We start from the raw sequence: 115,343 nt of genomic DNA, 5'->3' as shown, positions 1-115,343 counted from the left end.
CTTTGTTTTTACCAAAGTTTTTGTTTGGCGTAGCACTCATCTCGATTTCCATCTGTCCACCTTCTAAAAGCTGTGCATGTGTAATGAACGACTTAGCATAAGGTTTACCATTCAATTTGATCGATTTAATGTATTGATTTGCTTTACCTTGATTTTTAACATCGATTGCTAACGTTTTGCCATTTGGTAAATTGATGTTCGCATGTTGCATCATCGGTGATCCGAAGACATAAACACCACTCATTGCATTCAGTGGATAAAAGCCCATTGCTGAGAACACATACCAGGCACTCATTTGTCCGACGTCATCATTGCCACATAGACCAGCTGGACTGTTTGTGTAAAACTCCGTCATCGCCTTACGGGCTAGAGCTGCACCTTTCCAAGGTTGTCCAGCATAAGCATATAAGTAAGGGATATGATGGTTTGGCTCGTTCCCTTGCGCATATTGGCCTATTAGTCCTGAAATATCTGGAGAGGCTTCACCACCAAGATCCGATGACATGGTCGTAAAATAATCCAGTTTTTTCAAAAATTTCTCCTCGCCACCGAAAAGATTGATCAGACCTTTGACATCTTGAGGTACTAACCAGGTATATTGCCATGCATTTCCTTCGCAATAATCATTCTCACGGTGTTTGGCCATCAATGGGTCGAAAGGTCTGCGGAACTCGCCATTGGCTTTTTTACCGACGAAATGACCTACTTCTTTGTCAAAATACTGCTCGTACAGTTTGTAGCGTTTTTTGAAATAGGCAGCGTCTTCTGTTTTACCTAGCTTTTCAGCAATTTTATACGCACCAAAGTCGGCAATCGCATACTCTAATGCCCATGCTACAGACTCATTCGGCATGCTGTCGATCGGAATGTAAGTCAGTTCACGTGCATATTTCAGGCCATGATCGTTGCCCATGGCTGTTGTCTTAACAGCTTCCCAAACCAAAGGATAATCTTTTTCGTCAATAATTCCTTTTAAGAAAGCGTCTGCAATCACTGGAATCGCAGGCAGGCCCACCATGGTATTGGTTTCATTGCCTTGTAAGTGCCACATTGGCAATTTACCTTGTTGTTGATAGATAGCCAACATCGTCTTGATAAAATCCTGGTTGATTTTACGGTCCTCCAAGATGGTCATCAAAGGGTGAAGCCCACGGTAGGTGTCCCAAAGCGAAAATACGGTATGGTTGACAAAATCCTGTTTCTCGTATACTTGTTTGTCAGTTCCTAAATAATCGCCATTTGCATCGTTAAAGATGGTAGGAGCGAAGTAGGTATGGTATAATGCAGTATAGAAGATGGTCTTCGTATCTTTGTCGGCTTCAAATTGAATCTTATTTAAGGTTTTGTTCCAACGTTGATCAGCTTCTTGCTTTACTTTTTCAAAATTCCAGCTTGGAATCTCTGCATTGATATTATTCAGGGCATTGGTCGAGCTTACGGGAGAGATACCGACTTTGAGTTCGATGGTTTTGTTTTTAACAGCATCAAAGAATAAAGCTGCTTTGATCGCCTGTCCTTTAAATGTTGTTTGGCCTAATTTTTCTTCTTTACCGTCGAAAAATCTTACTTTTTGTATCGGCTGGGAAGTTCTGATCGCAAAATACAATTTTTGGTCGGTTGCCCATCCTGTTGAAAAGCGGTAACCAACAAAGGTCGAGTCGTTAACCTGTTTGATGTAGGTGTCTGTCGGTTTATCCCAATTGATATGGTAACCTAAGTCGACTAAAATATGTGCATTATCTGTTTTTTCATAGCGATATTGATGATAGCCAACACGTTCGGTAGCTGTTAAGTTGGCCTGTACCTGATAGTCATCTAAATAAGCGCTATAGAATCCGGGCTTGGCAACCTCATTTTCCTTTTTGAAGGAAGAACCATAGCCTGTATTCATTTTATTGAATTCCGCTGGCGTTAATTGTAATTTTCCGTTGGCTGGAACAATCATGAGGTCGTTGAGGTCACCGATACCTGTTCCGCTCAGGTGGGTATGGGTAAAACCCAAAATTTCCTGGCTTTTGTAATTGTATCCACTGCACCAATCCCATCCGTTGAACTTGTCCCAAATCTGTGGAATTTGGGTAGGTCCCAATTGTACAGCACCTAAAGGTACATTTGCACCAACAAAGACGTGACCATGATCCGCTGACCCAATAAAGGGGTTGACATATTGCGTAAGATTTTGCTGGGCTTGCGCACAAAATGGCAAAATTATTGTGCCCAACACTGTTTTGAGTAGTTTATTTCCTGTCATAGGTTTTGTTCGGGTATTTGAAAACTGCTTAAAATTAGTAAATAAAACCTTTTAGCGCAATTTTATTATTATTTTAGTAAATTGTCGTTAAATTTTTTACTTTAGTAATCTTCGTAATAAAAAACTTAACAAACCTACTACTACTACATGAAGAAACGTATTCTGATCAGTGATATCGCAAAGGCGTTGGGGATTTCTGTAACTACTGTGTCCTTTATTTTGAATGATAAGGCAAAAGAAAAGCGTATTAGTGAGGCTTTGACTAAGCGGGTTTTGGACTATGTCAAAAAGGTCGGCTATAAGCCCAACGAATTGGCGAAAAGTCTCCGCACAGGGAAGACGAAGATTTTGGGTTTGATTATCGAAGATATTTCCAATCCTTTTTTTGGGAATATAGCACGTCTGATCGAAAGTAAGGTCTATGAGCAGGGCTATCGTATTATTTATTGTAGTACCAACAATGATGTGGAAAAAGCGAAGGAGTTAATCCAGATGTTTTACGATCGGCAGGTAGATGGTTTTATTATTACACCTTCCGATGGTTTGGAAGATACAGTAAAGCAGTTGCAACAGAATAATATTCCGGTTGTGCTCTTCGACCGTTATTTTCCGGATCTTGAAACAGACTATGTTGGTGCGGATAATTTTCAGGGGGCCTTTGATGCCAGTAACCATTTGTGTCAACAGGGCTATAGACGTATCGGATTTGTATCGCTCTATTCGGATCAGACTCAAATGAAGGAGCGTTCAGATGGCTATATGAAGGCTATGGATAATAATAAGCAGCAAAGTTTTATTCAAAAGATTCAGATGGATGCTTCGGATGAGGAAGCAATGGAATCTTTGCGGGAGTTTATCTGTGAAAATAGGCTGGATGCCGTTTTGTTCTCAACGAACTATCTGGCGATTTCGGGTTTGAAGGCTTCCAAAAAATTTAATTTTACGATGCCGGCGGTGATTGCTTTTGACGACCATACGGTTTTTAAGCTGGTCGAACCTTCTATTACGGTTGTTTCGCAGCCGATCAAGGATATTGCTGAGAATCTGATCAATATTTTGTTGCTGCGTCTTCAGGGTAAAATAAAAGCAACACGTAGAATGGTGTTGCCTTGTGAACTGAAAGTTCGTGAGTCGACTAAAGTGAAAGTTACTTCGTAGTATCGGCTACAAATTTCATTGAAATAGAATTAACGCAGTGACGCGTGTTTTTTGTCGTAAAGCCTTCTCCCAGGAATACATGGCCTAAATGCGCGCCACATTTACTACACAGGATTTCAGTGCGGCGACCATCGGCATCCGTGATCCTTGTAATTGCCCCGGGAATTTCATCATCAAAACTTGGCCAGCCACAGCCAGATTCAAATTTCGACTCCGAACGGTATAGTGGGCTGTCACAACGACGGCAGATATAAGTTCCTTTGAGCTTATTGTCCAAAAGTTCACCGGTAAAAGGGCGTTCAGTTCCCTTATGTATAATAATGTACTCCTCTTCTTTACTTAATGGGTTGTATTCTTTGTTTGTTTCCATGATTGTCGTGTGTTTAGTCTTGGCCCTTTAATTTTTGGTCCGGGACTCGATCCTGGACGGGGCTCCATTCATCTTGATAAAGTTCTCCATTCATCTTGATAAAGTTACGGAAATAAAGACGAAAAAAAATTTTTTGTGTCCATAGTGATAGTCGAATTTAGGTATTTTAAATTGTCATGGAATTGTCTTATATTTGAATAGCTATCCAAATGAAAAGTTGTAGCGATGGGACCACTTTAATAGTTTAATGTTGTTTTATCCTCGTTTAAACCCATTTGTTTAGAATGATTATAAATTGATATTAAAGGTCACAAAATTGTCAGCGATTTGTTAATAAATCATACTTTTGTGGCATTGTTAGGGGGGTAGTGGCTCCTTTAACCATGGGAGTTAATTTTTTACATTCACAAATAAATAGTATAAAGTGCTAAATATGAGAACTATCTCATCCGTTTTGGGAAGCCTTGCGAGGGTGGTGTCAACGAGTTTGATGCTATTATTTGCCGTTACGACGTTGCATGCGCAAGATGTCAAGGAAGGTGAAAAAATCTTCAAATCTAAGTGTACATCCTGTCACGCCATTGACAGAAAAGTGGTTGGTCCTGCTTTAAAGGGGATTCCAGAGACGAAAGACGAAGCTTGGTTAATCAAGTGGGTCAAGAACTCTCAGGCTTTAATTGCGTCTGGCGATGCTGATGCAGTTAAAATCTTCGAAGAGAACAACAAGCTTGTGATGACTTCTTTTACTGATTTATCTGACGATCAGATCAAGTCGGTATTAGCGTATATCACAGATGCTTCTAAGGAGAAACCGAAAACTGAAACTCCTGGTGGTGCTGGAGCTAAAGATGATAACGCGTCTATGTTCATGATTTTGGGCTTGATCGCAGTTGTTGTTTTGGCTGTAGTGGTTATCGTGGTGTTGAATCGTGTGATCCGTACCTTAGAAAATGTTATTGCTAAAAACCAAGAAGCTATTGCTGCGCAACAAGAGCCAGAAGATAGCCAACGTTTTGTGAAGTTTGCGAAAGCATTCGTTAAAAACAAGAAGTTGGTTGGCTTTACAGTCTTGATGTTGGTTGCATTATTAGCTGTAGGTGGTTGGAAAACCATGTGGAACGTTGGTGTTCACCAAGGCTATCAGCCGGTTCAACCAATTAAGTTCTCTCACCAAATCCACGCTGGTGTTAACAAAATTGAGTGTCAATACTGTCACGGTGGAGCATTTAAATCTAAAAATGCGTCTATTCCATCGGCCAACGTATGTATGAACTGTCACAATACAATCACTGCTTCAGAGCATTATGATGGTGAAATTTCTCCGGAAATTGCTAAAATCTATCGTGCATTGGATTGGAATCCTGATACGCGTACTTACGGTAACAATCCGAAACCAATTCAATGGGTTCGTATTCACAACTTACCTGACTTTGCTTACTTCAACCACTCACAACACGTTGTGGTAGCTGGTGTTGAGTGTCAAACTTGTCACGGTCCAATCCAAAATATGGAAGAAGTATACCAATACTCTCCATTGACGATGAAATGGTGTGTTGATTGTCACAAAAAGACAGATATCAAATCGGACAATAAATACTATGAAGATTTGATTAAAGCACACGAAAGAATTAAGAAAGGTGAGAAAATGACTGCAGCCATGATCGGTGGTCTTGAGTGTGGTAAGTGTCACTATTAATAATTATTTGAAATACGCAATCTTATATACAGCTTAAATGGATAGCAATAAAAAATATTGGAAAGGTTTGGAAGAGTTAAATCAAACTCCTGCTTTCGTTGAAGGAAGCAAGGGTGAGTTTGCCGAATCTATTCCTGTAGAAGATGTATTAAACGAAGCTGGCTTGAGTACTAAAACTCCTCGCCGTGACTTCTTGAAAGCATTAGGATTTGGTTTGGGTGCTGTTTCTTTAGCGGCTTGTAACCGTACTCCTGTGCATAAGGCAGTTCCTTATTTGATTAAACCTGAAGAGGTAACTCCAGGTATCCCTAACTATTATGCTTCGACGTTCAACGGTCAAAGTATCTTGGTTAAAACTCGTGAAGGTCGTCCGATCAATGTTGAGCCTAACCCGAATGCGATTGGTTTGAACCAAGGTTTGGATTCAACAACTGCTGCTTCTGTATTGGATTTATATGATGAGTCCAAATTGAAACAGGCACAATTGAAAGGTCAAGATGTTGAGTGGTCTAAATTGGATGGGGAAGTTGTTAAAGCTTTGAATGCAGCAGCATCTTCTGGTAAACAAATTACGATCGTTTCTAACACCGTAAACAGTCCTTCGACGTTGGCGGCTATCGCTGCTTTTGCAACGAAATTCCCAACAGTTAACCATGTACAATACGATGCTGTTTCTTACAGCGGTATTATTGAGGCGAATAAAGCTTCATTTGGTAAAGCTGTTGTACCTTCATATAATTTTGAAAAAGCAAATGTGATTGTTTCAGTTGCAGCTGATTTCTTAGGAACTTGGTTAGCAGGTGAGGAGCATACACAACAATACGCTAAAAACCGTGATTATAAATCGTTGAAAAACGGAAAAATGTCACGTCACGTGCAATTTGAGTCTGGTCTTTCCATGACGGGTACAAATGCGGATGCACGTATTGCAATCAAACCTTCGGAAGAAGGAGCTACATTGGTTGCTTTATATAATGCAATCACTGGTCAGTCTTTGGCTGGTGCTACTGCAAACAAAAAGGCACAAAAAGGTGTCGCTCTAGCGGCGAAAGAATTGGTAAACAACAAAGGCGCAGCAGTTGTTGTTGCTGGTTCTAACGATGTCAATGTACAGGTATTAGTTAATGCAATCAACGTTGCATTAGGTGCTTACGGTACAATCATCGATTTGGATAACTATTCTAAACAATACCAAGGTTCGGATTCTTCGTTCCAAGCTTTCTTAGCAGCAGCGAAATCAGGTCAAGTTGGTGTTGCATTCTTCTTGAATAGCAACCCGGTGTATGACTACTTCAAAGCAGATGATGTAAAAGCAGCGTTGAAACAAGTTCCTTTCACCTTATCATTTTCGCAACGTGCGGATGAAACAGCTTCTGAATTGACAGCGATTGCTCCAGCAAGTACGTTCTTGGAATCTTGGGGTGATGCGAATCCAAAAGAAGGTTTGTTCTCTATCGTTCAACCAACAATCAATCCTGTTTTCAAAACACGTCAAGTTGAACAAAGCTTGTTGACTTGGGCAGGAAATGATACCGATATGTACAACTTCGTTAAGAACTTGTGGTCTACACAAATCTTAGCGGGTTCTACGAAAAACTGGGATGCTATATTGCAAACTGGTTTTGAATATAAAGGTGCTAAAGCGGCAACAGCTCCTGCATTTACAGGAAATGCTGCAGCAGCGGCTTCGGCAATTGAAGCATCAAGCAAAGCAATTACCGGTGAGTTTGAGTTGAAACTTTACGAGCCTTCTGCACTTCGCGATGGTCGTTATGGAAACAATGCTTACTTGCAGGAATTGCCTGACCCGGTTTCTAAAGTAACTTGGGATAACTATGCTGCTCTTAACCCGAAAGATGCTGAGAAATTAGGTTTGGGTGAAGATGGTAAAGTAACTGTAAAAGCAAATGGTGTTGAATTGGAATTGCCAGTTGTACAACAACCAGGTCAAGCACAAGGAACAGTTTCAGTTGCTGTAGGTTACGGCCGTACAAAAGTTGGTAAAGCAGGTAATGAAGTTGGTAAAAACGCATTCCCTTTTGCTTCTATCATCAATGGTACAGTACAAGGTGTTGCTAAAGCAACTGTAGCGAAAGCGTCTGGTACTTACCAATTGGCACAGACACAAACACACCACACGATCGAGGGTCGTAACGTTATTCGTGAAACCACATTTGCGAATTATTTGAAAGATCCTAACTCTGAGGCAGGACGTTTTTCAGATAATCACAAAACATACGATTTGTGGAACAAATATGAGCAACCTGGTCACAAATGGGTGATGGCGATCGACTTGAACGCATGTACAGGTTGTGGTGCTTGTATCGTTGCTTGTAACGTTGAAAATAATATTCCTGTTGTAGGTCGTGATGAGGTTCGCCGTCGTCGTGAAATGCACTGGTTACGTATTGACCGTTACTATACGATCGAAGGAAAAGATCAAGATCTTACAAAAGAGAAAGAAATTGCGCGAGCTTCGGCTGATTTAGATTTCGAAGATATCACTGTTGTTCACCAACCGATGTTGTGTCAACATTGTGGTCACGCACCTTGTGAAACGGTTTGTCCAGTATTGGCAACAGTACACTCTTCAGAAGGTTTGAACCATATGGCATATAACCGTTGTTTTGGTACACGTTACTGTGCGAACAACTGTCCTTTCAAAGTTCGTCGTTTCAACTGGTTTGCATACTGGAATGATTCACGTTTTGACAACTACTTGAACAATGAGTTCACACAATTGGTATTGAATCCAGATGTTGTTACTCGTTCACGTGGGGTAATGGAGAAATGTTCAATGTGTATCCAACGTATTCAAGCAGGTAAATTGCAAGCTAAGATTCAAAATCGCAAAGTTAAAGATGGCGATATCCAAATGGCTTGTCAACAAGCATGTTCTGCAAATGCAATCATCTTTGGAGATGCAAATGATCCAGAATCAGAAGTATCTAAAGCATTACGCAACGAGCGTGTTTATTACGTACTTGAGGAAATCAATGTTCAACCGGGTATCGGTTATATGACAAAAGTTAGAAACACTTTTGAGGCGTAATCTTGTACAATATTTGAAATAAAAATACTATGTCATCGCATAACGAATCAATATTAAGAGAACCATTAATGACCGGTAAGGACATTACGTATGCAAAAATTACGGATGATATCTTACTACCGGTTGAAAATAAACCGAATAAAGCATGGTGGATTGGTTTTACCGTTGCTGTATTAGGTGCTTTATTATGGGTAGTTAGCGTTAGTTATACCTTTTGGACAGGTATCGGCGCTTGGGGTCTGAATAAAACTGTAGGCTGGGCTTGGGATATCACCGACTTCGTATGGTGGGTAGGTATCGGTCACGCGGGTACGTTGATTTCAGCTGTATTATTAATCTTCCGCCAGAACTGGCGTAATTCAATCAACCGTTCTGCAGAGGCGATGACGATCTTTGCGGTAATCTGTGCGGCTACATACGTTGTAGCTCACATGGGTCGTCCTTGGTTGGCTTATTGGATTTTCCCACTTCCAAATCAATTTGGATCACTTTGGGTAAACTTCAACTCTCCTTTGGTATGGGATGCGTTTGCGATCTCAACTTACTTTACAGTATCCTTGGTATTCTGGTACTGTGGTTTGTTGCCGGATATCGCGACAATTCGTGACCGTGCTACTGGATTAAAACAAAAAATCTATTCTGTATTATCATTCGGATGGAATGGTTCAGTTAAGACTTGGCAACGTTTTGAAATCGTGTCATTGATCTTGGCAGGTATTTCTACGCCGCTGGTACTTTCTGTACACACGATCGTATCCATGGACTTTGCAACTTCGGTTATTCCTGGATGGCATACGACGATCTTCCCTCCATATTTCGTGGCGGGTGCGATCTTCTCTGGTTTCGCGATGGTACAGACTTTATTGTTGATCTTACGTAAAGTAATGAACTTTGAGAACTACATCACGATGTTCCACATTGAGTCGATGAATATCATTATCATGACGACAGGTTCTATCGTGGGTGTAGCTTATTTGACTGAGTTGTTTATCGCAATGTACTCTCGTTCAGAATACGAAATGTATGCTTTCGAGAACCGTATGTTGGGTCCGTACGCTTGGGCTTACTGGTCAATGATGACTTGTAACGTAATTTCTCCACAGTTATTCTGGTTCAAAAAAATCCGTACAAGTATTCCAATCTCATGGATCTTATCGATTGTTGTAAACATCGGTATGTGGTTTGAGCGTTTTGTAATTATCGTGACTTCATTGCACCGTGATTACTTGCCTTCATCTTGGGCAATGTTCTACCCAACTTGGACAGACGTAGGTATCTTTGTAGGTTCAATTGGATTATTCTTTACGTTATTCTTATTGTTCTTACGTTTCTTACCGGGTATCGCTATCGCCGAAGTGAAATTGTTGTTGAAATCATCTTCATTACAACATAAAACTAAATTGGCTCAAGAAGGCGCATTCCCTGAGGAACAAGTTAAGTACTTCCAAGAGTCATTAGAGAAATATGATTCAGTGACAGAAGAAGAGATTAAAGAATTATCAGTTAGAAAATAATCAGCAATGAGCAATACAAAATATATAATAGGTAGTTTTGCGGATCCCGATGAAATGATGCATGGGATCGACAAATTGCAAGCAAATAATATAAGTATTTACGACTGCTTTACTCCGATGCCTATTCACGGCATCGAAGCGAAGTTAGGTGTGAAACCTTCTCGCTTGCCTATCGCAGCATTTTGCTTTGGAGCATTAGGAACGACATTGGGTTTTAGTTTGTTGTATTATACAATGGCATACGATTGGCCGATGAATATCGGTGGTAAACCATCATTTGGTATGCCAAACTTTGTTCCGGTTACATTTGAGGTTACGATCTTATTGTGTGCCTTGGGTATGGTTGCTACGTTTTTCTTCCGTAACCACTTATTTCCAGGACGTGCACCTCGTGTAATGGACTTGAGAGCAACAGATGATCGTTTCATCCTTGCAGTAGATGCCAATGAAAATACAGATCACGCTTTGATCGATAGCTTATTGAAAGAAGCTGGCGCTGTTGAAGTTAAGTACAATGATAGAAAATATGTTAGCTATGAATAAGAAGAATTTACTTGGAACGCTATGCGCAGCTGTGGCATTGACAGCACTTGTTTCTTCTTGTGGTGACAAAACAACTCGTAGTACAGGTTTAGAGTTTTCTCGTAACATGTACGATCCGCTTGCTTTCAATCCGGATCAACCTAATGCGAATTTTGCTGATGGAAAAACAGCACAGGCACCTCCTAAAGGTACAGATCCAATTGGTTTCACTCGTTTTGAGTACGCCAATACATTAGAGGATTATGAACGCGCAGGAAGAGAAGCAAAAAGTCCTTTGGTCGTAAATGCCGAGAATCTTGAAAAAGGTAAAGCTTTGTTCACAACTTATTGCTCTATATGCCATGGAGTAGAAGGTAAAGGTGATGGTCCTATCACGAAAGATCGTAGCGTGACTGATTCAAGAGGCACTCGTCAATTAGAGAACTTTCCTCCGCCACCATCTTATCATAGAACAGATGCGGCGAGCTCTTCAAGAGGTGGTTTGATGGCTGACTTGACTGATGGTAAAATTTACCATACAATTTATTACGGACACAACTCCATGGGATCACATGCATCTCAATTGTCTCCTGAGGAGAGATGGAAAGTTGTTATGTATGTTCACGAATTACAAAAGAAATAATCTAACATCAGATATATAAATGGGAACTCACAGTCATCATCACGATTATAATTTCAACGAGCGATACGAGTTTGCTGGCAAAGCTAAAATGTTCAGTATTGTCGCTGTTGTACTAGGCGTAGCTGCTGTAGCTTTCGGGTTGCTTTCGGGCGATCACGTTACTGTAGAGCGTACTTATGCCAACTTGTTATTGATGGGTTATTACTTTACATGTGTATGCGCAGCTGGAACATTCTTTGTTGCCTTGCAATATGTAACACAATCTGCATGGTCTGCAGGTTTGGTACGTATACCTCAGGCTATGGCGGGTGTTTTACCAATTGCATCATTGATTTTATTGGTTATCGTAGGTTTAGGTTTAACCACACATAACTTATATCATCACTGGAATGCAGACGGTATCACTGATCCGCATAGTACAAATTTTGACCCTATTATCGCAGGTAAATCTGCTTATTTAAATGTTCCATTCTTCTTGATCCGTCAGGTCGTATTTATGGGTACATATAGCATTTTTGCCGTTATTTTTGCGAAACTTTCTTATAAAGAAGATTTGGAAGGCGGATTGACTTCTTATAAAAAGTCATTCAAATTGTCGGCGATCTTCTTAGTTATCTTCGGTTTTACTACACCTATCTGGTCTTTCGATACAATAATGTCTTTAGAGGCACACTGGTTTTCGACAATGTTCGGTTGGTATAACTTTGCAGCAATGTGGGTAAGCGGTATTTCATGTATCACGATCATCGTTGTTGTATTGAAGAAAGCTGGTTATATGAACTGGGTAAACGAAAATCATTTACACGATTTGGGTAAATTGATGTTCGGTTTCTCCATCTTTTGGACTTACGTTTGGTTTGCACAATTCATGTTGATTTGGTATTCAAATATTCCAGAGGAAACAGTTTATTTCTACAAACGTTGGGAACCTGAATACAAACCTTGGTTTTGGTTGAGTATTATCATTAACTTTGTGGCACCATTGTTACTATTAGTGGATCGCGATGCAAAACGTAAACAAAACGTGATGTTGTTCGTAGCGATTCTATTATTGGCTGGTCACTGGCTAGATTATTATATCATGATCATGCCTGGTACTGTTGCTGAACATAGAGGATTTGGTATCATTGAAATCGGAACTGCACTTGGTTTCTTAGGTTTGTTCATCTTTTTAGTGATGAGTAAATTGAGCAAACAAGCATTGGTGCCTAAAAATCATCCTTTCTTGGATGAGAGTTTGCATCACCAGATATAGTTTCACTTTTAAAGGAAGGTTACGTAAAAACGTTATAAAAGAAATGAGCTTTAAATTAAATAATAGATTCAAATCCATCTCGGGTTTTGTGCTTGCACTAGGATTGCTTTTTGCGACTCCTATCCTTGCAAGTCAACAAGATACAGTAGCATCTGATTCTGCTAAAGCGGCGACTACAGCAGTAGCTGCCCCTGCAGCAACGGATTCGGTTGCAAAAGATACAACAGCGGCAGCAGGTACTGCTGCTGTTGCATCTGCTAGTTCTTCTACTGAAGCTAGTGCTGCTGCTCCTGCTGTTGAAGAAGTGAAGCAAATAGACCCTCAGGTTTATAAAAACTTCACATATTATGTCTTGTTATTCTTGGTTATATGTACAGTTGTTGCCGTTATCGGTAAAGTACTTTCGATCTATGAATTGACAAGAAAGATGAACGGTAAATACAATCCGTTTGCGAATAACACGTTTCAATCTGCATTGTTATTCATTTTCTTGGTTGTATTCCTTTACGGTGTATATTGGTCATATGTACACTGGGGAGCCGCTTATTGGAGATCGGCAGTAACTGAGCACGGTGAGCGTATTGATACAATGTTTATCATTACCACAGCAATTACAACATTTGTATTGGTTATCACACACATCTTGTTGATGACATTTACATTCTTGTACCGCATGCGTGCAAAACGCCAAGCTTATTATTACCCACATAATAATGCGATCGAGAAATTGTGGACAATCGTTCCTGCTGTTGTTTTGACAGTATTGGTATTGTTCGGTTTCTTTACATGGAGATCAATCACAAATATTCCTGAGGATCTTCAAAAATCAGCATTACAAATTGAAGTATTGGGCGAGCAGTTCCAATGGAATGTACGTTATGCTGGTTCGGACGGTATTATTGGTAAACGTAATTATAAAATGACTACGCCAACGAACCCGTACGGTATTGACTTTAATGATAAAAATTCTTGGGATGATATTCAAGGATCTGAAATCTGGTTGCCTGTAAATAAACCTGTACGTTTCCATATCGTTTCAAAAGATATTATTCACTCTTTCTTTATTCCAGATTTCCGTGTTCAAATCAATGCGGTACCGGGGATGACCAACTATTTCCAATTCACACCTACTGTAACAACAGAAGAGATGCGTGATCGTTTGGGTGATTATAATTATGACTTTGTGATGTTGTGTAACAAGATCTGTGGATCTGGTCACTACAATATGCAAAAGAAAGTGGTTGTCGTAACTGAGGAAAAATATAAAGAATGGTTAGCTAAACAAAACAAGTATTTTACTGAGGATTTGCAAAAAGAGTTCAGCGGTAAAACAGCTAACGTGAAAAAGGATAGCGTACAAGTTACAGCATCTTTGAACTAATTAAGAATTTTTGAATATAAAATCGAATATGTCAAGTACAGTAATATCGCATAGCGCTGAACATCACGATTCGCACGGCCATCATCACGAAGAGTCGTTCATCAGAAAGTATATCTTCTCGGGTGACCACAAGATGATTGCTAAGCAATTCTTGATCACTGGTATCATCATGGCAGTTTTTGCGATGCTTTTATCAGTATTATTCCGTATCCAATTAGCATGGCCGGATAAAGAGTTCCCTATATTAGAAGTATTCTTGGGTAAATGGGCTGAAGGTGGTCGTATAAAACCGGAGTTTTTCCTTTCCTTGGTAACCATTCACGGTACCGTTATGGTATTCTTCGTGTTAACGGCTGGTCTATCAGGTACTTTTAGTAACTTATTGATTCCATATCAAATCGGAGCACGCGATATGGCATCTCCTTTTATGAACATGTTGTCTTACTGGTTGTTCTTTGTAGCATCAGTGATTATGGTTGCATCGTTCTTTGTAGAAAGTGGACCTGCTTCTGCTGGTTGGACGATCTACCCGCCATTATCGGCTGTGCCTACAGCAATCGCAGGATCTGCAACAGGTATGACGTTGTGGTTGGTGAGTATGGTTCTATTTGTAGCTTCACAGTTGATCGGTGGTATTAACTATGTAAGTACAATTTTGAACATGCGTACAAAAGGAATGGACTTATGGAAAATGCCTTTGACAATCTGGGCGTTCTTCTTAACTGCTATCGTGGGTATGTTGTCATTCCCAGTATTGGTTTCGGCGGTTGTTCTTTTGATTTTTGACCGTGCTGCTGGTACGTCATTCTATTTGTCGGATCTTGTTGTTCAAGGACAAATTTTACCAAACGAAGGTGGTTCACCAATTTTGTTCCAACACTTGTTCTGGTTCTTAGGTCACCCTGAGGTATATATCGTTGTTATGCCTGCTTTAGGTTTAACTTCTGAGGTTATTGCAACCAACTCACGTAAACCAATCTTTGGTTACCATGCGATGGTTTATTCGTTAATCGGTATCACCGTATTATCTTTTATCGTATGGGGTCACCACATGTTTGTAACAGGTATGAACCCGTTCTTGGGTGGTGTATTTATGATTACAACATTGATTATCGCGGTTCCTTCTGCTGTAAAAGCGTTTAACTATCTTGCAACGTTGTGGAAAGGTAATATCCGTTTCACTCCAGCGATGATGTTTGCTATCGGTTTGGTATCGTTCTTTATCTCTGGTGGTTTGACAGGATTATTCTTAGGTAATGCGGCTTTAGATATCAACTTACACGATACCTATTTTGTTGTTGCCCACTTCCACTTGGTAATGGGATCGGCGTCAATCTTCGGTATGCTTTGTGGTGTTTACCACTGGTATCCTAAGATGTTCGGTCGTATGATGAACACAAAATTGGGTTATTTACATTTCTGGTTGACTTTCGTTGGTGCTTACATGGTATTCTTCCCAATGCACTTTATGGGTATCGATGGTGTGCCTCGCCGTTACTATGCATTTACTGAGTTTGCTTTCATGGCGAAATGGGTTTCTGTAAACAAATTGGTAACTTGGGCTGCAATCATCGCTGCTTTAGGTCAGATAGCTTTCTTGTGGAACTTCTTTACATCGATTTTCTTCGGTAAAAAAGCACCACAAAACCCTTGGCAGTCAAACACGTTGGAATGGACTACTCCGGTAGAGCATATCCATGGTAACTGGCCAGGAGAGATTCCAACTGTACACCGTTGGCCTTACGATTACAGTAAGCCAGGTCATGGTGAGGATTTTATTCCTCAAAGTGTTCCTTTCTCTGAAACAATGAGCTCTAATTTGCCTCATGATTTCGAAGGAGACGAGGAAGCTGAGCGTATCCAGGCAGAATGGAATGCTCAAAATGGTAGAAAAGACTAATAAAATCTTATAAAATAGAGTAGGAATTCCTACTCTATTTTATAGAAGTTTGTATTTTAAGAGGTAGGGGTAGTATTATGTTTCCAGCAGCTGAGAAGCGATTTATAAAGACCAATTTTATAACGATAATTGTATTGTTTTTGGTCATTATTGCTGGGGGAGTTGTTCGGAGTACAGGGTCAGGAATGGGATGTCCAGATTGGCCTAGATGTTTTAACCGTATTATTCCTCCAACAGATATCTCCCAATTACCTCAAGGATATGAACAGCATTATATTGAAGGAAGAGCAAAGAAGAACGAACGTTTCGCGAAAATTGTAGAATTTTTCGGGGATAAGGAAATGGCTTACAAGCTCCGTACCGATAAGAGTATTTTGCAGCATGAAGAGTTTAATGTTGCGAAAACTTGGACGGAATATATCAATCGGTTGGTAGGCGTTGTTTCCGGATTCTGTTTGTTATTTACAGCTATTTATTCTTTCACCTATTTAAAATCAAAAAGCTCGATCGTTGTTTGGTCAGTGATTAATCTTTTTGTTGTAGTACTTCAGGCTTGGCTGGGATCGATCGTTGTATCGACCAATTTGATGCCCTGGATTATTACAGTACATATGCTCTTAGCCATTGTAATTGTTTGTATTAGTATTTATACATATTTCAAAGCAGTTACTTTGCGAAACAAGACCTTACTGGTCAATCGTTCTTTGGGTATATTAAAAGGACTTGCTATTGCTTCAATTTTATTGATGCTAACACAGGTAATTGTCGGAACGGGAGTTCGTGAGGAGGTTGATTTATTAACCGGTTCAACGATAGCCCGGACTGATTTTATAACAACTATTGGTCAACAGTTTGAGTTACATCGCTGGTTGGCATATTGTTCTTTGATTTTAGTTATTGTATTATTCTTTTTGGTCCGCACGAGTTTTAATACGGGTTCTAAGCAATATAAATTTGCTTTAATCGCATTGATTCTAGTGGGTATCCAAATGCTATCAGGAATTATCTTAGCTCGATTTGCAATACCTGCATTTGCACAGACAACGCATTTGGTGGTAGCGACGCTTCTATTTGGGGCACAGTTCTACCTGTTGTTATTGTTAAACAAGCAAAGGCACTAATCTTGGAATTCGGGATGTTTATGTTTAAAAGTACGTGTTTAATTACACTGATAGTAGGAGGTCTCTTTTAGTTATGAAAGAATTTATTTCAGATTTCAAAAAGCTTGTTAAGTTGAGACTTACGTTGACGGTCGTATTTTCTGCGTCAATTGCTTTTCTGATAGGATCAAAACAACAGGGTGATATATTCTGGTTCAATTGGTTATTGTTGACTATAGGTGGTTTTCTGGTGACAGGTTCCGCTAATGGTTTTAATGAGATCATTGAAAAGGATTTGGATAAACTGATGAAACGTACGGAAGACAGACCGTTGCCATCAGGCCGCATGACAACAGGACAGGCTTTGGTATTGAGTGTCTTTATGGGCATCTTAGGAACCTTGGTGCTTGTTCGTTTAAATTTTGTCGCTGGTCTGCTGTCGGTTTTCTGTATCCTTCTTTACGCATTTATCTATACACCATTAAAAAGAAAATCACCAATAGCAGTGTTTGTCGGCGCGTTTCCGGGTGCATTTCCGCCATTAATTGGATATTATGCAGCCTTTTCGCAAGATGATTTGGCCTACTATAGTGGACATAACGAAGCGGCAATTATTATTATTCCCTTTGTGTTGTTTGCTATTCAGTTTTTATGGCAGTTTCCGCATTTCTGGGCAATTGCCTGGGTTGTGGATGACGACTATAAATTAGCGGGTTTTCGCTTATTGCCGACGACAAAACGTGATAAGATATCTGCGTTTATGGTATTCATTTCAGGTTTGTTTATGATACCTGCAGGTTTTATACCTTATCATTTTGGCTTTGGTGGGATTTGGTTTACGATTGTATCCGTGGTCGGTGGTATAATGTTTGGTTATTACGGTTATTTGCTGTTTAAGAATTGTGATATTCCTTCAGCGAAGAAAGTGATGTTTACCTCATTTATCTATTTGCCTGTGACACAACTCGTATTATTGCTTAACTTTATTCCGTTGAAATAATGTTAGATATACAAGCACAAACTGACGAGAAGTTAGTACAGAGAAAAGCCCAAAAGTTCAACCTGTGGTTGGGTATGTTGGGTATGTTCATGATGTTTGCTGCGTTATCCAGTGGTTTCATTGTATATACAGCGAGCGGCGTGGACAAAGGGATTAAGACCCTATTGCCAAATGCACTTTTATATAGTAACTTGGTGATTGTGGTAAGTAGTCTAACGATGTTTTTAGCACATAGAGCGGCTAAAAATGGCGAGTCTTCCAAACAGCGGTTGTTTTTGATAACAACTTTTATTTTGGGAGTTGTATTTTTTGCCTTGCAAGTTCATGCTTGGAATGTATTGATCGATAGGGGTGTTTATTTTGTGAATAACAATGCATCGCAATCTTTTATCTACGTTTTTATCTGGATGCACTTGGCGCATATTATTGCGGGGTTGATCGTTTTGATTGGCGCGATTATAGGAATTAACAAACTTCCTAAAGACGGCAATCTTTTCCGCATGGATCTTGCCAGTATTTTTTGGCATTTTCTCGATCTTTTATGGATTTATATATATGTTTTCTTACTTTTGAATCAATAATAGTAAACAATGAGTACAACAGTATCGCAATTGGATAAGGTAAAAACTGGTCCATGGAATGGTGGAAAATCACCTTGGAACTTAGAGTATGGAAAAATCATGATGTGGTTTTTCTTGGTAGGGGATGCCTTCACATTTTCTGCATTTTTGGTTTATTATGGCGCACAACGATTTTCACACGCTGTATGGCCGGATCCTGATAAGGTTTTTCAATCTATTCCAGGAATTACTGACGGGGGGCAACCCTTAGTATTTGTCGGTTTGATGACATTTATTTTGATTATGTCTTCAGTAACTATGGTGTTGGCGGTTGAAGCTGGACATCGTAATTCGAAGCATGAGGTTGTTAAATGGATGTTATGGACAATCTTAGGTGGTCTTTGTTTCGTTGGTTGTCAGGCATTAGAGTGGACGCATTTGCACCACGAAGGCTTTTGGTTCGGACGTAATCCTGCTACTGATATTGCTACACATATGGAAGGCGGAAATGTTGTTGAAAAATTGAGCCATTTCTTTACGGGAGATGTGTCGTATACATCAGCACTTCAGTTTGCAAACCTATTCTTTACAATTACTGGTTTCCACGGTTTCCACGTAACTGTTGGTATTATTTTGAACATCATTATTTTGTGCATGACTTTAAATAATACTTTTGAAAAAAGAGGGTCATATTTAATGATTGAAAAAGTAGGTCTATATTGGCACTTTGTGGATTTAGTGTGGGTATTCGTGTTTACACTTTTCTACCTTGTTTAGTAAAACAATTTAATTACAAAAGCTATGTCACAATATCAAGATAATATCGCTCACGGAGAGCACGCTCACGAAGGTGGGTTGGATAAAAAGGCTATATGGAGAGTGTTTGGAGTACTTTTGGCCCTTACTTGCCTAGAGTTCTTAATCGCATTAGGCTTCGTTCACCACTGGCAAATTCTGTCTAAAGGGGTATTGGTTAATTCAATTTACATTATACTTACTTTAGTTAAAGCTTATTATATCATTGCATTCTTTATGCACTTGAAATTCGAGAAATCGAGCTTCATTGTCACTGTAGGAATCGTCTTTATTTTTATTATTTATTTTATTGTTTTGATGCTAGTTGAAGGAGGCCATTTAGCTTCTGCATTCCAAGAACATCAAATATTTCCAAATAAATAGATAAAGTGAATGGATAATAATACTGGACAAAAGAAAGGTATTAAAACTATATTGATCCTGGCTGTAATTCTTTTACTGCCAGGATTTTTATATTTTATACTAAATAAAAGTGGCTCGAATAGCTACGCTTCTTTGCCAATTTTTGGGAAGAAAGAGGTTCCGGGAACCACTCATCGTAAATGGGGACGTGATATTCCCGACACCATCTACCATACTGTACCCCCGGTTGATTTTGTGAATTACGATGGTAATAAGGTACATCTATTGGACAATGATACAACACTTTCTGTCGTCCATCTGATGTATTCTAGAGATGCTTCATTATCGAGGACGATGATTAAGCGTTTAGATCAAATCGCTAATCGATTTATTCAGAATAAGAAGGTCCGCTTGTATTCAATTACGGTTGATACGGCATACGATACACCAGAAGTGTTAGCCAAATACGCAAAAGTTTACAAACCTTGGACCAAATCTTGGTTTTTTGTGACAGATCCTTCTGTTGATATCTTTAAATTTGCCCGAGAGAGTTTGTTACAGGATGCACTTGTCAACAATGAAGGCAGCAAACCATTTATTATTGGGTCTAGTTATCTTTTACTCGATACAAAAGGACGGATAAGAGGGATGTATGACATCAATGTCAAAACAGATGTTGACCGTCTTGAAGATGAAATTAAATTATTATTGGTCGAGGAAATCCGAAACCATCCAGCTACAATAGAACAAAAGAGGTAATTATATCATGGAAGAGAGTCTTAACAAGGAAAAAAAGTATAGTAAATGGATTTGGTTGCTATCGATTGTTATACCGATAGTGGTTGCTATCCTTTTTACGGTGAATTTACAAAAGCTTGGTTATGATGTAAAACCGCTAACATTTTTGCCTCCTATCTACGCGGCTATCAATGGGATTACGGCTGTATTGCTTTTTTGGGCCGTGGCTGCGATAAAAAGGGGCAATAAGGCTTTACACGAGCGTTTGATCAAATGGTGTATTGCTTGTTCCCTAGCTTTTCTGGCGATGTATGTCGCTTATCACATGACTTCAATCGAAACGAAATATGGTGGCGAGGGAATTTTGAGACCGATCTATTTCTTTATCCTGATCACGCATATCTTGCTTTCCATTATCATCATCCCTTTTGTACTCTTTACATTTGTTAGAGGTATATCGGGTTCTTATGAGCGTCATAAAAAGCTTGCCCGTATCACTTATCCCATGTGGCTTTATGTGGCTGTTACTGGGGTGATCGTTTATTTAATGATCTCTCCGTATTATATTGGTTAGTGATAAGAGTTGAGGGTCAGGGTATTGTGATCAAGTACAATGGCACGCCGGATTCGATTTGTTGAATCTGGTTTAATATTTAAATGAAATTGGATGCGATGGAGACCATATTCCATGTATCCGGGAGTATAAACAGTATAGGATTAATCAGTTGATTCGTATCGGCTAGATGGATCTGTAAAAAATCATTCACATATGAAGCGTATCTGGATTTATCAGGCAGATCGCCTGTTAACGGCGACAGAGGGACAGGAGATTGTTACTGACCTGGAAGCTTTTGCTGAACAGTGGAAAGTACATGGAAAACCACTTTCTGCTTCTGCAGAATTGCGGGATAATCTTTTTATTATTCTTAAAGTGGACGAGGAAGTTGCCGCTGCATCGGGATGTTCTATTGATAGTTCGGTTCGGTTTTTAAAAGGAGTCGAATCGAAGTACGGTATTCAACTATTTGATCGCATGCAATTTGCATATAAAGCGGATCAGGGAATAGGCGTGGTTAACCGCGACGGATTTGAGAAGCTATTGGCAGACGGTACTATCAATGATAATACCCTTGTATTTGATAATACCATCACCCATGAGCATCAAATGGAAGATGCTTGGGTAATACCCTTCCATCAAAGCTGGCATAAACGACTTTTTAGATAGGTTGTAAAACAAATTATATAAGAAAGGCCATATGTTAATATGGCCTTTCTTTTTGATCTATAGATCTGTATTGCTTCTCTTCTGATCGATCCGCCGAACAGCGATATTTTCGCTTATTCAGGAATAGTATAATGATGCATATATTTTGCTATCGCATTTGCACGTCTATTGACATAAGCAGAAGGGTTACGCGCATCCCATTCTCTTGGGTTTGGCAATATGGCTATGATCAATGCGGCTTGTTTTTTGGAAAGATTGCTGCCTGTTTTGCTAAAGTAATACGAAGCTGCCGCATCGGCACCATAAACTCCCTGTCCCATTTCAATCACATTGAGATAAACTTCAAGGATGCGTTTCTTGCTCCAGAATGTTTCGATAAGAATGGTAAAGTAAGTCTCGAAGCCTTTTCTTAACCAGGAGCGCCCTGGCCATAGAAAGACATTTTTGGCGACCTGCTGACTGATTGTACTTCCGCCGCGTAATTTCTTTCCCTGTGCATTTTTTTTAATGGCATTTTGAATCCCTTGCATGTCGAATCCCCAGTGTGTCATAAAGTGAGCATCTTCTCCTGCGATGGCTGCTAACTTTAGGTTGTCCGAAAGTTCATCGTAATCCAGCCAGTTTTTTTCCAGTTTAAATCCCTTGCCCTGTTCTTTTAGCTCAAACCCACGTTGAATCATCAACCAAGTGATGGGAGGATTAATAAATCGCAGGCTAATGACCCAAAAGAGTGAAATACCAATAAAATAGAGGACTACCCGTGTCGCAATGCGCAGGATAGGAGATTTTATGGACTTCAATGGGTTGAAGGATGTTTTTTTGAAGGTATTTTGTTGTTTGCTGGACGTATTTTGTTTACCAGATCTTTTGATGGCCATGACTAATTTTTTTCGGATACAAACTTAGCTTATATTCTTGTTTAATGGAAATGATTTTGTCGAGAAGTTGAGTGTATCGTTTGCCAAAGCGACGATATTATCCTATTTTTACGCTTCATAAAAATTGATTTTAAAAGTTGGCAAAAGAAAAGAAAGTGACCCCATTGATGCAACAGTACAATGCGATCAAGATTAAGTATCCTGGAGCGTTGTTGTTGTTCCGTGTTGGCGATTTTTACGAGACATTTGGTGAGGATGCGATCAAAGCTGCCCAGATTTTGGGCATCGTTTTGACAAAGCGTGGCAATGGCTCGGAATCGGAAACTGCATTGGCTGGTTTTCCCCATCATTCATTGGAAACCTATCTTCCGAAACTGGTGCGTGCTGGCCAACGGGTGGCGATCTGTGATCAGCTGGAGGATCCGAAGACGACAAAAACAATTGTTAAGCGCGGTGTGACCGAGCTAGTGACACCTGGAGTCTCCTACAGTGACAATATTGTTCAACAGAAATCGAATAATTATTTAGCATCAATTTTTATCGAAAAGGAGCGGATCGGTATTTCTTTCTTAGATATTTCAACAGGTGAATTTCTGGTTGCTCAAGGTAGTGTGGCCTATATAGATAAATTGCTTCAAGGTTTTAAACCGAGAGAAATTATTCTTTCAAAAAAACAGAGCAAGGAGTTTACAGAGCAGTTTGGATCACAATATTACACCTATTTTCTTGACGAGTGGCCTTATACGGGTGATTATGCCACTGAAACGCTATTGAAGCATTTTGAAGTCTCCTCGATGAAAGGATTTGGTGTGGACCGCATGACTGCAGGAGTTGTTGCTGCTGGTGTAGCATTGCATTACCTCAATGAAACCGAGCATCGTAATCTGCAACACATTTCTACGCTTTCCCGTATTGAAGAGGACCGTTTTATGTGGCTGGATCGTTTTACGATTCGCAATTTGGAATTAATCGGATCGTTGAATGAAAATGCGGTAACGCTATCCGATGTATTGGATCATACATCCAGTCCAATGGGAGCGCGTCTGCTCAAGCGCTGGATCGTGATGCCGCTCAAAGACAAAAAGAGTATTCAGGAGCGATTGAATGTGGTCGATTTCTTTTTCACTAACCGTGATTTGCGGGATGAGCTGATTGGTCAGATCAAGCAGGTGGGAGATCTGGAACGTTTAATTTCCAAGATCGGACTGCAAAAAGCGAATCCGCGGGAAATTGTGCAATTGAAGCGCGCATTATATGCTATTGAGAAATTGAAGGAACTTACGGATCGTAAAGATGCTGATGCTCTTCGGACAATCTCAGATCAGTTAGATGCTTGTGCTGTTATACGTGAAAAAATCGAGCAACAGGTTCAGGCGGAGCCTCCTGCCGCAATCAATAAGGGGAGTGTAATCGCGGAAGGGGTGGACCCTGAATTGGATCGATTGCGCAAGATCGCTTTTGGTGGCAAGGATTATCTGCTTGAGATCCAAAAAAGGGAAGCGGAACTCACAGGGATTCCTTCTTTAAAAATAGCGTTCAATAATGTTTTCGGTTATTATCTGGAGGTCACAAATACGCACAAAGATAAGGTTCCGACGACGTGGATCCGTAAACAGACACTGGTGAATGCTGAACGTTACATTACGGAGGAACTTAAAGAATATGAAGAACAGATTCTCGGTGCTGAGGAGAAGATACAAGCGCTTGAGAATAGATTATATGCTGAGCTATTGGTTGCCATTGCTGAATACATCAAACCTATTCAACTCAACGCCCAGCTCATAGCCAAGTTGGATGTACTGCTTAACTTTGCTGTTGTAGCGGAGAAAAACTATTATGTAAAACCCGAAGTCAGCGAGAGCAAGATTTTGGATATTAAAGGTGGAAGACACCCTGTCATTGAAAGAAACCTGCCGATAGGTGAGGATTATATTACCAATGATACTTTTTTAGATCCAAAAACACAGCAGATTATTATTATTACGGGCCCTAACATGGCGGGTAAATCTGCATTGCTCCGTCAGACTGGATTGATCGTGTTAATGGCGCAAATTGGTTGTTTTGTGCCAGCAAAAGAGGCTAAGATTGGCCTGGTTGACAAAATTTTCACCCGTGTAGGTGCTTCGGACAATCTTTCTTCGGGTGAATCTACGTTTATGGTGGAGATGAATGAAACCGCGAGCATCATGAATAATCTATCGGACCGCAGTCTTATTCTTTTGGATGAAATCGGTCGTGGTACAAGTACTTATGACGGTATTTCTATTGCCTGGGCTATTGCCGAGTTTTTACATAATCATCCTGCTGCTAAGGCCAAAACCTTGTTTGCCACGCATTACCATGAATTAAACGAGCTGACTACTTCGCTGGATCGTATAAAAAACTATAATGTAACGGTGAAGGAGGTTAATAACAAAGTTATTTTCTTGCGTAAACTTGTTCCAGGAGGCTCAGAGCATAGTTTCGGAATCCATGTGGCAAAGCTCGCTGGAATGCCGCAAAAGTTGCTTAGTCGGGCCAATCAAATTTTGAAAAGGCTGGAGCAGGAGCGCACAGGTGGTGAGCAGATTAAAGATAGCATGCGCAAAATCCAGAAACAGGCCTACCAATTGCAGATGTTTTCTATTGATGATCCTGTCTTGAATAAGATCAGGGATATGCTGAATAATCTGGATGTTAATTCGCTTACTCCGGTTGAAGCATTAATGAAATTGGATGAGATACAACGCCTTTTAAAGAATTAAATCTTCCTTTTGGCTTGGGAAATTGATCTCAAGCGGAATTTTTTTCGATTTATATACGCCAGATGATGTTTTTTAAGATAGACATCATCTGGCGTATTTTTTTCTGAAAGTGTCTGGTCTTATTGGCCAGAAAGAACCTTCAGCTCGCTTTCATTGCTGTTGGTGTCTGCGAAGTCATCAGGTTTTTGAGGGCTATTTGCCTAAAACCTGAAGAATAGCTCCAAGCTTCCATAATTTGCCTGTATCGGGATCAATACCTTGCTGCTTGCATCATAAGGCGTGTAATGATAGCCGAGTTCGAAACCAATGTACTTTTGGTTTTTCATGCGAAATAGGGATGCGAGACCAAGTCCTAAGTGCACATTATTGATGGTTACCATACGATCGGTGTATCCGCCATCATAATAATAACCATCCGGATCATAATAACCGGAGGAATAAGCACTTTCTGTGATGCCGGTATCTGTAATATCTATGCCAAGGATACCTTTTGGAATCAGTATAAATTTGTCGTTGTCAAAAACTTTGTAACCTACAGCACCGCCCATAAATGCGGTCGCTGAAGAATTGACCGAAACATTGGAGCCCTCGTAATTGTAATCAATATTGCGGTCGTTTGAGTTGATGCGCACCTTGAAGCCACCTTCGAAAATAAATTTTCTTTCCAGCGAGCTCATCAGCATAAATCCAAAGTTTATGTTGGTTCCGAAAATTTTGTTGGCTCCGCCAAGTGGGGTGACTACGCCGATTGAAGGAACATAGCCCAGTTTGGCTTTCTGTCTATCTCTGTACACTTTGGGGACTGGAAACCGCTGTTGATTATCTTGTTCGTTAGCTTGTTGGTCTTGTACGGCATTGGCAACTTCAGTATCTGAAAAAAGCTCTAAAATAGTTTTTTCCTGATCGGTTAACGTATAACTATCGGAAGCAAGCAGGGCTTTGGCTCTTACTTTTATCATGCCCTCCAGGGGATGTCTTAATGGCACGAAATTGTATTTTTCCTTATGCTGTTCGTATTGTGTTGTAAAATCGTCCTGGTCTGCCGCATCCAGTCTTTGTAGAAAATTTTTATCGAATTGATTGTCTATATAATTTTTGATCTCTGTTGTGGTATTCTTTTTTTCAATGATGTATATAAGAATACGTAAACGCTGTACAAACTCGTTGGTACCACAGCTAGCTTGTATACTATTGAGTAAAGGATCAATTTTGTCAAAGTCATTGTTGTTCAATGTTTTTGTCAATAAGGGAAGTATTTCAGTTGTATGCCGGTCACAATTCTCTTGTGCATGCAATAGTTTTGTAGGAAGCACACCGATGATGATCAATATCATAAAAGCAAGCTGACGGATATTCATGGCTTATATAGATTTGTTGCTGACTAAATTAGCAAATAAATTGCAGGATACACTGGTTTGTTTGTACCAAAGGTTCTAAAAGTTTTATCTTTGATGTATGGCGTCGATATTTCGGTTTAAACAGTTTGAGGTTGATCAGTCTGACTGTGCAATGAAAATTAACACAGATGGTGTACTGCTGGCTTCCTTGCTGGAAGTAGAACCTGTGGACCGGATACTGGACGTAGGTACAGGTACGGGAGTCATTGCATTGATGTTGGCTCAACGGCTCGTAGACAGTAGGGTAGAGGCTGTCGAAATTGACCCTTTGGCTGCTGCGATGGCTGACAGAAACTTCCGTAATTCCATTTTCCAGGAACGTTTAGTGCTGCATGCTTCCTCCTTTCAACAAATGGATGTACAAGGGCATTACGATCTGATCGTATCAAATCCACCCTTTTATACAGATTCCTTACATAACCCGGATGAACGCAAGAAGCTGGCGCGACATACCGATCTGGATTTTTTTGCTGAACTGCTGGATTTCGCCGCTTTACGTTTATCGGATCGGGGAAAATTAGTGTTGATCGTTCCAACGGCATTAGCGGAAACGTTGACTAAAATTTCGGCGGAAAGGGGATTATACTGTTCCAGTGAAGTACAAATAAGCTCCTTTGAAGGGGAGTCGGCCATTCGGAAAATCGTTACATTTGAACGCTTACGCGTCGAACTGCTCGCTCAACGTACGTTTGTTATTTATGCCGCCAAGGGTATTTATTCAGAAGCTTATCGAAATGCCTTGGCACCTTATTTTTTAGCTTTTTAAGTGATGACAAAGATCGGATTACTCTCGGATACACATTCTTTTTTAGATGAAGCTGTATTTACTCATTTTGCAGCCTGCGACGAGATATGGCATGTGGGCGATTTTGGTGATCCTGATGTTGCGGATCGGTTAGCCGCTTTTAAGCCACTGCGCGGAGTATACGGAAACATTGATGGTCAGGAAATTCGTTTACAATTTCCAGAAGATTTGAGGTTTAGGTGTGAGGAAGTGGACGTATTTATGACACATATTGGTGGTTATCCGGGGAAATATGCTGCACGCATAAAAGGGGAATTGATGAAAAATCCACCTAAATTATTTATTACTGGACATTCACATATCTTAAAGGTTATCTTCGACCCCAAGATCCATTGTCTCCATCTTAACCCTGGGGCGGCAGGTAAGCAGGGCTGGCACAAAGTAAGGACATTAATGCGGTTTGAGATCAATAAAGATAAAATTGAGAACCTGGAGGTTATTGAACTCAAAGACCGTTAAGTCACCTAGATTCTTCTTTAGTCTTTTTTATGAATAGACAGCCGGACGATACTTTGGGTAATGGCAAAGAGATCGTGCGGTACATTCGGCTCTAATGTCACTAACATGCCTTTCGTTAGACTGATTTTGCTTCCGTTAACGCCAAAATCAATATTGCCTTCGACAATTTCCACAATAATTGATGCAGCTGTTGTATGCTCCTTTAGATATTGCCCTTCTGCAAAAGCCAAGCGATATTCTTTGCTGCCATTTGTTTCTAGCAGGAGGTCCATTTTGGGTTTTTTGTCCTGAAATGTGACGTTTTGAAAAATAGATGCTGTCTGCATGGTCGTTGTACTATTATCTGTTGTTGCTGATATATTGTTGATAAAGGTCCTGTAAATAGGTCTGTAAGATCAGGGCGTGGGTATGCAAGGTGTCATGGGCGGCATATAATAACGTAATGATTTCTTGTTGCTTGTTGTGGTCAAGAAATTCCTTGCAATAGTTGTTATGCTTTAGTTCTGTTCGATATTTTTCCGAGAAGTCATCCCACAAAGCTGGATTGTGGTGATACCAGATCCGAAGTTCTTTTGAAGGGGCAAGATTCTTATTCCATTCAGACAAATGAGCCTTTTCCTTTGTTATTCCGCGAGGCCAAAGTCTATCGATGAGTACACGATACCCATCACTAGGGGAAGCTGCATCATATATTCTTTTTAGCACAATTTTCATGGCTATATATTATAAAATAACACTATTACTGATGTAAAATAAATATATGATTTTCAGCTGTAAAATGTGTCAGCTCGTTATCTTATTTCTTCTATAAATCGAAAGAATTTCCCTCTCGGATAGACGGGAAGAAGTTGGTGAAAACGATGGAAAGTTTCCTATTGCGGGAGTTTTAAAAGACGTTTCTCAGGTACTATAGTGAATCACGAACTTCAAGAAGAAAGTTCTTCAAGCGCTCCAATGAATCTACAACACGTTGATTTTCTTTTGCCTCAGATTTGTTGTCACGCAGGTAATCACGTGCACCCTGTAGGGTATAACCTTTATCTTTAACCAAATTGAAGATGATCTTTAAATTGGCAATATCTTCTTGCGTAAATAAGCGATTGCCTTTTTTATTTTTCTTAGGTTGTAGAATGTCAAATTCACGCTCATAAAAACGTATTTGGGACGCATTTACATCAAACATTTCTGTAACTTCTCCCATTGTATAATACAATTTATTTATTTCACGCTCTTTGTACGGCATATCTTCACGATTAATCTATAGCAAACTTAATAAAAATTCCAATTCAAAAAGAAATTTTTGCGATCTCTTATCTGATTAGGGACTGACCGAGAGGGATATCGTACAATTCATGAGAAGCCAATAATAATTGTGTATAAAGGGAAATTTTTCTAAGTTTGACTAGTTTGAAAACGGTCTAAACATCATATATGATTATAGTTAGCAAATTTTGGACGAATTTCTTCTCTTTTGGAAAAGCCAATGCAATTACTATTTATCCTTTTATCTTTCTGAAAAATACCTTTTTTAAACAGCAGGACGACTTGATTCGTCATGAGCGTATACATTTGCGACAGGCGCTTGAATTAGGTATTCTCTTTTTCTATGTATGGTATCTCATAGAATTTGTCGTTCATTTTATTCAATTTAGAGATTTTGATAAAGCCTACCGGCGTATTTCTTTTGAGCGGGAAGCGTATGACAGGGAGGGCGAAACAGATTATTTGTCCAAAAGAAAAATATGGGCTTTTTGGCGATATCTTTAAAAAGATGGCCTATTCAACCCTGCCATAAAAGCCTCATAAGGTCATAGGCACAACAATTATGAGCTGAATTGAAGATGCTTTCTAGCCGATAAAATAGACACTTTCAAAAAAGAAAGCGGTGCCAAGAATATTCTTGGCACCGCTTTCTTTTTTATTTTGAGGATGATTATCCCACTAATTTAAGATAAGTAGCTACTTTGTTTTTTAACTGTCTACGGTCGACAATGAAATCCAAAAATCCATGCTCAAGAACAAATTCTGAAGTCTGGAATCCTTTTGGAAGATCCTTTTTGATTGTTTCTTTAATGACACGTGGTCCTGCAAATCCGATTAATGCTCCCGGTTCTGCGATATTTACATCACCTAACATCGCGTAAGATGCTGTAACTCCTCCTGTCGTAGGGTCAGTCAATAAACAAACGTAAGGAAGTCCTGCCTTTGCCAATAACGCTAATTTAGCCGAAGTTTTAGCCATTTGCATCAATGAAAATGCGGCTTCCATCATACGTGCACCTCCTGATTTGGAGATTAGCATAAATGGAATTTTATGCTCAATACAGTAATCTATCGAACGCGCGATTTTTTCACCAACGACAGATCCCATTGATCCGCCGATGAAACTAAAGTCCATACAAGCAATAACGATGTCTTGACCATTCATTTTTCCATGGCCAGAACGTAAAGCATCTTTCAGGCCTGTTTTGGCTTGACTTTCCTTTAAACGTTCAGGGTATGGCTTTGAATCGAAAAATTCTAATGGATCACCAGAATTTAGATTAGGAAATAGTTCTGTAAATTCGTTATTGTCAAATAAAATTGAAAAATATTCTTTGGAGCCAATTCTTAAGTGGTGCCCACAATATTGACAAACATAGTCGTTTTCTACTTGTTCAAGATGCAACAATGGTTTTTTACATGTGGGACATTTGTTCCACATACCATCAGGTGCTTCTTTTTTATTAGCGGTAGCTGTGCTAATACCAGCTTTTTCTCTTTTAAACCAACTCATACGATAGTTCTTATTCGATTACAAACTTATATAAATTTGCTTTTATATACAATTATAATTGTGTTGAATGTACATGCCAAGCGATTAAAACTCCTTGTGTAACAGGGCTTCTATAAATAGGGGAAATGCGGGTAACAATTGGGATATATAAGGTATTTAGCTGATTATTAGGTTAGAATTGAATTTTGGACCGGAGGATTAGTCAAAAAAAATGGGCATAAAAAAAGGGTAAGCTACTCCTATCGCACCGCTCAACCAAATACCCTTGCTTTGTTCCCAACCTGGGGGAGTCAATGGGAGCTGGTCGTAGAAGACTTACCCGCCACAAAAGTAGAAAAAAAAACAGTTTTAGGAAAGAAAAAATGCTATTTTATCTTATGCTGCTGATTATCATTGCAATAAATTGTATTTAGTAGCTGCTCTTAGCTTTATTTTATGGTGGAAAATAGCTGGTATCTGTGTAAATCCGCTAACAATGGCGTAAAATAAGTGCTTGGCGAAGTCCACTGGCTGTAATTGTTCTTTTGGAAACGTCGGAAGTAGTATAATCTGGCGTATATGAGATCGACTTTGAATAGGCTTAATAGTCTAATTTCCCTTATTCAAAGTCGATCTCATTTTTTGGACTACATTTTTTCTTGATTGTATTCGCCCAATAGGGAATAATAGCCAAATAAGCCGAGTCCAATGGAGATTATGGGAGTTAAGATGCACAGGATAATGATGCCAAATACGAGATCTTCCTGATGTCCCGTTGAAATCTTTGGCAGGGCCAGTTCAAAAATGGAGAAATAAGCAGTAAACAATGCTAAAACGATCCAAAGTATGCCGAGGAATTTTTTGAGATTATTCATGTGTTGCGGGAGTTGATTTGTTGTTGATATAGATACTACCAATGATAAAACATACAATGGCAATGATAATAGGGTACCACAAACCTGCAAGATAGAATTGCGGGGTATTGGATGCTTCAGCATTTGTCGTTAAGTATGTCGATACCGCAGGAAGAAGCCCGCCGAATATTCCATTTCCAACATGATAGGGTAAGGACATGGATGTGTACCGGATCTTTACAGGGAATAGTTCAACAAGAAATGCCGCGATGGGCCCGTACACCATTGTAATATAAATCACTTGTATAAAGATCAGCAGGACGAGCAGCATATAGTTCTTGCCTGCAAGATGGACTGTGGTTTTGGTCATTGGCTGTCCTTTGAGTTTTCCTGACTGATGTATCATGCTGGCTCTAGTAACTTCCGTCTGGTCCTCATATTGAGTCTTGATGATCGAAATGATTTCTGTTGTTTGCGGTCCAAGGGGGACCTCCGTTGTTTCGTTCACCTTGACTTTCTGTTCTGTATTGGAAAGTTGATACATGGATTCGTAAATCGGGCGGTAAGTCAATACGGCAAGCAACATCCCACCGAGCATAATCCATTTTCGTCCAATTTTGTCACTTAGCCACCCAAATACAACAAAAAATGGAGTTCCCAAGAGTAATGCGATGCCGAGGATGGTATCGGCCTGGTCAGATTGAAGGTGCATGACCGTTTTCATGAAACTCATCGAGTAAAACTGTCCGGTGTACCAAACAACGCCCTGTCCCATGGCTGCACCAAAAAGTGCGAGCAGTACAAATTTGAGGTTGTAGCGGTTACCAAAGCTTTCTTTTAGCGGATTTGTACTTGTTTTTCCTTCTGCTTTGGCCTTGCTAAATTCGGGTGATTCCTTCATCTTCTTACGAATAAGATAGGAAACATATACCATGACTAAAGATAGGAGGAAAGGAACCCGCCATCCCCAAGAATCAAATTGTGATTCACTGAGAAAGCCTTTAGTAAGGAGGATGACAACGAGTGATATGAAAAGGCCAAAAGTAGCTGTTGTTTGTATCCATGATGTCCAATAGCCCCGCTGGCCCAATGGGGCATGTTCTGCGACGTAAGTTGCTGCACCGCCATATTCTCCTCCTAGGGCAAGACCTTGCAAGAGACGAAGGATCAACACGAGCAGCGGTGCCCAAAAACCAATACTTTCATAGCTGGGAATGCAACCTATGAGAAATGTTGCTCCGCCCATGAGCATTAAAGTAACCATAAACGTATATTTTCGACCGATAATATCACCTAGTCGCCCAAAAAATAGGGCGCCAAATGGTCGGACAACAAACCCTGCGGCAAATGTGGCTAGGGTTGAAAGAAAAGCTGCTGTTGGATTTTCAGCTGGAAAGAATTTGGTGGAAATTACAATGGATAGGCTGCCAAAAATGAAAAAGTCATACCATTCGATTAGTGTTCCCATGGAGGAGGCTCCGATGACTTTCCAGATACTTTTTGTATTGTTTTCGTTCATTAATTCTTGGTTTTTGGTTGGGTATAATTGTGAATTTTTATTACGCTCCGAATAGCATTTCGGCGCTGTTGCATGCTATGAAATGAGCTAATTTTTTTGAATTTCCGTCTGTCCGGCAGTTTTATACCGTTTTCCGGGTAGGGCGTGAATGAGTGACTGCATTTCAAGTTCCAATAGAATTAAGGCCAATTTACTTTGTGGCCATTTTGTGAGGTCAATCATGTGGTCTATTTCTAATTGTCCCTTTTGCTGAATGAGTGTAAAAAGGAGTTGTTGGTCTTTTGTCAGTGTCAAAGGAAGGCTAAGCTGTTGGTCAACGGCTTTTGTGCTGATTTCCCAATTCATGAGGTATTCGAGATCCTGAAGACCTCTAATCATATGAGCACGGTTGGTTTTGATGAGGTAGTTTGTGCCTTCAGAACTTTTTTCATAAACGGCTCCTGGAAAGGCGCATACATCGCGATTGTAGCTGTTGGCAATTTCAGCGGTAATTAATGCGCCCCCTTTAATTGCAGCTTCTACGACAATGGTGACATCTGCCATACCGGCTATGATGCGATTGCGCATAGGAAAGTTACTGCGCTCAGGTAATGTGTTGGATGTAAATTCTGTCAATAAACCGCCTTGGTCTAGCATTTTTGTGGCAAGTTCGCGATGAGATGCAGGGTAAATTCGATCGAGACCATGCCCTAATACAGCAACGGTTGGAATATTATTTTTTAGTGCGTTGCGATGTGCTAAAGCGTCAATACCATAAGCAAGACCACTAACAATTAAGGTGTCTTTGGTACAATTCATGGCTTCTAGCAAATCTTCGCATATTTTCTGGCCATAATAGGTCGCATGTCTAGTGCCAACGATACTAATAACTTTTGCGCTGTTGAGTGGTTGGTTCCCTTTATAATAGACAACAAGCGGAGCGTCTTCACATTGCCGCAGCCTTTTGGGGTAATTTTCGTCTTCCAGCCATAACGCTTGTATCTGATGTTTTTCGATAAAAGCGAGTTCTTTTTCACAGGCGGACATATAGCTTTTATTGTATATTGCTTCGGCGATTGGCTCACGTATCCCAAGAATTTGCATCAAATCTTTTTTTGAGTACGCAAATACGTCCGCTAAATCGTGACCTTGGTCAATGATGTGACGCGCTGTTCTAGGGCCAATCCCCTTAATTTTCGTCAAAGCTATGGGATAAATTAGTTTCATAATTGGGTTTATCTAAATATATGAAAAATATAACTAGCTGTTGTACTTTTTGTTAGAATTGCTCAGGCTTGTTGTATTTTTAGTGGAATTGCGAAGTTCTTAATCGGAGGAGATCACGTGCTTGCTGGAATACCCGCGGATTGCTATGGAATGAATGCAATTTTCCCGAGCTTATTTGAGATCGCGTGGGATGAAATATTGGTCAATTATGGAAAGAAAGAAGAGGAATTGGTAACTTTGAACGATTAATGATATTTTAACTATGGAAATGAAAGAACCTTTTGATATCGAATTGGGGGATATAGTTTATTCTGTTTTCCCTGAGGAAGAAGATACGTATGTTATTTTTAAGGATGGTGTGGAATACGTAAAGATTATTAAAGACAATGATACAAACTGGTTGAAACTGAATCCAGAAACGGAGCTTCCTATGTTCGGTATGGATGAAGAAGTCAATCTAATTGGCCTAGAAATTAAAAAGGAATTAGGTCTTTAGTTCCTTAAGTTAAAGATAGTTAAATACTTTTTAATTTTATTTATAGTTGGTTATTTTGGTTTATCAATTATAAATATGGTACGTATCGGATTTCTATCTTTATTGTTTTTCTGTGTCTACTTTTCATTTTATCGGCAGGGACTTTTTGTCTATCCAGCGGAATTTTATCATCAGGATACCATTGGGAAAAAAGGAAGTCAAAACGATACTTTGCGTTTGGATACTGTTTCGATCAAACGTAAATCAGCAGCGGATAAATGGGAAGAAAAAAAGGAGGAGTATAAGTCGATCTTTTTCTGGGGTGATACGAAAAATATGGTGACCTTGCCTCATCAGGGCGGAATTGCTGTCAATCTGAACAAGCTTTACAATAAATTCAGTCGAAAGGGACGAAATTCGAGGAAGCTTCAACGTCAGTTTGAAAAAGAATACCAACAGGATCTGATTCGCGAGGAATGGTATCCTTTGACAGGGGAATACAGCAAGCTGTCGGGAGATTCTTTGCGCAAATTTAGGATATACTATGAGCCTTCCTTAAAGTGGCTTCGTGAGAATGATCGTTATGAGAAGATCGCTTATATCCATAAGTGTTTAACGAACTACCTCGATTCTGTAGACATTATCCATAGGCGACTTCAGTTTCCTATGGGTAATGCCAAACTTTAACTACATAGGTACGTATACCAGATATTTTGTATCAAAGAAATCTTCTTTAAAGTAACCCGAAAGCGGGTGTAATTCTGCTTTGAGCTTAGATTCTTTGATCTCTTCGGTGAGATCTCCGCCTTTTAAGTAAAGAATTCCATTAGGAATACCGTTTTTATCTTTTTTTGCGAATTTATTCTGTATCCAAGGCGTAAATTCTCCAAGTCTTGTCACCGCACGTGATATGACAAAATCATATTTGTCGTCGAGTTGTTCTGCGCGAATATGATCTGCTTCAACATTTTGGAGACCGAGCCCAGCCGCAACTTCACGTACGACTTTAATTTTTTTGCCGATAGAATCGACCAAATGGAATTTGACTTCAGGAAACATAATGGCCATTGGGATACCTGGAAAGCCTCCTCCGGTCCCCACATCCAAAATTTGTGTTCCTGGCGTGAGCTCTTGGACAAATTTAGCGATACCTAGCGAGTGTAACACATGGTGCAGGTAGAGGCTATCAATGTCTTTACGTGAAATGACATTGATTTGGCTATTCCAAAATGTATAGAGGTCGGCAAGTTTTGCAAACTGTTCTTTTTGAATATCCGTTAATTTTGGGAAATAGTTATAGATGATATCAACTGTTGGATTCAAAGCTTCATGTTTTAAAAGTGAATTATTTCCAGCTTATTTTTTTCTTTTTTCTGCTGAAGATGCCATTGATGCAAATATAGAAATAGTAGATGAAGTCTACCAAAGGCAGCCACCAAATCAGTTCCTTTACTTCTAGTTTTTTATAGATGTTGGCAAATATTATCCATTGTGCAATCAGCCTTAGGAGGTAGGCTGTAACAGGAACATACCAATACATTGGAAAGGCAATTGCTGTTGCGATAAGTGCTATGTAAAAGAAGACTGCCGATACCAGCTGAGTGCCCAGCATGCGCTGATGTCGCTTTTTGTAAATGGTAGAGGCTCCTGAGTGTCTTGCTTTTTGCTTGTAATAGCTCCTCCAGGTCGCTTTGGGTTCCGAATAGACAATGGATTCGGTTGCCAGTGCAATGTTAACGTTGGTCGGATTTGCATTTTGGTTGACAAAAAGATCATCATCACCCGATTTAATATGCATATGGGCAGCAAATCCTTTGTTACGAAAGAAAAGGTCTTTTTTGTAAGCCATGTTACGCCCTACTCCCATATAGGCATCTCCCTTTAGTGCATAGGAGAAATAACTCATGGCGGTATGGCTGGTTTCAAATCGAATCAATAGATTTAGCAAGCTCTTTTTCTTAAAATAAGGAGAATAGCCTAGTACAATTTCTGTTTCTGGTCTGAAAGCTGCTGCAATCTCTTTGAGCCATTGATCGGATTGTGGCGCACAATCCGCATCGGTAAACACCAGTGTCTGGTGCTTTGATGCTTTGATACCCATACTAACGGCAAACTTTTTACCATGTTTCAAGCGAATATGCTCTTTGATATCCACAATTTTTAAATGGGGATATTTTGCTTCGAAATCATGCAATATCCAAGGCGTATTGTCTGTCGAGAAGTCATTGACAACAATTACTTCAAAATTGGGATAGTCTTGATTCAGTATACTCGGAAGGAATTCAGGAATATTATCCTGTTCATTGTGCGCACAAATAATAACGGATAGCGGTGGGAATTCAGTTCCTTCTTGTACAGGTTCAATTTGATAACTACTCAATTTACTATATACAAATAAGATGTAGTACAATTGTATCAATAGGAAAAGACCCAATACTCCGAAAGCAATATATGGAAGATTGGCCAAAAATACGTGAAGGTCAAGCATAGCTCACAAAGATAAGTGCTTTCCGCAACTTTTTTATAGGGGAAAAATGATAATTTATTTTTGAAACATCCTGTTTGCAAATCTTTTTATAGTATTTTTGCAACGTATTCTAGGGATGAATCCGAGCTTGGGTGGAAATTAGGAAAGCTATAACGACTTTTTAAGTTGCAACTAGTTGAAAATGAGTTTTTAATTTTTTTTACTCCAAATGCCGATATCGCCATGTCCATGGCAAATCATCCTTTAAAATAGAAATAGTCTCAGAGGAAAAATATTAATGAAATTTACGCTACAAGCACAAGATAAGTTGTCAAAAGCACGTGCAGGTGTTGTCGAAACTGCACATGGTCCCATTCAAACACCTATTTTTATGCCTGTTGGTACGGCAGGTACAGTGAAAGCAATTCATCAACATGAATTGAAGAACGATATTGAAGCGCAGATTATTCTGGGTAATACGTACCACCTCTATTTACGTCCAGGGTTGAATGTGTTGAATAAAGCCGGCGGATTGCATAAATTTAATGGTTGGGATCGACCTATTTTAACAGATTCTGGTGGTTATCAAGTGTATTCGTTGACAGAAGTACGTAAGATCAAAGAAGAAGGGGTTACCTTTCGTTCCCATATCGATGGATCAAAACATCTATTTACACCAGAAAATGTAATGGATACGCAACGTATTATCGGTGCGGATATCATTATGGCATTTGACGAGTGTACGCCTTATCCATGTGATTATGGGTATGCACGTCGTTCTTTGGATATGACCCATCGTTGGCTGAAACGCTGTGTAGATCGTTTTGATAGCACAGATCCGCTCTATGGGTATGATCAGACTTTGTTTCCGATCGTTCAAGGATCTGTTTACAAAGATTTAAGAATAAAATCTGCGGAGACTATTGCTTCGTTTAACCGCGAAGGAAATGCGATCGGTGGATTATCGGTAGGGGAACCTGCGGAAGAAATGTATGCTATGACCGAAGTTGTCTGTGATATCTTACCGCATGACAAACCACGTTATCTTATGGGGGTAGGAACACCGGTAAATATTCTTGAAAATATTGCTTTAGGGGTGGATATGTTCGATTGCGTTATGCCAACCCGTAATGCTAGAAATGGTATGCTTTTCACACAAAATGGTATTATCAATATCAAAAATGAAAAGTGGAAAGACGATTTTTCACCAATAGAAGCGGAGAGTGATCTGCATACAGATCAATTTTATTCGAAAGCCTATCTAAGGCATTTGATTAAATCGCAAGAAATTCTAGGGGCACAAATTGCTTCTTTACATAATTTACATTTTTACCTTTGGTTGGTTAATCAGGCTAGGGAGCGAATCATTGATGGAACTTTCTACGATTGGAAAAACAAAATGGTGAAAATATTGGATCAACGTTTGTAAAACTAAATAGCTCAAGTTAAAAAAATGCTGTCGTTAATCGATCGTTACATTATCAAAAAGTATTTAAGTACTTTTTTATTCACTATGGCGATATTTACTGTTGTCATGGTGGTTTTTGACGTGTCCGAACGATTGGATGATTTTTTAAAATATCATGCACCCCTCGATAAGATTATTTTTGAGTATTATGCGGGGTTTATTCCCTTTTACTTAAATTTTCTTTGTCCGCTGATCAACTTTATTGCGGTTATTTTCTTTACCTCCAAGATGGCGGACCAAACTGAAATTGTCCCGATTCTAAGCGCCGGGTATAGCTTCAACCGTTTGCTTCGTCCTTACATGATCGCTGCAACCCTAATCTTTGCCATTTCTTTGGTATTCAACATCTTTATTATTCCTAATACCAATAAGATGAAGGTTGATTTTGAAAATATCTACGTAAAGCCACCCAAGGATAACTCGAGGGTTTCTACTCACATGCAATTGGACAAAAACAGCTATGTTTATATAGACAATTTTGATAATACAACCAAAACAGGATACGGCTTTGTACTTGAAATTTTCAAAGGGGATACCCTCAAGGAAAAAATGATGGCTGACCGTATTACTTGGGACTCGGTGGCAACAAAATGGAAGATCGAAGGGTATACCAATCGTATTATTAATGGACTACATGAACGCATGGACAAAGGAGCCGTTAAAGACACAACCTTGGATATGAAACCTTCGGATTTTGAGGTACGTGATAATATGTTTACCGCCATGGATACACGCGAATTAAATATTCGTATCCATAAGGAGGAGATCAGGGGAACCGGAGTTATGAACGACTTATTACTTGAGAAATACAAGCGTTATGTATATCCATTTTCAGCTTTTGTACTGACCTTGATGGGCGTTGCACTGTCCTCCAAGAAAGTACGTGGGGGGATAGGATTGAGTCTTGGTATTGGTATCGCGTTAAGTTTTACGTATATCGTCTTTATACAGTTTGCAACTATGTTTTCTTTGAAAGGGGGACTGCCACCGTTGATAGCCGTGTTAATTCCGAATGTTACCTTCTTTTTGGTAGCACTATACCTGGCGATAAAAGCGCCAAAGTAATTTTTTGTTCAGTTTTCAATAACTTCAGTGAGCCTGCCTTATAAAGGGAAATAATAGGTATTGCTCATCATTTCTATACAAATGTATTCTAGAGAATATGACTAAAATTCAATTAAATCGGAATATTCTAATTCTGCATTTAACAATACTTATTTGGGGATTTACCGGAATTTTGGGTAGTCTGATTTCCGTATCTGCCCTTCATTTGGTGTGGTATCGTGTTGCAATAGCGTCTATCGCGCTGTTGATCTATTTCTTGGTAACCAAACAATCGATTGTAGTTTCGCGGAAACAGTTTCTCCAATTTTTTATGGTGGGGGCCGTTGTTGGGCTGCATTGGGTATTATTTTTTTATTCGATCAAAGTATCTACCGTATCGGTGACATTGGTTACGCTATCGTCGGTGACTTTATTTACGGCAATATTGGAGCCTATTGTGAATAAAAAGCGCATTGCACTGTTGGATATTGTAGTTGGTTTGGTAATTATCATCGGTATTTATACGATCTTTTCTTTTGAAACACATTACCTCGTTGGTCTATTGGCGGGGCTTGGTTGTGCGTTTTGCGCGAGTATATTTTCTATCGCCAATGCGCGTATGGTTAAAAAATCGAGCCCAACCCTGATTACGTTCTATGAGATGATGGGGGCATGCTTCTGGATCAGCATATTGATGTTGTTTACAGGAGATTTCAATGCTGAAATGAGACTGGGGCAGCAAGATTTAATTTATCTGCTGTTGTTAGGTGTGGTTTGTACGGCGGTGGCTTATGTTATGGGCGTTGCTGTTATGAAGGAATTATCTGCTTTTACTGTTGCGCTGACAACCAATCTGGAGCCTGTTTATGGTATTCTGTTGGCGATGTTGATATTTGGGCAAAAGGAGACCATGAGCGGCGGGTTTTATCTTGGAGCCTGTATCGTTTTAGGAGCAGTATTTACTTACCCTTATGTAAAAACCAAATTAGAGAATAGACAAAAGGATCTGGTTATTCGTAAATTGCATTAATTGAGACAGTGAAGTCAATTTATTGACTTCACTGTCTCTGGTAATCTACTGGAATGAAAATTCGCCAATCCCAATATTGCGCTCCTTATCGCGGTCAAGGTAGATCGTAACGATTTTTCGTTCTTGCTTTCCACTGCTATAGTAGGTATAAATTTCAGCCATGACAGCCGCTGGACCTGCTAGCGTCAGGGAACCATCGTTAAAGAAATCAACTTCAATTTTATATTTTCCTTTTAGTGCTTTTTTCAATAGAAATTGTTCAGGGCCATAGCCGCCAGTAAAGTCATTGCTGAGTCGACCCCCAATCGCTGTGGCGGGATTACTATAAAAGCATTTTTCTTGATTTGGATCAGTTACCCAAAGGTCTATATCGGTGTTTTGTGAGTTCCAATTGATGACAACACGAATGTCAACGGGCAGATCCGCAATCAATTTTTTGTTCACGGTAACTGTGGAGCTTGCAGCTTTGTTTGCTTTAATGATATTATTGATTTCCATAACCAATGTTTCTTCAATACCGTCATCGCGGTCGGCGGCTTCCGGGGAGTAGCTCTGGGTCAAAATTCCATATAATTGTTCTAGTGCTTCCTTGAACATACCTTTGTCTTGTAAGACAAGGGCATAATCGCGGTGGCTTTGTGGATCCATTGGACGCCATTTTAATACCTTAACTGTAATGAATAGTGCATTATCGTAATCGCCCCATTCCCGTAACTTATAAGAGATGGTTTTATAGAGATCTGCATTTTCAATTTGTAAGTCTGCGAGTGCACTTAAAATGAGTAACGCTTTGTCTCGATCCCCTCTTTTGAAAAAGAAGTTTGCGACATCAAAATAAAAAGTTGGCGTTCCCATATACTGATCCCGAAGTTGGAGATAGCTTTTGTAAGGATCTTTAGATTGAATAAGGTCCTGTAAATAGGCTTGGTCTTCTTTTATTTCGGGGATGCTGATTTTTCCACGTATGTTGTTAATGCCGCTTGGCGTTTGTAGGCCAGCTACACGTCCTTCTAAGGATTGAACAACAGCGAATTCCTGAAGAACGTCCTCAGATGCGGCCGCCCTCGCCAGTTCGCTGGTTGCTGCATGGGTAGTGCTTGAATTGCCAGTTGCCGAGATGCTTTTCGCTAAGGTTCCGTCAGATGAACGCGATTCTAAGGCTAGCGTGGGAGCTGCAGGACTAGCTGTGGGGCGCGACGGAATGGGTGGAACAATAACATTTGGAGCGAGTTCTTCTTCGATGGCCATATAATCTGCAGATTGAAGCGACTTATTCCGTTTTGGGTATTTCTTTTTTTGCTGAAAATCGGTATTCCACCAGGACTGAAGCTGTTTGGTAATGTCTTGAGCCTGATCCAACAAGTCTGCTACACGTTCTTCCTTTGCTATGCTTTCTTCTTTTATGAGCCGATTGAATTCGGAAAGCAATTCGGCAGGTGGAGTTATTGCATAACGTATGTAATCTTCTACAGTTTCCAGTACAATTAAGCTGGTATTTCGGGTAACAATACCGAACTGTTTACCAAGGGTTTCAATTTCTTCACGATTGTCTTCGTATTGAAGATCCAGCGCTTCAATTTTCTTTTGTGCCCAGATCTGCTGTAGGTCAATTTCACCATGGTCAGGCTGCAGAGCTATACTAATCTCTTGTGGTGCTTGTTGCCCATCTCCTACAAGTACTGTGAGCTGCTTCAATCCGGGGCGTTTCCCTAAGCCTGCGATAGAAAAATTGGCTTGTATTGCGGAGCCTTTTTGAGGATAAACTTCCTCAAAATCATTTTTTTCTTTTATCCCCAGGTAAATCAGGTTTATCGTATTTAGCTTATGATAAGCTTCAGTTATTGAGGTATTGGCTAAATTGATCATCTTTCCAATATGTTTTTGGGCAATTTGTTTTAGAACACCATAGTCCGATCCACTGGATGAAGTAATGCAATAGACTGGATTGTCAAGGCTCATTTTACTTTGACCAAATGTAGAAAGGCCGTCGCTAAACAGCAGGTAATTGCTGGCCTGTATTACACCTGCCTTTATTTGGCTATAGTCTGTACCGCCATCGTAATCAATTCCTTTGATGTAGTTTTTGAGATCATTCCAATTACCTTGTCTTACCTGAAACGTATGCCCTTTTACAAAGCGGATGTCCAATAAGCCCAGATCAACAGTCATATTGGGGTTTTCTTTAAAAAAGAGATCTAATAGTGCGAGTTCCTTTTCTATATCTCTATTTTTACTGCTGAGCGAACGGTCCCATATAATTCCAATGCTGTGCCCCCATTTTTTCTGAACAGGTTTTGTAGAGTTTACCGTTGCATTGGCAAGAAAGTAGAAGGTTTTATCGCCATTTGCTTGAAATAGGCCTGATGCTTCCCTGTTGTCTGTCGGCAGTTGAATGACTAAATTTCGTTGGGATTTAAACTGTTGTTTATGTAAAGAAGCAGTGTAATTGCTGTTATGTTGTGAGAATGCCAACGAACCATCTGGTTTCTCTGTGAAATCTGGCTTATGTGTGTCTTGAAAGACATGAATATCCAAGGCGAAATTTTCTATGGGGGACGTATAGTTTAAGGGTAAAAGGTAGTAACGAGCCTGATCGGATTCAGTTGTCAGATTTTCTGAATAGCTAATCTGAACGGTGCGCTTTCCATTCGCTGGTAATGGGTAAATTCGAGTTCGGAAATTATTTCCTTCGACTTTTTCCAATAGACCCGGATCGACCCGGCGTGTTTCTATACTTTCAAATATTTCGGTTCCTTTATTTTTATCGACTGGAACTGCTTGGCGTAATTTGCCGTTTATATCTAAGGCGTAGCCGCTCACGGAGACACCTTCGGGCATAGGGAATGTCAACTCGCCCTCGAGATCGCGATTGGTCTTATTGTCGAAGACCATTGTCATCGTCGTTTTGGCTATACTTCCGAAGATCACGACATCTACTTTTAGGTCTGCCAACATCACCTTGTTTTGCTGGCCATCGTCATTTTTAATTTTTAAGCTGGGTATTTCGCGTGTAGTTCTGATCTGAGATTTCGTATCCACATTGGAAAATACCAAAATTATGCAAAGGGCAACTATGATCTTTTTCATCTTTCTATGTTTAGTAGGTGAGGGCAGAGAATGTACCGTTGATTCGCTGCACAATTAGCTATTTATTTTTCTAGTGATGCAGGAAAATTCAAAATTCCATAACCGAGGGTATTTAATTTTTATAGGATGTTTTTTACGAGAGATGCAGTTTATTTAAACTTATGTTAATGATTGGCTAATATCTGGCAATTATGTTTGCATCAGTATTCGGACAGCCAACCAAGCATAGGTTTAAACTAACCGTACTGTTTTATCAGATATGCAAGGCGACAGGAATAAAATTTGGCTATTCGAATAAACCTGAACAGCAGTAAACATTATTTGAAAAATTTGTACAGATGAAAAAAATATACAGTGTACTGGGGATGGCCCTATTGTGTGCTTCATGTAGTAAAGATGATGTGTCGCAGATTACTGACCCGATAGAACTGACCTATCCGCAAAAGGCAATAGCAACAGACCCAAAAGTATTAAGTGATATTAATGGTGTAAAAGTGTATAATGGAGGCTATGGGTCTTCGATGGTCCAAGATCCTACTGATAAATCTATATTTTATCTTTTAACTGATAGGGGACCAAATATTGATGGGACAGAAAGTGATAGTAAAGTATTTGCTACTCCGGCATTTGCACCACAGATTGGTAAATTCAGATTAAAGGAAAATACGCTAACATTGGAATCTGTTATCGAATTGAAAAATAAAGATGGTGTGAAATTGAATGGCCTGCCAAATCCTGAAGGGAAGGGTGGTTCTGGAGAAAAAGCATTGGGGGTTGATGGTAAAGATCTAGGGAAAAGTGAGGATGGAATCGATTCAGAGGGACTAGCGAGAGCGGCGGATGGTTCTTGGTGGGTCAGTGACGAATACGGACCACATATCGTTCATTTTGACGCTTCGGGAAAAGAAATCGAACGGATTAACCCTTGGTCTACGGGTAAAAAGTTGCCTTTGGTATTTGCCAAACGTCGTCCTAATCGCGGAATGGAAGGATTGACGCTTACGCCTGACGGTAAAACACTGGTCGGAATCATGCAATTTCCGCTGTATAATCCATCTAAAGATGCGATTAAAAATTCGTTGGCAATCCGTATTGTTACGCTCGATATTGCGAGTGGCGCCACGAAACAGTATGTCTATATGATGGAGCGTACCGATTTGCAGGCTGTAAGTGAAATTGCTGCCGTGAGCAATTCAACATTTATTGTATTGGAACGTGATGGGGAATACGCGACAGAAGCAACTCGCTCTACTGTATTTAAGAAAATTTATAAAATTGATCTTTCTGGCGCAACAGATATCTCGGATGCAAATAATACCGCAACTGGGAAATTATTTGACGGTAAAACTGTCGAGGAACTCAAAGACGCAGCTACATTGGCAAAATATAATATTAAACCAGTCAATAAGACATTGGTTGCCGATTTAATGACTGACATCAAGGAATTGTATCCGCATGATAAAGCAGAGGGCTTGGCTGTCATTAATCCATTCATGATCGCGGTATGTAATGATGATGATTTTGGGGTGACTGGAAAAGGCTTCTATGAGTCGAAAATATTGCCTTACATAAAGACTGTAGACAAAAATAGTATTTATTTTGTTCAGCTTAAGGACCCATTGAAATAGGGACTAATTACTGACTATAAAAAGGGTCCGTTGAATTCTCAACGGACCCTTTTTATGATTTTATACGGTCCAAGCTTGTCTCCTTATTATTAAAGATTAAACGGTGGCTTGGCGTATCACTGGTACGACCTCTCTGTTGAGCGCGGCCTACTTTTATGCATTTATTGTCGCCAGGAAGTCTTTACTTTCAAGCTCTGAATACCCCATTAGGTATTCATCGACTTTTCGAGCACATTCGCGTCCTTCGGAGATGGCCCAAACAACAAGCGACTGGCCTTTGCGGCAGTCTCCGGCAGTGAAGATATTGTCAATTGTCGTTTGGTAGTCTTTGTCATTTGCAAGGATATTTCCTTTTTCATCTACACGAACACCTAACTGTTCTAAGAGCGTATGTTCAGTATGTTGATAACCAATAGCCAATAATACGAGGTCTGCCGGTATTTCACGGATCTCGGATTCTCCTAAGCGGGTTCTTTTTCCAAATTCATCAACTTCGTATTGAACCTCTTTGATTTTTATAGCTTTGATATGGCCATCTTCATCTTTAATAAATTCTTGAGTTTCTGTAGCCCAAAGTCTTTCACAGCCTTCTTCTTGGGAAGAGGAGGTTCCGAATGTGAGCTTGTCCATCGGCCAAGGATTGTTCTTTAGACGTTGTTTAGATGGTGTAGGTTTGCGGGCAATCTGTGTGATACTTTTTGCACGATGACGATTGGATGTACCAATACAGTCTGATCCGGTATCACCGTCACCGATGACAACAACATGTTTGTCTGTTGCCAAGATACGGTCTTGTTCGACTGCAATTCCACTTACTTCTTTATTCTGTTGGGTCAAAAAGTCCATGGCAAAATGTATGCCTTTAGCTTCATGTCCCGGTAATTGCATGTGCCAAGGAACGGTTGAGCCAGTGGCCAATATAACTGCATCATAAGCTTTTAATTCATAAAAGCTTATGTCTCTGCCAACTTCTGTATTAACCTTGAATTCTATTCCCGATTCTTTCATGAGATTGACACGGCGATCAATCACTGATTTTTCTAATTTAAAATCGGGAATACCATAGCGGAGTAAACCTCCAACCTGATCATCACGTTCGAAGACGATAACATCGTGACCGGCCTTATTGAGCTGAGCGGCAGCAGCTAATCCTGCTGGACCAGAGCCAACGACAGCGACGCGTTTGCCTGTCTTTAAATAGCTTTTATGTGCTTTGACATAACCCTTTTTAAAAGCAATCTCAATAATATGTTTTTCGATCTCCTCAATAGTGATCGGAGTACTGTGTATGCCAAGTACACAGGCTGATTCGCATGGTGCCGGACATATTCTACCTGTAAATTCGGGGAAGTTATTGGTGGAGGACAAAATCTGATAGGCCTCTTCCCATTTTCCATCGTATACGGCATCGTTAAACTCGGGGATGACATTGCCCAGTGGACAACCTGAATGACAAAATGGAATACCGCAGTCCATGCAGCGAGCGGCCTGCTTATTTAGCTCGTTCTCAGAATACCCTTTATTGAATTCCTTAAAGTGCTGTACGCGACCTTTCACAGCTTCTTTTGTCGGAAGCACGCGCTCAAATTCTTTAAAACCTGTAATTTTTCCCATGATCTGTGCTTCCTATATTATGCTTCAACTAATTTTTGACGAATGACATTTTTGTATTCTCTTGGGAATACCTTAATGAATTTATTTTTTTCTCTTGACCAATTTTGTAGAATGAAATCTGCTCTGCGGCTATTGGTGAGCAAGATATGACGTTTTAGTAAGGCGATAATTGCGGTTTCGTCTTCACTTTCCAATGGATCCAAGTCGACCATTTCCTGATTACAGTTTTCGCGGAAATCTTCGTTAATGTCGTAGATCCATGCGATACCACCGCTCATTCCGGCCGCAAAGTTACGACCCGTTGCCCCTAAGATCAGCGCACGGCCCCCAGTCATGTACTCGCAGCCATGGTCACCAACACCTTCAACTACAGCTGTTGCACCTGAGTTACGTACGGCAAAGCGTTCACCGGCCTGTCCGTTGACGAATAGATGTCCGGATGTTGCTCCAAATAGCGCAACGTTACCGATAATGATATTATCTTCCGGTACAAGGGCACTTTCTGCAACTGGATAGATTGCTAACTGAGCTCCTGATAGTCCTTTTCCAACATAATCATTGGCTTCACCTTGTAATTCAAATGAAAGACCCTTTGTTGAAAATGCACCGAAACTTTGTCCTGCCGAACCTTCAAATTTGAAATTGATGGTATTGTCAGGTAGACCTTCAGAACCATAGAGTTTTGAAATTTCATTGGACAACATTGTTCCGATCGTACGGTCTGTATTTTTGACCTTAAAGGTGCCAAATACAGGAGTTTTGCTGTCTAAAGCCAATTTTGACTGTTTTAGGAGGCCCCAATCCAAAATCATGGCCATACCGTGATCCTGCTCTTCGGTATTGTATAACGATTGTCCAGGCTCGTTGCGTTCCACATATAGAATGTCTGTGAAATCAATTTTCTTAGCTTTCCAATGGTTTATATTCTCGCGTTTTTTCAAGAATTGAGCTCTTCCCACCATTTCGTTGATGGTACGGAAGCCTAGATAAGCCATAGTTTCACGGACTTCCTCCGCGAGGAAGGTAAATAAGTTGACAATATCTTCTGGTTTTCCAGAGAATAATTTGCGCAGTTCTGGATCTTGGGTTGCAACACCTACAGGACATGTATTCAGGTGGCATTTACGCATCATGATACAGCCGCCGGCAACCAATGCTGCTGTAGATACGCCCCATTCCTCAGCGCCCAATAGTGTAGCGATGATGATGTCGCGACCTGTTTTTACCTGGCCGTCCGCTTGTAACACGACACGACTGCGCAATTTGTTTTTAACAAGTGTCTGATGCGCTTCTGCAAGGCCTAATTCCCAAGGTAGTCCAGCGTGTTTGATTGAACTGATTGGAGATGCACCTGTACCACCATCAAAACCTGCAATAAGAATGACGTCGGCATGGGCTTTTGCAACTCCGGCAGCAATGGTACCAACACCTGCTTTAGAGACCAATTTTACGTTGATTCTTGCTTGACGGTTAGCATTCTTTAGGTCAAAGATCAGCTGGGCTAAATCTTCGATGGAGTAAATATCGTGGTGGGGTGGTGGCGAAATCAGACCGACACCCGGTGTAGAGTGTCTGGTTTTTGCAATCCAGGCATCCACTTTGGGACCAGGTAATTGACCTCCTTCTCCCGGTTTGGCACCTTGGGCCATTTTGATTTGTAGTTCGTCCGCTTGTGTCAGATAATTGGACGTGACACCAAAACGAGCCGAGGCAACCTGTTTAATTGCCGAGCGCATCGAATCTCCATTTGGAAGCGGTTGATAACGCAATTCATCTTCTCCACCTTCACCAGTGTTCGATTTTGCACCGATGCGGTTCATGGCGATGGCAAGGGTACTATGCGCTTCGTGGGAAATTGATCCAAAGGACATCGCTCCGGTTGCGAAACGTTTTAGAATTTCACTAGCAGGTTCTACTTGCTCCAATGGAATAGAATTGCGATGTTTTGCAAAGTCCAACAATCCACGAAGAGTAAACATATGTTCCTTCTGCTCGTTGATTTTCTGTGCGTATTTTTTATAGGTTGCGTAGTCTCCTGTGCGACAAGCCTGTTGCAATAGGTGAATCGTGTCGGGATTCCAAAGGTGGCCTTCACCGCGGCGCTTCCATTGGTAAATACCGCCTTCTGGCAATAGATTTTGCGGTGTACGGCTTTTTTCAAATCCACGCCAGTGTTTTGAGAGGGCTTCTTTGGCAAGATCATCTAATGTCATGCCACCGATACGTGAGACTGCTCCGCAGAAAAATTTATCAACGACAGATTTGTCGATGCCGAGTACTTCGAAAATCTGCGCTCCGTGGTAGGATTGCAATGTGGAGATCCCCATTTTGGAGAAAATTTTCAACAAACCATTATTGACGGCCTTGACGTAGTTTTTGGATAATTCTGGCCAAGTGAGCTCTGTATCTAAGGTATTTTGTTCCTTCATCGTACGGATGCTCGCCAATGCCATATAAGGGTTGATCGCAGTGGCACCGAATGCCAATAGGCAGGCAAAATGGTGCACTTCCCAAGCATCACCGGCTTCGACCACGAGACCTACAGCACCACGGTTACCTGTTTTGATCAAGTGGTGATGGACCGCTGAAACAGCAAGTAATGAAGGTATAGCTGCATGTTTGGAGTCGATCGCACGATCTGAAAGAATTAAGACTTCAAAACCATCACGTACGGCATCATCCGCATAACGGCACAAGCGTTCCAGACCTGCTTCCAATGATCCAGGTTTACCATCTGAGCGGAAATAAGACTGAATGGTTTTTGCTTGGAACAATCCTGTATCAATCGAGCGCAATTTCTCCAGTTCTTTGGAGGTCAGGATCGGATGCGGCAAAGTCACACAGTGACAGAATTTTTTGTCTTCGATCAAGATATTGCCTGCATTACCGATGAATGTTGCTAAACTCATGACCAAGCGTTCACGAATCGGATCGATTGGTGGATTGGTTACTTGGGCAAAAAATTGCTTAAAATAACTTGAAATATGCTGTGGTTGATCGGAAAGAATGGCCAGCGGAACATCGGACCCCATTGAGCCTGTCGGTTCGTACCCTGTCAATGCCATTGGGGTCAGGATGGTTTCCAGATCCTCGCGGGAGAAGCCAAATGTCTTTTGATATTTGAAAACGGAATCTTTGGAAAGATAGGTGTAGGTTACACGGGGTTCTTCCAATTCTTCCAGTTTGATTTTGTAATTGTCCAACCAATCGCTGTAGGGCTGCTGGTTGATCAGTTGATCTTTTACTTCGTTATCGGTGAGGATACGCCCCTGTTCCATGTCGACAAGAAAAATCTTGCCTGCTTGTTGACGGCCTTTTTTGATGATGGTAGACTCTTCGATCGGAAGCGCTCCCGCTTCAGAAGCAACAACGACGCGGTCGTCTGAGGTTACGGCATAACGTAGTGGACGTAAGCCGTTGCGGTCTAATGTAGCGCCAATATGCTTACCATCGGTGAAGCAGAGTGCTGCAGGACCATCCCAAGGTTCCATCAACGTTGCGTGGTATTCGTAGAAAGCACGTTTTAAAGGGTCCATTTGCGTATTGCCATCCCAAGCTTCAGGGACCAACATCAACATGACATGGGTGAGACTACGGCCGCTGTGTAAAAGAAGTTCCGCTACATTGTCGAGGCAGGCCGAATCGGACTGACCACGGTCAACGATTGGAAGTAAGATTTCCATCTCTTCTTCCGTAAAATAGGGTGATGATAAAGCGCGCATACCTGCATAAAACCAATTCAGGTTACCTGTCAACGTATTGATCTCCCCATTGTGCGCCAGCATACGGAACGGCTGAGCGAGGGACCATGAAGGGAAGGTATTGGTGGAAAAGCGCGAGTGAACTAAGCCAAAAGCAGATACCACACGAGGATCGCGTAAGTCAAGATAATAAGTTCCGACCTGGTATGTTGTTAATTGACCTTTGTAAATAATTGTTTTGCAAGAAAGCGATGCAAAGTAAAGGGGGAGAGGGTATTCTTGTTGTTGTTTAACTTTTTGAATGATCAGGCGACGTAGTACAAAAAGTTTGCGTTCAAATTCTTCAGTGTTTGAAACGCCGTCCGGTCTGCTGACAAAAAATTGGACAATTTCAGGTTCTGCACTGAGCGCTGTTGGTCCAATACCTTCACGATTGACTGGTACTGGACGGTAGCCAAGGAATTTCATACCCCTTTCTGCTGCCGCTTCCTCAATCAAATCCCGACATATTTTGTTCATGTCTTCTTCTTTAGGAAGAAAGACCATACCTGTGCCATAATAACCTGGCTCTTCCAGTTGTATACCCAAGTTGATACATTCTTCCCATAAAAATTCATGGGGAAGCTGGATCATGATACCTGCTCCGTCACCACTTTCTGGGTCACAGCCACAAGCACCGCGGTGCTCCATATTTTCCAGCATGGTTAATGCATCTTTTACTTGTGCGTGTGATTTATTCCCTTTGATATGGGCGACAAAGCCTACCCCACAGGCGTCATGCTCAAAATTAGGGTCGTAGAGGCCCTCCGTTTTCGGTCTTTGTTGAATCATCTTTCCTTTTCAAATATTATACATTGCTAATATAGGAATAAAAAACGTAAATATTGTAAATATTCCAATGAAAATGTGTTTAATTTGATTTTATCATTCCTTTTGATGTGTTTTGTTGCTGATATTGTATTTAATATTCATTGCTATTAATACAGTTTGATGCGTAGCTGAATAATGCAACATTTGGCAATATTTTTTTGTCGGATATGGAAAAAGCATCCCAAGATTGCGAGAATATATATAAATTAGGCAAAGTATTGCATATCCTTTTATGCTGTATCGACATGGCTTAACTAAAGAGAATGAGATGAAAATAACGGAAATTGAAATTTATCGACTAAGCATTCCTATGGAACCTTTTGTCATTGCGACAGGGACAATGGACTATGCGCAAAATACTTTTATACGTATATATACCGATGCCAATATATATGGTGTGGGCGAATGTTCTGCCTTTCCGATGATCGTTGGAGAAACACAAGATACTTGCTTAGTTCTGGCAAGAGATTTTGCAAAGATCTGGAAGGGGCGCGATCCTTTGGCCATTGAAGAGCGTTTGGCTGAATTGGATTTGTATATTGCCAGTAACAAAACGATCAAATCGGCGTTTGATATGGCCTTGCATGATCTGGCTGCCAAACATGCTGGTCTGCCGCTTTATCAGTTTCTAAAGGGAACGAAACGAGAGATTACGACAGATATCACTTTAGGAATTGCATCTCCGGAAGAGATGGCGCTGAAGGCAAAGCGTTTACAGGACGAAGGTGCGGTCATGTTGAAAGTTAAACTGGGGAAGGAACCAAAAACGGATATTGCGCGTATTCGTGAAATACGTAAGGCTGTTGGATTTGAAATGCCTATTCGCGTGGATGCAAATCAAGGCTGGTCTTACGAGGGGGCAATAGAAGCATTGCAGGGGCTGGAGCCTTTTAAGATACAATTTTGTGAGCAACCAATGCGTACCTGGGATGACGAATATTTACCGCAATTGCGCACAGAAACTATTGTTCCCGTGATGGCGGATGAATCTGTTTATTCTCACCATGACGCAGAGCGCCTTTGTAAAGCTGATGCTTGCGACTATATCAATATTAAATTTTCGAAATCAGGAGGTATTCAAGAGGCCTTAAAAATTAATCATATTGCCGCTGAATACGGCATTACTTGTATGATCGGAGGGATGCTGGAATCTCGCTTGGCTTTGGCTGCTAAAGTACATTTCGCTTATGCTGCCCCGAATGTCAAGTTTTTTGATCTAGACACTTGTATGGTTGGCCATCTGGAGGATCCTGTTATCGGCGGTATTCAGTATGACGGATACAAAATACATATCTCAGACCACATTGGAATCGGCGCAGATATAGACCAAACTTTTTTAGATCAATGCGAGAAATGGATCATTTAAATTGGAAAAAAAATTATGAATAGTATGAACTGGGGAATAGGGACACAAGAGATTATTGTCCTGATTATTATTGTTATCTTTTTGGTGGCGGCCTATTTGTTTTTCTCTAAGTTGTTGAAAAAGTAGGTTTTAATAGCCTTTTTTTTGATTGAATATCTTCTGTAAACTTATTTTTCAGTTTTGTAACTTATTTTTAAGTTGTAAAACTGAAAAATAAGTTATAGCTTTATGTTAGTATAAACAACGTATCAAATTATGGAAGAATTAACAAAAAAAGAAGAGGAAGTCATGCAGGTTGTCTGGAAGCTCAAAGAGGTCTTTGTCAAAGATATTATTGAGTATCTGGATCCAAGTAGTTCCATACCCTATAATACAATCTCCTCGATTGTAAGAATATTGGAAAAGAAAGGGTATGTAGGTTATAGGGCCTTCGGAAAAACTTATCAATATTATCCTTTGATTTCGAAGATGCAATACCGAAAGTTATCATTCTCAAGAGTGCTCGATCATTATTTTGATGATTCGGTCGAGAATTTACTGTCTTTTATGGTAAAAGAAAAGAAGCTTTCGGCAGAGGATATTCAGAAAATAGAACAACTCATCAAAAAACACGAAGATCATGAATAGCTTACTTTATTATTTATTAGAAGTTAACTGCAGTCTGGTAATCGGGGCAGTTCTTTATTTTCTGGTATTCAGACAGCTTTCATTTTTTCAATGGAACCGTTATTTTATCCTGGGTTTATGTTTGTTGAGTCTGCTTCTGCCATTTGGAACTGTACGTTTGGGCGAACTATTTCTTTCGTCGTCAAGTTCAGTGCTCGCTTTTGAACAATCGAACACAGTTGCCCATTCGATAGGAACTTCGGGTGATCTCGTATCTGAAACAGAAATGGTCGATTCTTTCTGGCATTCCTTTTCGATTGGATATGGCATTGCTTATGGATATCTGTTTGTATCTTTTGTTTTGTTGTGCCGCTTTGTGTTACGCTATATCCACTTAGGCCGTCGTATTGGACAGCTGAGTCAGTATAAATTTGAAGGGTTTACGATGGTTGCTCCCTTTGGACATTATGCGAATTGTTCAGTTCAGCATGTAATTGTTATGGAAGAAGATCAGCTTGATTCGGCAGATGGAAAATTAATTTTTGAACATGAGAGCCAGCATATTTTTTTTAAACATCGCTGGGATAAATTGTTTATTGAAATTTTTCGTTGCCTTTTTTGGCTAAATCCATTTGTTTATTGGATGCGTAGACAGCTCTATTTGCTGCATGAGTATCAGGTTGACGAGGTGTTGGCCAATCGATATGGTAACAGCGGATATGCCCGTTTTCTACTGACTTTAACACAGCAGGCCTGTCCTGCTGGATTGCAGAGCAGTTTATTTAACAATAGGCATGAGCTGGTCGAACGGGTTCAGGCCATGATGGCAAAACCTTCCTCTAAAAAGAAAAGATGGCAATATGTATTGACCGTTCCTTTATTAGGCCTTTTACTGCTATTTTACTCTTTTATTAATCCCCCGAAGAGCGTTTGGTTTTCCGCATCTTTAAATGGGAAAAAGAATCCGTCTAAAACGATCATCCTTGACCCCGGACACGGAGGGAAAGACACGGGGGGGATTTCATCTTTCGGATTGGAAGAAAAATCATTGACCTGGGAAACCTGTTTACTTTTGAAACAGGAGCTGGAGCGCAAGGGGTACAACGTAGTGTTGTCAAGGGCTGCTGATGAATATAAATTACTCAGAGACCGATCGAACTTTGAAGGGGATTTATTGCTATCGATCCATTTCGACAATGTAAAGGACAAACAATCTCTTCCCATTCGAATATTATATCAGTCGGGGGTTAATCATACGATGCTAGAAGAGCTTAACCGCAAATTTGCGTTTAGTTTGGGACAAAGGCTGCAACAGAATGGACTGGCTGCGAGTGCTCCGGCGATAAATACAAAGCTAGCGATTTTACGTGGTGCTAAAATACCGGCGCTTCTCCTTGAGCTGGATAACATCAATGCTATTGATAAAAATGTGAAACCTGACTTTGTCAATAAACTAGCCCACGCTATAGATCAAAGTTTCGAATACTAAGCACTAATTTTCGTTTATATCATGAAGTTTAGGATACTCTTATGGTTATCCATGGCATTGCCATGTCTGTTATCGGCACAAATGGTTCCCAAAACTAAACAGCAATTAACTGACAGTACGATGCTGCGGAATAATGGATCCGATTCAAAACGGATAGATACAGTGCTTGTAGTGGGATCAAGGCCTCTCGAACAGCAGCTTTTGGACCGGGTCCGTATTCGACCAGGCAGCAACCCCGTTTTATTGAATGGAAATACTTTCGCTGTTTTAAATGCCATTCCGAGTATAGAGGTAGACGAATTAGGTAACTTGTCGTTACAGGGAAAAACGGGCGTATTGATTACCATCAATGGCAAGCAGACCTATCTAACCGGAACTTCCTTGGTCGGCTATTTAAAATCTATACCGGCAAGCTCTTTAGAGAGCATTGATCTCATGACTATACCACCTGCGAAATGGAGTGCGGAGGGGGCTGGTGGGGTAATTGATATTCGTTTAAAAAAGGATGTACTGAAAGGTCTAAAAGGAAATGTTTTTTTAGGTGCATCAAAGGGTAGGCTTTGGAAGTATAATAATGGCGTGAGCCTTCAGTATGGAATGAAGAGATGGTCCTTAAACTCCAGTTTTTCCGTTGCACGCTCTTCGAATTATTTTGATGTTGACCGCAAGCGTGAACTTGCGTATAGTGAAAATGTTCATTATGTGATCGGACAGCTGAATAAGGAAACGAATAACACACAGGAATTAAATGGTCGTTTGGGTATGAATTATCGGATCGACAAGCAGTCGTCTGTTGAACTGAGCTGGAATTATCTTCGTAATAATTATAAAGAGATAGGTGTCTATCAAAATGATTTTTCAGCTGATGGAACATTGAAGCAATCCACTGCTTCAACGAGTAACCTGAGAAATCCGCTGCATAGAAATAGTATAAATCTTCACTATGATTTTGCTGGGGAAAATAAGAATAAAGCGCTTCAGTTCGATTTTGATTATTTGCGTTACAGCAGTATTAGGAAACAGGACTTGAAGACAAAGACAGTACCTTTTTTTTCTGACCAGCAGGAGCAGCAGCAATTTTTGCGCTCAAATAACCCGTTCTCTGTTGATCTTTTTGGTATCAGGGGTGATTTTCAACGGAAACTTAGCGGGTCCTTTTCTATGGAAGCAGGCTTTCAGGCGAGTCGGTCCCAACGTCAATCGTATGGACATTATCAAAAAGGGGAAAAAGAGTATGTAATGGCCGACGATGATAGCCTAGAAAATACTTTTAAACAAACCGAATACCTGGAAGCGATTTATACGGATTTTCAACTAAAACTTGCGCAATGGGAGATTAAATTAGGTGTACGTGCTGAATACGCACAATTTCAGACGAAAATTGACTACATAGATAGAAACACGAATGGGAGGAAGCAAATGTTCAATCTATTCCCGACCGTGTTTGGTATTTATCGAATAGCTGAAAATAATGGTCAAGCGGTACAGGTCGCGTATGGGCGAAGAATATCACGACCTAATTATCAAGATCTGAACCCTTCCATTTTCTTTTTCGATCCAAGCACAACCTATCAGGGTAATGCGCAGCTTTCTGCTCAATTGTCAGATAATATGGATCTTAAATATGTTCATGGTCAAAAATGGAATATTGGACTTTCTTTGATCAATCATCGAAATTATATCTCCATGGTCCATCAGCTTAGTGAGCAAAATTATACGCAAACCTATCAGAATATTGCCGGTGTTAAGAGTGCTGCTATCTCGATGAATATGGGAAAAGCCATTGTTAAAAATTTGATGCTCTATGGTTTTGGTCAGATTCAATATATACATTATAAAAATATACCAACGGAGTTGAATGATCTTCTGATCAATCGGGGGATTTGGTCCTTTCAGAGTAATCTTATGATGCAGTTAAATTTACCTTATCAAATGACTGTAAATTGGACAAACTCATACCGGACTAATGTGCTTTATGCACAGACAGTTATAAAACCTTTATATGAAATGCATCTGGCGGTCAATAAGCAATTTTCGAATGCGTTAAGTCTTGCGTTGACAGTACGGGATCTGTTTCATAGCCGTGTTTTGAAACGAGAGATTTTGGGACAGGGATTCAACATTTATTCTAAAACAGTGGTCGATTCAAGAATTATTGGCCTAAATTTTAACTATACATTTGGCCTTTATAAAAAGCAAAAGGTCAAACAGACTTCAATTGAAGGAGAAGTGTCACGTTTATAATCGCAGCATTGGAATACCATTCTTTTTACATTTGTTAAAAAAATGTGGTCTATACGCGTTTTGAATCTCTATTGGGACGAAAATAGATTATATTCAGTACCTTTGCGGTACTTATTATTTTATAAAAGTTAGAAAATATCATGAGTACTCAAAAAGGACCTATTTCTCAATTTATTGAGCATAATTACCGTCACTTTAACGCAGCTGCATTAGTAGACGCTGCAAAAGGTTACGAGGAACATCTATTAGATGGTGGAAAAATGTTGATCTCTTTGGGAGGTGCAATGTCTACTGCTGAATTGGGTGTTTCTTTGGCAGAAATGATCCGTCAAGATAAAGTACACTTTATTTCTTGTACTGGTGCTAATTTGGAAGAGGACGTGATGAACCTAGTCGCACACTCACATTACAAAAGAATCCCGAATTATAGAGATTTGACAGCTGAGCAAGAAAGAGAGCTGTTGGATAATCACTATAATCGTGTTACAGATACTTGTATTCCGGAAGAGGAAGCTTTTCGTCGTTTGCAAAAACATCTTGAAGATGTTTGGCATGCTGCTGAGGCTAAAGGCGAGCGTTACTTACCACATGAATTTCTTTATCAGGTTGTTAATTCAGGCATATTAGAACAATATTATGAGATCGACCCGAAAGATTCTTGGATTGTTGCAGCAGCTGAGAAAAATTTGCCGATTGTATGTCCGGGATGGGAGGATTCAACGACAGGTAATATCTTCGCTTCCAATGTGATCAAAGGTAAATTGAAGGCAAGTACAGTAAAATCGGGTATCGAGTACATGATTTACTTGACAGAATGGTACCGTAACAACTCGGCAGGTAAAGGTGTTGGATTTTTCCAAATCGCAGGTGGTATCTCTGGCGACTTCCCAATCTGTGTAGTTCCGATGATGTATCAAGATCTTGAATGGGAAGAAGTACCTTTCTGGGCTTATTTCTGTCAAATTTCGGATTCAACAACTTCGTATGGTTCTTACTCTGGTGCTGTTCCAAACGAGAAAATCACTTGGGGCAAATTAGATATTGATACACCTAAATTTATCGTAGAATCTGACGCGACGATCGTTGCGCCATTAATCTTCTCGTATATCTTAGGTCATTAATCTTTTTGACATATAGAAAGGAGCGATTCTTCGCTCCTTTTTCTTTTCTCTTTTTCTTCTTTATCTTTACTGTCTAATATTTCTTTTCCCGATGAGCAATCTTACAACAGATAATCCCGTTGCACTTCAGACCTTAATGGATGAAACAATCTTTGGAAATGGTTTTGATTTTCAAGCCGATCTGTCTGCACATCCTTTACAGGAGGAGAATAGTGCTCATGCGCAAGCAGCTGTTGTACAAGCATCATCGACAACGAAGGATACCTCGTATGTGGCAGTGGGGGTAGGTGCGGAGCAGGCCGCTGTGGCTATTGAGACCGGCAGGGACGGCGATACTGTTAACCATCTGGAGGTATTGGGTGGTGAATTTATATATCAAGGAAATAAGGATCAGGGAGTACTTTTTATTTTACGCTACGAGCAATATCCCTACTTTTCTCCAGCCGCATTGGACGCTTTTGAAAAAACAATTGGTGCCTTGAAATTGACCAAAGAGACCGTTGCGGTACTCAATTTGGCAAATTCCCATAACCCGAATGATTTTAAGCGCATTATGCAGTTTTTCCAACCAACTAAGATTATATTGTTGGGTGTGGAACCCGCGTCTTTGAAACTTCCATTTATTGAACATAATTCCTACATGAAAGGCCGTATTGCAACGGTTTTTAATACGTTCAGTTTTGAAGAGATGTTTGTCGATGTGAATAAAAAGAAGCTGTTCTGGAACGAATTTAAGACCTTTATTGTTTCTTGATTTTTATCAGATACTTGTTACGAATAAAAATTGGGATTTAAGAGGGAATGTAAGCTCTTAAACCCCATCTATTATTTAATCTTCTTTGTTATTAATTTGGCAAGGGACTTTGCAGTTTTAGCGTAACCCTCAGCTATTCTGTCATTGGAATTGGGTATCCCGACGAAATCAAAATCTCCAGAAAGAGCTTTCATTTTTTGTGCAAATGAACTGCTTGGCGACACCATCGCTAAGGTAAGCAGTAAATGAACTGCTAAAGAAAACTCTTTCATTATTTTTTATTGGGTTAATAGCTGCCAAATATAAGTTTTATTACAGAATATATATATCGTAATGCTTATTTTTGGGGGTGTGACTTCATGGAAAGATCGTAGCCCGCTGCAAAGTGAGGAGCACTGTCGATAAAGCGAAAGAACAAACAAAAAACTAAATTTGAAGAAGATGCTAGAACTTGTATTTGCAACCAATAATGCCCATAAATTGGAGGAAGTCCAAGCGATCGTGGGGAGTGCTTTTATCATTAAAAGTTTAAATGATATTGACTGTAACGATGATATTCCAGAGACAGGAGTGACCTTTGAGGAAAATGCCCAGCAGAAAACGGACTATTTGGTGAACAAATATGGTCTTTATTGTTTTGGAGATGACTCAGGCTTGGAAATTGATGCATTAAATGGTGAACCTGGAGTTTACTCAGCACGTTATTCCGGATCGAGGGACATGGAAAAGAATATTGATCTTGTCCTTGAAAATTTAGGCGATAACCCCAATCGTACTGCGAGATTCAAAACAGTTATTTCATTATATTTGAATGAGCAGCAGCACTTTTTTGAAGGAAGTATCGAGGGGAAAATTATTGAAGAGCGTAAGGGTATTGATGGTTTTGGTTATGATCCCATTTTTATTCCGAATGGCTATGATAGAACGTTTGCCGAAATGACAGCTGCGGAAAAAAATAGCATTAGCCATCGAGCGATTGCTGTAGGTAAACTCGCTGAATACTTAAAAACAAAATAGGTTAATATTTCTTTCAATTAGATTAGAAGCAGGAGCTTCCGATTTACTCGGAGGGGATCGTAATTTGATAGGATCGGTTGAAGCCTTGAATTAAAAAAAGGAAGCGCAAAACAATCTGTTTTGCGCTTCCTTTTTTATTCAAGGCTTCTGCTATTATTTAGCTTTTACTTTTGTTTGGGTACTATCTTGAGCAGGTATTATCGCTGATTTATTAGTTGTTGAGTCGGACTTTGCAGCTACTTTGTCAGTTGCGGTCTTTACATTTGTTTTCGTAGCGTTAGCTTTATCCGTTGTTTCAGATGGCTTAGCTGTTTTGGTTACAGCGCTTGTTTTATTGTTTGTAGCGTCCACCTCTTTTTCTTTCTCGATCGTTTCGTTCGAATCAGCTTTCTTGGCGGCACCTTTTTGAGGGGTAGTTGTTTTATCGCCTTTCTTAATAGACTTCATTGTTCCAGATTCTTCACCTTCTGGTGCCGCCGGAACTGTAAATGACGCTTTTGAAAGATCCCTCTTTCGATTTAATAAATCATCTTTTGATTTAGGACGATCTTCGGGGCGCCAGGTGAAATTCGGAAGAAACTCCTTGTCGGCCGTGACTTCAGCAATAGGATAGACTTTGCCATCCACTTTCCGAATAGATACATATTCCTTCAACTTATTATCTTCCATTAAGATCTTGAAGCGGCTGCTTCGATCATGGATAAGTTCAGTGGTTACATTGGTCTTTTCATCAATATTGTAGAAGATATTTTCAGCGTTGCCATCAACAAACAGACGTTCCATACGGTTATTGGTGAAAAAGCTGGTAATCTTCCGACCTTTAATCTGATTGAATTTCAATGAGTCGCTTGTTGCGTTTACCATGAAAGCGTTACCGACAAGTAGCGAATTGTCCAATTTTTGATTCTTTACCTGTAAGAATATGGTATCTCCGGATATTTGTGAGTTCTCGGCCCACATCATTGGTTTTCCCATCAGTCTGAACATGGAATCTTGCATACCATAATACATAGAATCTGCTACAGCTTGCAAGTCCGATTTAAATAATCGAGCATTATAGTATGCCTTTATTATCCGTGTTTTGGCCGTATCCTGGGCGAGAGAATCCCGTTTACCCTGTTGGGCATTTTTTAAAGCTGCTCCCATCAGTTTATCGGATTCACCGCCTTTCGGGATGATCGCTTTTTTACGCAATACACTATCGGCCTTGAGGTTTTTTTCAATCTCTATCTTGTTTTGATCACCGATAATAGCTGGTGTTTTCTTTGCTGCAATCGGTTTCTTATTTGTAAGTGTATCTTGTACATTTTTAATGTTCTTTTCAAGAACCGGTTTGCCGCTGTCTTTTTTAGGCAAACTGTCTATCCCCTTGTGAAGGTTATCTTTTATGTTTTCTAATGTACCAGTGGAATCAACTGTTGTTGAGCTGGAATCCTGGTCACCATAGTCGACCTCATTGTCATCCTCAATAGCCCCACCTTCACGATTCAATTTAAAATCTTTTGCAATATAATCTCTACGAAATATCATCTGTGAGAAGAGAGTGTCGGCTGTCATAAAAACAGAATCTACTTGTGAATCAGCCTTAAGTGGTTTATTATTGCCGCTTTTGATATTTTTACCTGGATGTTCCTTTCCTTCTAGAACAACTTCCGATGTGGTTTTATTTGATTTGAGGTCATCTTTGTGTTGTTCTTTTTCAATCTTCTTCAATTCTTTAGCTTCATTTTTTAGCTCTTTCTCCGATTTTTGTTGGACAGGGGACAAAGAAGATACAGAATCTTTCTGTGTTGAATCTTTTTTGACGACCGAAATGATCAGGGGTTTGTCCGTCATTGTAATGGATTCGTTCCCTCCGTTGTACAAACCAAATCCACCATAGGCGTAAAATTTGTCCAAGGTATCAACAAAGACCACATTTTTTACGGCTTTACCGATTCCCACTTGTCTATCGTAGAATAGGCTGTCTCCCTTAAGAAACTTTGTTCCTTCTGTGTAGAGGTTGTTTTTAGAGAAATAAGCCTGGCCCGTTGCCATATGGTATCGGCCTTTTTCAGTATACAGGTTTTCCCCTTTATTTCCCTTGATATTGGTAGGCCCATAGAAATCAGTAATGCGTGTATTACCATTATATTTCATGGAGTCCGTGTAGACTTTTACATTGGTTGATCGGACGACAACTTTTTGATTGAAATAAGATTCCCCTGTATTTTCGAAATAAGTAGCTCGCTGGCTTGTAATTGTATCGCTTCCTGATAGAATACGCCCACCGCTGTAATAATTGCCAATTTTACTTCGCATATTATAGACAAGGTGATCGGTTGTCAGTATAGATCCACTGGTGCTGACCATTCGTACAGCGCCCGTAAGTGTAGCGAGCTGCATGGCCGCTTCATAGTGTAATTTATTGGAAAATATCTGCGTACCGTCGGGTTGAGTAATGATCACATTTCCAAAGGCTTCAAAAAATTGCCGGCCAATGTTGTCTTTATGTAAATAGCCACTATCTGATGATAGCGTTGAGCCCACATGTTCATAGACCGGACGGTAAAAGAGGATATTGCCATCTTTTCCAGTAATAATATGGGATGATGAAAGAAGCTTTAGCTCATCCTGTTTCTGTGCTTGGACCGACAAGCCAGTTAAAATAAATACAATAAGTGTATAAATGTATTGTTTCACAAGGGCAAAAATATGGATTTTAATTGCTACTTCACTGGATTTCACAAATTTTAAGACTTGAATTTATCATTCGGACAAAATATACCGTAACTTTGTTATATGAATGTGCTGGAAAGACTAATGGGCTATATTGAAAAGGAGCATTTGTTGATGCCTCATGATAAAATATTGCTTACGGTGAGTGGGGGAAAGGACTCGATGTTAATGGCACATTTATTTGCGAAAGCAGGGTATACGATTGCTATTGCACATTGTAATTTTCAATTAAGGGGGGCAGAATCTGACGAGGATGAAGCGTTAGTTCGAAAATTTGCAACGGAAAATAATGTTCCAATATACGTGAAGCACTTTGATACGAAAGCTTACGCAAAGGACCATCAGATTTCGATTCAAATGGCTGCACGAGAACTTCGTTATGCTTGGTTTGAGAAATTGCGACATGAGCTGCAGTTCGATCGAATTGCAGTAGCTCAGCATCTGAACGATCATATCGAAACGGTACTCCTGAACCTTTCACGTGGAACCGGTCTCCAAGGACTCCAGGGTATTTTTCCTATCAGAGAACGCATCATTCGGCCACTACTTTTTCTGAAGGCAAGCGAAATTGAACATTATGTTAATATGTATGGGATTGCTTATCGAGATGATCAATCCAACTTTTCAACAAAATATGCACGTAATAAGATAAGGATTGATATCATCCCACATTTTAAAAAACTTCAGCCAGATTTTGAAATGATCTTCGAGCAGAATATCAATCATTTTAAGGAATCTTACCAGCTGTTGCAGCAATTTGTGGAGCCCATTCGGAGAAAACTGTTTTATCCTATAGATGAGGGTTGGGGAGTTCGGAAAGAAGATCTGGAACCCTATATGGATAATCTGCCTTTGCTCTATGAGTTGTTTTCGGCTTTTAATTTCTCAAAGCCGGTATTAAGTGATCTTCAACAAGCTTGGTCAAGAGAGTCTGGGCGTATTTTTCAATCTGATGCCTACCATATGCTCTTGGATAGAAATGAACTTTTTATTCGTGAAAAGGAATTTATTTCTCCCGATGAGGCTTTAATCACCTCCGAAACCTCGACTGTGGAGTGGAAACACTATTGTTTTCATGCCGATGTTTCTGCAGATCTAGCTATTGTCAAAGCGAGTGAGGTTGCAAAGCTGGATTATGATGTTTTAGTTTTCCCGCTCACGATTCGATCCTGGAAAGTTGGTGATAGCTTTTATCCTTTAGGTATGGAAGGGCGCAAGAAGTTGAGTGATTTTTTTATCAATAAGAAGATCAGCTTATTTGAAAAGGAAAATATTCCGATCGTGGTAAATGGAAATGGAGATATCCTATGGGTAGCCAATTATCGCATGGACAATCGTTATAAAATTACCACCAATACAAAAAAAGTCCTTACTTTAGTTTGCAGAACTGATTAGCAAGAAAAATTGTTGCTGCTAAAAATGAAGGAAGGATCCTGGGTGATGCAAAATCTGTAAAAGCAAAAATGATACTATTGATGAGTTCAAATAGTAAGAAACAATGGTGCGAAGTCTCCAAATTAATAGCTAAATCTTAAGTAAATGAAAGAAGGTGTACTCTATTCGGAAAATCAATATTTAGGTCGTGACCGTGTTTGGATAAGCGTGCGTTTAGTGCTCGTACTTTTTTGCTTTACGGCATTTTATTTGAATTTAGACCATTTGATATCGAGCCAATTGTTCTTTATTGTAGGAGTAGGTATTATCATCACGTCTATTGTCATGATGTATATGGTATTATTCCGTACGGAAGTATTTCAAGACCATATACTTATTAGTGGACTATGGTCTACTCGGGTCGTCAAAATCGATCTCGCCTCTATTACAAAAATAGAAAAGGCGCCTTATAGCACATTCTTTTTCAATAATCCTGTTTATAATCTGCATACAAAAGGAAAGATTAAATTCTTCGCTGGAGGTAAAAATGCTGTTTTTTTAACAGATAAAGATGGTCTTACCTATGTGTTGGGAACACAGCGCCAGGAAGAGCTCTATCGAATTATTTTGGAAACAAAAGAGCGATTAGGAAAGTCTTAAAATTTGTTAATAAATTCTTATCTGACAATTTAAAGACAACAGTTTATCGAGTTATTGGTTAAATTTGAGAAAATAGCAACGAATTAACTATGGCATTTTTAAAATTTATACTTATTACATTCGCTGTTTACTTTGTAGTAAGATTCTTATTTAGATTATTTTTACCATTTGCAATGCGTAAAGCAGCTGAAAAGTTGATGAAAAAAGCGCAGCAGCAAGGTGGAGCATACGGTAGCCAAGGATCAGGCGGTACATTTTATTATGAATTTAATGGTCAAGGACAACAGGAAAGTAAAAGGTCTCAGCCCGAAGGGAAGGTACATGTCGATTACATTCCCCCGAAAGAAAGCCCTGAACGCAAAGGGACTGAAACCGCAGGTGAGTTTGTGGATTTTGAGGAAATAAAATAATTTTTAGCAATCCAAATAGCGTATCTTTGTGCTATGTGGCTGAAGCAACTTTCTGTTCTAAATTTCAAGAATTACTCGGAATCATCTTTAGAATTTCTCCCCGAGGTAAATGCGTTTACAGGGAATAATGGTGTTGGTAAAACCAATCTTTTGGATGCGATTCACTATTTATCACTCTGTAAAAGTTATTTCAATCCAATTGATTCGCAGCATATCAAATCAGGCAATGACTGGTTTATGGTACAGGGTGAATTTGATAAAGAATCAATTAGTGATTTCATTTCTTGTAGTCTTAAAAAAAATCAGAAAAAGCAATTTAAAAAAAATAAAAAGGATTATCCCCGACTGGCTGATCATATCGGCTTATTTCCTTTGGTCATGGTATCCCCAAATGATAGCATCATCGTCACAGATGGGAGTGAAGAGCGCAGAAAATTTGTGGATAATGTGATTTCCCAGACAGATAATAAATATTTAGATACCCTAATTATTTATAATAAGTTTTTAGCCCAACGTAACAGTCTCCTTAAACAAGCGCGTCAAACCAGTGTATTGGATCTTGGCCTAATCGAAATTCTCAATTTTCAACTAGAAGAAGTAGGAAATATTATTTTTCAGAAAAGAAGGTCTTTTATGGAGGAGTTTCAGCCGGAGTTTGACAGACACTATCAGTTTCTTACCGAAGACGCAGAGTCTGTTCAGCTACAATATGAATCGCCTTTAATGACAGATTCGTTTCTAAATATTTTAGAGAAGAATTTGGAACGTGACCGTATGCTGGAACGCACAACGCAAGGAATACATAAAGATGATCTGATCTTTACCATTCACGGTGGAATGCCCTTAAAGAAGTTTGGTTCTCAGGGCCAACAAAAATCTTTTCTAATTGCTCTGAAGCTTGCACAATATTCTTATCTCCAGCAGAAAAAAGGTTTTAAGCCCTTACTTCTTTTGGATGACATCTTTGATAAACTTGATGATCGCCGTACACATAAATTGATGCAGATGGTTTCAGAAGATGATTTTGGACAGATTTTCCTGACGGATACAGATTCCATGAGAATTCAGCGAATCTTTGACGAAATCAGCCGACCTGTTCGTATATTTGATATTGAAGGAGGACAAGTCAATGTATAAGAAGCAAACTAAAAAAAGCCTAGAATTCATTCGGTCAAGCGACGATATGACGATTAAGGAGGGGGTTGAGCGTCTTCTTGAAGCGTATAAACTACGAAGGAAATTTGATGAAACTTCGATCGCATCTGTTTGGCCTCAATTGATTGGTAAAGCTATTGCTAATCGCACGCAGCAGCTATATGTTCGTGATAAAAAACTGTTCGTACGTGTAGAGTCTGCTGTTATTAAGAATGAATTGGCGCTTATGCGAAGACAAATTCTAGGAAGGGTAAATGAATATGTAGGTCACGTCATTATTGAAGAAGTCGTGATTTTATAAATCCTCCTTTCATGTTAGATCAACTCTTTCGAGATTTTTTCCCTATTTCTGAGGCTAGTGCCTTAAAACTTTTCTCAAACTTCGAGCGTATTGAATTAAAACGAGGTGAATATCTGATCAAGGCGGGCGATTACTCTTCCAATCTGTTTGTGATAGAATCCGGATTAATCCGTCAATATGCTTGGTCAAAAAAAGGAGAGTTTACGCAATGGATAGGTACAAGGAATCATTTTGTGACAGATCTTGCTTCTTTCATTTTTGACAGGGCTTCCATATGGAATTTCCAATGCATTAGCGATTGTACGGTATACCGTTTGTCAAAGTCCGATTACCAGCGAATGGAATCGGAAATTGTGGAATGGAATAAATTTGAGAAGGCTTTTTTAGCAAAATGCTTTTGCACCATGGAACAGCGAATCTCGGATTTTATTTGCCTAACTGCTGAAGAAAGATATGTCCAATATTTTGAACAACATAAATTATTATTCCAACAAGTTCCCCTTCAATATATCGCCTCCGTATTGGGTATGAGTCCAGAAACCCTGAGTCGTATTCGAGCAAAAATAAGTTCTTGATAAAAGTCAAGAGCGAGCTGCCTGTCTTTTTCTAGTTTTGTCCTGTAGCTGTTAACGAACAGTTTGCTTAATGGAGCACGTAACCAAAAATTTATGTATTTATACATTTACACGGTTCATATTAAGCTTGGAGTAGTTTGTTTGCAGTTGTAATAATTGAAATTAAGACGAAACTAGAATAGCATCACATACGCTTTATCGTTATTTGAAGACAGGTGAAGGAGTTTGAGCTATTTTGTCGTTTCAACGATAAAAAGAAGACAAATGAAAAAGATTGAAACGAGTATTCTCATTGATGCAACAGCAGAAGAGGTTTGGCAGGTATTAAGTGAATTTAAGGCTTATTCCCAATGGAGCCCAACAATCAAACGGTTTGAAAAGCAACCGGTAGTAGGAAAACGCTGCAAAGTGCTTTTAGAACAACCAAACGGATTTAAGATCAAAATGAATCCAAAATTCCTTTCTATTGAACAGAATAACGAGCTGCGCTGGAAAGGAGATTTATTCTTTCCAGGTATTTTTGATGGTGAGCATTATTTTAGGTTAGAGCAAGTGGGCGCTACACAAGTTAGATTTGTCCAAGGTGAATTGTTTTCTGGATTGTTGGTTCCTTTTCTGGGAAAACTCCTTATAGAAACAAAGCGCGGATTTGACCTTTTCAACATGGCGATAAAAAGGCGGGTGGAGTATGGTTCTTAACTTTCCACAGGGATCTGTTAGTATAGTTTTTTTATAAACATGCTATTTAACGGATTTGTCGATGAATGCTATCTTATACACATTTTTATGTGCATAACCCCCTAGTTTTACACAATTTGTTATTTTTTTGAATCCTTTCGCTTTGTGTTATTAACAATATGGTGTTGATAAGTAGCTACTTATACACATTTTATGCTAATATACATATGTTAACAAGCCACTTATTAACATTTATTGTGTTAATAAGTGGCTTGTTTTGTTAATAAGTATGTTGGTGGGAAGTAATTTATGCACAAATTACCAACAATGCTGCTGGAGGGAATTTTGCAAATAGGTTAATATGGGGAATTTCTATTGAAAGTTGGTTTTATAGGAATTGCTCCAAATCACCTTTTCCTTCACGAATAACATCAAAAGTTCCTTCTGTAAGATCAACCACGGTAGATGCGACATTATCGCCATAACCGCCATCTATAACAGCATCAACTAGATCTTCGTATTTTTCGTGAATTAATTCGGGATCAGTAGAATATTCAATAATTTCATCTTCATCGTGAATGGAGGTTGTCACAATAGGGTTGCCTAATTGTTTAACAATTTCACGAACAATATTATTGTCTGGCACACGGATACCCACAGTTTTCTTTTTGGAACTTAGCAGCTTAGGGACTTTAGTTGTTGCGTTAAAAATAAAAGTAAAGGGTCCAGGCAGGGCTTTTTTTAATACACGGAATACAGAGGTATCGAAGGATTTTGTGTATTGCGAAATATCTGTTAAATCATAGCATATAAATGATAGATTGGCCTTTTCTGGTTTTAGACCTCTAATTTCACATACTCGTTCTATGGCTTTTTGTTGCGTTATATCACAGCCAATACCATATACAGTATCGGTAGGGTAAATAATTACACCACCACGGCGAAGAATATCAACCGCCTGTTCTATTGCCTTGGGGTTGGGATTGTCGTTATATATTTTAATGAGCATTTTCTATTTTTGTTAAGTACCTGAATTAGGTCTAATCTCAGGCCCTGTTGTAGGATGTCAATAGGGCAATGGTTATTATCTGCATTCAGATACGCTATATCTAAAAGAACAACAGCCAAAATATTTTGTTTTGGCTGTTGTTCTTTATCTTAAAATTCTGCGTTTTTCGGCGTACGTGGGAATGGAATGACGTCGCGGATATTGGTCATTCCCGTCGTGAATAAAACGAGGCGTTCGAAACCTACGCCAAATCCTGAATGTGGTACCGATCCAAATCGGCGCGTATCCAAGAACCACTCCATTTCTTCAGCAGGAATACCAACTTCAGCCATGCGATCGAGTAAGCGATCAAGATTTTCTTCACGCTGTGAACCACCGACCATCTCACCAATACCTGGGAAAAGAATATCCATGGCACGTACGGTGTTTCTTCCTTGCGCATCCGGCTCATTTTGCTTCATATAGAAGGACTTGATTTCGCGCGGATAGTCTGTTAAGATAACAGGTTTCTTGAAGTGTTTTTCAACCAAATAGCGTTCGTGTTCAGATTGTAAATCAGCGCCCCAATCATCAATTAAATATTTGAATTGTTTCTTTTGGTTTGGTTTGCTACGCTTTAATATTTCAACAGCATCTGTGTAGGTAACGCGTTCAAAATCGTTTGTTAATACGAAGTTTAATTTCTCAACAAGATTTAATTCTGAGCGTTCTGCAGCAGGCTTAGATTTCTCTTCTTCCAATAAACGATTGGTTAAGAACTCAATTTCTTCTGGACAGGTTTCCAAAGCGTATTTAATCACATATTTCAGCAAAGCTTCGGCCAAGTCCATATTGTCTTCTAATTCATAGAAAGCCATTTCAGGTTCGATCATCCAAAATTCGGCTAAGTGACGTGTTGTATTTGAGTTTTCCGCTCTAAATGTTGGACCGAACGTATAGATGTTTCCAAATGCCATGGCACCAAGTTCCCCTTCCAATTGGCCCGATACAGTAAGGTTCGTCGGTTTTCCAAAGAAGTCTTCTTTGAAATCGATATCTCCATTTTCTTTGCGTGGAGGATTCTTTAAATCCAGGGTTGTAACCTGAAACATTTCTCCGGCACCTTCCGCATCCGAACCTGTGATGATTGGCGTATGCATATAGACAAAGTCGTTTTCCTGAAAAAACTTGTGTACAGCAAATGCCAAAGCATTACGCACTTTGAATACCGCATTGAATGTTCCGGTACGGAAACGCAAATGCGCAATTTCACGTAAAAATTCTAAGCTATGCTTTTTGGGTTGTAATGGATATTTTTCGGGGTCAGAGTCGCCAATAATACTTACTTCAGTAGCTTTAACCTCAACTTTTTGTCCTTTACCCAGTGATTCTATCAACTGACCTTTTACGCGAACTGCTGCTCCAGTGGTGATACGTTTTAAGATATCCTCAGGTGTATTTTCAAAATCGACAACTGCTTGAATATTATTGATTGACGAACCGTCATTGATTGCTATAAACTGATTGTTGCGGAAAGTTCTTACCCAACCTTTAACAACGACCTCTTTGCCAAATTCTGTGGCATTCAATAGTTCCTTTATTCTTGTGTGTTCCATCTTAATTTTTGGAGATTGACTTGTAAAAGATGCTTTGTCAAAAAAGCAATACAAAAATAAGCTATTCTGTTGGTTTATTGGTTATAAATGTTGATTTAATTCACTTCATGATGGTTCATTATAGCGCATAAAGGAGATATATTTTGAAATAAAGACAGGTGAAAACTCAAAGATTGGGAAATGGCACACAGCTCGTTTTGCGATGAATATAGGTTTGCTAAGAAGAGAACTTTTTGTCTGTGTGGCGAACGATAGGAGGAGTAGAAACAAAAAGCGCAGATTATTTCTAATCCGCGCTTTTTGTTATGATGATTAAAGGAATTAACCTTTTAATACTTTCGTTACCAATTCAGCAGCTTCTTTCAATAAGATTGCAGAATAAACTTGTAAACCGGACTCATCAATTAATTTTTTCGCTTCTTCAGCATTCGTACCTTGAAGGCGAACGATGATTGGAACAGGGATGTTACCGATTTCGCTGTAAGCATCAATTACACCTTGAGCAACACGGTCACAACGAACAATACCACCGAAGATATTAATTAAGATCGCTTTTACGTTAGGGTCCTTTAAAATGATATTGAAACCAGCTTTTACAGTTTCAGCATTTGCAGTACCACCTACGTCCAAGAAATTTGCAGGTTCACCACCAGCTATTTTGATAATATCCATTGTAGCCATTGCTAAACCAGCACCATTTACCATACAACCTACGTTACCATCTAATTTAACATAGTTTAGGTTTGATTCACCAGCTTCAACTTCCGTTGGATCTTCCTCAGTTACATCACGCATAGCAGCGTAATCTGGGTGACGGTACAATGCGTTCTCATCAAGATTTACTTTCGCATCAACTGCTAAGATCTTGTCGTCTGAAGTTTTTAATACCGGATTGATCTCAAACATAGAAGAGTCTGTAGAATCGTATGCTTTGTAAAGAGCGGCAACAAATTTTACCATTTCTTTGTGTGCAGCACCAGAAAGACCAAGATTGAAAGCAATTTTACGTGCTTGGAATCCTTGTAAGCCTACTTTTGGATCGATTTCTTCTTTGAAAATCAAGTGTGGTGTTTTTTCTGCAACTTCTTCGATGTCCATACCACCTTCTGTAGAGTACATAACGATGTTACGTCCTTTAGCACGGTCTAATAATACAGACATGTAGAATTCTTTTGTTTCGCTCTCGCCTGGATAATAAACGTCTTGAGCTACCAAAACTTTGTTTACTTTTTTACCTTCAGGTCCAGTTTGAGGCGTTACTAATTGCATACCAATGATGTCAGTTGCTCTTTGTTTGACTTCATCTAAGTTCTTAGCTAACTTGACACCACCACCTTTACCACGGCCACCAGCGTGAATTTGAGCTTTAACAACAACCCAATCAGAATTGTAGTCTTCTTTCATTTTTTTGGCCGCTTCCACAGCTTGCTCTGGAGTATCTGCTACGATACCTTCCTGTACGCGCACACCAAAGCTCTTTAGTATTTGCTTTCCTTGATATTCGTGAATGTTCATTTGCAAAAATATTTGGCGTAAAAATATAATTTTTTGGGGGATAAGACAAGGGATAAGTTGCTCTTTTATCTATTTTTTGACATTTAGACAAAATAAAATGGCTGGAATAGAGAAATAACAGCTTATTTATTCAAACACGTGGTATCGTAAATTTATTTATCTTTGTCCTATGATGTTACATGCCAAAGGAATTCACAAAGCTTATGGGTCATTACCGATTTTGAAAGGTGTTGATATCGCTGTTGAAAAAGGGGAAATCGTCAGTATTGTTGGTGCCTCAGGAGCTGGTAAAAGTACACTGTTGCACATCATTGGTACCTTGGATAAGCCAGATCAGGGAACGGTTTCCATCAATGGTGTTGATGTTCAAAAATTGAATGCTAAAAAGCTCAGTGCTTTCCGAAATGAACATATTGGTTTTGTTTTTCAATTTCACCATTTGCTGCCTGAATTTACTGCCTTGGAAAACGTATGTATTCCAGCTTTTATTCAGGGAAAGGGGAGGTCCGAGGCGGAAGCTAAAGCAAAAGAATTGCTTGAATTATTGGGGGTTTCTCATCGCATTGACCACAAGCCTGCTGAAATGTCTGGCGGCGAACAACAACGTGTTTCTGTGGCTCGTGCTTTGATCAACGATCCTTCCATTATTTTGGCAGATGAACCTTCGGGTAATCTTGACTCAGAGAATGCAGCGGCTTTACATCAATTGTTTTTTGATCTTAGACATAAATTTCAGCAGACCTTTATTATCGTTACCCATAATGAGGAGCTTGCCCGAATTTCGGACCGAACGATTCATATGCGCGATGGGTTAGTTGTGTAACAGTAATCCAGATTATAATTATATTTTTAATGAAGAAAATACTCATAACTTTCGGAACCAGACCTTTGGCGATGCGTATCGCTAAAAGACTTGGGGCTGATTTCGAAATATTATATGCAAGTTCAGAAGATATTCCCGAATTGCTTTTAGCATCAGGGAAATATGCCAAAATTCCAAAAGGTCTTCTTCCTACTTTTGCACATGAGATACTCAAATTAAGTTTAGACCAAGAGGTTGATTATGTGCTGCCTTTAGGTGGTTTTGAGCTGGAACCATTGTCCACAGCCAAAGTTTTATTTGAGGAATATCAGATTTCAGTTCTTGTCCCCGATAAAGATCTGCTTGAAACTATTCCTGTTATGGAAAATCCGCCTGCTGATTTGCCTTATAGACTCCTGTCAAAGGGCAACAGTTTATTGGATTCGGCGACTTTCGAAAGATCATTGGATGGCTTGTTTGTTGCTTCGGATTCAGGCGAGGATTTAGCGTTAATCTGTGTATCCAAATAGAATCTTATTTTTGTGGCCAGTGTCATTAAGGTTTTAACAATGTCGACACAGCTCTTAATTTTAAGCTTTTACATATCATGATGTTCCCAGAAGAAAAAAAGGTATATGTTTTTGAATTAGATGATGTTGTTTTTCCTAAAAGGGATTACTTACTTCAAGTATATTATCTTTTTGCTAATTTTATAGAATTTACAGAGACTGTTCCGGCTCAAGCAGATTTGGTTCAATTTATGAAAAATCACCTTGAGCATCAGGGTGAGAATTTATTGTTCGAACATGCGCAGCAAACTTTTGGATTTGATCAAAAATATAAGGAGAATTTTGAGCGGCTTCATGTCAATGCAATTTTGCCGCTACGGTTACATTTGTTTGATCATATTAATACGCTGTTTAGGCAGTTAAAAGCCGCAGATAAACATGTTTGTATTTTGACGAAAGGAAATCCGCTAGAACAACTCAATAAAGTTAAATTTGTGGATTGGGGTGAATATGGGGATGAGATAAAAGTTTACTTTCTGGATGAACTCGTTTTTAGGGGAATTGAACCACTGGAGTTCTTTGCCCATGAGTTTACCGTAGAAACGACCGCAATTCAATTTGTAGACTAAGTTTACAGTAAGTATCTTTGTTTAATCTACCAACAATAATTGTCATTAAAATCGTCGTCAATATTGTTGAAAAAAAATTATGATTAGGGATATAAAAGCCCTATTTTTATATAAAGCCCTTGGATTTATGAATAAAGTGAACAAGCCTGCCACGATTAAAGAAATTGCCAAGAAGCTGAAAATCAGTCCTTCGACGGTTTCTAGAGCATTGAATGATCATCCTAGTATTGGATTGGTAACAACAATGCGCGTAAAAAAAATGGCCGAAGAATTGAATTATGAACCCAATCAAACGGCTATATTCTTCAAGCAGCGTAAAACATTTACGATTGCTGTTATTTTACCGAGTCTGTCTGAACCGTTTTTTTCTTTCGCCATTAGTGAAATTGAAAATGTTGCATCAGAACACCGATATACTGTGCTGATGGGACAATCACTGGATGACCCCGAGCGTGAAGAGCAGATCTTAAAAACATTTAAAAACCATCGTGTCGATGGGATTTTGATGTCTATAGGTAAAAAGACGACCAATTTAGAATTCATTGAGAAATTGGAAGCGTCTGGTATCCCGATTGTCTTCTTTGACTGTGTGCCTAGTTTACCCAATATCAATAAAGTACAAAGCGATCTTTCTACGGGTATGAACGAAGCTGTGGATGCTTTCGTAGCGCGTGGACATAAAGTTATTGCACTTGTAAATGGGCCGAAAACCTTGCCGGCTAGTGAAGATCGAAAAGTAGCTTATTTATCTGCTATGAAAAGGAATGGGATGGATATTCTAGAAAAGAATATCATCGAAACAGACCTGAGTACGGAAGGAAATGAAAGGGCTATGGATAGTATATTTGCGATGTCTGAGCGACCTTCTGCAATTATATCTTTTAATGACTTTGTTACACTTGATTTGATGAAAGCGGCCAGACAAAAGGGGCTTGTCTTAAATCAAGATATTTTCTTTATTAGTTATGCCAACTATCCGTTATGGCAATATATGGAAAATCCGCCAATGGGACGCATAGAGCAATTTCCGGGAATGCAAGCGCGTAAAGCGGCTGAAATTTTATTTGAACGCATTGACAACACCGAAATTGTCGATCAACAGATCGTCTTTAAGTCGCGATTGGTTATGTAATCGCTATTATCCATTCGGTCATAAAAGTAAAAAGGGGAAAATCGTTAGATTTTCCCCTTTTTACTTTTATTTGTTTTAATACTACAAGTGAATGACTTCACCGTAAGCATCAGCACAAGCTTCCATAATCGCTTCACTCATTGTTGGGTGAGGATGGATCGTTTTAATCATTTCATGACCTGTTGTTTCCAGTTTGCGGGCAACAACAACTTCTGCAATCATTTCTGTAACATTGGCTCCGATAAGGTGTGCGCCTAGAAACTCACCATATTTAGCGTCAAAGATAACTTTAACAAAGCCATCTTTCGCACCAGCAGCTGAAGCTTTTCCGGAAGCTGAGAATGGGAATTTACCAACTTTAATTTCATAGCCGGCTTCTTTCGCCGCTTTTTCGGTATAACCTACAGAAGCAATTTCTGGGGAGCAATATGTACAGCCAGGGATATTATTGTAGTCAATAGGTTCAACATGTAGACCTTTGATTTTTTCAACACAAGTGATCCCTTCTGCTGAGGCAACGTGAGCCAAGGCTTGGCCTTTAACGATGTCACCGATAGCATATACACCTTCGATGTTTGTTTTGTAGAAATCATCTACAACAACGCGGCCGCGATCAGTTTTTACACCAACCTCTTCCAAGCCGATATTTTCGATATTTGGAGCGATACCAACAGCCGATAATACAATCTCTGCTTCGATAACTTCAATGCCTTTTTCTGTTTTGATAGAAACTTTGCTCAACTCACCTGTTGTGTCAACGGATTGAACTTCAGACTTCGTTAAGATGGTGATACCTTGTTTCTTTAAGCTTTTCTCTAATTGTTTTGAAATTTCTTCATCTTCAACAGGAACGATTCTATCCATAAATTCTACGATAGTTACTTTTGTTCCGATTGCATTATAGAAATAAGCGAATTCAACACCGATAGCACCTGAGCCAACAACAACTAAAGATTTTGGTTGTTTAGGAAGTGTCATTGCTTGACGGTAGCCGATGATTTTTTTACCATCTTGAGGTAAATTAGGCAATTCACGTGAACGTGCACCAGTCGCTAGGATGGTATGTTTTGCCGAATATTCTTTAGTAGAACCGTCTGCTGCTTTCACATCGATTTTACCATCTTTTTTAATTTTTGCAGTTCCATTGATGACGTCGATTTTATTCTTTTTCATCAAGAACTGAATACCTTTACTCATTCCTTCAGCAACCCCGCGACTTCTTTTGACAATAGCGTCAAAATCAGCCTCACCACCTTGAACATTGATGCCGTAATCAGCGGCATGGTTTAAATATTCAAATACCTGAGCACTTTTCAATAATGCTTTTGTAGGGATACAGCCCCAGTTTAGACAGATTCCGCCTAATGATTCGCGTTCAATAATCGCTGTTTTGAACCCTAACTGAGCGGCTCTAATGGCAGCAACATACCCGCCTGGACCACTACCGATTACAATGATGTCGTAATTCATATAAATAAATATTCTGTAGTTGAGTGTTATAGCTTCAAATGACAAAATATGTGAAGCATATATTCATTCAAAAGTACGCATTTTTTCTGATGAATATGAACTATTTATTGTAAAATTGGCGGTTTCTGATAAAACACTGTCGCTGTTTCTAGGTCAATGTCACATCTTGGTAAAAGGGGGAAAAATAATAGATAAACCGTATTTAGAGTCTTATTTTTGAAATTCACAATACACAGTTTATCATTATGTTAAGAATATTCAGACAGATCGCCCTGTGGGAAGCAATCTCCACCATTTGCTTGTTTTTTATTGCTATGCCGTTGAAGTATTTTGCGGGAATCCCCGAAGCTGTCAAAATAGCCGGTTCCATTCATGGCTTCTTTGTCGTTATCTTCGTCGTCATGCTGATCATGTCAACTGTAGAATACAAGTGGTCTATATTAAAGGCCGTGAAATATTTCTTGGCTTCTTTGATCCCTATTTTTGGCTTTTGGGTGGAATTGGATCTTAAAAAAGAGATCGAGGGAAAAAGACAGAAATCATAGTTTGTTTAGAAAATACAAATGCATGAATTTTTTACAAAGGGGTAGGTAGGGCTGAGAAAAGGAAAAAATAGCGGTCTTGATTTTCTATAAAAATACAGATGCATAAATTTCCTGAAGGAATTAGGTAGAGGATAGATTAAAAGAATACCAGTATATAAGACGAATAAGTGTTTCCGTCGCTAATGAGTTGATATACTAAATTTATAAAGACAGGGGAGATGTTTAATCATCTCTACCTGTCTTCTCAATCCCCATATAAGCATAGGTAATGCTATCTTTTCCGTGAGGAGCGGAGTTACCATCCTCATCCAGGTTTACAAAGACCAATTTATCGATCGATAGAATTGTTTTCCTGGATATTTTATTGCGGACCTCGCAGCGCATCGTTAGCGATGTTGTTCCAAAATTAATCGCTTCAATACCCAGTTCGAGAATATCGCCTTGTTTAGCTGAGCTTACAAAGTTTATTTCTGAAATAAATTTCGTAACCACTTTGGGATTTCCTAATTGAACGATAGCATAAATGACCGCTTCTTCATCAATCCATCGCAGTAGTGTTCCTCCAAATAATGTTCCATTGGGATTTAGGTCTTCGGGTTTGACCCATTTTCTTGTATAAAAATTCATCGTATATAGGTATTTATGACAAGGGGGAAAAGTTTCCTTTTCCCCCTTGAATATTCGATATTTATCGCCTAAGCGTGTATTGCTCTGTTTGCTGTAGCTGCTAGCGCCGCCTCTTTGATTGCTTCAGTATAGGTTGGGTGTGCATGGCAAATACGTGCGATATCCTCTGCAGATGCACGGTATTCCATAGCTACGGTTGCCTCACCAATCATATCTGCTGCACGAGGACCAATCATATGTACACCTAATACTTCGTCAGTTGTCGCGTCTGCCAGTACTTTTACAAAACCATCGGTGTCACCAGATGCTTTTGCACGACCAGAAGCTTTGAAAGAGAATGATCCAGCTTTGTATTTTACACCTGCCTCTTTAAGTTGCTCTTCAGTCTTTCCAACAGAAGCAACTTCAGGCCAAGTATAGACAACACCTGGAATCAAATTATAATCAATATGTGGTTTTTGACCTGCAATATATTCTGCAACATATACACCTTCGTCCTCAGCTTTGTGTGCCAACATTGCTCCAGTGATCACATCACCAATTGCAAATACACCTTGTACAGCTGTTTCCAGATGGGCATTAACAGGGATTTTCTTGCCTCTTTCTTCTACTGTGATGCCGATATTTTCTAATCCTAAACCTTCAGAATATGCGGTACGACCAACGGCTACGATACAATAATCGCCTTCTAAAGTGACTTCTTGTCCTTTTGGATCTTCAGCAGTTACTTTTACAACTTTACCTTTCGCGGAAGCTCCAGTCACTTTATGACCTAAATAGAACTCCATACCCAATGATTTTTTCAAAACACGTTGTAGTTCTTTTCCTAAGCCACCATCCATTGTACCGATGATAGATTTTGCAAATTCAACAACAGAAACTTTTGAACCCAAACGAGCATAAACTGAACCTAGTTCCAAACCTATAACACCACCACCAATGACAATAAGGTGTTTTGGAATCTCTTTTAGGTTAAGTGCTTCGGTTGAAGTAATGATTCTTTTTTTATCTACAGGTAGGAAAGGCAATGAAGTCGGTTTCGATCCCGTTGCGATAATTACATTTTTACCAGTGATCTGCTCTGTAGAACCATCTGCTTTCGTTATTTTGATGGTGTTTTTGTCCACAAATGAACCCACACCCTGAAAACTGTCAATTTTATTCTTCTTGAATAAGAAGGTGATACCAGCAGTATTTTGGCCAATGACATCGTCTTTACGAGCAATCATTTTTGCCATGTCTACTTTCAGGTCTTTCAAGCTGATGCCGAATGCATCAAAATTGTGCGCAGCATTGTGGTAATGCTCCGAAGAATCTAAAAGCGCTTTTGAAGGAATACATCCAACGTTAAGACAAGTACCACCAAATGTGCTATATTTTTCAATAACAGCTGTTTTTAATCCTAATTGGGCACAACGGATAGCTCCTACATATCCGCCTGGACCACTTCCGATTACAATTACGTCGTATTGCATTGATTACGTTTTATTTTTTTGTACCACAAATTTAATGATTATTAATGGGATAGGAAATCAAAACTTAAGATTTGTGACCAAAGATCCTTACTTTACATTTTTTTGATAAAAGAATGTAAATTATGCACCTTGTGGAACAATGAATCGGTGCTAGTGGGGTATAAATCGAAAAAAGGATATTCATATTTTGAATATCCTTTTTTACTTATTTGTTATTCTGCAACAATTTTTCCTTGCATGACACCATAGTGACCAGGGAAGCTACAAATAAACGTATAAACTCCTTTTTCAAGTGTAAAAGTGATTTTATCAGTTTCTCCAGGTCCCAATAATTTTGTGTGGGAAACAATTGAAGATAAAGCTGATTTTGGAATATATTCGTCTGCAGCAGCTGCAGCAGCCTCAGCGCCAAAAGTTGGAAGGTCAACACCTGGTTTTAGGATAACTACGTTATGTCCCATGGACTCTTTTGGCATAGTACCTGCATTTTTGAAAGATAATTCTACTGGCTCACCCGCTTTTACACGGAATAAATCCTTATTATATTTCATTTGATCGTTACCTTCTAAAGATAAGCTGTTGGAAATAGCTACGTTTTCAATACCAGGCACTGTTTCTGTTGCTTGGCTTTCGGTTGAAGTTGTCGCTTCTGTACTAGTTGATTTTTCAGACTTGTCACTGTTTCCACCACAAGACGCAATTGATAAAGCAACTGCAACTGCTGGTATCATAAAAAGTTTTTTCATTTGAATGATTGTTTGTTTATCTTTTATTTATTGTAGGCATTTCCGCAGCCTTTAGCGGTTTAGTGATGAAGTTATGACGAACGTAATTCCTTTCTGGATGCGCGTTCATGAGAAATAACATCAAAACATCTTGTTTATGTTCTAAAATTAATGATTTCATTGATAAATTGAAACTATCATTTCAATTTTGACAATAAAGTATCAATTGTTTTATATAATTTGATAGGATCGAATGGCTTTCCGACAACTTCATTGGCTCCGGCATCGAGCGCTTCCTGTTGTTCGGCTTGGAGCACAGAGGCTGAAATGGAAATAATCGGCATGTTTGCGATTAACGGATTAGTGTTTCGACGTATTTCCTTGATCGCTTCAAAACCACTCATGAGTGGCATATGGGCATCCATAAACACCAGATCAATTTTTTTCTTATTGATTTCTTCTAATGCAATGAGGCCATTGGTCGCCAAAGTGATTTCGCAATTCCAGCTCTTCAGGATATTTGCCAGCATAAAACTGTTTAATTCATTGTCTTCAGCAATCAGGATCATCGGAAAGTTGAACTTGGGTAATTCTGTATAGAGTACCTGCGTTGCTTTCTCTACCGGTTTGTCTTTGATTTTGTCGAAAGTACATTCAAAGGAAAATATACTTCCTTTACCATATTCACTTGAAGCAAAAACCCGACCGTTGAGCAGTGCAGCAATACGTTTTACAATCGCAAGACCTAATCCTGTACCGCCAAATTTTTTGGTGATACTATCTTCTCCCTGTTCAAACGCAATAAATATTTTTTCCAAGGCGTCTTCTACAATGCCGATCCCTGTGTCTATAACCTGAAACCGTAAACAGATGTTATGGTTATCTTCTGTTAGGAGCTGAATTTTTAATACAACAGAACCTTCCGAGGTGAATTTAAAACTATTGGAAATAAAGTTGGTCAATATCTGTTTCAACCGTAATGGATCTGTCAGAAAATAACTTGTGATCCGATCGTCTACATCAATTGAAAAATTGAGCCCTTTGTAGTTGGCTTTATCAATAAAGAGATTGTTTAGATCATCTGTAATATCGTGCACTGATGTCGACTCCATATTAAGCTTCATCATGCCCGAATCAACTTTTGAGAGATCCAATATGTCGTTGATAATGGTCAGCAGATTTTGTGAGGCAGAATCCAGTTTATTGATCCAGTTTTCTTGTTCAAAAGTGAGCTGGGAGTTTTTTAGCATCTGTGTAATGCCCATAATGCCATTAATAGGCGTACGAATCTCATGGCTCATATTGGCTAAAAAGGTTTCTTTCGACTTTCTGGCAAGATCGGCCTCTTCTTTAGCTTTGAGAATGGCCTGTTTTGATTCTTCTAAAGCAATGTTTTTCTCTTTAATTTCCTGCTGTATCAATAATTGTTGGACAAAAGATTTTACTTTCGCGATGGTTGCTTCCGGGTTAAGCGGTTTATATAGATAATCCACAGCTCCGCTATTAAGTCCCTGAATGAGGTATTTGTCTTCTTTTGAAATCGCTGTTACCATAATGGGGATAATATGGTTTGTTTTTGGATTCTTCTTTAGGAAGGAAACAAATTCAAAACCATTGATTTCTGGCATCTGCACGTCAACGAGCGCTAAGTCAATATCCTCTTTCCAACAGATTTTTAAAGCTTCGTTGGGATCTGTGCTCGTCACTATATTTATATTTTCGATATCCTCCAGCAGTGCTGTAAGACTGATAATATTTTCAATTTTATCATCGACAATCAATATATTTATCTTCTTCATTATAGCAAATCTAAATACAATTTTAAGTCAATTGCTTGATGTAGTCTTTAATTTCTTGAATGCTCAAAATGCGTTCCTGTGCATCGAGTTGAATAGCTGCTTCAGGCATAATGGGAACTTCAGCCGTCGCAGGGTCTTGTACAAAAGTCGTCCCGCCATATCTTTTTATCATTAATAATCCCTGTGCACCATCCTGATTCGCTCCAGAGAATAAGATAGCCGTACAATTTTCTTTATATATTTCGGCCACGGATTCAAAAGTCACATCAATTGATGGTCTTGAGTATTGAACAGGTTCCGAGATATCCAAAGAAAAGCTATAGTCTGGTTCAACTAAAAGATGATAGCCAGCAGGGGCAAAATAAATAGTCCCATCTTCTATCGCTTCCTTATCATCTGCAGTTTTTATTTTTTGAACAAGCGCTTTGGAAAGCGTGTCCTCAATACTAGAAGCATATTTAGGGTTTCTATGTACAATGACAATAACGGGTATGCGGATTGGTCGTTCCAATGACTTTAATATATTTAGAATGACACTAAACCCACCTGCAGACCCCGCTAACAAAAGAATTTTTCTTTCCATCACCTACTACCCAATTTTTTGGTAAATATTCTGTTTTTTGTTTACGATCTTAAATTTAGCAGCGTCTTTATAGTTGATTAAAGATTCTTTCGCTCCCAAACATAAGAAGCCCAGATGGCAAAGAGAATGATAGAATAAATCCAGGACTTTATTTTGCAGTTCAGTATCAAAATAGATCAATACATTACGGCAGGTAATCAGTTGAAATTCATTAAAAACGCCATCGGACACCAAGCTATGCATGGAGAAAAGGACATTTTTTTTCAGACTATTATTAATGGTAGCGGCGTTGTACATCGCTGTATAATAATCCGACAATGAGTTTTTTGGTTCTGTTTTAATAAAATTTTCCGAGTATTCTTTAACTTTTGCAAGAGAATAGATACCGCGTTTTGCCTTTTCTAACACTTTGCTGTTAATGTCGGTACCATAAATAAACGCACGTTGGTAAAGATTTGCTTCTTCTAACAATATGGCCAGCGAATAAACTTCTTCGCCAGTAGAACAGCCTGCACTCCAGAGTTTTATATGTGGATAAGTTGCGAGATAGGGAAATACATCCGTTTTTACAGCTTTATAAAAATCGGGATCCCTAAACATTTCAGTCACATTGACTGTAATTTCCTGTAGGAAATAGGTGCTGAATCCGGGCTGATTGATCAAATTGGACTTTAGCTCCTGTAGATTGAGCTTGTTAAGTTCCATTATTCTAGTCACACGTCTTTTTAAAGAAGCTCTTGTATAGCCGGACACATCATAGCCGTGGAGATTTTTTACTATATCAATAACTTCTTCCAACTCTTCAAAACTTATCATTGCTACTATTTTATCGGTTAACTCAGCCATACGCGCATTAGGGATATTAATTTGTCAACATCAACCGGTTTACTAATATAATCGTTTGCTCCAACAGCAATTGTTTTTTCTCTATCACCTTTCATTGCTTTCGCTGTCACAGCAATAATAGGAAGGTTTGCAAATTTCTTGTTTGCCCTAATTTTTTCGATAGCCTCATAACCATCCATAACGGGCATCATGATATCCATTAAAACAAGGTCAATCTGTTTATTCCGTTCAAGAATATCTAAAGCTTCCTGACCATTGTTGGCAATTTCAATGTTCATATCATAGCTTTCAAACGCCGTGCTAAGGGCAAAAATATTCCGCATATCGTCATCTGCCAGTAATACTGTTTTGAAAGCTAAATTGTTTTCCGCAATTACAGAGGATCCTGAGTGATTGAACATCGTGTATTCGTGCTTATTGCCGCGAATTTTATTTAAGAATAAATTAACTTCATCAATCAGACGATTATTTGATTTAGCTGACTTAAGGACCATCGCTTGGCTGTGATGCAAAATTTCGGAAGTCTGCTCTGTCGTGAGTTCCATTGCCGTATTGATGATAATGGGTAAATCCTTAAATTGATTGTTCGATTTGATTTCATTCAGGAGTTCAATGCCTGATTTGTCAGGGAGATTCAGATCCATAATGATGCAGTCAAACAATTTCTCTTGATCTAATAAATCGAGTGCCTGTCTCGCATTGAAAGCCTGAAATATCTGAATATGCTGTTCTTCTAAAGATTGTTTGATAAAATCGCTTTGAATTTCCTGATCTTCCACCAGCAGAATTTTTTTCAATGGATGACTAGTCGATGCTTTTATTTTTAAGAATGTTTCAGCCAAAGATTCTTCTGACACAGGTTTAGCCATAAACCCGATGGCTCCTGCAGAAATAGGTTCATCATGTAAAAATGTTCCTGCCGACATCATGTGCACGGGGATCTCCTTGGTGCTATCAATTTTCTTGAGGTTACGAAGAACTTCCCAACCATCCATTTTAGGCAACATAATATCTAAGATAATTGCGGCAGGTCGTAAATTCTGTGCTTTTTGTAAACCATCTTGCCCATCATAGCTGATGTATACATCGTAGCCATTTTGTTCGGCGTAGTCTTTTAGAATATCTGCAAAAATAAAATCATCCTCAATAATGAGAAGTTTATTGTGTTTTCCATCGTTGTCGATCGACTTCGTTTTTTCGACTATAGGATTTTCCTTCGGAATTTGCGTTGGCGGATTACTTTCTTTTTCGATAGATGTTACTTTCGGGACTGAAATTTGAATCTCCTGTTCTAGCGGGATACTGAAGGTGAAGATACTACCTTCACCAACCTTACTGGATAAGGTTATTTTCCCTTTTAATAAGCTAGCAATTTCGCGGCATATCGATAGGCCGAGACCAGTGCCACCATATTTACGGCTAGTTGAACCATCTTCCTGTTTAAAAGCATCAAAGATTAGCTCTTGTTTTTCAGGAGCAATGCCAATACCGCTATCTTCAACAGTAAAAAGAAGATTTTCTGCTTCAGCTTTTATTGCTAAAGAGACCTCGCCCTTTTCACCCGTAAATTTAAACGCATTCGATAATAAATTCTTGAGGACTTGTTGTATACGATGTTCATCACCAATGAATTCCTGCGGTGCATTTACGTCGACATCGAGTAAGAAGTGAATATTTTTCGACACTGCGGTATCACTGAAAAAATCTTTAATATAATTGACAAGATAGTTCGTGTTGATACGTTCTTTTTGGACGTCGACTTTGCCCGATTCAATTTTTGCCAGATCCAACAATTCGTTAATTAAATGTAGTAGATCTGAGCCGGCACTATGAATAACAGAAGCATATTTTATTTGGTCCTCACTGAGGTTTTTCTTTTTGTTATCCTGAAGTAATTTGGCAAGAATGAGAATACTATTAAGTGGTGTCCGCAATTCATGGCTCATATTGGCCATAAATTCAGATTTATATTTGCTAGAAAGCTCTACTTCCTCTATTTTTTGGGCTATGGCCTGACGGGCTTTTTCCAGATCTTCATTTTGTGCAAAGAGCAATTTTGCCTTCTCGTCCAGCTCATTATTGGTTTGGATAAGTTCTTCCTGCTGTACTCGAAGCTCTTCCTCAGAAGCCTCCAACAAATGTGTCTTATGGATTAACTCTTCATTAGTTGTTCTCAATTCCTCCTGTTGAGTCTCTAATTCCTCCGTTTGTTGTTGAAGTTCCTCATAAAGATCGGCAAGCTTTCCATGAGTTTGGGCTACTTTGATGATAACGGCAATGTTATCTTTTGCTTTATCCAAGAAGTTAAATCGCAGTTGCTCGTCCTTCTCATTGATAATGGGGCAACAAATCTCCATAACACCGACACAATGGCTTTCATAAGAGAAGGGTACAATATAAATCTCAGCTTCTAAGTGATCAGATAATGAGGTCTCTAAGATAAGGTGCTTGTGGTCAATATCTTTTATTTTAACGACTTTATGATTGTTTGCGACTTCGCCCAAAATACCATCGTTTTCCTTAAACGTTCGTTTGATATACTGTGTGGAGGAAATGCCAATTTTGTGGCATAGCTGATATTCCTGATAGTTATCATCGAAAATATAAATAGTCCCACCTAATGCTTTTGTCGTGGAAGCAATAGCATGTAGGCTTATTTCAGCAATTTTCTTGTCTGTATAATCACCGCGTAATTGTTCGTCGATACCGTTAATAGCATTCAAAATCCAGTTATCACTGTTAGTCTGGTCTTGCAATAGTTGGAGGCGGTTATTGGATTCTTGTTGACTTTTCACTGTAGACCTCAGAAATCTAGAGATCGAGGAAATTTTAGCGAGAATATAGAAGAACCCACTTAAGCCAATGGCGATGAAAAGGTAAGTAATGTACTGGGCAAGTTGCAGTTCATTTCGAGACTGTTCTAACCTTTTTGCCCGTTGGTCTAATAGGTCTCTCGACATTAGATCGATCTGATTTAATATTGAGGCCTTTCGCTCGTGAATATTATGGGATATGGATTGAGTTTCCTTTGTATGATCGATATCCTGCTCAAAGTCATAAAATGCAACAATATCTTTACGGATGTTTTCAGTGCTATTTGGTTGAACATGGTAAAAATCATCTTTCAGACTTAAAGATCGTAACAGTTCATCCATTTTTTTTAATTCCATTTTATAAGGAATAAATAGCGAAGCGTCTTTCTTATTCAGGTAATCAAGTTTGATGTCATTTACCTCGTCTACACTTGATTTAATTTCATTAATGATATTGAATCTATTTTCGGCAACACGAACAATACTTCGCTCGTTATTTAAGTTATGATGCAGCGATATGAAAAAATATAGGGCTGAAAGGAAGATAAGCGAAAAAGAAATTATCACTCCTATGGTAATTTGCTTTCTATAATTTTTTCGATCCATGTTAGAATGAGTTTATCGTTTACTTTTCTGTAGGTATTGTGTTTCGATGGTACCTGGGGAAAAAGATATATGTAAAATAACAAAAAAACTTGCTATTCCTAAAATAATCAAAAGTCAGAATAGAAACAAACCTATAAACAGTCAAGGGGCATCCTAAAATAATCGATTACCGCGCAATAGCGATTTTTTGTTACGTAAGCGTAGCTCATAGCATTTTTTGTCTTTTAATTCTGAGTTGCAGCAAGTAGGGATCAAGCAGTGATCAAATTAGGCCTTTTAACAGTACTTGTTCAGTGTTTGTTCAGTGCTCGTTCAGTGATTGTTCAGTGATAACTCAGTGTAGACTGAATAATCAGTGACTGATCACTGTCTAAAAATTGATTGAAAATTGTTCTTAGCTATATGTTGGTAGGGAGATGGTTCGGTCAAGTCTATTAAATAGAAGAAGAAAAAATGCTTATAAAAACAAAACCCTGATGATGGGCACCAGGGTTCGTTACTAACCAATTATAAACCTAAATTATGAAAAGACTCTTTAAGGGCTCCTAAACTAAATTAGTTGCCGTGTTGTGCCGTGAAAACTAAAAATGATTGTTTTTTTAAATCTTATGCAAGCTTCAAGTAAATAACTCTTCTGACTGCTTGCTGTTAGTGTTTCATAGCGAGATAACCTTTAATTATCTTCTACAAAGATACGGTAAATATACAGTAGCATCCAAATATTTTTGAGAATAAGTTGCTAATACAACTATGTTGTGACACACAAATGATATTTTGGCTTAACTGAATAATTATCTGACGGCCCTGTCAATTAGATCAGTATCGCTACGCGAATTATTACTCGAAATGCCTTACTTTTACAAAAATAAATTTTTATGGTATTGACCGAATTTAAATCGATAAGAGCATTTGTATTGGATGTAGATGGTGTATTGACTGATGGTACTGTACAAGTTAATGAAGAAGGGCATCAGTTACGTACATTTAATATAAAAGATGGCTATGCTATGCAGTTGGCGATCAAGAAAGGCTATCCTATTTTTATTATCACAGGGGGAGGTTCGAAGGGGGTCGAGCAGCGGATGAAAGGTTTGGGAATCAAAGAAGTGTATTCAAAAGTTACTGACAAGCTGTCTAAAATGAAAGAACTTGCTTATGATTACAAGCTTGAATTAAATCAGTTGATGTACATCGGTGACGATATCCCTGATTTTAGCTGTATGAAGTCTGTTGGAGTAGCTGTTTCTCCGGCAGATGCAGTAGAAGAGATCAAGAAAATTTCACATTATGTGTCTGGTTTTTGTGGCGGAAAGGGAGTTGTGCGTGAATTGATCGAAAAGGTCATGAAAGTACAAGGCAATTGGTATGAGGATGAAACAGTAAAAAGTATATAAGGATGTTGAAAAATCTAAAAAATAGAACAATTATATTAGGGTCTCAATCTCCACGGAGAAAACAGCTGTTAGCAGGGCTTGGGCTAACATTTGAAGTCGACGTTCGGGAAACGGCAGAATACGTGGATCCGAATTTATCCGCTGCTGAGGTCGTTCGCCAAATCGCTATTTGTAAAGCTGAGGCATTTGGGGATAAAGACGATTGTTTGGTTATCTGTGCTGATACTATTGTCGTATCGGATAAGGGCGAAATTTTAGGTAAACCCAAAGATGAACAGGAAGCCAGAGCAACGCTAACAAACTTGTCTGGTAAGAAACATTTGGTGTTGACTGCTGTAGCGATCTCATGGGAGGGTAAGATTAGTACTTTCGTCGAAACGACAACTGTTTATTTTTACGAATTAGATGCGGATGAAATCGATCATTATGTTACTAAATTTTCACCATTAGATAAAGCGGGTTCTTATGGAATACAGGAATGGATCGGCTTAATCGCCGTAAAAAAAATAGAGGGAGAATATAATAATGTGGTCGGATTGCCAACGGCAAAGCTTTATCAAGAATTGAAAAAGTTAATGTAAAAAAAGCGGCAAAAGCCGCTTTTTTATTATTCCTTGATTTTTTTAGCTGAGCTGTTATTTGATGAAATAACGAACCCCAGTGTAGAACATGCGTCCTGTTAATGGTCCCCAAAGCATTGAAGTATCAAAATAGTTTCCAAAGGGTTGATCCGCTGCAAGTATTGGCATATTTTGGAAATAATTAGACAGATTTTCTCCGCCCACATATACAGTGAAGTTTTTCTCTTTCCCAAAAGTTTTGCTAATCTGCGCATTCATGGTCGCATAAGCTTTTGATGCTGTAGGCATTTGATATTCAACGGGGTTCTCTGCTGTTGACGGAATGCGTTTTTGTCCAACAACATTCAACGTATAGTCTACACTCCAGCCAGAATGGTGATTATAAGCTAGGTTCACAAAACCACGGTGTTTGGCCAATAGCGGTTTGGTCTTTCTGCCACTTTCAAAATCAGTTTGGACATCAAGTAAGCGATAGGCCAATCTCGTTTCAAAATGTGGTGCTGGCATAAAGCGAAATTCTGTTTGCAAGCTATTGGAGAAAGACTTCCCATTCAAATTGTAAAAATTGATCTCTCGGGGATTTTCGTAATCGACCACGACCTGATTAGAGAAGCTGTTGTGGAAAAATTCAACGGATGCCGAAGCCTCACGTCCAAAGATCCGCATACTTTGGTCTATCGCTATTCCGCTATTCCAGGAGACTTCAGGTTGTAGGCCATAAGCTTTATTGTATATATTAGGCGATTGAATAACCAATTTTCTACTGCTTGCCAAGACGGCCGTATTCTCTGCAAATATATTTGCTGTACGTTGACCTCTTCCTGAGCTAGCTCGAACCGTTGTTCCCGCAATCGGTGCATAACGTAAATGGATGCGTGGTGTTGTAAACCAACCATATAGGGAATTGTAGTCTTGGCGGAGACCAATAATGGCATCAAATTTTTCTGATGGACTATAGGTATATTCTGCAAATGCTCCCGAAACCACTTCTTTCCTTTTGAAGTTTTGATCTTTTAAATACCACTCATTGTAATTGTCATAATTAATGGAGGCACCAACGCGATACTTATGAGCGACTGTGCCGATAATATCTTGAAATAAGAGGTTAGCATACCCATTTTGTTGGTCCGAATTGTAGTTATTGAGCCCAAAATAGCTTTTTTGATTGTAATTTGACCCTGCAAGCTGGAGACCTATGCTGCGGTGCTTATTTTCGGGGAACACATAACCAATTTTAGCGAAACCTTCTACACGTTCAATATCAAACCCCAAACCATAGCGATTCGTTGTACCCTTATCTGTCTTTTCGTTAAAATCAATCTGCCCGCCTGTACGGTCGTCATTGAGATATTTTACCCCAAATTGTACCATAAGTCCTTTTCCATTTTCATAAAACCAACGGTTGACACCAGAGAATAGATTGCCAACAGGCACATCTCTAAACCCGTTGTGACTAAAGTTCATGGATTTATTGTACATGAAATTGTCGTGCAACAGAACAGCAGTGGACCAATGCTGACCAATTTTTTGTGAAAGATTTAAGTTGACATCTGTGCGTCCCATGTTGTTAGCATAGGCATTAAAAAACAATCTTTCTGAATTTTGAGGTTTTTTCAATTCGACGTTGATCTGTCCGGCCATGTTTTCGAAACCGTTGGCTACGGAACCGATACCTTTCGCGATTTGAATTGATTCAATCCATGTTCCTGCAATAGAATTTAACCCTAAAGGAGAAGCGAGCCCACGAGGTCCGGGTAAATTTTCAACGGTTAATTGGGTATAAATGCCACTAAGGCCCAGCATTTGAATCTGTTTGCTGCCTGTTACAGCATCAGCACTGACGACATCGACGGAGGCATTGGTTTCAAAGCTCTCGCTTAAATCACAGCAAGCCGCTTTGAATAACTCTTTTCCTGTAAGAACTTCCAGTCGTGCAGGTGTCATACGGTCGATGTAATTTGAGCGTCGTGTTCCTTTAACCTCGACTTCCATCAACACATTTCCCTTTGCTGTAATCATGATGACTTCATGAAGATCTTTGACCGTGATGGTGTCAGGTTTCATTCCTACATAACTTACAACTAATTTGTTGAACCCTTCTTTATGGTCCAATTTAAAAACACCATTTTCGTTTGTCCTTGTGTTTTTTGTTGGAAGGTTGGCCCAGTGTAAATTGGCACCAATAATGGGTTTAAGATCCCCCTTTTCGTTTTCTTCAACTACAACACCGGTAACTGTATGTGGATGGTCATGGTTATCGGTTGTTACAATTTTCTTTTCGGGTATTTTGCCATTTTCCAATCGCGGATACATACAACATTCATGGAGTTTAGCATAGGATTCATCAGTGGCAACCAAGTTGTCTACATCATGACCAACTTGAGCAATATTTTTCTTGATTGCCTCCAGTTGAACTTTTTTGGGGTTATATTTGATTTGCAATAAATTGTCTCCCGCATTCCAAACAGCCGTTTCTACGCCATGCATTTTTGCGGCAGTTTCAATACGTTTTTTACACATGGCACAATTCCCAGCCACGGTAAGAGTCCTCGTACTGTCGGTCTGTGCCTGTACAAATGCCAGAAAAAATAAGCATAGAATGGTTGTCGTATATATTTTTTTGAAAATTTGATTCATCATTTTAATTAAGAGTATTCGCTTCAACTAGCATTTAATTTTTACCTTCATGATACCGCGCAACCACATTCAAGGGGTACGGATTTATTTTTTCAGTTCTACTATTTTTGCTGAATGATTTAAAATCCACTGTTTTTTGTTCCGTGACAAGCTACGGAAAGATCAATGCTGGGAATAACGGTCTGCCGTTCTCACGAAATATAAAAACTATACTGGACTTCGGTCAATTCAAGAAAATGAACTGTGTTCGGTGAAAAGAGGTGATATTAAATTCTAAAATTTTGATTGAGAATAAAAACAGGCGGGTTCTGTCTATTGTCGCTCGCAAAATCGGTATACTTTAGTTTAGAAAAATCGTCCTCCTCCCCAGAGAAATGATAATAATTAAGTATCCAATGAAGCGTAACTATTGCGGGAGAAAAAGTGTTAAAATCAAGATTTTGTGTTACTCGGCTGAAGTGATCGACCTTTTGTGCTTCGATCTTAACATCTTTACAGCTTCCTGTTTCATGACAGTGGTTCTGCTGTTTTTTTGCAGACTTGGCACAAAGAGGGCAGGCCATATTATGGCTTTCCGATAATGATACACTTTTTGTTTCCCCTTGGCAAAAATGAAGATGCAGTGAGGCACCACTTGCTGCGAGCAAATAGAAAAATAAGCCAATAAATAGTGCAATTTTCTTCATCGAAGCAAAAATAAAGAAAATATGTAATTTTTTTTTGTAATATTTTGGATAAATGTTATAACTTGTAGTAACAAATGAAAAACCAAAAATTACCAGAGTTATGTATTTATTATTTATCAATCCGGTCAGCTCGTATTTGTTAGCTATCTTTTTAATTGTTGGGGCAATTCTATTGTACAAGGGATTCTATCATCTGGTTCGTCGTATACAGGAATAGTACAGTGTGTTCGATCTTTTTTCGGAGCACTTTATCGGATAACAGCATATGTAATTTAATTCCTGAAATTTACCTATTCCAGGAAGATGTTATAAGGAAGATGTTATAAGAATGGGAACATTTTTTAAATGCTCCCATTCGTTTTGTTTATCGGCTTAATAGAGGGTCACTTTTTCCCGCATTTCCAATCTCGATACGACCCGCATATTGTTCCTCAAAGTTTAGAAAACCAGCGCAGGTGAGGCGGAAATCATACCAAAAATTTTGCTTAGCCAAATCAAAATGTATCCTAATGGATTGTCCACCTTTAAGTTGCAGACTCTTTTTTTCTTTTCCATAACTGATATCCTCAAAAACAAGTTGCTGAGTTGTTTTCCCATTGTTTGTACATGAAAAAGATAAACGCCCAGTAAACGCTGATTCATTTTTACTTTTTTCATAGGTACAGCGGATCTTTAACTCTGGGTTGTTTGTGTCACCTTTAAACGCTCGATAAAATCCATTTGGGCCATAGATTTCGAGGTGGTACATTTTTTTGTCGAAGGCGTCTAGCGACCATTGGTCCGTTACACGATCTCCAGGAGAAATAGCATAATTTCTTGAGGTTCCAACTTCTCCTTTGTAGCTAGCAGCATGGTAGACTGTAAAAGGTGAGCCCGCAGCGTGTTTGCCAAAAATTTTATTTGAAGCTTCAAATGTGACCAAGTAATCCCCTTTGGATTGGTATTCGCCATGCACATAAAGTTCATAGGGAAGGATACATGAATCCCGGAGCCCTTTTTCTTGTTTTGGGAAATAGGGTGAACTGCTGGGGTCTTGCTCTATTTGTTTGATCTCCATTGCACTCAGCGCTTTGAAGCCCATGGGAAGGCCTTTGAACTTGGCTTGGTGAATCTCTTGGATAAAAGGCTCCCGTTCTAGTACAATAGGTTTGTTCATGGTTTCGCCATGGTAAGGCCTAAATGCCGAAGTTAAATCTCCACAAACTGTACGCCGCCAACTGCTGATGTTGGTTTCTTTTATATCTTTCTTGATTTTGTGGTTAATAAACTTCTCTAGGAATTGTAAACTGGAGGTATGGTCAAACACTTGCGAATTGACCCAACCGCCTCTGGTCCATGGTGAAGCAATGATCATCGGTACACGATAGCCAAGACCGATATTGCTTTCTCTTCCGCTTTCAGGATAATATTGCTCATCGCGGCGTACATATTCTAACCCAGGGTTGATTCCCGCTGATACTTTTCCGCTTTCCGTATCATCCGGATTTGGAGCAGTAAAGGGCGCAAAGTGGTCAAAATACCCATCATTCTCATCATATGTAAGTATAAAAATTGTTTTTTTCCAAACTTCTGGATTTTGGGTAAGAATGTCCATGATTTCGCTAACATACCATGCGCCAAACCAAGGGGAATCAGGATGGTCAGAAAAAAGCTGCGGTGGAGCCAGCCATGATACGGTTGGAAGTTTACCTTCCTCGACATCTTTTCGGAATTGATACAGGACATCTCCTTTAGGGATCTGTAACTCGCGCTGTTGCCCCCCTTCTTGATAATGCATTGTTTCTAATTCCATATAATCGGGTTGTGCACTGTTGTTGACAAAAGCACGGCGATGAATATCTTTTGTCCGCTCATCGAGCTTTTCAAAGTTCTCGGCTGTATATAGCTGTAATTCTTCTTGAATATGCTTGAGATTTTTCTTTAAATTTTCAAGTGCTTCGGCAGCTGTTGTTTCGCTAATTTTGCGCTCGAGATCTTCTTTTTTTAATGTCAGGAGCTGACGATAGCGTGGATGATATTTGACTTGATATTGGGGGAAGTACTCCATCGGATTACAACCAAAATTGGCGAGCCAGCTGTTTGCCTCACCACTATAGCCAGCGCTACTCGAAGAAATTTCATTTTGATAGATTTTCCAGTCTACGCCTAGTTCCGAAAGGCGTTCGGGGAAAGTTGTCCATGTTGCTTTCCCGCTAAACTCGGAGTCTCCATTCCAAACTAAGGCCTTTCCTGTAAGATTTTCCCGGATATTGGCTGTCCAAAAATAAAGCCTATTTGGATTTGTGCCGGTGATGCTCGAACAAAAGTGTTGGTCACAGATTGTGAAAGAGTCCGCGAGAGAATAGTAAAATGGAATATCTTCGCGACTATAATGTCCCATAGTCAGCGGTAGATTCGAAAATTCTTTAAATCCGGAATGTTTTACATCCAACCATTTGTTCATCTTGCCTTTATTGCGAGCATCTGTTTGATCGGTCCAGTTGTGCGGGAGACAACCCATCCAGGTGACTTTTGAATCTTTGATATCCAATCGGAAGGGAGCAAATGTTTCGCCGGATTTTTGTGTCTGAAACCAGACTTTATTCCGATTGGGTTGACGGATAGCTCTAGGATCATTGAAGCCTCTTACACCACGCAGTGTTCCAAAGGCATGATCAAATGAACGGTTTTCCTGCATTAATAAAACAACGTGTTCGGCATCATAAAACGTGCTGCCCAATGCTGGATTTATAGCCATCGCTTTCGCAATAGCGGATGGAATAACATGGGAGATAGAAGCTCCCCCAGCAAGCATAGCCGCTTTCTTTAAAAAATCTCTTCGAGTATCCATGGTTATATCAGTATTGATTTGATTGGCTGCCTATTGCTTGGTTGATCAAGGCCGCAAAGTTCTTTATCTTCGAAAAAACACATTTTCGAAAACTGTCTTAAAAATAAGAGTTCGATCCAAGAAAAAAGACTTTAGACCGAACTCTTATTAAAAAATTAACGCTTTGCTAATTTTTAGCCTGCATGTTAAGCTTTGATAGACGCGATAAATGCTGGAATCTGTGTAAGATAATCCGGTTCTTTTAGCAGTTTGACAAATGCTGTACCTATAATGGCACCCGCCGTATGCTTACTTGCTTTTTGAAAGGTAGGTTTATCAGAGATACCGAAACCAACGATCAATGGGTTTTTTAATTGAAGATCATGTATCCGCTTGAAGTAAGCAGCTGTATCGTCTCCAACATCAAGTGTTTTACCCGTCGTTGCATTGGAAGAAAGTAAATAAATAAAGCTCCTAGAAAGGCTGTCTATTTTTCTGATTCGTTCTTCAGAAGTCTGCGGAGTTACAATGAATATATTTGCAATCCCATTTTTCTCGAACGTCTCTTTGTAAAGTTCTTCGTATTCATCCATGGGTAGGTCAGGTATAATGACACCGTTCACGCCTACATTTTTACATTCTTCACAGAATCTTTCAACACCAAATTGGAGCACAGGGTTAAAGTAGCCCATCAAAAATACGGGAATGCTAACATGTTTACGGAGGTCAATCAATTGATCGAACAACTTTTTTACGGTCATGCCATTTGCCAAAGAGACTTCTGAACTGTGCTGAATGACAGGCCCATCTGCCACTGGGTCGGAATAAGGAAAACCGATTTCCAAAAAGTCCGCGCCAGCTTCTTCCAATTTCTTGGCAATACTTATTGTGCTGTCCAATGTTGGATACCCAGCTGTAAAATATATCGATAAAAGGGGAGTACCTTCTTTTTTTTCAATTGTATTCATGCCTTAAAAATCAAAGTATTTCATATAATTATCTAGATCCTTGTCACCACGTCCAGAAAGACAGACAACAACAGTCTCATCACCTTTAAAAGGTATTTTTCCCAAATAAGCGAGTGCATGAGAACTCTCAATAGCCGGTATGATACCTTCTAGTCGGGTAAGCTCAAGACCTGCATGCATCGCTTCGTCGTCAGTCACACTGACATAGTTCCCTCTACCGGATTTGAATAACCAAGCGTGTTGAGGGCCAATACCGGGGTAATCGAGTCCTGCGGATATGGAGTAAGGTTCTATGACCTGGCCATCCGCTGTTTGCATCAGTATAGATCGGCTTCCATGTAAAACGCCCTCTTTTCCTAATGCTGTTGTAGCAGCGGATTCGCCTGAATCAACACCGTGACCAGCTGCCTCTACTGCATATAATTGAACCGATTCTTCATCGAGGTAGTGATAGAACATACCTGCCGCATTGGAGCCTCCACCGACACAAGCCAATACTATATCTGGATTTTCTCTTCCTGTTTTTGTCAAGAGCTGTTTTTTCGTTTCTTCAGAAATAATAGACTGAAAGCGAGCAACCATATCGGGATAAGGGTGTGGTCCCACAACGGACCCAATGATATAATGGGTGTCGACAGGATTGTTGATCCAATCTCGCAAAGCTTCATTGGTAGCATCCTTTAGCGTTTTGGAGCCTGATGTTGCAGGAATAACTTCGGCACCCATCATTTTCATCCGTGCTACATTTGGAGCTTGACGTTGAATATCAACTTCGCCCATGTACACTGCACATTGTATACCTTTCAGCGCACAAACGGTAGCTGTGGCAACGCCATGCTGTCCTGCGCCTGTCTCCGCAATGATGCGCTTTTTACCTAAGCGTTCCGCTAATAGAATTTGGCCAATGGTATTGTTGATTTTATGCGCTCCGGTATGGTTAAGATCCTCCCGTTTTAAATAAATCGTAGTTCCATATTTTTCAGAAAGACGCTTGGCATGATATAATGGAGAAGGACGTCCGACATAATCGCTGAGCAGTTGGTTAAACTCCTCCTGAAAGCTCTCTTCTTCGATAATTTTGAGATATTCTTCACGTAGCTCTTTCACATTTGGATAGAGCATCTCAGGGATATAGGCTCCTCCAAAGGGACCATAATATCCTTTTTCATTGACTTGATATATACTCATTTTTTAATAGTATTTATACTGTGGCTTAATAGCTCAATATCTTTTAAGCCGGGTTCTACTTCAAATTTTGAATTTAAATCCAGTGCATATAGCCGTGGATCATTTCTTTCTAGCGCTGTTTTGATATTTTCGGGATCTAAACCGCCGCTGAGAAAATAGGGGGTAGTAAGTTTGTATTGGTCCAATAGGGACCAGTTAAATTGTACTCCTGTACCACCATAGGAACTACTTTTGGTATCAAATAAAAAGTAGTCCACAATTTTAGCGTAAGGATCCAGCTGTATCCAGTCAAAGTTTTGATCGATTCCGAAGGCTTTCACGAGGGTAATTGCTGATTTTTCTTTCAATTCAAGACAGAATTCTGCAGATTCATTTCCATGCAGTTGAATTGCATTTAGTTGGAATTCAGTTATTTTGTCTAGAATTTCTGAAAGGCTGGCATTGACGAAAACTCCGACCTTACTTAGGCTGTCAAGCTCCTTAATGTATGAGGAGGAACTTTGACCAACATAACGTTTGGATTGATCATAAAATATAAATCCCATATAATCGATGCCCAAGGAGGCTACAGCGGTTATATTGTCGGGATATTTCATGCCACAAACTTTTACTTTGATCGCCATTTTATTTTTTGATTAGTTTTTGGAAACTGCGCAAAGCTTTACCTCCCATTAATGAACTTTCAGCTTCATAAAAACAGTCGCCAAAAGATTTTTCGGGATTAAAGGTCTTAATTGCAAATGCGGCATTGGTCAAAACAACATTGTTCTGCACATCCGTACCCTGATTGTTCAATATAGATAAGAATGTCTGGGCGGCATCTGCTATCGTTTCACCTCCCGTCAACTCCTGAGCTGAGACTGGGGTAAAACCAAGCTCTTCCATGTTGTAGTAATTCTCTCCTTGGTTGTTGATTACCTTAAAATCACCGGTCATGGATATCTCATCGTACCCGTCCAAGGCATGAATAATGGAATATTGTTTGTTGGTATTTTGGTATAGGTAACCGTACAGTCTTGCTAATTCTAAACTAAATACACCAACAGACTGGAATCTAGGATTGGAAGGATTTGTCAATGGTCCCAGCATGTTAAAGAAAGTCTTAACACCCAATGCACGACGTATCGGAGCAACGGTTTTCATGGCAGGGTGAAACAATGGTGCATGTAGAAAACAGATATTGGCTTCATCTAGCTGGCGTTGTAGTTCAGACTTATCGTTGCTGAATTGATAGCCTAAATATTCCATGACATTGGATGAACCACAGCTCGAAGATACCCCGATATTACCGTGTTTTGCGACATGGTAACCAGCCCCAGCTGTGATAAAAGATGCTATTGTCGAGATATTGAAGGTATTTTTACCATCCCCACCTGTACCGCAAAGGTCAATTAAATCATAACCGTTAAAATCCAGCTTGAGGCATAAATCATACATCGCATCTCTAAACCCTCCAAGCTCTTCAACGCGAATACTGCGCATACCATAAGCCGTCATAAATGCCGCAATTTGGTGACTGTCATATTTGCCCATGGCAATGTTGGTTAGAATCTCGTAGGCCTCTTGCCGAGAAAATGTCTTGTATTCAAATAAATGCGCTAAAATTTCTTTCATGGTAATTTAAATAAAAAAAGGGCTTACCTTATTTAGGCAAGCCCATCATATCTTGACGTATCAATCAAATAATGCAATAGGAGTTTGCCACAACGTTATTCGTTGTGCCACCACCAAGCTTTATTTGATACAGTTGTTATCATTGTTATTTTTATTAATACAAATATGGTTGATAGAATTATAAAATGCAAGTGTTTTTATTGAAAAATTTTTAAGAAAGCATCATTGGCTTAATATTGCTCACAAATATACTGTAAAATAAAACCTGATGAGCGTGCATTTATGTAAGACTAAGCGTGATATTTAAGGATTCTAAGAGCCGGTGTCTGATAAAATAGGGGCGATGAAAACTAATAGAATACAAAATGGGCCTTATTATTACCTTTAGAGACTAATGTAAAAGAAGCAATTTTTCTATCACGAATGACTGCCGCAAATACAAAACGCTTGAGGTATTTGACAAAGTAGACTTGTTGTGGATCAATACCTTCGAGATCGATATCACTTGTTTCTTTTCTTCCTGCTTGAGCAAAGCTAAGATATTCCAGTTGGTTGATATCCTTGCTCTGTACATTTATCCTGATTTCATCGATGCTTGCCAATAGGTATTCCTGTAAATCTTCATCCAGTTTTTTTGATGTTATTAGATCTTGACTTAGCATAATATCAGTAGCTAGATTCGGATCATGTAAACGTTGAACAAACCTTTTTAAAACAACAATATATTCATTGGAAGTTTGTTGTTCCTGAGCAGACAGGCTTTGGCTGGCTATACAGCCAATAAACATAAACAACAATAGCTTTAATTTTATCTTCATATCTGTAAGACTTAGCTTCATCAAAATAGATTAAAACTAGGGAATAAAAACCTTCGGGAGCTAATCGGTGTAATCCGTATCGAGTTGTCTCCGAAAAGAGGGCGATGCCTTCAATAAAAAACGCCTTTATTCAAAGGCGTTTTTTATTTTTTAGTATTCATCTTCATTGAAGAAGAAATCGTCTTTTGTTGGATAGTCGGGCCAAATTTCTTCGATATTTTCATATGGCTCACCATCGTCCTCAAGAGATTGTAAGTTTTCAATCACCTCAACAGGTGCACCCGAACGAATAGCGTAATCGATTAATTCATCTTTTGTTGCTGGCCATGGTGCATCTTCTAGATGCGAAGCTAATTCTAATGTCCAATACATATAAAAACAATTTAAGTTCTCTATTTTCGCAAAACTATGATTTAATTTAACTTAAGCAAGTAAATCACGTGTTATTTTTGCTGTATTAATGTAAGTTATTGATTTTTAGAGCTATAATATTTTTAGATATTCTCAAAATCACTCCCCTTTTCGTTTAACGCATCAAGTCTTGGTGACACTGATTTGATTTCAGGGTTTGGATAATCATTTTCGATCAAGCCATCTCGCATGCGTACAATACGGTGTGCATGTAATGCGATATCCTCTTCATGTGTCACTAGAATAATGGTATTGCCCTTGGAGTGAATTTCTTCCAGTAGGCCCATAATTTCAATGGACGTTTTGGTGTCAAGGTTTCCTGTTGGCTCATCGGCAAGTATAATGGAAGGATCGTTGATCAATGCTCTTGCAACAGCAACGCGTTGCCGTTGTCCTCCCGAGAGTTCGTTAGGTCTATGATCCATACGATGCCCTAAGCCGACACTTTCCAACGCTGCAGTGGCTTTTTCCTCTCGTTTAACTTTATTATAGCCCGCGTAAATTAGGGGAAGTGCAACATTTTCAAGTGCTGTATTCTTTGGTAATAGGTTAAAAGTTTGAAAGACAAACCCAATTTCTTTGTTCCTTACTTCGGCGAGTTCATCGTCAGTCATGTCACTCACATTAATCCCATTGAGGATGTATTCTCCTCGGCTTGGTGTATCCAAGCAACCGAGAATGTTCATTAACGTGGATTTGCCTGATCCTGAAGGCCCCATTAAGGCAACAAATTCTCCTTTATGGATGTTGAGTGTAACGGAGCTTAAGGCATGAATTGTTTCCGCACCAATTTGGTATTCTCTAGCAATATCCTTGATTTCGATTAAGATCTTTCCTGACATATTTTTTGGAGGTTCTCTAGGTTATGAAAATACGATTTATTCTTCATAATCCAATAGGAATGCATTTTGTCATATACAACTTTTTCTAGTTCTGATGCATTATCATCGTTAAAATCTTTAGTCTCTATCGGGTTGAATACATGTATTTTAACTATTCCCGGCCGAGATCCTCTTTTCGAGCCGTCGTCGAAAAAGATATCCCAGGCATTTTCTATGATAATGGGTACTGTGGGAACGTCATTCTGTATAGCGATTCGAAAGGCTCCGGATTTAAATGCGTGAATCTGTGGAGGGAAACCATCATCGATTTTTCCTTCTGGAAAGATAACGACACTTCTGCCATTTCGGACGAGTTCATTGGCACGTTGGAAGGCCTTGAAAGAAGAGACTTTACTTCTTCTTGTGACCGGGATATCTATTGTTTTGAAAAAAATACGTGTAACCGGATTTTTAAGCAATGAAGCTTTTCCGATAAATGAAAAAGGAGCTGGGCACAAATAGGTGAGGGCTGTTATATCCAAGACCGAAGTATGATTGGGACACAATACCATGGAACGGTTCCAATCTATTTTTGATTCATAGCTCACCTTAAAAAATACACCAGCTAGGGCCGAACCACCAACTGATACCCAGCGTCGCATACGGGCGATTCTAGCATAGTTTTTTTCGGGACGCCGTGCTAAAAAATAGATATAAGGGAAAAACAGAAGAAAAACAAGTAGAACGCTGATAAAATACCAATACCGATGGAGTTTTTTGAGCAATAGGATCATACAAGTCAACTAATCTTGACCTAAAGTAAAGAAAGAAAATGGATAATTAATTATCCATTTTCTTTTTTAGTCTACTGTGAAACCATATTTCTTGTAAATATTCTTGGCTGTTGGCGAGTCCATGAATTTTAAAAAGTCATCTGCAGCCTGCGCATGGGGTGCGTTTTTAAGCTTTGCAGCAACGTAAGTTGCAGTTGTATTTTGCGCATCAGGAATGGTGATCCCTTCAACTGGATGGCCAATTAGTTTTTGGTAAACGACTTCAGAAGCCCAAACCGGAGCTGCGTCTGCCTGTCCATACAATATACGCATGGGGCTCTCCCTATGGTGGATCTTGGTCAGATAAGTGCTGCCATCTTTGACCTTATCATCCATGATTTTCTTGACGAGTTGTTCGCCCCCGGCTTTTTTATAAGATGCTTTGATCTGCTCGCCAATTCCTTCCCATTGGGGATTAGGCATGCTGATACGAACTTTGTCATTCCCCAGATCATTCAATGTTCTGATATTACCGGGATTTCCTTTTGGAATCATCAAACAGATATTGTTGTAGCAATAAACCTGTGTATGACTGAAGTAATCTGCCATCTCATTGATCGCTCGTTTGCTCGCTGTGTAAATATCGGGCTTATGCGTAATGCGTAGATTGCCTATCGTGATTGATCCGCCTTTAATCTGTTTAGCTAAAATGCCCGGCGGCAGGGTTTCAACAAAAATACGTTCGTATTGTGGGTATTCTTTTTTGAATGATGCAAGTAGATCATCGACAACCATAAATTGATTGCCCGCGAAAAAAACGGTAAGCTGCGGATTCTCGATATCACCATATAAATCTGGAATATTGTCTATCCCGGGTACCGTAAAATTTAGAGCCGATTCTGGTGGATTATTCCAGGGTGGGTCAAAACGATGTTCTTGTGCCTTAATTTCCTGGGCTCCCAATAATGCTATTGTTAGACCAAGCAGTAGAAAATTCTTCATTATACTTATGGTTTAACGATAACCCAACCTTCATTTGCTCTTAAGATTAATTCACCATTTCCGCTAGGAACATAGCCTATAAAATCAAATAGTTCTTCTTTGGCAATATGTTTCTCTTCCAACGTATTCAGGCATTGCGCTACGATAACGCCTTTCTCGACGAGGTCTTTCAAAGGTTTCTCGTATTGGCTGTTCTTTTTTAGGTAAGCTTCGGTACCACCGGAAAATGCAACCAACTCAACCTGTAAGTGTCCTTTTAACCGCGGGTCCTTCAAGACATTGTTAATATTACGGATTGCTTTTTCAATTGTTTTTGGATCATTGCTGTCCAGCTGATAGATGGCTTTATACGCTTTTTTCTTAGCAACGGCACCGCTGTATTGATGGTTATTGAGCAACAATTTATTGTCCTGTGCTTTCGCTTGAATAGTCGTTATCGCTACTAAAATGCAAGCGATTGTAAATTGTTTTTTCATATTTATTATTGATTTAATGGGGTATTTATGTTTAAAAATTAAAAGGTCCGAGTTTATGTTGTTCTATACTAACGTTATCGGCATAAGGTGGATAGGGGCTATCTTTGGGTTTTTTGCTTAGATTAGGATAGTCCAATTGCTTGTTTGTTTTTTGAGGTCTATCGAAAGAATTGATGTATGCTGCGACATCATAGGCCTCGTCGTCTTTCAATTGAGGTGCATCATAAGTTGCGCCCAAAGGCATATTAGCTTTGATAAAACGTGTGGCGGTCAGTAATCGTGCCATTCCAGCGCCGTCATTGTAGCTGTCTTTTCCCCATAAGGGTGGATATTGATATCCTTTTCCCGCTGTTTGTAGTAGCCCCTGACCATCCTTTCCATGACAACTTGTACATTTGTTCTCAAAGACCAATTGACCATGTTTCAAGTCCGCCGCACGGTTGGGAATATCCATTTTTATAAATCCTTGGCCTGCCAACCGACCTTTATTAACTGTATTTACGCTGATGTTTTTAATATAAGTGATAATGGCTCTCATTTCCTTGCTATTTTCAGGAATGGCTCGGCCGTTCATGCTTCTCTCAAAACAACCATTGATGCGCTCTTCAAGTGATTCAACCTTATTTTCTCGTCCAATATAGGTTGGAAAGACATTGGTGAGCCCGACATAAGGGGCAGCAAAAGCCTTTGTGCCTCCATTGAGATGGCAGCTGCTACAGGCAAGCTTGTTGCCGATTTTGACCTCCCCATCATAGAAATAATCGTATGTATTTTTGATTAGCTTTTCACCATAACTGGCCATTTCACCTTCGGGATTATCTTTGAATGAGATTTCCTTAAATTGCGAAACGTGCGTAATAAGCGAGTCGTTGCGCATTTCAAGAGAATCTGTTTGCTTTTTGTTTTCCTCATGTTTTAGTGGAAATACACATAAGGTCGTACATGTAATAACCAATGCTACAATGATCCAGCTGAGTGCCTTTAAATAATCTGTTAGTTTTTTATATTCCATTACGCTAATTCATTTGTACAAATCTAGCCGCCTCAAATCTGGAATTAAAACGAAGTTTGTTTATGAGATATAACATTTGGTTATAACTTGAAGTTTTGCCGCAGACAGAATTGCAAAAACTGGTTGGGCGTACCGGCAAGTCCTCCATATAAATGGGTAAAATAGAAATAACGTTCTATTGTCAATTGTGGAATATCAACAATGGTCAATAGATTATTTAAGACTTCTTTTTGCACCGTATGAATAGACAAAAAAGCAAAGCTGTTGCGACGTGCAAGGTAGCCTTTGATACTCTCTGTTGAAGGCAAGATCATTTCTATCTGTACTTCGGATAGATTAATGCTGTTATCTTTTAGTGCATTCTCAATAATTGTTCGTGTACCCGATCCCTGCTCACGTAGTACCAAAGGTAAGCGCGTGATATCGGATAGTATTGGATTTTTTAATTGAGCTAATAGTGGGTTTTGGCTATTTGTGACCAAAACTAACTCATCCTTCATAAAAGGAATGTATTTCAGCGCCCGGTTGTCGGTAGACCCCTCCGTGATACCTAAATCCAATGTTTTGTCGACAAGCTGCTCCTCAATACTGCGGCTATTGGATTGAAAAGACTGGATACGGTTGTTGGGATATTGGGATAGAAAATCGGCAAGCAGAGCAGGTAAAACATATTGGGAGATGGTTGTGCTGGCTCCTAAGACCAGATTTCCTTTTCGCCCTTCCTGCAATTCCTGTATTTCTTGGCCCGCCTGGTTATACAGATTGATAATCTGTTGGGCATATTTATAGAGAATCTGACCTGAATCAGTTAAATTAAGATTGTTGCCCTTTCTTTCGAAGAGTGGTACGCCAAGTTTCTTTTCTAGTTCTTGGATGTTTTTGCTTACGGCTGGTTGTGAGATGAAAAGGGCCGAGGCCGTTTTGGTGAAATTAAGGTGCTGAGCCGCAGTGTAAAATACAATTAAACGAAAATCAAAATCCATAAAACGATAAAGGGTTATTTCTAAAATTTAAAAATAACCCTTTATCTAATGAAAAACTAAATTATTTGCTTAGTTCCGCGTAATATTTATGAAATAAAGGAATTGTTGATATTCCCATGAGGTAATTCTCAATACCATACTTTTCATTTGGAGAGTGTAGGTTGTCACTGTCCAGACCGAAGCCTAGAAGTACAGTCTTTAAACCCAATACTTCTTCAAAAAGAGCGACGATTGGGATTGAACCACCACCACGCGTTGGGATAGGCTTAACACCAAAGGTGTCATGGAGGGCTTTTTCTGCTGCTTTGTAAGCAACACTGTCGGTCGGTGTGACGACAGGTTCACCACCATGATGAGGTTTAACTTCTACTTTCACATAATCTGGTGCAATAGATTCAAAATGTTTTTTGAAAAGCTCTGTAATACGGTGAGAGTTTTGGTTTGGTACAAGACGCATTGAAATTTTTGCATTCGCTTTTGAAGGTAATACCGTTTTGGCACCTTCACCGATATAACCACCCCATATACCATTTACTTCCAATGTTGGGCGAATACCGGTGCGTTCTAATGTCGTGAATCCTTTTTCTCCCCAGATATTCTGGATGCCCAGGTCTGTTTTGTATTCTTCAATATCAAAAGGTGCTTCATTTAATGCTTTACGTTCTTCAGCAGTCAATTCGACAACATCATCATAAAATCCAGGGATAGCGATATGATTGTTTTCGTCATGTAATGATGCAATCAGTTTTGCTAATATCGTCGCCGGATTGGCTACTGCTCCACCATATACGCCGGAGTGTAAATCTCTATTAGGCCCCGTAACTTCAACTTCAACATAAGAAAGTCCACGTAAGCCAGTTTCTAACGATGGTTGAGCCATGCTGATCATCGATGTGTCAGAAATAACAATAACATCAGCTTTCAGTCTTTCAGTATTTTCTTTAACAAATGTACCCAAATTGACTGAGCCCACTTCCTCTTCACCCTCAATCATAAATTTGATGTTGCATGCTAATGCATCATTTTTAATCATGTATTCGAAGGCTTTTACATGCATATAAAACTGACCTTTATCATCGGCAGAACCACGTGCATAAATTTTGCCATCACGGACCGTCGGTTCGAAAGGAGGGGTCTCCCACAATTCGTATGGATCAGCAGGTTGTACGTCGTAATGACCATATGTCAACACTGTAGGAAGTGCCGGATCGATAATTTTTTCTCCATAAACGATTGGATTACCAGCGGTAGGACAAACTTCTACATTGTCGGCTCCGGCTTCACGCAATTTCTGAGCAACAAATTCAGCAGTCTTTTCAACATCTCCTTTAAATTTAAGATCGGCACTTACTGATGGTAAACGCAATAAATCAAACAACTCATCCAAAAAACGTTGCTTGTTTGCTTCTACATATTCTTTAATGTTTTGCATATTGTTTGTGTTTGAAACAAATTTACACAAATCGAGACATTTAACTCAATTTGTTGTAACCTTTTCAGGAATGGCTGTGACTAATGTAAAAACTAATTCAAATAATTATGGAAAAGCAATCAGTAGGAGCCATTTTAGGAATCGGACTATTTACATGTATCACCTTGTGTGTTTATTTTATTATGCGGTATCGGAGTATGGCTGTACAGATTCCGGGTGAAAATAAGAAAAGAGAGTCACTAGATTGGCAAAAGCCTGGGATTTTGGTGCTTGGTATAGGAATAGGATTATTCATTGTGGGAATTTTGGACAACTACATGAATACTGATTTGCCAGATTCACTTGCCGTCTCAATTTTGATTATTTCTGCGGGTGTTGCAATGATAATTGCTAACCGATTGGATAAAAAAAGCGATATTTAACCCGCCAATGGATGAAATCTATATTCGAAAAGTTCTATCAGGCGATGTGGAATCCTATCGTTATTTTATAAAAACGTATAGGGATATGGCATTTTCTGTCGCTCTTTCTATTGTAAAGGAAGAGCATTTGGCAGAAGATGTCGTTCAGGATGCATTTATAAAATGCTATCAATCGCTGTCTTCCTTTAAAGGGAAATCGAAATTTAGTACCTGGTTTTACCGAATTGTTGTACATGTTGCTTTTAATGCCATTCGTCATAAGAAACTGGAGTTGGTCAATTTTGATCTATCCCACCATGACATGTCGCATGAAGATTCCGTATTGGATGAGATAATCGATCACGAAAGAAAAGAAATGATCAACGATGCACTCACTATTTTGCCCGCTCGCGAGTCTGTTGCATTACGGTTGTTCTATCTCGAAGAACAGTCGATGGATGAAATTAAAGAAATTATGGGCTGGACATTAGCGAATACAAAAGTGATCTTGCACCGGGCCCGTAAAAATATGCAGATCATTTTAAGTCAGTTAATTAAAAAAGCGGAGTATTATGGATAAGGAACAGGAAAAATTCAAAAAAGTTATGCAAATGAGTAAAATAGAAATGCCATTTGACGATTTTGAACAACGTATCATGAACGGTATCGCTGCGCTCGAGAAAGATAAAGAGAAAGCCCTGTCAAATAAAAAGTATGCGATTACATTTTTTCTTCTTGGGACTGTTTGTGGCATGATGTTCAATAATTATCTGATGGCCAAAATTCAAGTTGCAGACATAGCCCCGGATCTTAAAAATTATAGTGCGATTGGTGGCCAGTTATCTTTTGCTGTTTTGATATGCTTTTTCTGTCTTCAGTTGTGGCGTTTGATCAATATGCAACAGAAGAGGGACTATCAAGCATAGTGAAGATCTTTTGTATGAAAACATCGAATCTGAGCTTCTGTAAAAGGACCTCTTATTTTGCTCGAATGGGGAATTATGAACCAAAATCCGTTTTTTTAGAAATAAAATTAAATTTACTGTAACAAAACATTGGCTTTATCTACTAATGTTATATTGATATTAATTTACTATCCAACAATTTTATGAAAAGAGTTTTACAAATTCTCTTATTTTTCATTTTTGCTATTCCTGGTTTGGCTTCGGGGCAATCCAAGATTGCTGGAAAAATAAGTGATGTAAAGGACCAACTAAAGTTATCAGACGCAACAGTTATGCTGTTGACCGCTAAAGATTCCATATTAACAGGCTTTACGAGATCTGACGAAAATGGTCTGTTTTCCTTAGCCAAGCCCGATACAGGAGCTTACGTGCTGATTGTGAGTTATCCCAAGTATGGCGATTTTTATACGGAGATTCAATCTGGTGTGGATTACTCCAAATTGGCTATTGGTCTAACAAATACAGCCACATTATTACAAGAAGTCATCGTTACTGGACGCATCCCAATCACAATTAAAGGTGATACCACAGAATATGATGCCGGCAGTTTTAAAGTTGAGAAGAATGCCAAGGTTGAAGACCTGTTGAAAGCTTTGCCTGGCATCACGGTTGATGCATCTGGAAAGATTACTGCACAAGGTAAAACAGTCAAAAAAGTATTGGTAGACGGTGAGGAATTTTTCGGTGATGATCCGACACTGGTGACACGAAATATCCGATCGGATATGGTGGATAAAGTTCAGGTTTATGAGAAAAAATCTGAGCAGGCAGAGCGAACAGGAGTGGATGACGGTCAGCGTGAGCAAACGATCAATGTAAAGCTAAAAGAAGGCTCTAAAAATGGCATGTTCGGAAAAGCGCTTCTTGGCGGTGGAACCGACGACTACTATATGGGGCAATTGATGTTGAACAAGTTTAAGGGATCGCAGAAAATATCAGTTTATGGGCTTTTCGGTAATAATGGTACCACGAGTATGAACTGGCAGGATGCACAAAAGTATGGTGGTGATTCAGGTGTGTCCTATGGTGATGACGGATCGATGAGCTGGTCTAATTTTACAGATCCTTTTTCTGGGCAAGGGGTTATCGGTGTACCTAAGGCTATAAATTCGGGCGTTAACTTCTCGGATAAATTTGATAAGGATAAACATACAGTCAACATTAACTATAAATATGGAAGATTGAGCAGTGATGGAAATGATGAAACGATTACGAGCGGTTTGATCGATAACAAATCAGTGAAGAATGTAGATACTGAAAATGATCAGCATCGTGCCAATCTGAAATATGACCTGAAATTAGATTCGTTAAATCTCTTAACCATACGAGGTGGGGCATCAAGAAAAAATCTTTGGTCAGATAACAAACGTGAAGCTTACCAATTTGGCCAAAAATCAGATACAACCATTGCTGAGAATACACGCGAATTGGTGAAAAATAACATCAACGAGTTCAATTTTAGTACTTATTTTACGCATAAATTCAAGAAAAAGGGACGTTCTTTTACATTTGATGGTCAATGGAAAAGAAATGAGATGAAAGGTACTGGACATTTGAATTCCGACCTGCGAAATTATAGCTTAAAAACAGATTCAACTACAGATCAAAGTAAGGTACGTAACAATACAAGTGATGTGCTAAGCGCTTCAATTTCCTATACCGAACCCTTATCCAAAATTTGGAACCTTGTTGTGGGAACAGGAATTGAGCAGAGTAATAGTAGTTCCATTGTGGAGTCTTTCAATATTGATGGAGAGGGAAATTATACTCAATTGGATCGTCGTTTCAGTAATAACTATGATTTTGATAGAAGCAGCAATAGGTACAAATTGGCTATAGTTCATACAACTGAAAAATTTAAGTTCACTGTGGCTAATAATTTCAATAATGACAAATTGAAACAGTTCAATAACTATACAAGCGAGGGGATTACAAGAAGTTACTTTACGTATAATCCAAATGTAAGTGCAGGCTATTCCTTTACAAAAACTAAGGGGTTATGGATGAACTATACCGGCAAAAATCAATTGCCTTCTTTGAGCCAGATCCAACCGATCTTGGATAACTCAGACCAGATTAATCGCTATTTGGGAAATGAAAACTTAAAACCATCGTTTAGAAACTCATTAAATCTGAACTATAATTCGTTCCGTGTTTTGACCGGGAATTACGTTTATGTCGGCGGTAATATTTCTACCGAAAAGAACCCGATTACGCAGAATATTGATACCCTAAAAGGAATTAATACATATACTTGGAATAATGTTGATGGCAAGACAAATACTTCCCTGAACGTATGGTCTGGAGTTTATTTCAAGCTGAGCAAAAAACTTGGCCTTTCCAACTCGCCACAGTTTTATGTGAATATGAGTGATAATTATAATATGTTCAATCACCAGTTGAATAAAGTAAATACGACGAACTTTAATTTTACGTATAATTTCAAAAGAGATACCAAGACAGGTTTAAATTTTGACCTGAACTTTAGTCCACAATATCGTTTGATGAAATCAAGTTTGGAACGCAATACCAACAGTAATGGTTTTGTATTCGCTTCCAACGGAAGTGTGGAGTATTTTTTCAACAAAACATTTAAGGTTTATACCAATTATACCTACTCCTACGAGGCGGCCACCAAAGCTTTTGATGAGAAGTTTGAGCAGTTTTTGTTGCATCCGGGTGTAAGCAAGAAATTCCTGAAAAATGAATCGTTGGTGTTGGATTTTATGATCAACGATGTTCTTAACCAGAACAAGGGCTTTAGTCGTTCGGCATCGACTTCTGTCTTTACGCAACGTCGATATGATACGATACGCAGATATTATATGCTTAAACTATCATGGGATTTTACAAAAATGTTTTTATAAAATATTAAGCGAAATATAATGTTAAAATATATCTTTTTTATCTTCTTCTGTTGTTCAGCCTTAGGTCTTAAAGCACAGTATACGTTGTTTGGTCGATCGGGAACTATTTCCTACGATAAGACGATGTATATGAAGAATATCGTAAGTAAAAAATTCATCGCTAAGGCCGATGATAACTCAAAACAGTTTTTTGAGCGTATAATACCGAGATTACCAGAAAGTGCCGTGTTAAAGAAGTCAATGAAATTCAATACCACGGAGACTTTGTTCGAGTCGGTAAAAGACGAGAGCCTGGATGCAGAGATTAAGCAGTATATTATGATGCTTGCGCTAGATTTTGATGCAGCAACACTTTCAAATATGTCTAACCGATCTTTTTTGAGATACAATGATATTGTAGGTGAAAAAATTATCGTTCAGGATTCCATGAAACGTATCAAATGGAAAATCACAGATGAATACCGTGAGATCGCTGGCTACAATTGTAGGAGAGCCAATGGTATTACACCGGACTCCATTTATGTCATTGGATATTACTGCAATGAAATTCCTATTAGTGGCGGCCCAGAGTCCATCAATGGTCTTCCGGGAATGATTTTAGGCTTGGTCGTACCTAGTCAGCACGTTTCCTATTTTGCAACAAAAGTCGAACTCAGCAACACAGTTGTGATGGACAAAAAGAAATTTGAGAATACAAAGGTAAAACGAATGACAAGAAAGGCCATGACAGATCAAATTACAGGTGTGCTGTCTCAACACATGAATAAAGAAACTGTTCAATTTATTATGGAACTTGGCAATTTATAAAAATCACAGCGTGCTGTTCACACAATATGTTGTGTATTTCTAACTGTTTAGATAAAAAAGCTCTTCAAAAGAAGAGCTTTTTTTATGGTTTTTAATTTGTATTGTATTGTTAGCCAGTTGTTTGTTTTGTTTTTTAATGTCTTTTTATTACTTGTATTTTTTTTGAGATAAACTTAAATTAACTGAAACAAAATATTAGTTTTGTGCACGAATTTTATTATTTATATAATTATATACTATCCAAACCATATTATGAAAAGAGTGGGGCAACTACTTTTACTTATTTTATTCTGTTTCTGCGGAATAGTTCATGCTCAATCCCGGATTGAAGGAAAAATCAGTGATGTAAAAGATCAGCTTAAGCTGCATAATGCAACAATTATGTTGTTAACAGCCAAAGATTCCATTTTGACCAATTTTGCCCGTTCGGATGAAAATGGTAAGTTCTCTCTTGAGCGGCCTGATACTGGACAATATTTTATCATTGTAACCTATCCGAAGTACGGTGAATATTACGCGGAGATCTTGCCAGGGCAGCATTACAATAACATGTCTATTGGAATGACCAGCAGCACAACCTTGCTGGAGGAAGTCATTGTTATGGGACGGGTGCCTATTAGTATCAAGGGCGATACAACGGAATATGATGCCGAAAGTTTTAAAGTGGAAAAAAACGCCAAAGTTGAAGATTTGTTGAAAGTCTTACCTGGGATTACCGTCGATGCCTCTGGAAAAATTACTGCCCAAGGAAAAACAGTGAAGAAAATGCTTGTTGACGGGGAGGAGTTCTTTGGTGACGATCCCATTTTAGTAAGCCGGAATATTCGTTCTGATATGGTTGATAAAATTCAGGTCTATGAAAAGAAGTCTGATAAGGCTGAGAAAACAGGAATTGATGACGGTGAACGTACACAGACAATCAACGTGAAGCTAAAAGAGGAAGCGAGACGCGGAATATTCGGGAAAGTAGATGTCGGTGGAGGTAGTGATAAGTTCTACGCTGGACAGGGCTTTTTGAACTATTTTAATCAATCGTTTAAAGCTTCGGCTTATTTGATTGCAAGTAATACCGGCAAGAGCGGGCTCAGTTATGAGGAGGTATCGAGCATGGGGGGTGATTACGATAGAGGCGATAATTTTAATGGTGAAGGTATTCCTAAGTCCTTGAATACGGGATTTCTATATTCAGATAAAACCGCTAACAAAAAACATGCTTGGCGGATCGACTATAAGCATATCCGATCCGATGTTGATCTGGATCGCAACGTGTTCACGCGCAATGCGGCACGCGACACGATATTGACTAGCAATAGCAGCACATTGGCGTCAAATGAAAACAGAAAGCATAATATTGGTTTGAAATATGAATTTAAGGTCGATTCCATGTCGGATTTAACGGTTTGGGCAGGTGCAAATAAAAGACATGATAATAGTTCTTCAGAGACACAATCAACTACTGTAAATCAATTTGATCAAAAGATCAACGATAACATGCGAAAGTTTAAGAACGATTCTAGATCCGAACAGTATAATGCCTCTGCACTCTATGTAAGACGTTTTAAAAAGAAAGGCCGTTCGTTATCATTCAACTATTTTACATCGGGCAATAAACAGGATGGTGAGCAAGATTTGTTTTCTAAACTTAGATTTTACAAATTAGGGAATGTTGAAAGAGATTCGACTCTCGACCAGAAGAAATTTGTGAAAAATAGCTCTTTTTCCACGGGGGGTGAATTTGCTTATTCCGAACCGATTTCAAAAAAGATTATCCTATCTTTCGAATATGGATTGAATTTCAACAGAAATAACAACGCAGTTAGGTCTTTCGATAAAAATCAGAATACCGGTAGTTTTGATAGACTAGATAGTTTGTATAGCAATGATTTCTTATACAAAACGACAAAAAACACGTATAATCTTGCTATTAATTACAAGCCTCTGGAAAAGCTGGTGGTCAATGTCTCGAATAAGTTCGAGAACAGTAATCTGTCGCAATTAAACCGCATGGAGAATTCGAGACTCTCACGATCATTTTTTGTGTATAATCCGGTGGTTGATGTTAATTATGAAATACAGAAAAATAAATCGATCAATCTAGAATATCAGGGTACCAATGGTTTGCCCTCTTTAAATCAGATCCAGCCACTCCGGTCGAATTTGGACCCTTTGAATGAATATCTAGGTAACGAAAATTTGAAACCATCCTACACCAATAATTTGAATCTAAGCTTTAGAACGTATTCCGTATTGGAAGATAAGTTTATAGGTATCTTTTTAAGTGCATCACGTACAAACAATGCTTTGGTGCAAAATACAACGATTGATTCATTGGGTAAGACGACATTTGTTTGGGGAAATTTGAATCATAATAGCAATAATCAAATTAGCATCAGGCCAATGTATTACGGCAAATTATGGAAAAAAATTCAATTGAGACATGGTGGCGGTCCATCGGTATCTTTCAGCAACAATTATAACTATGTCAATACTGTTTTGGCGAATGCCAAAGTGCAGCGTTATGGGATGAATTATAGTCTACAGCGATCGACAACCAAAGGCTTGGACTTTGGTATTGAATTGTCTCCAGGCTATCTTATACAAGACAATTCCATTGGTGCAATGGAAGATAGTAAGGGATTTACGTTTTCATCTGAGGGAAACCTAAAGTACTTTCTTCCGGCTAAATTTATTGTGCGGGCAGATTTTAGTTACAATTATCAGGCTCCTACAGCGGTGTACAGTAAAAAATTTGAACGATTTGTGCTGAGTCCCGCATTATCAAAAAAATTCCGAAAAGATGAAAAGCTTGAATTGACCTTTATGGTTAATGACCTCCTCAAACAGAATGTGGGTTTTGACAGAAGTCAAAACGGGACACTACTGACCGAACGCCGATACAACACAATCAGCAGATATTATATGGTTAAGCTCACTTGGGAAATAAATAAAATGCTCGTAAAATCGAAATAAAATGAAAGATATCAAAAATTTACTCGTCCTATTGCTGTTCTTTTTCTGGGGAGCCACAGCTTTTGGACAATATGCTTATTTTCCTACGCAAGGAACAATTACCTATGACAAAACCGTGTTTCTTAAAAACCTGCTCAAACGCTATGCAACATATGCAAAAGACGAGGATACACGTAACTCCATCAAAGAAATGATCGGGCAGATTCCCGAAAACAAGGTGTTGAAAAAGAAACTGACATTTTCCAATGATGAGGTCCTCTATGAGCATATTGCTGAAGAGTATTCGGATGTTGTTAGCGGGCTGATGCGGTCTGGGATTTTTGAGTCAGGGATAAGTGGCTACCAAAATTTGAAGAGTAAAGCATTTAATTCTGTCTTTGAGTTAGGAGGGGAACGGGTTGTCGTGGCAGATTCGACATTAAAGATCAAGTGGAAAATCACGAATGAATACCGTGAAATCGCAGGTTACCCCTGCCGTAGGGCCAATGGACTTGTATTGGATTCCATCTATGCCGTTGCTTTTTATACGGATCAAATCCCTGTTTCGGGAGGTCCTTCGGCCTTTAATGGACTACCGGGGATGATTCTTGGTTTGGCGGTTCCAGAGCTGCATTACAATATGTTTGCAACGAAGGTGGAGTTGGGAGCCGTAAACCCTTCATCGGCTACCTTGTTAAAGAAGAAAGATAAACCCTTGACCAGGCAGCAGGTTTATGATAAACTGAAGGACTCTTTCGGTGATTACCTGGGTATTAAGATTTACAATTTGGTGATAGCCTGTACATTTCTGTAAAAACCAACAAAAAAGGCCTTTCATTTGAAAGGCCTTTTTTATGTTTAACTTCGAAAAAACTATTTTCCGTCGTTTTTCTTAGAAGTAACTTCGTTACGAAGTTCTTGTGCTAAGGTTTTGATTTCTTGTAATCCTTTACGTACACGTGTACCAGCTGCAGAATTACCATTGTTGAAGAACTTGTCTGCATCAGCTTCGATAGAAGCTACTAACTCTTTTAATTTTACGTAGTTTTCCATTTTTTTATAATTATAATTTTAGTT

General features: G+C 39.2%; 101 protein-coding genes and 1 other RNA gene (1 of these 102 only partly in view). 55 read left to right on the top strand and 47 right to left on the bottom strand.

Translation table 11 applies throughout. From position 1 onward, the window contains the following. Positions 1 to 2,251, bottom strand: partial view of a GH92 family glycosyl hydrolase gene (locus tag A9970_RS18480; RefSeq protein ID WP_182983305.1) — the 5' portion only. Its footprint begins 32 nt before the window's first position; 2,251 of the gene's 2,283 nt are visible here — the first part of the coding sequence; the start codon lies at positions 2,249 to 2,251; its stop codon lies off the left edge, out of view. A gap of 147 nt (positions 2,252 to 2,398) precedes the next feature. On the opposite strand from A9970_RS18480, the gene A9970_RS18475 reads away from it, so the two are divergent. After that, on the top strand, positions 2,399 to 3,409 hold the full coding sequence (locus tag A9970_RS18475; protein WP_153846063.1) for a LacI family DNA-binding transcriptional regulator: 1,011 nt from the start codon (positions 2,399 to 2,401) through the stop codon (positions 3,407 to 3,409). Here the strand turns inward: A9970_RS18475 and A9970_RS18470 are convergent. After that, positions 3,399 to 3,779 (bottom strand): methionine-R-sulfoxide reductase, encoded by a 381-nt coding sequence (locus A9970_RS18470; RefSeq protein ID WP_088160225.1) that lies wholly within the window; start codon positions 3,777 to 3,779, stop codon positions 3,399 to 3,401. The genes A9970_RS18475 and A9970_RS18470 overlap by 11 nt on opposite strands. Before the next feature lie 433 nt (positions 3,780 to 4,212). Here A9970_RS18470 and A9970_RS18465 point away from each other — a divergent pair, with 433 nt between their 5' ends. The 16 genes from A9970_RS18465 (at position 4,213) to A9970_RS18390 (ending at position 21,523) form a co-directional block, all read left to right on the top strand. Beyond that, the gene (locus tag A9970_RS18465) at positions 4,213 to 5,475 is read left to right on the top strand and encodes a cytochrome c3 family protein (protein ID WP_182330152.1); all 1,263 of its coding nucleotides are present in this window, start codon (positions 4,213 to 4,215) and stop codon (positions 5,473 to 5,475) included. Positions 5,476 to 5,512: 37 nt separating this feature from the next. Continuing rightward, positions 5,513 to 8,527, top strand: a complete 3,015-nt coding sequence (locus A9970_RS18460; RefSeq protein WP_153846061.1) for a TAT-variant-translocated molybdopterin oxidoreductase — start codon at positions 5,513 to 5,515, stop codon at positions 8,525 to 8,527. A gap of 29 nt (positions 8,528 to 8,556) precedes the next feature. After that, on the top strand, positions 8,557 to 10,041 hold the full coding sequence (gene nrfD, locus A9970_RS18455) for an NrfD/PsrC family molybdoenzyme membrane anchor subunit (protein ID WP_046674137.1): 1,485 nt from the start codon (positions 8,557 to 8,559) through the stop codon (positions 10,039 to 10,041). Positions 10,042 to 10,047: 6 nt separating this feature from the next. Further along, complete coding sequence (locus tag A9970_RS18450; RefSeq protein ID WP_153846060.1) at positions 10,048 to 10,584, top strand: DUF3341 domain-containing protein; 537 nt, start codon at positions 10,048 to 10,050, stop codon at positions 10,582 to 10,584. After that, positions 10,568 to 11,206: a c-type cytochrome gene (locus A9970_RS18445; RefSeq protein ID WP_376778456.1), complete on the top strand. Its 639-nt coding sequence runs from the start codon at positions 10,568 to 10,570 to the stop codon at positions 11,204 to 11,206. The genes A9970_RS18450 and A9970_RS18445 overlap by 17 nt, the downstream gene beginning before the upstream one ends. A gap of 19 nt (positions 11,207 to 11,225) precedes the next feature. After that, a complete protein-coding gene (locus A9970_RS18440; RefSeq protein ID WP_153846059.1) occupies positions 11,226 to 12,461 on the top strand; it encodes a quinol:cytochrome C oxidoreductase in 1,236 nt (411 codons plus the stop codon). Between the two features lie 43 nt (positions 12,462 to 12,504). Next, positions 12,505 to 13,842, top strand: a complete 1,338-nt coding sequence (locus tag A9970_RS18435; protein ID WP_153846058.1) for a cytochrome c oxidase subunit II — start codon at positions 12,505 to 12,507, stop codon at positions 13,840 to 13,842. Between the two features lie 28 nt (positions 13,843 to 13,870). Further along, positions 13,871 to 15,742 carry a cbb3-type cytochrome c oxidase subunit I gene (locus tag A9970_RS18430; protein WP_182330148.1) on the top strand — a complete coding sequence of 624 codons (1,872 nt, stop codon included), beginning with the start codon at positions 13,871 to 13,873 and terminating at the stop codon, positions 15,740 to 15,742. Between the two features lie 77 nt (positions 15,743 to 15,819). Next, on the top strand, positions 15,820 to 16,863 hold the full coding sequence (locus A9970_RS18425) for a heme A synthase (protein WP_070563550.1): 1,044 nt from the start codon (positions 15,820 to 15,822) through the stop codon (positions 16,861 to 16,863). A gap of 73 nt (positions 16,864 to 16,936) precedes the next feature. Beyond that, complete coding sequence (gene cyoE / locus A9970_RS18420) at positions 16,937 to 17,842, top strand: heme o synthase (protein ID WP_070563553.1); 906 nt, start codon at positions 16,937 to 16,939, stop codon at positions 17,840 to 17,842. Continuing rightward, the gene (locus A9970_RS18415) at positions 17,842 to 18,423 is read left to right on the top strand and encodes a cytochrome c oxidase subunit 3 (RefSeq protein ID WP_182983304.1); all 582 of its coding nucleotides are present in this window, start codon (positions 17,842 to 17,844) and stop codon (positions 18,421 to 18,423) included. Before cyoE ends, A9970_RS18415 begins: the two co-directional genes overlap by 1 nt. Positions 18,424 to 18,432: 9 nt before the next feature. Beyond that, on the top strand, positions 18,433 to 19,179 hold the full coding sequence (locus A9970_RS18410) for a cytochrome c oxidase subunit 3 (RefSeq protein ID WP_153846056.1): 747 nt from the start codon (positions 18,433 to 18,435) through the stop codon (positions 19,177 to 19,179). Between the two features lie 24 nt (positions 19,180 to 19,203). Next, positions 19,204 to 19,581, top strand: coding sequence for a cytochrome C oxidase subunit IV family protein (locus A9970_RS18405; protein WP_070563563.1), 378 nt, complete (start codon positions 19,204 to 19,206; stop codon positions 19,579 to 19,581). A gap of 9 nt (positions 19,582 to 19,590) precedes the next feature. After that, positions 19,591 to 20,319 (top strand): SCO family protein, encoded by a 729-nt coding sequence (locus A9970_RS18400; protein ID WP_182983303.1) that lies wholly within the window; start codon positions 19,591 to 19,593, stop codon positions 20,317 to 20,319. A gap of 7 nt (positions 20,320 to 20,326) precedes the next feature. Further along, positions 20,327 to 20,872, top strand: a complete 546-nt coding sequence (locus A9970_RS18395; RefSeq protein ID WP_182983302.1) for a DUF420 domain-containing protein — start codon at positions 20,327 to 20,329, stop codon at positions 20,870 to 20,872. 195 nt (positions 20,873 to 21,067) lie between these two features. Continuing rightward, positions 21,068 to 21,523 carry an ABC transporter ATPase gene (locus A9970_RS18390; protein ID WP_159730570.1) on the top strand — a complete coding sequence of 152 codons (456 nt, stop codon included), beginning with the start codon at positions 21,068 to 21,070 and terminating at the stop codon, positions 21,521 to 21,523. Between the two features lie 113 nt (positions 21,524 to 21,636). Here the strand turns inward: A9970_RS18390 and mtgA are convergent, their stop codons facing one another. Further along, the gene (gene mtgA, locus A9970_RS18385; RefSeq protein ID WP_182330146.1) at positions 21,637 to 22,401 is read right to left on the bottom strand and encodes a monofunctional biosynthetic peptidoglycan transglycosylase; all 765 of its coding nucleotides are present in this window, start codon (positions 22,399 to 22,401) and stop codon (positions 21,637 to 21,639) included. A gap of 137 nt (positions 22,402 to 22,538) precedes the next feature. Between mtgA and mutS the strand changes: the two genes are divergently transcribed. Beyond that, positions 22,539 to 25,145 carry a DNA mismatch repair protein MutS gene (mutS, locus tag A9970_RS18380; RefSeq protein WP_088160238.1) on the top strand — a complete coding sequence of 869 codons (2,607 nt, stop codon included), beginning with the start codon at positions 22,539 to 22,541 and terminating at the stop codon, positions 25,143 to 25,145. Positions 25,146 to 25,345: 200 nt separating this feature from the next. Here mutS and A9970_RS18375 read toward each other — a convergent pair whose 3' ends face one another. Beyond that, positions 25,346 to 26,503, bottom strand: coding sequence for a hypothetical protein (locus tag A9970_RS18375; RefSeq protein WP_145327835.1), 1,158 nt, complete (start codon positions 26,501 to 26,503; stop codon positions 25,346 to 25,348). A 97-nt stretch (positions 26,504 to 26,600) separates the two neighbouring features. Between A9970_RS18375 and A9970_RS18370 the strand changes: the two genes are divergently transcribed. Both A9970_RS18370 and A9970_RS18365 read left to right on the top strand, forming a co-directional pair. Continuing rightward, on the top strand, positions 26,601 to 27,308 hold the full coding sequence (locus A9970_RS18370; protein WP_088160240.1) for a tRNA1(Val) (adenine(37)-N6)-methyltransferase: 708 nt from the start codon (positions 26,601 to 26,603) through the stop codon (positions 27,306 to 27,308). 3 nt (positions 27,309 to 27,311) lie between these two features. After that, positions 27,312 to 27,806 carry a metallophosphoesterase gene (locus A9970_RS18365; RefSeq protein ID WP_088160241.1) on the top strand — a complete coding sequence of 165 codons (495 nt, stop codon included), beginning with the start codon at positions 27,312 to 27,314 and terminating at the stop codon, positions 27,804 to 27,806. A 17-nt stretch (positions 27,807 to 27,823) separates the two neighbouring features. Here the strand turns inward: A9970_RS18365 and A9970_RS18360 are convergent, their stop codons facing one another. From A9970_RS18360 to A9970_RS18350, 3 genes are all read right to left on the bottom strand, one after another. After that, the gene (locus A9970_RS18360; RefSeq protein WP_088160242.1) at positions 27,824 to 28,132 is read right to left on the bottom strand and encodes an AraC family ligand binding domain-containing protein; all 309 of its coding nucleotides are present in this window, start codon (positions 28,130 to 28,132) and stop codon (positions 27,824 to 27,826) included. A 13-nt stretch (positions 28,133 to 28,145) separates the two neighbouring features. Next, positions 28,146 to 28,520 (bottom strand): DUF488 domain-containing protein, encoded by a 375-nt coding sequence (locus A9970_RS18355; RefSeq protein WP_088160243.1) that lies wholly within the window; start codon positions 28,518 to 28,520, stop codon positions 28,146 to 28,148. 193 nt (positions 28,521 to 28,713) lie between these two features. Further along, the gene (locus A9970_RS18350) at positions 28,714 to 29,049 is read right to left on the bottom strand and encodes a MerR family transcriptional regulator (RefSeq protein ID WP_046674120.1); all 336 of its coding nucleotides are present in this window, start codon (positions 29,047 to 29,049) and stop codon (positions 28,714 to 28,716) included. Positions 29,050 to 29,237: 188 nt separating this feature from the next. On the opposite strand from A9970_RS18350, the gene A9970_RS18345 reads away from it, so the two are divergent. Beyond that, positions 29,238 to 29,573 (top strand): hypothetical protein, encoded by a 336-nt coding sequence (locus tag A9970_RS18345; RefSeq protein ID WP_088160244.1) that lies wholly within the window; start codon positions 29,238 to 29,240, stop codon positions 29,571 to 29,573. A 166-nt stretch (positions 29,574 to 29,739) separates the two neighbouring features. Here the strand turns inward: A9970_RS18345 and accD are convergent, their stop codons facing one another. The 5 genes from accD to dprA all read right to left on the bottom strand — a co-directional run bounded on the left by accD (position 29,740) and on the right by dprA (position 34,140). Then, positions 29,740 to 30,582 (bottom strand): acetyl-CoA carboxylase, carboxyltransferase subunit beta, encoded by an 843-nt coding sequence (gene accD, locus A9970_RS18340; RefSeq protein WP_088160245.1) that lies wholly within the window; start codon positions 30,580 to 30,582, stop codon positions 29,740 to 29,742. Between the two features lie 223 nt (positions 30,583 to 30,805). Beyond that, positions 30,806 to 30,903, bottom strand: an RNA gene (gene ffs / locus A9970_RS18335) — signal recognition particle sRNA small type. 305 nt (positions 30,904 to 31,208) lie between these two features. Further along, entirely contained in the window at positions 31,209 to 31,436 is a 228-nt protein-coding gene (locus A9970_RS18330; protein ID WP_075991056.1) for a DUF6814 family protein, read from the bottom strand. After that, positions 31,429 to 32,934 carry an MFS transporter gene (locus A9970_RS18325; protein ID WP_182983301.1) on the bottom strand — a complete coding sequence of 502 codons (1,506 nt, stop codon included), beginning with the start codon at positions 32,932 to 32,934 and terminating at the stop codon, positions 31,429 to 31,431. The genes A9970_RS18330 and A9970_RS18325 overlap by 8 nt, the downstream gene beginning before the upstream one ends. An 87-nt stretch (positions 32,935 to 33,021) precedes the next feature. Beyond that, positions 33,022 to 34,140 carry a DNA-processing protein DprA gene (gene dprA / locus A9970_RS18320; protein WP_182983300.1) on the bottom strand — a complete coding sequence of 373 codons (1,119 nt, stop codon included), beginning with the start codon at positions 34,138 to 34,140 and terminating at the stop codon, positions 33,022 to 33,024. A 262-nt stretch (positions 34,141 to 34,402) separates the two neighbouring features. Between dprA and A9970_RS18315 the strand changes: the two genes are divergently transcribed. Together A9970_RS18315 and A9970_RS18310 are read left to right on the top strand one after the other, a co-directional pair. Continuing rightward, positions 34,403 to 34,636, top strand: coding sequence for a hypothetical protein (locus A9970_RS18315; RefSeq protein ID WP_120333516.1), 234 nt, complete (start codon positions 34,403 to 34,405; stop codon positions 34,634 to 34,636). A 75-nt stretch (positions 34,637 to 34,711) separates the two neighbouring features. Further along, positions 34,712 to 35,302: a hypothetical protein gene (locus A9970_RS18310; RefSeq protein WP_182983299.1), complete on the top strand. Its 591-nt coding sequence runs from the start codon at positions 34,712 to 34,714 to the stop codon at positions 35,300 to 35,302. Here A9970_RS18310 and rsmG read toward each other — a convergent pair whose 3' ends face one another. Together rsmG and A9970_RS18300 are read right to left on the bottom strand one after the other, a co-directional pair. Continuing rightward, positions 35,303 to 35,938 carry a 16S rRNA (guanine(527)-N(7))-methyltransferase RsmG gene (rsmG, locus tag A9970_RS18305; protein WP_182983298.1) on the bottom strand — a complete coding sequence of 212 codons (636 nt, stop codon included), beginning with the start codon at positions 35,936 to 35,938 and terminating at the stop codon, positions 35,303 to 35,305. A gap of 22 nt (positions 35,939 to 35,960) precedes the next feature. Continuing rightward, positions 35,961 to 37,103: a glycosyltransferase gene (locus A9970_RS18300; protein ID WP_182983297.1), complete on the bottom strand. Its 1,143-nt coding sequence runs from the start codon at positions 37,101 to 37,103 to the stop codon at positions 35,961 to 35,963. 277 nt (positions 37,104 to 37,380) lie between these two features. Between A9970_RS18300 and tgt the strand changes: the two genes are divergently transcribed. The 3 genes from tgt (at position 37,381) to A9970_RS18285 (ending at position 40,624) form a co-directional block, all read left to right on the top strand. Next, on the top strand, positions 37,381 to 38,511 hold the full coding sequence (gene tgt / locus A9970_RS18295; protein WP_182983296.1) for a tRNA guanosine(34) transglycosylase Tgt: 1,131 nt from the start codon (positions 37,381 to 37,383) through the stop codon (positions 38,509 to 38,511). Positions 38,512 to 38,538: 27 nt separating this feature from the next. Then, complete coding sequence (locus A9970_RS18290) at positions 38,539 to 39,615, top strand: LptF/LptG family permease (protein ID WP_088163445.1); 1,077 nt, start codon at positions 38,539 to 38,541, stop codon at positions 39,613 to 39,615. Between the two features lie 97 nt (positions 39,616 to 39,712). Beyond that, positions 39,713 to 40,624 carry a DMT family transporter gene (locus tag A9970_RS18285; RefSeq protein WP_120333512.1) on the top strand — a complete coding sequence of 304 codons (912 nt, stop codon included), beginning with the start codon at positions 39,713 to 39,715 and terminating at the stop codon, positions 40,622 to 40,624. Positions 40,625 to 40,669: 45 nt separating this feature from the next. Here A9970_RS18285 and A9970_RS18280 read toward each other — a convergent pair whose 3' ends face one another. Beyond that, positions 40,670 to 43,711: a VIT domain-containing protein gene (locus A9970_RS18280; protein ID WP_182983295.1), complete on the bottom strand. Its 3,042-nt coding sequence runs from the start codon at positions 43,709 to 43,711 to the stop codon at positions 40,670 to 40,672. Positions 43,712 to 44,049: 338 nt separating this feature from the next. Here A9970_RS18280 and A9970_RS18275 point away from each other — a divergent pair, with 338 nt between their 5' ends. Continuing rightward, positions 44,050 to 45,339, top strand: coding sequence for an esterase-like activity of phytase family protein (locus tag A9970_RS18275; protein ID WP_220801649.1), 1,290 nt, complete (start codon positions 44,050 to 44,052; stop codon positions 45,337 to 45,339). Positions 45,340 to 45,492: 153 nt separating this feature from the next. Here A9970_RS18275 and A9970_RS18270 read toward each other — a convergent pair whose 3' ends face one another. Both A9970_RS18270 and gltB read right to left on the bottom strand, forming a co-directional pair. Then, positions 45,493 to 46,953, bottom strand: coding sequence for a glutamate synthase subunit beta (locus A9970_RS18270; protein WP_182983294.1), 1,461 nt, complete (start codon positions 46,951 to 46,953; stop codon positions 45,493 to 45,495). A 17-nt stretch (positions 46,954 to 46,970) separates the two neighbouring features. Then, on the bottom strand, positions 46,971 to 51,485 hold the full coding sequence (gene gltB / locus A9970_RS18265; RefSeq protein WP_153846038.1) for a glutamate synthase large subunit: 4,515 nt from the start codon (positions 51,483 to 51,485) through the stop codon (positions 46,971 to 46,973). Between the two features lie 307 nt (positions 51,486 to 51,792). On the opposite strand from gltB, the gene A9970_RS18260 reads away from it, so the two are divergent. The 6 genes from A9970_RS18260 (at position 51,793) to A9970_RS28730 (ending at position 59,104) form a co-directional block, all read left to right on the top strand. Beyond that, complete coding sequence (locus tag A9970_RS18260) at positions 51,793 to 52,890, top strand: mandelate racemase/muconate lactonizing enzyme family protein (protein ID WP_182983293.1); 1,098 nt, start codon at positions 51,793 to 51,795, stop codon at positions 52,888 to 52,890. Between the two features lie 255 nt (positions 52,891 to 53,145). Then, positions 53,146 to 53,517, top strand: a complete 372-nt coding sequence (locus A9970_RS18255) for a BlaI/MecI/CopY family transcriptional regulator (RefSeq protein ID WP_182983292.1) — start codon at positions 53,146 to 53,148, stop codon at positions 53,515 to 53,517. Then, positions 53,510 to 54,985, top strand: a complete 1,476-nt coding sequence (locus A9970_RS18250) for an N-acetylmuramoyl-L-alanine amidase (RefSeq protein ID WP_182983291.1) — start codon at positions 53,510 to 53,512, stop codon at positions 54,983 to 54,985. The genes A9970_RS18255 and A9970_RS18250 overlap by 8 nt, the downstream gene beginning before the upstream one ends. A gap of 21 nt (positions 54,986 to 55,006) precedes the next feature. Continuing rightward, positions 55,007 to 57,229, top strand: coding sequence for an outer membrane beta-barrel protein (locus tag A9970_RS18245; RefSeq protein WP_182983290.1), 2,223 nt, complete (start codon positions 55,007 to 55,009; stop codon positions 57,227 to 57,229). Between the two features lie 140 nt (positions 57,230 to 57,369). After that, the gene (locus tag A9970_RS18240; protein WP_153846032.1) at positions 57,370 to 58,350 is read left to right on the top strand and encodes a deoxyhypusine synthase family protein; all 981 of its coding nucleotides are present in this window, start codon (positions 57,370 to 57,372) and stop codon (positions 58,348 to 58,350) included. Positions 58,351 to 58,441: 91 nt separating this feature from the next. Then, entirely contained in the window at positions 58,442 to 59,104 is a 663-nt protein-coding gene (locus A9970_RS28730) for a hypothetical protein (RefSeq protein ID WP_259655430.1), read from the top strand. A 71-nt stretch (positions 59,105 to 59,175) separates the two neighbouring features. Here the strand turns inward: A9970_RS28730 and A9970_RS18230 are convergent, their stop codons facing one another. Next, a complete protein-coding gene (locus A9970_RS18230; protein ID WP_153846031.1) occupies positions 59,176 to 59,376 on the bottom strand; it encodes a hypothetical protein in 201 nt (66 codons plus the stop codon). Positions 59,377 to 59,545: 169 nt separating this feature from the next. Here A9970_RS18230 and A9970_RS18225 point away from each other — a divergent pair, with 169 nt between their 5' ends. Next, on the top strand, positions 59,546 to 60,121 hold the full coding sequence (locus tag A9970_RS18225; protein ID WP_153846030.1) for a non-canonical purine NTP diphosphatase: 576 nt from the start codon (positions 59,546 to 59,548) through the stop codon (positions 60,119 to 60,121). Between the two features lie 153 nt (positions 60,122 to 60,274). On the opposite strand, the gene A9970_RS18220 is transcribed toward A9970_RS18225, so the two are convergent. After that, entirely contained in the window at positions 60,275 to 62,803 is a 2,529-nt protein-coding gene (locus tag A9970_RS18220) for an OstA-like protein (protein WP_310889293.1), read from the bottom strand. Between the two features lie 99 nt (positions 62,804 to 62,902). On the opposite strand from A9970_RS18220, the gene tilS reads away from it, so the two are divergent. The 7 genes from tilS to A9970_RS18185 all read left to right on the top strand — a co-directional run bounded on the left by tilS (position 62,903) and on the right by A9970_RS18185 (position 68,013). Continuing rightward, positions 62,903 to 64,234 (top strand): tRNA lysidine(34) synthetase TilS, encoded by a 1,332-nt coding sequence (gene tilS, locus A9970_RS18215; protein WP_182983289.1) that lies wholly within the window; start codon positions 62,903 to 62,905, stop codon positions 64,232 to 64,234. A gap of 144 nt (positions 64,235 to 64,378) precedes the next feature. After that, the gene (locus A9970_RS18210) at positions 64,379 to 64,873 is read left to right on the top strand and encodes a hypothetical protein (RefSeq protein ID WP_182983288.1); all 495 of its coding nucleotides are present in this window, start codon (positions 64,379 to 64,381) and stop codon (positions 64,871 to 64,873) included. An 89-nt stretch (positions 64,874 to 64,962) separates the two neighbouring features. After that, a complete protein-coding gene (locus tag A9970_RS18205; protein ID WP_088160261.1) occupies positions 64,963 to 65,283 on the top strand; it encodes a DUF4834 family protein in 321 nt (106 codons plus the stop codon). A 33-nt stretch (positions 65,284 to 65,316) separates the two neighbouring features. Beyond that, on the top strand, positions 65,317 to 66,420 hold the full coding sequence (gene recF, locus A9970_RS18200) for a DNA replication/repair protein RecF (RefSeq protein WP_153846026.1): 1,104 nt from the start codon (positions 65,317 to 65,319) through the stop codon (positions 66,418 to 66,420). A gap of 46 nt (positions 66,421 to 66,466) precedes the next feature. Continuing rightward, positions 66,467 to 66,739 carry a DUF721 domain-containing protein gene (locus A9970_RS18195; RefSeq protein WP_227550177.1) on the top strand — a complete coding sequence of 91 codons (273 nt, stop codon included), beginning with the start codon at positions 66,467 to 66,469 and terminating at the stop codon, positions 66,737 to 66,739. Between the two features lie 11 nt (positions 66,740 to 66,750). Beyond that, positions 66,751 to 67,314 (top strand): Crp/Fnr family transcriptional regulator, encoded by a 564-nt coding sequence (locus A9970_RS18190; RefSeq protein WP_182983287.1) that lies wholly within the window; start codon positions 66,751 to 66,753, stop codon positions 67,312 to 67,314. A gap of 264 nt (positions 67,315 to 67,578) precedes the next feature. Beyond that, on the top strand, positions 67,579 to 68,013 hold the full coding sequence (locus tag A9970_RS18185; RefSeq protein WP_153846024.1) for an SRPBCC domain-containing protein: 435 nt from the start codon (positions 67,579 to 67,581) through the stop codon (positions 68,011 to 68,013). Between the two features lie 367 nt (positions 68,014 to 68,380). Here A9970_RS18185 and A9970_RS18180 read toward each other — a convergent pair whose 3' ends face one another. The 3 genes from A9970_RS18180 to sucC form a co-directional block, all read right to left on the bottom strand. Continuing rightward, positions 68,381 to 69,001, bottom strand: a complete 621-nt coding sequence (locus A9970_RS18180; RefSeq protein ID WP_120333498.1) for an L-threonylcarbamoyladenylate synthase — start codon at positions 68,999 to 69,001, stop codon at positions 68,381 to 68,383. 149 nt (positions 69,002 to 69,150) lie between these two features. Further along, a complete protein-coding gene (gene asnS / locus A9970_RS18175; protein ID WP_088160265.1) occupies positions 69,151 to 70,596 on the bottom strand; it encodes an asparagine--tRNA ligase in 1,446 nt (481 codons plus the stop codon). Positions 70,597 to 70,917: 321 nt separating this feature from the next. After that, on the bottom strand, positions 70,918 to 72,111 hold the full coding sequence (gene sucC / locus A9970_RS18170; RefSeq protein WP_153846023.1) for an ADP-forming succinate--CoA ligase subunit beta: 1,194 nt from the start codon (positions 72,109 to 72,111) through the stop codon (positions 70,918 to 70,920). A gap of 172 nt (positions 72,112 to 72,283) precedes the next feature. Here sucC and A9970_RS18165 point away from each other — a divergent pair, with 172 nt between their 5' ends. The 4 genes from A9970_RS18165 (at position 72,284) to A9970_RS18150 (ending at position 75,183) form a co-directional block, all read left to right on the top strand. Next, a complete protein-coding gene (locus tag A9970_RS18165) occupies positions 72,284 to 72,934 on the top strand; it encodes an ABC transporter ATP-binding protein (RefSeq protein ID WP_182333244.1) in 651 nt (216 codons plus the stop codon). A 29-nt stretch (positions 72,935 to 72,963) separates the two neighbouring features. Then, a complete protein-coding gene (locus A9970_RS18160) occupies positions 72,964 to 73,443 on the top strand; it encodes a hypothetical protein (RefSeq protein WP_153846021.1) in 480 nt (159 codons plus the stop codon). A gap of 77 nt (positions 73,444 to 73,520) precedes the next feature. Beyond that, on the top strand, positions 73,521 to 74,051 hold the full coding sequence (locus A9970_RS18155) for an HAD family hydrolase (protein ID WP_182983286.1): 531 nt from the start codon (positions 73,521 to 73,523) through the stop codon (positions 74,049 to 74,051). A 127-nt stretch (positions 74,052 to 74,178) separates the two neighbouring features. Beyond that, the gene (locus tag A9970_RS18150; RefSeq protein WP_182983285.1) at positions 74,179 to 75,183 is read left to right on the top strand and encodes a LacI family DNA-binding transcriptional regulator; all 1,005 of its coding nucleotides are present in this window, start codon (positions 74,179 to 74,181) and stop codon (positions 75,181 to 75,183) included. A gap of 81 nt (positions 75,184 to 75,264) precedes the next feature. Here A9970_RS18150 and lpdA (A9970_RS18145) read toward each other — a convergent pair whose 3' ends face one another. Then, entirely contained in the window at positions 75,265 to 76,653 is a 1,389-nt protein-coding gene (gene lpdA, locus A9970_RS18145) for a dihydrolipoyl dehydrogenase (protein WP_153846019.1), read from the bottom strand. A 245-nt stretch (positions 76,654 to 76,898) separates the two neighbouring features. On the opposite strand from lpdA (A9970_RS18145), the gene A9970_RS18140 reads away from it, so the two are divergent. Beyond that, entirely contained in the window at positions 76,899 to 77,198 is a 300-nt protein-coding gene (locus tag A9970_RS18140) for a DUF3817 domain-containing protein (protein ID WP_120333494.1), read from the top strand. Positions 77,199 to 77,420: 222 nt separating this feature from the next. On the opposite strand, the gene A9970_RS18135 is transcribed toward A9970_RS18140, so the two are convergent. From A9970_RS18135 to A9970_RS18105, 7 genes are all read right to left on the bottom strand, one after another. Beyond that, positions 77,421 to 77,825, bottom strand: coding sequence for an acyl-CoA thioesterase (locus A9970_RS18135; RefSeq protein ID WP_153846018.1), 405 nt, complete (start codon positions 77,823 to 77,825; stop codon positions 77,421 to 77,423). 68 nt (positions 77,826 to 77,893) lie between these two features. Beyond that, the gene (gene lpdA, locus A9970_RS18130) at positions 77,894 to 79,300 is read right to left on the bottom strand and encodes a dihydrolipoyl dehydrogenase (RefSeq protein WP_159730507.1); all 1,407 of its coding nucleotides are present in this window, start codon (positions 79,298 to 79,300) and stop codon (positions 77,894 to 77,896) included. 212 nt (positions 79,301 to 79,512) lie between these two features. Then, complete coding sequence (locus A9970_RS18125; RefSeq protein ID WP_075991088.1) at positions 79,513 to 80,046, bottom strand: plastocyanin/azurin family copper-binding protein; 534 nt, start codon at positions 80,044 to 80,046, stop codon at positions 79,513 to 79,515. Positions 80,047 to 80,222: 176 nt separating this feature from the next. After that, positions 80,223 to 81,824, bottom strand: a complete 1,602-nt coding sequence (locus A9970_RS18120; protein WP_153846016.1) for a response regulator — start codon at positions 81,822 to 81,824, stop codon at positions 80,223 to 80,225. A gap of 22 nt (positions 81,825 to 81,846) precedes the next feature. Next, entirely contained in the window at positions 81,847 to 82,407 is a 561-nt protein-coding gene (locus A9970_RS18115) for a chemotaxis protein CheB (protein WP_200845652.1), read from the bottom strand. Positions 82,408 to 82,413: 6 nt separating this feature from the next. Next, entirely contained in the window at positions 82,414 to 83,223 is an 810-nt protein-coding gene (locus tag A9970_RS18110) for a protein-glutamate O-methyltransferase CheR (RefSeq protein WP_153846014.1), read from the bottom strand. Between the two features lie 17 nt (positions 83,224 to 83,240). Beyond that, positions 83,241 to 86,672, bottom strand: coding sequence for a response regulator (locus A9970_RS18105; RefSeq protein WP_182983284.1), 3,432 nt, complete (start codon positions 86,670 to 86,672; stop codon positions 83,241 to 83,243). Positions 86,673 to 87,547: 875 nt separating this feature from the next. Here A9970_RS18105 and A9970_RS18100 point away from each other — a divergent pair. Continuing rightward, positions 87,548 to 88,066 carry an HAD family hydrolase gene (locus A9970_RS18100; protein ID WP_153846012.1) on the top strand — a complete coding sequence of 173 codons (519 nt, stop codon included), beginning with the start codon at positions 87,548 to 87,550 and terminating at the stop codon, positions 88,064 to 88,066. Positions 88,067 to 88,068: 2 nt separating this feature from the next. Beyond that, entirely contained in the window at positions 88,069 to 88,647 is a 579-nt protein-coding gene (locus tag A9970_RS18095; RefSeq protein WP_153846011.1) for a nucleoside triphosphate pyrophosphatase, read from the top strand. A 54-nt stretch (positions 88,648 to 88,701) separates the two neighbouring features. On the opposite strand, the gene A9970_RS18090 is transcribed toward A9970_RS18095, so the two are convergent. The 16 genes from A9970_RS18090 to A9970_RS18015 all read right to left on the bottom strand — a co-directional run bounded on the left by A9970_RS18090 (position 88,702) and on the right by A9970_RS18015 (position 106,277). Further along, positions 88,702 to 91,287, bottom strand: a complete 2,586-nt coding sequence (locus tag A9970_RS18090) for a TonB-dependent receptor domain-containing protein (protein WP_182983283.1) — start codon at positions 91,285 to 91,287, stop codon at positions 88,702 to 88,704. Positions 91,288 to 91,550: 263 nt separating this feature from the next. Next, on the bottom strand, positions 91,551 to 92,150 hold the full coding sequence (locus A9970_RS18085; RefSeq protein WP_153846009.1) for an HYC_CC_PP family protein: 600 nt from the start codon (positions 92,148 to 92,150) through the stop codon (positions 91,551 to 91,553). Between the two features lie 184 nt (positions 92,151 to 92,334). After that, on the bottom strand, positions 92,335 to 94,800 hold the full coding sequence (locus A9970_RS18080; protein WP_182983282.1) for a phosphocholine-specific phospholipase C: 2,466 nt from the start codon (positions 94,798 to 94,800) through the stop codon (positions 92,335 to 92,337). Between the two features lie 185 nt (positions 94,801 to 94,985). Next, positions 94,986 to 95,747: a tryptophan synthase subunit alpha gene (trpA, locus tag A9970_RS18075; protein WP_182983281.1), complete on the bottom strand. Its 762-nt coding sequence runs from the start codon at positions 95,745 to 95,747 to the stop codon at positions 94,986 to 94,988. A 3-nt stretch (positions 95,748 to 95,750) separates the two neighbouring features. Further along, positions 95,751 to 96,935 (bottom strand): tryptophan synthase subunit beta, encoded by a 1,185-nt coding sequence (trpB, locus tag A9970_RS18070; protein ID WP_182983280.1) that lies wholly within the window; start codon positions 96,933 to 96,935, stop codon positions 95,751 to 95,753. Then, entirely contained in the window at positions 96,932 to 97,558 is a 627-nt protein-coding gene (locus A9970_RS18065; RefSeq protein WP_182983279.1) for a phosphoribosylanthranilate isomerase, read from the bottom strand. Before A9970_RS18065 ends, trpB begins: the two co-directional genes overlap by 4 nt. 1 nt (position 97,559) lies before the next feature. Beyond that, a complete protein-coding gene (trpD, locus tag A9970_RS18060; protein ID WP_153846004.1) occupies positions 97,560 to 98,549 on the bottom strand; it encodes an anthranilate phosphoribosyltransferase in 990 nt (329 codons plus the stop codon). A gap of 350 nt (positions 98,550 to 98,899) precedes the next feature. Next, positions 98,900 to 99,367 (bottom strand): hypothetical protein, encoded by a 468-nt coding sequence (locus A9970_RS18055; RefSeq protein ID WP_182983278.1) that lies wholly within the window; start codon positions 99,365 to 99,367, stop codon positions 98,900 to 98,902. Between the two features lie 150 nt (positions 99,368 to 99,517). After that, a complete protein-coding gene (locus A9970_RS18050; RefSeq protein ID WP_028072584.1) occupies positions 99,518 to 99,739 on the bottom strand; it encodes a DUF2795 domain-containing protein in 222 nt (73 codons plus the stop codon). A gap of 122 nt (positions 99,740 to 99,861) precedes the next feature. Next, on the bottom strand, positions 99,862 to 100,620 hold the full coding sequence (locus tag A9970_RS18045; RefSeq protein ID WP_153846002.1) for an ABC transporter ATP-binding protein: 759 nt from the start codon (positions 100,618 to 100,620) through the stop codon (positions 99,862 to 99,864). Then, positions 100,602 to 101,261 carry a 1-acyl-sn-glycerol-3-phosphate acyltransferase gene (locus tag A9970_RS18040; RefSeq protein ID WP_259655429.1) on the bottom strand — a complete coding sequence of 220 codons (660 nt, stop codon included), beginning with the start codon at positions 101,259 to 101,261 and terminating at the stop codon, positions 100,602 to 100,604. The genes A9970_RS18045 and A9970_RS18040 overlap by 19 nt, the downstream gene beginning before the upstream one ends. Before the next feature lie 198 nt (positions 101,262 to 101,459). After that, positions 101,460 to 102,374: a substrate-binding domain-containing protein gene (locus tag A9970_RS18035; RefSeq protein ID WP_182983277.1), complete on the bottom strand. Its 915-nt coding sequence runs from the start codon at positions 102,372 to 102,374 to the stop codon at positions 101,460 to 101,462. 5 nt (positions 102,375 to 102,379) lie between these two features. After that, the gene (locus A9970_RS18030; RefSeq protein WP_153846000.1) at positions 102,380 to 102,850 is read right to left on the bottom strand and encodes a DsrE family protein; all 471 of its coding nucleotides are present in this window, start codon (positions 102,848 to 102,850) and stop codon (positions 102,380 to 102,382) included. A 31-nt stretch (positions 102,851 to 102,881) separates the two neighbouring features. Continuing rightward, complete coding sequence (locus A9970_RS18025; RefSeq protein ID WP_182983276.1) at positions 102,882 to 103,862, bottom strand: c-type cytochrome; 981 nt, start codon at positions 103,860 to 103,862, stop codon at positions 102,882 to 102,884. A gap of 80 nt (positions 103,863 to 103,942) precedes the next feature. Next, positions 103,943 to 104,845 carry a LysR family transcriptional regulator gene (locus A9970_RS18020; RefSeq protein ID WP_153845998.1) on the bottom strand — a complete coding sequence of 301 codons (903 nt, stop codon included), beginning with the start codon at positions 104,843 to 104,845 and terminating at the stop codon, positions 103,943 to 103,945. Between the two features lie 61 nt (positions 104,846 to 104,906). Further along, entirely contained in the window at positions 104,907 to 106,277 is a 1,371-nt protein-coding gene (locus A9970_RS18015; RefSeq protein WP_182983275.1) for a dipeptidase, read from the bottom strand. 107 nt (positions 106,278 to 106,384) lie between these two features. Between A9970_RS18015 and A9970_RS18010 the strand changes: the two genes are divergently transcribed. From A9970_RS18010 to A9970_RS17980, 7 genes are all read left to right on the top strand, one after another. Further along, positions 106,385 to 106,699 carry a hypothetical protein gene (locus A9970_RS18010; protein ID WP_182983274.1) on the top strand — a complete coding sequence of 105 codons (315 nt, stop codon included), beginning with the start codon at positions 106,385 to 106,387 and terminating at the stop codon, positions 106,697 to 106,699. 7 nt (positions 106,700 to 106,706) lie between these two features. Then, the gene (locus tag A9970_RS18005; RefSeq protein ID WP_159730492.1) at positions 106,707 to 107,258 is read left to right on the top strand and encodes an RNA polymerase sigma factor; all 552 of its coding nucleotides are present in this window, start codon (positions 106,707 to 106,709) and stop codon (positions 107,256 to 107,258) included. Then, positions 107,251 to 107,604 (top strand): hypothetical protein, encoded by a 354-nt coding sequence (locus A9970_RS18000; RefSeq protein ID WP_153845994.1) that lies wholly within the window; start codon positions 107,251 to 107,253, stop codon positions 107,602 to 107,604. The genes A9970_RS18005 and A9970_RS18000 overlap by 8 nt, the downstream gene beginning before the upstream one ends. 182 nt (positions 107,605 to 107,786) lie before the next feature. After that, complete coding sequence (locus tag A9970_RS17995; RefSeq protein ID WP_182983272.1) at positions 107,787 to 110,510, top strand: outer membrane beta-barrel protein; 2,724 nt, start codon at positions 107,787 to 107,789, stop codon at positions 110,508 to 110,510. An 18-nt stretch (positions 110,511 to 110,528) separates the two neighbouring features. Then, complete coding sequence (locus A9970_RS17990; protein WP_182330084.1) at positions 110,529 to 111,317, top strand: GLPGLI family protein; 789 nt, start codon at positions 110,529 to 110,531, stop codon at positions 111,315 to 111,317. A 252-nt stretch (positions 111,318 to 111,569) separates the two neighbouring features. Further along, positions 111,570 to 114,287: an outer membrane beta-barrel protein gene (locus tag A9970_RS17985; RefSeq protein ID WP_182983271.1), complete on the top strand. Its 2,718-nt coding sequence runs from the start codon at positions 111,570 to 111,572 to the stop codon at positions 114,285 to 114,287. A 1-nt stretch (position 114,288) separates the two neighbouring features. After that, positions 114,289 to 115,080, top strand: a complete 792-nt coding sequence (locus A9970_RS17980) for a GLPGLI family protein (protein WP_182983270.1) — start codon at positions 114,289 to 114,291, stop codon at positions 115,078 to 115,080. A gap of 59 nt (positions 115,081 to 115,139) precedes the next feature. On the opposite strand, the gene A9970_RS17975 is transcribed toward A9970_RS17980, so the two are convergent. Further along, positions 115,140 to 115,319: a histone H1 gene (locus tag A9970_RS17975; protein WP_153847224.1), complete on the bottom strand. Its 180-nt coding sequence runs from the start codon at positions 115,317 to 115,319 to the stop codon at positions 115,140 to 115,142. Positions 115,320 to 115,343: the final 24 nt, after the last annotated feature.

Source organism: Sphingobacterium sp. UME9 (assembly GCF_014170215.1).
GTDB classification, from domain to species: Bacteria; Bacteroidota; Bacteroidia; order Sphingobacteriales; family Sphingobacteriaceae; genus Sphingobacterium; species Sphingobacterium paramultivorum.
The sequence above is the reverse complement of the archived record's forward strand: the minus strand, read 5'-3'. Positions and strand labels throughout refer to the sequence as shown.

What these genes read in the sequence shown, in the direction of transcription:
- A9970_RS18325 (WP_182983301.1), bottom strand. Translation starts at nt 32,934, where the DNA reads ATGAACGAAAACAATACAAAAAGTATCTGGAAAGTCATCGGAGCCTCC.
- A9970_RS18110 (WP_153846014.1), bottom strand. Translation starts at nt 83,223, where the DNA reads ATGATAAGTTTTGAAGAGTTGGAAGAAGTTATTGATATAGTAAAAAAT.
- A9970_RS18160 (WP_153846021.1), top strand. Translation starts at nt 72,964, where the DNA reads ATGAAGAAAATACTCATAACTTTCGGAACCAGACCTTTGGCGATGCGT.
- A9970_RS18285 (WP_120333512.1), top strand. Translation starts at nt 39,713, where the DNA reads ATGACTAAAATTCAATTAAATCGGAATATTCTAATTCTGCATTTAACA.
- lpdA (WP_159730507.1), bottom strand. Translation starts at nt 79,300, where the DNA reads ATGCAATACGACGTAATTGTAATCGGAAGTGGTCCAGGCGGATATGTA.
- A9970_RS18010 (WP_182983274.1), top strand. Translation starts at nt 106,385, where the DNA reads ATGGAAAAGCAATCAGTAGGAGCCATTTTAGGAATCGGACTATTTACA.
- A9970_RS18115 (WP_200845652.1), bottom strand. Translation starts at nt 82,407, where the DNA reads ATGGAAAGAAAAATTCTTTTGTTAGCGGGGTCTGCAGGTGGGTTTAGT.
- A9970_RS18210 (WP_182983288.1), top strand. Translation starts at nt 64,379, where the DNA reads ATGAAAGAAGGTGTACTCTATTCGGAAAATCAATATTTAGGTCGTGAC.
- A9970_RS18270 (WP_182983294.1), bottom strand. Translation starts at nt 46,953, where the DNA reads ATGGGAAAAATTACAGGTTTTAAAGAATTTGAGCGCGTGCTTCCGACA.
- tilS (WP_182983289.1), top strand. Translation starts at nt 62,903, where the DNA reads ATGAATGTGCTGGAAAGACTAATGGGCTATATTGAAAAGGAGCATTTG.
- A9970_RS18125 (WP_075991088.1), bottom strand. Translation starts at nt 80,046, where the DNA reads ATGAAAAAACTTTTTATGATACCAGCAGTTGCAGTTGCTTTATCAATT.
- A9970_RS17980 (WP_182983270.1), top strand. Translation starts at nt 114,289, where the DNA reads ATGAAAGATATCAAAAATTTACTCGTCCTATTGCTGTTCTTTTTCTGG.
- A9970_RS18390 (WP_159730570.1), top strand. Translation starts at nt 21,068, where the DNA reads ATGAAGCGTATCTGGATTTATCAGGCAGATCGCCTGTTAACGGCGACA.
- A9970_RS18150 (WP_182983285.1), top strand. Translation starts at nt 74,179, where the DNA reads ATGAATAAAGTGAACAAGCCTGCCACGATTAAAGAAATTGCCAAGAAG.
- A9970_RS18000 (WP_153845994.1), top strand. Translation starts at nt 107,251, where the DNA reads ATGGATAAGGAACAGGAAAAATTCAAAAAAGTTATGCAAATGAGTAAA.
- A9970_RS18425 (WP_070563550.1), top strand. Translation starts at nt 15,820, where the DNA reads ATGTTTCCAGCAGCTGAGAAGCGATTTATAAAGACCAATTTTATAACG.
- A9970_RS18310 (WP_182983299.1), top strand. Translation starts at nt 34,712, where the DNA reads ATGGTACGTATCGGATTTCTATCTTTATTGTTTTTCTGTGTCTACTTT.
- A9970_RS18185 (WP_153846024.1), top strand. Translation starts at nt 67,579, where the DNA reads ATGAAAAAGATTGAAACGAGTATTCTCATTGATGCAACAGCAGAAGAG.
- A9970_RS18120 (WP_153846016.1), bottom strand. Translation starts at nt 81,824, where the DNA reads ATGAAGAAGATAAATATATTGATTGTCGATGATAAAATTGAAAATATT.
- A9970_RS18095 (WP_153846011.1), top strand. Translation starts at nt 88,069, where the DNA reads ATGTTGAAAAATCTAAAAAATAGAACAATTATATTAGGGTCTCAATCT.
- A9970_RS18360 (WP_088160242.1), bottom strand. Translation starts at nt 28,132, where the DNA reads ATGCAGACAGCATCTATTTTTCAAAACGTCACATTTCAGGACAAAAAA.
- A9970_RS18365 (WP_088160241.1), top strand. Translation starts at nt 27,312, where the DNA reads ATGACAAAGATCGGATTACTCTCGGATACACATTCTTTTTTAGATGAA.
- A9970_RS18030 (WP_153846000.1), bottom strand. Translation starts at nt 102,850, where the DNA reads ATGAAAAAACAATTTACAATCGCTTGCATTTTAGTAGCGATAACGACT.
- A9970_RS18440 (WP_153846059.1), top strand. Translation starts at nt 11,226, where the DNA reads ATGGGAACTCACAGTCATCATCACGATTATAATTTCAACGAGCGATAC.
- A9970_RS18350 (WP_046674120.1), bottom strand. Translation starts at nt 29,049, where the DNA reads ATGCCGTACAAAGAGCGTGAAATAAATAAATTGTATTATACAATGGGA.
- A9970_RS17985 (WP_182983271.1), top strand. Translation starts at nt 111,570, where the DNA reads ATGAAAAGAGTGGGGCAACTACTTTTACTTATTTTATTCTGTTTCTGC.
- A9970_RS18020 (WP_153845998.1), bottom strand. Translation starts at nt 104,845, where the DNA reads ATGGATTTTGATTTTCGTTTAATTGTATTTTACACTGCGGCTCAGCAC.
- gltB (WP_153846038.1), bottom strand. Translation starts at nt 51,485, where the DNA reads ATGATTCAACAAAGACCGAAAACGGAGGGCCTCTACGACCCTAATTTT.
- A9970_RS17975 (WP_153847224.1), bottom strand. Translation starts at nt 115,319, where the DNA reads ATGGAAAACTACGTAAAATTAAAAGAGTTAGTAGCTTCTATCGAAGCT.
- A9970_RS18005 (WP_159730492.1), top strand. Translation starts at nt 106,707, where the DNA reads ATGGATGAAATCTATATTCGAAAAGTTCTATCAGGCGATGTGGAATCC.
- A9970_RS18040 (WP_259655429.1), bottom strand. Translation starts at nt 101,261, where the DNA reads ATGCGACGCTGGGTATCAGTTGGTGGTTCGGCCCTAGCTGGTGTATTT.
- A9970_RS18465 (WP_182330152.1), top strand. Translation starts at nt 4,213, where the DNA reads ATGAGAACTATCTCATCCGTTTTGGGAAGCCTTGCGAGGGTGGTGTCA.
- A9970_RS18225 (WP_153846030.1), top strand. Translation starts at nt 59,546, where the DNA reads ATGCTAGAACTTGTATTTGCAACCAATAATGCCCATAAATTGGAGGAA.
- A9970_RS17995 (WP_182983272.1), top strand. Translation starts at nt 107,787, where the DNA reads ATGAAAAGAGTTTTACAAATTCTCTTATTTTTCATTTTTGCTATTCCT.
- A9970_RS18435 (WP_153846058.1), top strand. Translation starts at nt 12,505, where the DNA reads ATGAGCTTTAAATTAAATAATAGATTCAAATCCATCTCGGGTTTTGTG.
- A9970_RS18045 (WP_153846002.1), bottom strand. Translation starts at nt 100,620, where the DNA reads ATGTCAGGAAAGATCTTAATCGAAATCAAGGATATTGCTAGAGAATAC.
- A9970_RS18135 (WP_153846018.1), bottom strand. Translation starts at nt 77,825, where the DNA reads ATGAATTTTTATACAAGAAAATGGGTCAAACCCGAAGACCTAAATCCC.
- A9970_RS18065 (WP_182983279.1), bottom strand. Translation starts at nt 97,558, where the DNA reads ATGGCGATCAAAGTAAAAGTTTGTGGCATGAAATATCCCGACAATATA.
- A9970_RS18105 (WP_182983284.1), bottom strand. Translation starts at nt 86,672, where the DNA reads ATGGATCGAAAAAATTATAGAAAGCAAATTACCATAGGAGTGATAATT.
- dprA (WP_182983300.1), bottom strand. Translation starts at nt 34,140, where the DNA reads ATGAAACTAATTTATCCCATAGCTTTGACGAAAATTAAGGGGATTGGC.
- A9970_RS18205 (WP_088160261.1), top strand. Translation starts at nt 64,963, where the DNA reads ATGGCATTTTTAAAATTTATACTTATTACATTCGCTGTTTACTTTGTA.
- sucC (WP_153846023.1), bottom strand. Translation starts at nt 72,111, where the DNA reads ATGAACATTCACGAATATCAAGGAAAGCAAATACTAAAGAGCTTTGGT.
- A9970_RS18445 (WP_376778456.1), top strand. Translation starts at nt 10,568, where the DNA reads ATGTTAGCTATGAATAAGAAGAATTTACTTGGAACGCTATGCGCAGCT.
- A9970_RS18395 (WP_182983302.1), top strand. Translation starts at nt 20,327, where the DNA reads ATGGAAGAGAGTCTTAACAAGGAAAAAAAGTATAGTAAATGGATTTGG.
- A9970_RS18015 (WP_182983275.1), bottom strand. Translation starts at nt 106,277, where the DNA reads ATGCAAAACATTAAAGAATATGTAGAAGCAAACAAGCAACGTTTTTTG.
- A9970_RS18275 (WP_220801649.1), top strand. Translation starts at nt 44,050, where the DNA reads ATGAAAAAAATATACAGTGTACTGGGGATGGCCCTATTGTGTGCTTCA.
- A9970_RS18370 (WP_088160240.1), top strand. Translation starts at nt 26,601, where the DNA reads ATGGCGTCGATATTTCGGTTTAAACAGTTTGAGGTTGATCAGTCTGAC.
- A9970_RS18180 (WP_120333498.1), bottom strand. Translation starts at nt 69,001, where the DNA reads ATGCTCATTAAAATATATAACGACAATCCCAACCCCAAGGCAATAGAA.
- A9970_RS18400 (WP_182983303.1), top strand. Translation starts at nt 19,591, where the DNA reads ATGGATAATAATACTGGACAAAAGAAAGGTATTAAAACTATATTGATC.
- asnS (WP_088160265.1), bottom strand. Translation starts at nt 70,596, where the DNA reads ATGGAACACACAAGAATAAAGGAACTATTGAATGCCACAGAATTTGGC.
- recF (WP_153846026.1), top strand. Translation starts at nt 65,317, where the DNA reads ATGTGGCTGAAGCAACTTTCTGTTCTAAATTTCAAGAATTACTCGGAA.
- cyoE (WP_070563553.1), top strand. Translation starts at nt 16,937, where the DNA reads ATGAAAGAATTTATTTCAGATTTCAAAAAGCTTGTTAAGTTGAGACTT.
- A9970_RS28730 (WP_259655430.1), top strand. Translation starts at nt 58,442, where the DNA reads ATGAGCAATCTTACAACAGATAATCCCGTTGCACTTCAGACCTTAATG.
- A9970_RS18080 (WP_182983282.1), bottom strand. Translation starts at nt 94,800, where the DNA reads ATGGATACTCGAAGAGATTTTTTAAAGAAAGCGGCTATGCTTGCTGGG.
- trpB (WP_182983280.1), bottom strand. Translation starts at nt 96,935, where the DNA reads ATGAGTATATATCAAGTCAATGAAAAAGGATATTATGGTCCCTTTGGA.
- A9970_RS18330 (WP_075991056.1), bottom strand. Translation starts at nt 31,436, where the DNA reads ATGAATAATCTCAAAAAATTCCTCGGCATACTTTGGATCGTTTTAGCA.
- A9970_RS18240 (WP_153846032.1), top strand. Translation starts at nt 57,370, where the DNA reads ATGAGTACTCAAAAAGGACCTATTTCTCAATTTATTGAGCATAATTAC.
- A9970_RS18315 (WP_120333516.1), top strand. Translation starts at nt 34,403, where the DNA reads ATGGAAATGAAAGAACCTTTTGATATCGAATTGGGGGATATAGTTTAT.
- A9970_RS18375 (WP_145327835.1), bottom strand. Translation starts at nt 26,503, where the DNA reads ATGAATATCCGTCAGCTTGCTTTTATGATATTGATCATCATCGGTGTG.
- A9970_RS18410 (WP_153846056.1), top strand. Translation starts at nt 18,433, where the DNA reads ATGAGTACAACAGTATCGCAATTGGATAAGGTAAAAACTGGTCCATGG.
- A9970_RS18450 (WP_153846060.1), top strand. Translation starts at nt 10,048, where the DNA reads ATGAGCAATACAAAATATATAATAGGTAGTTTTGCGGATCCCGATGAA.
- A9970_RS18255 (WP_182983292.1), top strand. Translation starts at nt 53,146, where the DNA reads ATGGAAGAATTAACAAAAAAAGAAGAGGAAGTCATGCAGGTTGTCTGG.
- A9970_RS18475 (WP_153846063.1), top strand. Translation starts at nt 2,399, where the DNA reads ATGAAGAAACGTATTCTGATCAGTGATATCGCAAAGGCGTTGGGGATT.
- A9970_RS18355 (WP_088160243.1), bottom strand. Translation starts at nt 28,520, where the DNA reads ATGAAAATTGTGCTAAAAAGAATATATGATGCAGCTTCCCCTAGTGAT.
- A9970_RS18345 (WP_088160244.1), top strand. Translation starts at nt 29,238, where the DNA reads ATGATTATAGTTAGCAAATTTTGGACGAATTTCTTCTCTTTTGGAAAA.
- A9970_RS18280 (WP_182983295.1), bottom strand. Translation starts at nt 43,711, where the DNA reads ATGAAAAAGATCATAGTTGCCCTTTGCATAATTTTGGTATTTTCCAAT.
- A9970_RS18460 (WP_153846061.1), top strand. Translation starts at nt 5,513, where the DNA reads ATGGATAGCAATAAAAAATATTGGAAAGGTTTGGAAGAGTTAAATCAA.
- A9970_RS18035 (WP_182983277.1), bottom strand. Translation starts at nt 102,374, where the DNA reads ATGAAGAATTTTCTACTGCTTGGTCTAACAATAGCATTATTGGGAGCC.
- A9970_RS18050 (WP_028072584.1), bottom strand. Translation starts at nt 99,739, where the DNA reads ATGTATTGGACATTAGAATTAGCTTCGCATCTAGAAGATGCACCATGG.
- nrfD (WP_046674137.1), top strand. Translation starts at nt 8,557, where the DNA reads ATGTCATCGCATAACGAATCAATATTAAGAGAACCATTAATGACCGGT.
- A9970_RS18165 (WP_182333244.1), top strand. Translation starts at nt 72,284, where the DNA reads ATGTTACATGCCAAAGGAATTCACAAAGCTTATGGGTCATTACCGATT.
- lpdA (WP_153846019.1), bottom strand. Translation starts at nt 76,653, where the DNA reads ATGAATTACGACATCATTGTAATCGGTAGTGGTCCAGGCGGGTATGTT.
- A9970_RS18430 (WP_182330148.1), top strand. Translation starts at nt 13,871, where the DNA reads ATGTCAAGTACAGTAATATCGCATAGCGCTGAACATCACGATTCGCAC.
- A9970_RS17990 (WP_182330084.1), top strand. Translation starts at nt 110,529, where the DNA reads ATGTTAAAATATATCTTTTTTATCTTCTTCTGTTGTTCAGCCTTAGGT.
- A9970_RS18245 (WP_182983290.1), top strand. Translation starts at nt 55,007, where the DNA reads ATGAAGTTTAGGATACTCTTATGGTTATCCATGGCATTGCCATGTCTG.
- accD (WP_088160245.1), bottom strand. Translation starts at nt 30,582, where the DNA reads ATGAGTTGGTTTAAAAGAGAAAAAGCTGGTATTAGCACAGCTACCGCT.
- A9970_RS18090 (WP_182983283.1), bottom strand. Translation starts at nt 91,287, where the DNA reads ATGATGAATCAAATTTTCAAAAAAATATATACGACAACCATTCTATGC.
- tgt (WP_182983296.1), top strand. Translation starts at nt 37,381, where the DNA reads ATGAAATTTACGCTACAAGCACAAGATAAGTTGTCAAAAGCACGTGCA.
- A9970_RS18260 (WP_182983293.1), top strand. Translation starts at nt 51,793, where the DNA reads ATGAAAATAACGGAAATTGAAATTTATCGACTAAGCATTCCTATGGAA.
- A9970_RS18190 (WP_182983287.1), top strand. Translation starts at nt 66,751, where the DNA reads ATGTTAGATCAACTCTTTCGAGATTTTTTCCCTATTTCTGAGGCTAGT.
- A9970_RS18230 (WP_153846031.1), bottom strand. Translation starts at nt 59,376, where the DNA reads ATGAAAGAGTTTTCTTTAGCAGTTCATTTACTGCTTACCTTAGCGATG.
- A9970_RS18470 (WP_088160225.1), bottom strand. Translation starts at nt 3,779, where the DNA reads ATGGAAACAAACAAAGAATACAACCCATTAAGTAAAGAAGAGGAGTAC.
- A9970_RS18100 (WP_153846012.1), top strand. Translation starts at nt 87,548, where the DNA reads ATGGTATTGACCGAATTTAAATCGATAAGAGCATTTGTATTGGATGTA.
- A9970_RS18250 (WP_182983291.1), top strand. Translation starts at nt 53,510, where the DNA reads ATGAATAGCTTACTTTATTATTTATTAGAAGTTAACTGCAGTCTGGTA.
- A9970_RS18055 (WP_182983278.1), bottom strand. Translation starts at nt 99,367, where the DNA reads ATGAAGATAAAATTAAAGCTATTGTTGTTTATGTTTATTGGCTGTATA.
- A9970_RS18195 (WP_227550177.1), top strand. Translation starts at nt 66,467, where the DNA reads ATGACGATTAAGGAGGGGGTTGAGCGTCTTCTTGAAGCGTATAAACTA.
- trpA (WP_182983281.1), bottom strand. Translation starts at nt 95,747, where the DNA reads ATGAATACAATTGAAAAAAAAGAAGGTACTCCCCTTTTATCGATATAT.
- A9970_RS18155 (WP_182983286.1), top strand. Translation starts at nt 73,521, where the DNA reads ATGATGTTCCCAGAAGAAAAAAAGGTATATGTTTTTGAATTAGATGAT.
- trpD (WP_153846004.1), bottom strand. Translation starts at nt 98,549, where the DNA reads ATGAAAGAAATTTTAGCGCATTTATTTGAATACAAGACATTTTCTCGG.
- A9970_RS18140 (WP_120333494.1), top strand. Translation starts at nt 76,899, where the DNA reads ATGTTAAGAATATTCAGACAGATCGCCCTGTGGGAAGCAATCTCCACC.
- mtgA (WP_182330146.1), bottom strand. Translation starts at nt 22,401, where the DNA reads ATGGCCATCAAAAGATCTGGTAAACAAAATACGTCCAGCAAACAACAA.
- A9970_RS18300 (WP_182983297.1), bottom strand. Translation starts at nt 37,103, where the DNA reads ATGCTTGACCTTCACGTATTTTTGGCCAATCTTCCATATATTGCTTTC.
- A9970_RS18415 (WP_182983304.1), top strand. Translation starts at nt 17,842, where the DNA reads ATGTTAGATATACAAGCACAAACTGACGAGAAGTTAGTACAGAGAAAA.
- A9970_RS18405 (WP_070563563.1), top strand. Translation starts at nt 19,204, where the DNA reads ATGTCACAATATCAAGATAATATCGCTCACGGAGAGCACGCTCACGAA.
- A9970_RS18025 (WP_182983276.1), bottom strand. Translation starts at nt 103,862, where the DNA reads ATGGAATATAAAAAACTAACAGATTATTTAAAGGCACTCAGCTGGATC.